The organism is Streptomyces sp. NPDC001231 (genome assembly GCF_042896885.1).
GTDB lineage: Bacteria > Actinomycetota > Actinomycetes > Streptomycetales > Streptomycetaceae > Streptomyces.
This window is the reverse complement of record NZ_JBIAXS010000027.1, coordinates 1-110,579: the sequence shown is the minus strand read 5'-3', so window position 1 is coordinate 110,579 and position 110,579 is coordinate 1. Positions and strand designations below refer to the sequence as shown.

The 110,579-nt window shown below is 71.4% G+C and carries 79 protein-coding genes, 1 tRNA gene and 4 pseudogenes; 51 read left to right on the top strand and 33 right to left on the bottom strand.

The window, feature by feature from the left end:
- From ACFY3J_RS28920 to ACFY3J_RS28910, 3 genes and pseudogenes are all read left to right on the top strand, one after another.
- Positions 1–802 (top strand): annotated as a pseudogene (locus tag ACFY3J_RS28920) (hypothetical protein); the annotation flags it as partial.
- A gap of 236 nt (positions 803–1,038) precedes the next feature.
- Positions 1,039–2,289, top strand: a complete 1,251-nt coding sequence (locus tag ACFY3J_RS28915; RefSeq protein ID WP_390842038.1) for an aminotransferase class I/II-fold pyridoxal phosphate-dependent enzyme — start codon at positions 1,039–1,041, stop codon at positions 2,287–2,289.
- Positions 2,286–3,356 carry an MBL fold metallo-hydrolase gene (locus ACFY3J_RS28910; protein ID WP_384185064.1) on the top strand — a complete coding sequence of 357 codons (1,071 nt, stop codon included), beginning with the start codon at positions 2,286–2,288 and terminating at the stop codon, positions 3,354–3,356. Before ACFY3J_RS28915 ends, ACFY3J_RS28910 begins: the two co-directional genes overlap by 4 nt.
- A 218-nt stretch (positions 3,357–3,574) precedes the next feature.
- On the opposite strand, the gene ACFY3J_RS28905 is transcribed toward ACFY3J_RS28910, so the two are convergent.
- Positions 3,575–4,216: a DedA family protein gene (locus tag ACFY3J_RS28905; protein ID WP_384185067.1), complete on the bottom strand. Its 642-nt coding sequence runs from the start codon at positions 4,214–4,216 to the stop codon at positions 3,575–3,577.
- Entirely contained in the window at positions 4,213–4,986 is a 774-nt protein-coding gene (locus tag ACFY3J_RS28900; RefSeq protein WP_384185069.1) for an MBL fold metallo-hydrolase, read from the bottom strand. Before ACFY3J_RS28900 ends, ACFY3J_RS28905 begins: the two co-directional genes overlap by 4 nt.
- Before the next feature lie 86 nt (positions 4,987–5,072).
- Between ACFY3J_RS28900 and ACFY3J_RS28895 the strand changes: the two genes are divergently transcribed.
- Positions 5,073–5,510, top strand: a complete 438-nt coding sequence (locus ACFY3J_RS28895) for a hypothetical protein (RefSeq protein ID WP_384185072.1) — start codon at positions 5,073–5,075, stop codon at positions 5,508–5,510.
- A 505-nt stretch (positions 5,511–6,015) separates the two neighbouring features.
- Complete coding sequence (locus tag ACFY3J_RS28890; protein ID WP_384185074.1) at positions 6,016–8,088, top strand: phage holin family protein; 2,073 nt, start codon at positions 6,016–6,018, stop codon at positions 8,086–8,088.
- A gap of 16 nt (positions 8,089–8,104) precedes the next feature.
- On the opposite strand, the gene ACFY3J_RS28885 is transcribed toward ACFY3J_RS28890, so the two are convergent.
- A complete protein-coding gene (locus ACFY3J_RS28885) occupies positions 8,105–10,870 on the bottom strand; it encodes a VWA domain-containing protein (protein ID WP_390842037.1) in 2,766 nt (921 codons plus the stop codon).
- Complete coding sequence (locus ACFY3J_RS28880) at positions 10,860–11,639, bottom strand: tetratricopeptide repeat protein (RefSeq protein ID WP_390842036.1); 780 nt, start codon at positions 11,637–11,639, stop codon at positions 10,860–10,862. Before ACFY3J_RS28880 ends, ACFY3J_RS28885 begins: the two co-directional genes overlap by 11 nt.
- A gap of 162 nt (positions 11,640–11,801) precedes the next feature.
- On the opposite strand from ACFY3J_RS28880, the gene ACFY3J_RS28875 reads away from it, so the two are divergent.
- Positions 11,802–12,227 carry an OsmC family protein gene (locus tag ACFY3J_RS28875; RefSeq protein WP_384185082.1) on the top strand — a complete coding sequence of 142 codons (426 nt, stop codon included), beginning with the start codon at positions 11,802–11,804 and terminating at the stop codon, positions 12,225–12,227.
- Positions 12,228–12,379: 152 nt separating this feature from the next.
- Positions 12,380–14,242: a molecular chaperone DnaK gene (gene dnaK / locus ACFY3J_RS28870; RefSeq protein ID WP_384185085.1), complete on the top strand. Its 1,863-nt coding sequence runs from the start codon at positions 12,380–12,382 to the stop codon at positions 14,240–14,242.
- 71 nt (positions 14,243–14,313) lie between these two features.
- On the opposite strand, the gene ACFY3J_RS28865 is transcribed toward dnaK, so the two are convergent.
- Both ACFY3J_RS28865 and ACFY3J_RS28860 read right to left on the bottom strand, forming a co-directional pair.
- Complete coding sequence (locus tag ACFY3J_RS28865) at positions 14,314–15,177, bottom strand: helix-turn-helix domain-containing protein (protein ID WP_384185088.1); 864 nt, start codon at positions 15,175–15,177, stop codon at positions 14,314–14,316.
- A complete protein-coding gene (locus ACFY3J_RS28860; RefSeq protein ID WP_390842035.1) occupies positions 15,170–16,030 on the bottom strand; it encodes a helix-turn-helix domain-containing protein in 861 nt (286 codons plus the stop codon). Before ACFY3J_RS28860 ends, ACFY3J_RS28865 begins: the two co-directional genes overlap by 8 nt.
- 29 nt (positions 16,031–16,059) lie before the next feature.
- On the opposite strand from ACFY3J_RS28860, the gene ACFY3J_RS28855 reads away from it, so the two are divergent.
- The 3 genes from ACFY3J_RS28855 (at position 16,060) to ACFY3J_RS28845 (ending at position 18,543) form a co-directional block, all read left to right on the top strand.
- Entirely contained in the window at positions 16,060–17,202 is a 1,143-nt protein-coding gene (locus ACFY3J_RS28855) for an ADP-ribosylglycohydrolase family protein (RefSeq protein WP_384185094.1), read from the top strand.
- A gap of 260 nt (positions 17,203–17,462) precedes the next feature.
- On the top strand, positions 17,463–17,768 hold the full coding sequence (locus ACFY3J_RS28850) for a 4a-hydroxytetrahydrobiopterin dehydratase (protein ID WP_384186057.1): 306 nt from the start codon (positions 17,463–17,465) through the stop codon (positions 17,766–17,768).
- 31 nt (positions 17,769–17,799) lie between these two features.
- Entirely contained in the window at positions 17,800–18,543 is a 744-nt protein-coding gene (locus ACFY3J_RS28845; protein ID WP_384186059.1) for a class I SAM-dependent methyltransferase, read from the top strand.
- Positions 18,544–18,657: 114 nt separating this feature from the next.
- On the opposite strand, the gene ACFY3J_RS28840 is transcribed toward ACFY3J_RS28845, so the two are convergent.
- Positions 18,658–21,354, bottom strand: a complete 2,697-nt coding sequence (locus ACFY3J_RS28840) for a cellulose binding domain-containing protein (RefSeq protein WP_384186062.1) — start codon at positions 21,352–21,354, stop codon at positions 18,658–18,660.
- Between the two features lie 163 nt (positions 21,355–21,517).
- A complete protein-coding gene (locus ACFY3J_RS28835) occupies positions 21,518–24,436 on the bottom strand; it encodes a glycoside hydrolase family 48 protein (RefSeq protein WP_384186064.1) in 2,919 nt (972 codons plus the stop codon).
- 296 nt (positions 24,437–24,732) lie between these two features.
- Here ACFY3J_RS28835 and ACFY3J_RS28830 point away from each other — a divergent pair, with 296 nt between their 5' ends.
- The 4 genes from ACFY3J_RS28830 (at position 24,733) to ACFY3J_RS28815 (ending at position 29,968) form a co-directional block, all read left to right on the top strand.
- Positions 24,733–26,208, top strand: coding sequence for a cellulose binding domain-containing protein (locus ACFY3J_RS28830; RefSeq protein WP_384186066.1), 1,476 nt, complete (start codon positions 24,733–24,735; stop codon positions 26,206–26,208).
- Positions 26,209–26,365: 157 nt separating this feature from the next.
- Positions 26,366–28,087: a glycoside hydrolase family 6 protein gene (locus tag ACFY3J_RS28825; protein ID WP_384186069.1), complete on the top strand. Its 1,722-nt coding sequence runs from the start codon at positions 26,366–26,368 to the stop codon at positions 28,085–28,087.
- Between the two features lie 177 nt (positions 28,088–28,264).
- Positions 28,265–29,185, top strand: coding sequence for a class I SAM-dependent methyltransferase (locus ACFY3J_RS28820; RefSeq protein ID WP_384186072.1), 921 nt, complete (start codon positions 28,265–28,267; stop codon positions 29,183–29,185).
- A gap of 81 nt (positions 29,186–29,266) precedes the next feature.
- Positions 29,267–29,968, top strand: coding sequence for an SDR family oxidoreductase (locus ACFY3J_RS28815; RefSeq protein ID WP_384186075.1), 702 nt, complete (start codon positions 29,267–29,269; stop codon positions 29,966–29,968).
- Between the two features lie 19 nt (positions 29,969–29,987).
- Here ACFY3J_RS28815 and ACFY3J_RS28810 read toward each other — a convergent pair whose 3' ends face one another.
- The 3 genes from ACFY3J_RS28810 to ACFY3J_RS28800 form a co-directional block, all read right to left on the bottom strand.
- Positions 29,988–30,683, bottom strand: a complete 696-nt coding sequence (locus ACFY3J_RS28810; RefSeq protein ID WP_384186078.1) for a glycoside hydrolase family 75 protein — start codon at positions 30,681–30,683, stop codon at positions 29,988–29,990.
- 119 nt (positions 30,684–30,802) lie between these two features.
- Positions 30,803–31,639 (bottom strand): aldo/keto reductase, encoded by an 837-nt coding sequence (locus tag ACFY3J_RS28805; protein ID WP_384186081.1) that lies wholly within the window; start codon positions 31,637–31,639, stop codon positions 30,803–30,805.
- Between the two features lie 126 nt (positions 31,640–31,765).
- Positions 31,766–33,592: an AMP-dependent synthetase/ligase gene (locus tag ACFY3J_RS28800; protein WP_384186083.1), complete on the bottom strand. Its 1,827-nt coding sequence runs from the start codon at positions 33,590–33,592 to the stop codon at positions 31,766–31,768.
- A 347-nt stretch (positions 33,593–33,939) separates the two neighbouring features.
- On the opposite strand from ACFY3J_RS28800, the gene ACFY3J_RS28795 reads away from it, so the two are divergent.
- Together ACFY3J_RS28795 and ACFY3J_RS28790 are read left to right on the top strand one after the other, a co-directional pair.
- Positions 33,940–34,356, top strand: coding sequence for a VOC family protein (locus ACFY3J_RS28795; RefSeq protein ID WP_384186086.1), 417 nt, complete (start codon positions 33,940–33,942; stop codon positions 34,354–34,356).
- 137 nt (positions 34,357–34,493) lie between these two features.
- On the top strand, positions 34,494–35,258 hold the full coding sequence (locus tag ACFY3J_RS28790; RefSeq protein ID WP_384186217.1) for a GNAT family N-acetyltransferase: 765 nt from the start codon (positions 34,494–34,496) through the stop codon (positions 35,256–35,258).
- A gap of 210 nt (positions 35,259–35,468) precedes the next feature.
- Here ACFY3J_RS28790 and ACFY3J_RS28785 read toward each other — a convergent pair whose 3' ends face one another.
- Positions 35,469–36,341: a LysR substrate-binding domain-containing protein gene (locus tag ACFY3J_RS28785; RefSeq protein ID WP_384186089.1), complete on the bottom strand. Its 873-nt coding sequence runs from the start codon at positions 36,339–36,341 to the stop codon at positions 35,469–35,471.
- A 212-nt stretch (positions 36,342–36,553) separates the two neighbouring features.
- Between ACFY3J_RS28785 and ACFY3J_RS28780 the strand changes: the two genes are divergently transcribed.
- The gene (locus ACFY3J_RS28780) at positions 36,554–37,573 is read left to right on the top strand and encodes a bile acid:sodium symporter family protein (protein ID WP_384186220.1); all 1,020 of its coding nucleotides are present in this window, start codon (positions 36,554–36,556) and stop codon (positions 37,571–37,573) included.
- 40 nt (positions 37,574–37,613) lie between these two features.
- Here the strand turns inward: ACFY3J_RS28780 and fdhD are convergent, their stop codons facing one another.
- Positions 37,614–38,462 carry a formate dehydrogenase accessory sulfurtransferase FdhD gene (fdhD, locus tag ACFY3J_RS28775; RefSeq protein WP_384186092.1) on the bottom strand — a complete coding sequence of 283 codons (849 nt, stop codon included), beginning with the start codon at positions 38,460–38,462 and terminating at the stop codon, positions 37,614–37,616.
- A 334-nt stretch (positions 38,463–38,796) separates the two neighbouring features.
- On the opposite strand from fdhD, the gene ACFY3J_RS28770 reads away from it, so the two are divergent.
- From ACFY3J_RS28770 to ACFY3J_RS28690, 17 genes are all read left to right on the top strand, one after another.
- Positions 38,797–39,744 carry a beta-ketoacyl-ACP synthase III gene (locus tag ACFY3J_RS28770; protein ID WP_384186095.1) on the top strand — a complete coding sequence of 316 codons (948 nt, stop codon included), beginning with the start codon at positions 38,797–38,799 and terminating at the stop codon, positions 39,742–39,744.
- A gap of 234 nt (positions 39,745–39,978) precedes the next feature.
- Positions 39,979–40,656, top strand: coding sequence for a GntR family transcriptional regulator (locus ACFY3J_RS28765; protein ID WP_384186098.1), 678 nt, complete (start codon positions 39,979–39,981; stop codon positions 40,654–40,656).
- A 256-nt stretch (positions 40,657–40,912) separates the two neighbouring features.
- Entirely contained in the window at positions 40,913–42,094 is a 1,182-nt protein-coding gene (locus ACFY3J_RS28760; protein ID WP_390842033.1) for an ROK family protein, read from the top strand.
- 340 nt (positions 42,095–42,434) lie between these two features.
- Positions 42,435–43,991, top strand: a complete 1,557-nt coding sequence (locus ACFY3J_RS28755) for a sugar ABC transporter ATP-binding protein (RefSeq protein WP_384186104.1) — start codon at positions 42,435–42,437, stop codon at positions 43,989–43,991.
- Complete coding sequence (locus ACFY3J_RS28750) at positions 43,988–45,034, top strand: ABC transporter permease (protein ID WP_384186107.1); 1,047 nt, start codon at positions 43,988–43,990, stop codon at positions 45,032–45,034. Before ACFY3J_RS28755 ends, ACFY3J_RS28750 begins: the two co-directional genes overlap by 4 nt.
- A gap of 55 nt (positions 45,035–45,089) precedes the next feature.
- The gene (locus ACFY3J_RS28745; RefSeq protein WP_384186110.1) at positions 45,090–46,130 is read left to right on the top strand and encodes a substrate-binding domain-containing protein; all 1,041 of its coding nucleotides are present in this window, start codon (positions 45,090–45,092) and stop codon (positions 46,128–46,130) included.
- Between the two features lie 79 nt (positions 46,131–46,209).
- Positions 46,210–47,430, top strand: coding sequence for a Gfo/Idh/MocA family protein (locus ACFY3J_RS28740; protein ID WP_384186112.1), 1,221 nt, complete (start codon positions 46,210–46,212; stop codon positions 47,428–47,430).
- Positions 47,431–47,442: 12 nt separating this feature from the next.
- On the top strand, positions 47,443–48,444 hold the full coding sequence (locus tag ACFY3J_RS28735; protein WP_390842032.1) for a sugar phosphate isomerase/epimerase family protein: 1,002 nt from the start codon (positions 47,443–47,445) through the stop codon (positions 48,442–48,444).
- 384 nt (positions 48,445–48,828) lie between these two features.
- Positions 48,829–51,984, top strand: a complete 3,156-nt coding sequence (locus ACFY3J_RS28730; RefSeq protein ID WP_384186116.1) for a ThuA domain-containing protein — start codon at positions 48,829–48,831, stop codon at positions 51,982–51,984.
- A gap of 970 nt (positions 51,985–52,954) precedes the next feature.
- Positions 52,955–54,079 (top strand): inositol-3-phosphate synthase, encoded by a 1,125-nt coding sequence (locus ACFY3J_RS28725; protein WP_384186119.1) that lies wholly within the window; start codon positions 52,955–52,957, stop codon positions 54,077–54,079.
- Between the two features lie 395 nt (positions 54,080–54,474).
- Complete coding sequence (locus tag ACFY3J_RS28720) at positions 54,475–55,371, top strand: SCO3242 family prenyltransferase (protein WP_384186222.1); 897 nt, start codon at positions 54,475–54,477, stop codon at positions 55,369–55,371.
- Positions 55,368–56,330, top strand: coding sequence for a sugar phosphate isomerase/epimerase family protein (locus ACFY3J_RS28715; RefSeq protein WP_384186121.1), 963 nt, complete (start codon positions 55,368–55,370; stop codon positions 56,328–56,330). The genes ACFY3J_RS28720 and ACFY3J_RS28715 overlap by 4 nt, the downstream gene beginning before the upstream one ends.
- On the top strand, positions 56,327–57,025 hold the full coding sequence (locus ACFY3J_RS28710) for an EboA domain-containing protein (RefSeq protein ID WP_384186124.1): 699 nt from the start codon (positions 56,327–56,329) through the stop codon (positions 57,023–57,025). Before ACFY3J_RS28715 ends, ACFY3J_RS28710 begins: the two co-directional genes overlap by 4 nt.
- Positions 57,025–57,873: a TatD family hydrolase gene (locus ACFY3J_RS28705; RefSeq protein WP_384186126.1), complete on the top strand. Its 849-nt coding sequence runs from the start codon at positions 57,025–57,027 to the stop codon at positions 57,871–57,873. Before ACFY3J_RS28710 ends, ACFY3J_RS28705 begins: the two co-directional genes overlap by 1 nt.
- 3 nt (positions 57,874–57,876) lie before the next feature.
- Entirely contained in the window at positions 57,877–59,046 is a 1,170-nt protein-coding gene (gene eboE, locus ACFY3J_RS28700) for a metabolite traffic protein EboE (RefSeq protein ID WP_384186129.1), read from the top strand.
- On the top strand, positions 59,043–60,464 hold the full coding sequence (locus ACFY3J_RS28695) for an alkaline phosphatase family protein (RefSeq protein WP_390842031.1): 1,422 nt from the start codon (positions 59,043–59,045) through the stop codon (positions 60,462–60,464). The genes eboE and ACFY3J_RS28695 overlap by 4 nt, the downstream gene beginning before the upstream one ends.
- Positions 60,461–61,618, top strand: a complete 1,158-nt coding sequence (locus ACFY3J_RS28690; protein WP_390842030.1) for a sugar phosphate isomerase/epimerase family protein — start codon at positions 60,461–60,463, stop codon at positions 61,616–61,618. The genes ACFY3J_RS28695 and ACFY3J_RS28690 overlap by 4 nt, the downstream gene beginning before the upstream one ends.
- Positions 61,619–61,682: 64 nt before the next feature.
- Here the strand turns inward: ACFY3J_RS28690 and ACFY3J_RS28685 are convergent, their stop codons facing one another.
- Positions 61,683–63,032, bottom strand: coding sequence for an OFA family MFS transporter (locus ACFY3J_RS28685; protein WP_390842029.1), 1,350 nt, complete (start codon positions 63,030–63,032; stop codon positions 61,683–61,685).
- Between the two features lie 383 nt (positions 63,033–63,415).
- Between ACFY3J_RS28685 and sucC the strand changes: the two genes are divergently transcribed.
- The gene (gene sucC, locus ACFY3J_RS28680) at positions 63,416–64,546 is read left to right on the top strand and encodes an ADP-forming succinate--CoA ligase subunit beta (protein ID WP_390842028.1); all 1,131 of its coding nucleotides are present in this window, start codon (positions 63,416–63,418) and stop codon (positions 64,544–64,546) included.
- A gap of 144 nt (positions 64,547–64,690) precedes the next feature.
- A tRNA-Leu gene (locus ACFY3J_RS28675) sits at positions 64,691–64,778 on the top strand.
- Between the two features lie 434 nt (positions 64,779–65,212).
- Here the strand turns inward: ACFY3J_RS28675 and ACFY3J_RS28670 are convergent.
- Positions 65,213–66,907 carry an AMP-binding protein gene (locus ACFY3J_RS28670; protein ID WP_390842027.1) on the bottom strand — a complete coding sequence of 565 codons (1,695 nt, stop codon included), beginning with the start codon at positions 66,905–66,907 and terminating at the stop codon, positions 65,213–65,215.
- 131 nt (positions 66,908–67,038) lie between these two features.
- On the opposite strand from ACFY3J_RS28670, the gene ACFY3J_RS28665 reads away from it, so the two are divergent.
- The 3 genes and pseudogenes from ACFY3J_RS28665 to ACFY3J_RS28655 all read left to right on the top strand — a co-directional run bounded on the left by ACFY3J_RS28665 (position 67,039) and on the right by ACFY3J_RS28655 (position 68,511).
- Positions 67,039–67,878: a LuxR C-terminal-related transcriptional regulator gene (locus tag ACFY3J_RS28665; protein WP_384186145.1), complete on the top strand. Its 840-nt coding sequence runs from the start codon at positions 67,039–67,041 to the stop codon at positions 67,876–67,878.
- A gap of 42 nt (positions 67,879–67,920) precedes the next feature.
- Positions 67,921–68,091: pseudogene (locus ACFY3J_RS28660) on the top strand (methylmalonyl-CoA mutase family protein); the annotation flags it as partial.
- Between the two features lie 45 nt (positions 68,092–68,136).
- Complete coding sequence (locus ACFY3J_RS28655) at positions 68,137–68,511, top strand: nucleoside monophosphate kinase (RefSeq protein ID WP_390842042.1); 375 nt, start codon at positions 68,137–68,139, stop codon at positions 68,509–68,511.
- Here the strand turns inward: ACFY3J_RS28655 and ACFY3J_RS28650 are convergent.
- A complete protein-coding gene (locus ACFY3J_RS28650; RefSeq protein WP_384186148.1) occupies positions 68,508–69,269 on the bottom strand; it encodes an SDR family NAD(P)-dependent oxidoreductase in 762 nt (253 codons plus the stop codon). The genes ACFY3J_RS28655 and ACFY3J_RS28650 overlap by 4 nt on opposite strands.
- Before the next feature lie 29 nt (positions 69,270–69,298).
- Positions 69,299–70,438: an acyl-CoA dehydrogenase family protein gene (locus tag ACFY3J_RS28645; RefSeq protein WP_390842026.1), complete on the bottom strand. Its 1,140-nt coding sequence runs from the start codon at positions 70,436–70,438 to the stop codon at positions 69,299–69,301.
- Between the two features lie 78 nt (positions 70,439–70,516).
- On the opposite strand from ACFY3J_RS28645, the gene ACFY3J_RS28640 reads away from it, so the two are divergent.
- Positions 70,517–71,131, top strand: coding sequence for a TetR/AcrR family transcriptional regulator (locus ACFY3J_RS28640; protein ID WP_384186153.1), 615 nt, complete (start codon positions 70,517–70,519; stop codon positions 71,129–71,131).
- An 88-nt stretch (positions 71,132–71,219) separates the two neighbouring features.
- On the opposite strand, the pseudogene ACFY3J_RS28635 reads toward ACFY3J_RS28640, so the two are convergent.
- The 3 genes and pseudogenes from ACFY3J_RS28635 to ACFY3J_RS28625 all read right to left on the bottom strand — a co-directional run.
- Positions 71,220–71,360: pseudogene (locus ACFY3J_RS28635) on the bottom strand (IS30 family transposase); the annotation flags it as partial.
- 55 nt (positions 71,361–71,415) lie between these two features.
- Positions 71,416–71,556, bottom strand: coding sequence for a hypothetical protein (locus tag ACFY3J_RS28630; protein WP_384186231.1), 141 nt, complete (start codon positions 71,554–71,556; stop codon positions 71,416–71,418).
- Between the two features lie 3 nt (positions 71,557–71,559).
- Positions 71,560–74,259 (bottom strand): SpoIIE family protein phosphatase, encoded by a 2,700-nt coding sequence (locus tag ACFY3J_RS28625; protein WP_390842025.1) that lies wholly within the window; start codon positions 74,257–74,259, stop codon positions 71,560–71,562.
- Positions 74,260–75,136: 877 nt separating this feature from the next.
- Between ACFY3J_RS28625 and ACFY3J_RS28620 the strand changes: the two are divergent.
- Positions 75,137–75,364: pseudogene (locus ACFY3J_RS28620) on the top strand (DUF6351 family protein); the annotation flags it as partial.
- 36 nt (positions 75,365–75,400) lie between these two features.
- On the opposite strand, the gene ACFY3J_RS28615 reads toward ACFY3J_RS28620, so the two are convergent.
- The 7 genes from ACFY3J_RS28615 to ACFY3J_RS28585 form a co-directional block, all read right to left on the bottom strand.
- Positions 75,401–75,646, bottom strand: a complete 246-nt coding sequence (locus tag ACFY3J_RS28615; protein WP_384186228.1) for a recombinase family protein — start codon at positions 75,644–75,646, stop codon at positions 75,401–75,403.
- A gap of 33 nt (positions 75,647–75,679) precedes the next feature.
- A complete protein-coding gene (locus ACFY3J_RS28610) occupies positions 75,680–76,906 on the bottom strand; it encodes an acyl-CoA dehydrogenase family protein (RefSeq protein WP_384186157.1) in 1,227 nt (408 codons plus the stop codon).
- Complete coding sequence (locus ACFY3J_RS28605) at positions 76,903–77,367, bottom strand: hypothetical protein (RefSeq protein WP_384186160.1); 465 nt, start codon at positions 77,365–77,367, stop codon at positions 76,903–76,905. The genes ACFY3J_RS28610 and ACFY3J_RS28605 overlap by 4 nt, the downstream gene beginning before the upstream one ends.
- Positions 77,364–78,962 (bottom strand): hypothetical protein, encoded by a 1,599-nt coding sequence (locus ACFY3J_RS28600; protein WP_390842024.1) that lies wholly within the window; start codon positions 78,960–78,962, stop codon positions 77,364–77,366. Before ACFY3J_RS28600 ends, ACFY3J_RS28605 begins: the two co-directional genes overlap by 4 nt.
- The gene (locus tag ACFY3J_RS28595; RefSeq protein ID WP_390842023.1) at positions 78,959–79,342 is read right to left on the bottom strand and encodes a hypothetical protein; all 384 of its coding nucleotides are present in this window, start codon (positions 79,340–79,342) and stop codon (positions 78,959–78,961) included. Before ACFY3J_RS28595 ends, ACFY3J_RS28600 begins: the two co-directional genes overlap by 4 nt.
- A gap of 8 nt (positions 79,343–79,350) precedes the next feature.
- Positions 79,351–80,820: a hypothetical protein gene (locus tag ACFY3J_RS28590; RefSeq protein WP_384186169.1), complete on the bottom strand. Its 1,470-nt coding sequence runs from the start codon at positions 80,818–80,820 to the stop codon at positions 79,351–79,353.
- 619 nt (positions 80,821–81,439) lie between these two features.
- On the bottom strand, positions 81,440–82,423 hold the full coding sequence (locus ACFY3J_RS28585) for a helix-turn-helix domain-containing protein (RefSeq protein ID WP_384186171.1): 984 nt from the start codon (positions 82,421–82,423) through the stop codon (positions 81,440–81,442).
- 145 nt (positions 82,424–82,568) lie between these two features.
- Here ACFY3J_RS28585 and ACFY3J_RS28580 point away from each other — a divergent pair, with 145 nt between their 5' ends.
- The 3 genes from ACFY3J_RS28580 (at position 82,569) to ACFY3J_RS28570 (ending at position 88,954) form a co-directional block, all read left to right on the top strand.
- A complete protein-coding gene (locus tag ACFY3J_RS28580) occupies positions 82,569–83,981 on the top strand; it encodes an aminopeptidase P family protein (RefSeq protein ID WP_390842022.1) in 1,413 nt (470 codons plus the stop codon).
- 269 nt (positions 83,982–84,250) lie between these two features.
- Entirely contained in the window at positions 84,251–85,279 is a 1,029-nt protein-coding gene (locus ACFY3J_RS28575) for a helix-turn-helix domain-containing protein (RefSeq protein WP_384186176.1), read from the top strand.
- Positions 85,280–85,564: 285 nt separating this feature from the next.
- Positions 85,565–88,954: a S8 family serine peptidase gene (locus ACFY3J_RS28570; RefSeq protein WP_384186179.1), complete on the top strand. Its 3,390-nt coding sequence runs from the start codon at positions 85,565–85,567 to the stop codon at positions 88,952–88,954.
- A gap of 180 nt (positions 88,955–89,134) precedes the next feature.
- Here the strand turns inward: ACFY3J_RS28570 and ACFY3J_RS28565 are convergent, their stop codons facing one another.
- Complete coding sequence (locus ACFY3J_RS28565; RefSeq protein ID WP_390842021.1) at positions 89,135–89,728, bottom strand: cupin domain-containing protein; 594 nt, start codon at positions 89,726–89,728, stop codon at positions 89,135–89,137.
- Positions 89,729–89,994: 266 nt separating this feature from the next.
- Here ACFY3J_RS28565 and ACFY3J_RS28560 point away from each other — a divergent pair, with 266 nt between their 5' ends.
- Positions 89,995–91,152, top strand: a complete 1,158-nt coding sequence (locus ACFY3J_RS28560; protein WP_384186184.1) for an alanine racemase — start codon at positions 89,995–89,997, stop codon at positions 91,150–91,152.
- 249 nt (positions 91,153–91,401) lie between these two features.
- On the opposite strand, the gene ACFY3J_RS28555 is transcribed toward ACFY3J_RS28560, so the two are convergent.
- A complete protein-coding gene (locus ACFY3J_RS28555; RefSeq protein WP_384186187.1) occupies positions 91,402–93,189 on the bottom strand; it encodes an ABC transporter substrate-binding protein in 1,788 nt (595 codons plus the stop codon).
- A 115-nt stretch (positions 93,190–93,304) separates the two neighbouring features.
- Here ACFY3J_RS28555 and ACFY3J_RS28550 point away from each other — a divergent pair, with 115 nt between their 5' ends.
- The 3 genes from ACFY3J_RS28550 to ACFY3J_RS28540 are packed head-to-tail and all read left to right on the top strand — an operon-like array spanning position 93,305 to position 96,810.
- On the top strand, positions 93,305–94,093 hold the full coding sequence (locus tag ACFY3J_RS28550) for a polysaccharide deacetylase (RefSeq protein ID WP_384186190.1): 789 nt from the start codon (positions 93,305–93,307) through the stop codon (positions 94,091–94,093).
- Positions 94,094–94,151: 58 nt separating this feature from the next.
- The gene (locus ACFY3J_RS28545) at positions 94,152–95,381 is read left to right on the top strand and encodes a C45 family autoproteolytic acyltransferase/hydolase (RefSeq protein ID WP_390842020.1); all 1,230 of its coding nucleotides are present in this window, start codon (positions 94,152–94,154) and stop codon (positions 95,379–95,381) included.
- A 55-nt stretch (positions 95,382–95,436) separates the two neighbouring features.
- Positions 95,437–96,810: an APC family permease gene (locus ACFY3J_RS28540; protein WP_384186196.1), complete on the top strand. Its 1,374-nt coding sequence runs from the start codon at positions 95,437–95,439 to the stop codon at positions 96,808–96,810.
- A gap of 273 nt (positions 96,811–97,083) precedes the next feature.
- Here the strand turns inward: ACFY3J_RS28540 and ACFY3J_RS28535 are convergent, their stop codons facing one another.
- Both ACFY3J_RS28535 and ACFY3J_RS28530 read right to left on the bottom strand, forming a co-directional pair.
- Complete coding sequence (locus tag ACFY3J_RS28535; protein ID WP_390842019.1) at positions 97,084–98,739, bottom strand: amidohydrolase; 1,656 nt, start codon at positions 98,737–98,739, stop codon at positions 97,084–97,086.
- Between the two features lie 43 nt (positions 98,740–98,782).
- Positions 98,783–100,117 carry an MFS transporter gene (locus ACFY3J_RS28530; protein ID WP_384186201.1) on the bottom strand — a complete coding sequence of 445 codons (1,335 nt, stop codon included), beginning with the start codon at positions 100,115–100,117 and terminating at the stop codon, positions 98,783–98,785.
- A gap of 139 nt (positions 100,118–100,256) precedes the next feature.
- Between ACFY3J_RS28530 and ACFY3J_RS28525 the strand changes: the two genes are divergently transcribed.
- Positions 100,257–101,150: a LysR substrate-binding domain-containing protein gene (locus tag ACFY3J_RS28525; RefSeq protein ID WP_384186204.1), complete on the top strand. Its 894-nt coding sequence runs from the start codon at positions 100,257–100,259 to the stop codon at positions 101,148–101,150.
- 14 nt (positions 101,151–101,164) lie between these two features.
- On the opposite strand, the gene ACFY3J_RS28520 is transcribed toward ACFY3J_RS28525, so the two are convergent.
- Both ACFY3J_RS28520 and ACFY3J_RS28515 read right to left on the bottom strand, forming a co-directional pair.
- Positions 101,165–103,000 carry an ABC transporter ATP-binding protein gene (locus tag ACFY3J_RS28520; protein WP_390842018.1) on the bottom strand — a complete coding sequence of 612 codons (1,836 nt, stop codon included), beginning with the start codon at positions 102,998–103,000 and terminating at the stop codon, positions 101,165–101,167.
- A complete protein-coding gene (locus tag ACFY3J_RS28515; RefSeq protein WP_390842017.1) occupies positions 102,981–104,729 on the bottom strand; it encodes an ABC transporter ATP-binding protein in 1,749 nt (582 codons plus the stop codon). Before ACFY3J_RS28515 ends, ACFY3J_RS28520 begins: the two co-directional genes overlap by 20 nt.
- Positions 104,730–105,015: 286 nt before the next feature.
- Here ACFY3J_RS28515 and ACFY3J_RS28510 point away from each other — a divergent pair, with 286 nt between their 5' ends.
- Together ACFY3J_RS28510 and ACFY3J_RS28505 are read left to right on the top strand one after the other, a co-directional pair.
- Positions 105,016–106,050, top strand: a complete 1,035-nt coding sequence (locus ACFY3J_RS28510; RefSeq protein ID WP_141356607.1) for a GDP-mannose 4,6-dehydratase — start codon at positions 105,016–105,018, stop codon at positions 106,048–106,050.
- 168 nt (positions 106,051–106,218) lie between these two features.
- Positions 106,219–110,579: beta-ketoacyl synthase N-terminal-like domain-containing protein (locus tag ACFY3J_RS28505; protein WP_390842016.1), on the top strand; the 4,361-nt coding region annotated here is incomplete at its 3' end.

The following is a 110,579-nucleotide window of genomic DNA, read 5'->3' as shown; positions in this document are numbered from 1 at the left end:
GGTCTCGGGTCGGTTCGGGGAGTCCGTGCCTGGTGGCTCGGTCTCGGGTCGGTTCGGGGAGTCCGTGCCTGGTGGCTCGGTCTCGGGTCGGTTCGGGGAGTCCGTGCCTGGTGGCTCGGTCTCGGGTCGGTTCGGGCAGTTCGCGCCCAGTGACCCGGCCTCGGGCCAGTCCGCGCAGACCCCGCCCCGCGACCCGGCTTCCGGCCAGGTCTCGCGCAGTCCGGAACGCGGGACTGTCCGCGACGTACCCACCTACGACCCTTCCCGCACCCAGGTCGCGCCGGACCTCAACGGTTCCTTCGACCCTTCCCGCCCGCAGGACTCGTTCGTCCTGCCGGGCCCCAACGCTTCCTACGGTCCTTCCCGGTCGCAGGACTCGTTCGGAGTTCAGGTCCTGCCGGGCCCCAACGCTTCCTCCGACCCTTCCCGGTCGCAGGACTCGTTCGGACTCCAGGTCCTGCCCGGCCCCAACGCTTCCTCCGATCCCTCCCGCCCGCAGGACTCCCGGGACCCCTCCCGGGACCCTTCCCACGCCCCGTCCCGAGGTCCGGACTCCAGCGGCCCGTCACGGGACGACGGCTCGTGGGACGCCGCCCGCGGTCAGTCCGGCACCGGCCCGGGTCGCGACCCGGCCGCGGGCCGCGACCCCTCCCGCGAGGCGGCGCAGCACGGTGTGCAGGCCGGTGCGGGCGGCTCGTTCACCGCCTCCCTGCCGGCCCTGATCGGCGGCGGCGCGCTGATCGCGGCGGCGCTCGGCGGGGCCATCCACCGGGTGTGGCGGCGCGGGCAGGCCGACGGCTGACCTGGCAGCCGGACGCCGTGCGGGGACGCGGGCCCGTGTGACCTGCCCGACCCGGCCGGGTGGCCTTGGGACGGCGCCGCCCTGGGTACACGGAGCCCCGAAGGCACGGGCGGCGCCGTGCGGACGGACCCGCCCCCGGACACCGGGCGGCGGGCCGGGCGCACGCGGCCGGGACGGACCGGCGGCGGCACGACTCGGCGGCGCCACACGGCATCAGGGACTTCGCGGAGGTACCCATGCGGCGGACGGACCCGGAAGGCCACGGCCCCGTCCGCTACGGTCCGTCGGCCCTCCCCGACGACGGACTCCCGGTGCTGCCGGAGGTGTCCGCCGCGCTCGCCGGAGCCGCGAACCGGACCCGGCGAGGACCGATCGGCGGCGGCACGGAACTGCTGGACGCCGCCTGCGGGTACTGGTTGCGACGCGGGCTGCCCACCCGGCCCGGCCGGGTGGCGGCCGCACCCGGCGCGCCCGCCCTGCTGCTCGCGCTGACCGCCACGCTCGGCGGCGACGTCCTGATGCCCCGGCCCGGCGCGGCCTGGTGGGCGCCGTACGCGCGCCTGCTGGGCACTCCCGCCTTCCCCGTGGCGACGCCGGCCGAGTGCGGCGGCGTCCCCGACCCGTACGCCCTGCTGGAGACCGTCCGCAGAGTCCGCGCCGAGGGCGGCGACCCCCGCCTGCTCGTGCTGTCCGTCGCCGACGACCCCACCGCCACCGTGGCACCGCCGGAGCTGCTGCACGAGACCGTCGAGGCCGCCACGGCCGAGGGACTGCACCTGGTCAGCGACGAGACCTGGCGCGACACCGTGCACGCGCCGCACGAGACGGTGCTGCTCAGCCCGGCCGAGATGCTGCCCGACCGGGTCACCGTCGTCACCGACCTCGCCGGCGCCTTCCTGCCCGCCGGCTGGCCCGCCGCGATCGCCCGCTTCCCCGCCGGCGCCACCGGCGAGGCCCTGCACGCGCGCGTGCTCGACGTCCTCACCGCGCTGGACGCCCGCGTCGCCGAACCGGTCGCCGCCGCGGCCGCCCACGTCCTCGACGAACCCGGGCCGGTCACCGCGCGCCTGGCGGCCTCGGTACGCCTGCACGCGCGCGTGGCGCGGGCCGTCCACGCGGCCGTGGTCGCCGCGGGCGCGCTCGTCCGGCCGCCGCAGGCCGGCCGCCACCTGTACGCCGACCTCGGCCCGCTGCGCTCCGCGCTGGACGCCCACGCGGTCGGCGACGCACAGGAGTTGGAGGACTTCCTCACCACCCGCCTGGAAATGCCCGTGCACGGCGGCCACCGCTTCGGCGACGACCTCGGCGCGCTGCGCGTGCGGCTGTCCACCGCGGAACTCCTCGGCCGCACCGACGAGGAACGCGCGGAATGCCTCCTGTCCCCCGAGCCGTTGGAACTGCCACACGTGCAACGCGCGTTGCTTTCCTTGAGGTCGGTACTCGACGATCTCCGCGACGACGCTCAGCGATGGGAGCCTCCTCGATGACGCAGCAGTCCGAGTCGACCACGTCCACGAGCACCACCACTCAGGAGACCGACGATCCCGCGGCCTCGTCCCTCCTGACCTCCCCGCCCGCCCCCTTCCCGCCGCTGGCCGAACCCCGGCGACTGGGGGAGCGGCGGGTGTGGCCGCGCACCTTCCACGACCGGCTCACCGCCCCGCTGCCCGGCCTGAAGGCCTTCGCCCGGTTCGCCCGCGAGGGCGCCCTGCGGCCGGACAAGGAGGCCCTCGCCGACATCCCGCTGCTGCCGTACCGGCCCGCCGAGCTGCCCCGCGTGGACACCCGTACCGTCGCCGTCACCTGGGCGGGGCACGCGAGCTGGGTGGTCCGGATCGGCGGGCTGACCGTACTGACCGACCCGGTGTGGTCCCGCCGCATCATCGGCACCCCGGCCCGGGTCACGCCCGTCGGCGTGGCCTGGGAGGCGCTGCCGCCCGTCGACGCGGTCGTCGTCAGCCACAACCACTACGACCACCTGGACGCGCCCACCCTGCGCCGACTCCCGCGCGACACCCCGGTGTTCGTGCCGGCCGGACTCGGCGGCTGGTTCCAGCGGCGCCGGTTCACCAGCGTCACCGAACTGGACTGGTGGGAGGCGGCCGAACTGTCCGGGGTCCGCCTCGACTTCGTCCCCGCCCACCACTGGTCCAAGCGCACCCTCACCGACACCTGCCGCAGCCTGTGGGGCGGCTGGGTGCTCACCGACCCCGACGGGCAGCGCGTGTACTTCGCGGGCGACACGGGATACGGCCACTGGTTCTCCCGCATCGGCCGCCGCTACCCCGGCATCGACCTGGCCCTGCTCCCCATCGGCGCCTACGACCCCCGCTGGTGGCTCAGCGACGTCCACTGCGACCCGGAGGAAGCCGTCCAGGCCGTCCAGGACCTCGGTGCCCGGCACATGGCGCCCATGCACTGGGGCACCTTCGTCCTCTCCGCCGAACCCCTCCTGGAACCCCTGACCCGGGTCCGCAGAGCCTGGCAGGAGGCCGGCCTTCCCCGGGAACGGCTGTGGGACCTGCCGGTGGGCGCTTCCCGGGTCCTGGAGTAGCGGCGGACCGGCGGGCGGGAGCCGTCCGGCGCGGTGCCGCGGCCCGCGCCCGTACCGGTCGGGCGGCAGCGGTCCGACCTCGGCGCTCCCGCCCACGGCGGCCGGTCGCCGTCTCGCGCCGCCTCTGTTCGCCAACTCTCCACATCCGACGCGCAGTTGACGGTCATTACCGGCTTGCGTCGCCTTCGCCGTCTCGCGCCTTCGCCGCCCCGCCGAGGTCAGTGCGAGCGGTGGACCGGGATCAGCCGGCGCAGGCGGCGCCACACGGAGGGGGCGGCGCCCAGCAGGACGGTCAGCGCGATCGCGGTGACCACGCCTTCCCAGGGCTCCGCGAACAGGGAGCCGCCGAGGATGCCGATCAGCTGGTACGTCACCGCCCAGGCCAGGCACGCGGGGAGGTTGCCGCGGGAGAAGCGGCGCAGCGGCCACTTCGCCAGCAGGCAGGCCAGCATCACCGGTATGCGGCCCGCCGGGACGAGGCGGGACAGGACCAGCACCGCGACCCCGTGCTCGGTCAGCTTCCGCTGCGCCTGCGCCAGCCGGTCCTCCGGGGCGCGCGTGCGGATCGCCTCCAGCCAGCGCGATCCGTTCCTCGAACCCAGCCCGCGCCGCCCCAGCCAGTACAGTGCCGCGTCCCCGAGGAACGCGGCCAGCGACGCCGTCAGGAACACCAGCGCCAGCGAGAACGGCGCCGTCTGGTGCAGGGCCACCACCGCCGCCGAACTGACCAGCGCGCCCGTCGGCACCACCGGCACCAGCGCCCCGATCAGCACCAGCAGGAACAGCGAGGGATACCCGAGCGCCTGCTGGGTGGACTCCGGCGGCACCACCGAGGTCACGGCGGCCGCGATCCGTATCACCGGGCGCCCTTCAGACGCACGCTCTCCCCGTGCCCGAGCCGGTGCACCGCGACACCCGGCGCACGCTCGGCGGCGAGGCGCGCGAACTCGTCACCCGGCGCATGGAACTCATGGGGGCGCACGGCGTCCATCCCGATCGGCCAGTACGTGCCGTAGTGCACCGGCACTGCGCTCCCCGGCGCCAGCAGGGCCAGCGCCTGCGCCGCCCGTCCCGCGTCCAGATGCCCCGCGCCGAGGTACGGTCCCCAGCCGCCCACCGGCAGCAGCGCCGCGTCGACCGGCCCGACCTCCTCGGCCATCGTCTCGAACAGGCCGGTGTCCCCGGCGAAGTACGTCCGCGCCTCACCCTCGACGACATAGCCGAGCGCCGGCGAGCGATGCCGCCCGACCGGCAGCCGCCGCCCGTCGTGCCGGGCCGGCACCGCCCGTACGACGACACCGCCGACCTCGACCCGGTCACCGGGCGTCACCTCGGTGATCCGGAGGTGGGCGAGCCGGCGCAGACCCGCGACCGCCCCGAGTGCGCCCCGGGGTACCAGCAGGCGCGTGCCCGGCTCCAACCGGGCCAGCGAGGGTACGTGCAGATGGTCGGCGTGCAGGTGGGAGACCAGGGCCACGTCCGCGTGCCAGGCGGTGGGCGGCGGTGGCGCGCCGCGGCGGCGGCGCAGGTGCGCGAGCCGGCGGGCGAACAGGGGATCGGTCAGCACGCGGACGTCCGAGTCCTCGACCGTGCAGGTGGCGTGACCCCACCAGGTGATCTCCACCGGCACTTCTTTGCCTCCTTCGTGCGACTCCCCCTGAGCCTACGGGCAGGAGTAGGGTCGGCGGCGGAAACCCGGAGGTGAGGGGGGACGCCATGGGAGAAGTGCGGGATGCCCCCGGCGGGGGCGCTCCGACGGTCGTCCGCGTCACGGCGATCGCGAGCCTGACGCCCCTGGAGGAGCTGAACGACGACCCCTTCCTGGTGGACTCGCGCAGCCAGCACGCGATGTGCGCCCGCTGGGCGGCGGAGCGCGGCTACGTGATCGCGCGGGAACTGCTCGTCCGGGGGCTGCGGGCCGACCACGGCGCCCTGTGGGAGGGAGTGCTCCCGGGCGTGGACCTGTTCGTCGCGCCCAGCCGGCGGGTGCTGGAGCGGGCGCTGTCCTCCGTGGAGGAGTTCACCGCGGAGTGCGCGCGACGCGGGGTCCGGGTGGAGACGGTGGGCCAGGCCGAACCCGCGTACGACGCCCAGATGAAGGCCCACGTACACCGCCGCCTCTCCATGCCGACCGCCGGCTACGACGGCCGCTGACCAAGCCCCCCGGCCCACACCGTCCACCGACGACGGCCCGGCCGCACGGGCCGATGGCCGCGCACCAGCCCGTCGGCTCCGTAGCGCGCCGGTCCTGCGAGCGGGGCGGTCCTGCGAGCGATGCGGTCGTGAGAGTGGTGCGGTCGTGCGGCGGCGGGGCAGGGCGGCGAAAGCAGGGCGAAGGGGGGAGTGGCCGGTTCCGGTGGGCCGGCGCCGGGCGATCGGACGCGCCGAAGGCCGGGACCGGAAGGCCGGGTATCCGCGTGTGAAGGCCCGGACCGCGCCCCGCACCGTCTCCGTACGCCCACCGCGTCACCGATGCGGTCGATGCGGTCGGTGCGGTCAGCGCGGCGGGGCTGAGGGCGGGTGCGTCGGCGAGCGCCGGCGGCGGGTCCGTACTGATGGGTGTTACCGCAGGTCACGGGGGTTTGTGGGGGTGTATGACAAGCTGGAGTCGGTCCGCGTGGAGGCGCGGGGCGGGGGCGGGAACGGAGGATGTGCCGGCATGGGTGGCGGGCGGTGGTGGCGGCGGGTCGCCAGTCAGGTCGGGCGCAGTGTCGCCGTTTGGGCCGTCTCCACGGTCACCCTGCTCGTGCTCGCCGGGATCCTGCCGGACTTCCAGTTGCAGTCGCCCGACGGCGACAGCGCCACCACCGTCGCCGTGACCGCCGCGCTCGGCGCGGGAGCCTTCGGTGTGCTGTCCGCCGTGGTGTGGCCGCTGCTCGTCCGGCTGCTGCTGCTCGTGCCCGCGCTGGTCCTCGGGCTGCTGGTGTTCTTCCTCAACGGCTCACTGCTCCTGCTGGCCCTGCGTGTCACCCCCTCCGGCCAGGCCGAGGCGGCCCCCGAGACCGCCGTCATCGTGGCCGCGGTGATGTCCGCGGTCGCCTCCGCCACCGGCGCCGCCCTCGCCGTGCGCGACGACGACGCCTACCGGCGCCGGCTCCACCGGCTCGCCGACCGCCGCCGCAGACGGCTGCCCCCCTGCTCGTCGACCCCCGGCACCGTCGTCGTCCAACTCGACGGCGTCGGTCACGACGTGCTGCGGGACGCGGTGGACGAGGGTCTGATGCCGACCGTCGCCCGATGGCTCGGCGCCGGCGAGGGGCAGGCCACCCACCGGCTCACCCCCTGGCGCACCGACTGGTCCAGCCAGACCGGCGCCAGCCAGCTCGGCATCCTGCACGGAACCAACCACGACGTCCCCGCCTTCCGCTGGTACGAGAAGGACACCGGCGAGGTGATGGTCTGCAACCGCCCGAGCAGCGCCGTCGAACTCCAGCGCCGCGCCGTACGGCGCACCGGTGACGGCGGGCTGCTCACCGCCGACGGGGCCAGCCGCGGCAACCTCTTCGGCGGCGGCGCCGGTGAACTCGCCCTCGTCCTGTCGGTCGCGGCCCGCCGCGACCGCGCCAGCCGCTCCCGCGCGGGCTACTTCGCCTACTTCTCCGACCCCGCCAACGCCGTCCGCACCTTCCTGTCCTTCGTCGCAGACGCCGGCCGCGAGATCGGCCAGTCCCTGCGCGCCCGGCTCCGCGAGGAGCGCCCGCGTGTCTCCCGCGGTGGCCTGTACCCGCTGATCCGCGCCTTCGCGACGGTCGTCGAACGGGACGTCGTCGTGGCCGCGGTGATGGGCGACCTGCTCGCCGGGCGCACCGCCGTCTACGCCGACCTGGTGGCGTACGACGAGGTGGCCCACCACTCCGGGCCGCACAGCCGTGACGCGGCGCAGGTGCTGCGGCGTCTGGACCGCTCGCTGGCGCTGATCGAGAAGGTCGCCGAGCACGCCCCGCGCCCGTACCGGTTCGTCCTCCTGTCCGACCACGGACAGAGCCCCGGCGAGACCTTCCGCTCCCGCTACGGTCTGACCCTGGGCGACCTGGTCCGGGCCGGCTGCGGCCTGCCCGTGCCGCGCCGGGCGGGAAGGACGCGCAGTGGCGCCGAGGCGCGGGCTGCCGTACGGGCCGCGCTCGGCCGCCCGGTCGAGGAGAGCGGTGAGGACCGGCGCCCCTCCCGCCGCTCGGAGCCCGTCGTGCTGGCCTCCGGCAACCTCGGCCTGGTCTCCTTCCCGGACGTGCCGCACCGCATGAGCCAGGAGGAGATCGACGCCCGCCACCCGGCGCTGCTGTCCACGCTCGCCGACCACCCGGGCGTCGGTTTCCTGCTCGTGCGCAGCGGGGAGCACGGCGGTGTCGTGCTCGGCGCGCGCGGCGTACGGATACCGCTGGCCGAACTCGACACCGACCCCGGCCCGCTGGCGGTCTTCGGTCCCGGCGCCGCCGACGCCGTACGCCGAACCCACTCCTTCCCGCACGCCGCCGACATCATGGTCAACTCCAGCCACGACCCGGCCGACGGAGAGGTCCTCGCCTTCGAGGAGCAGATCGGCTCCCACGGCGGCCTCGGCGGTGCGCAGGGCCGCCCGTTCCTGCTGTCGCCGCTCGACTGCTCCCCGCCGGTCCGGGAGGGCGAGGACCTCGTCGGCGCCGAGCACGTCCACCGCGTGCTGCGGCGCTGGCTGCACGAGGCCGCCGGGACCGGGCCGCCGCTCACCGCGGAACCGGAGGAACGGGCCGCCTGACCCCCGGTACCGGCGGTCAGTAGTGCGGCCAGAAGCCCGACCGGACCCGGCCGAAGTCGCTCATCATCATGACCGCGGGTGCCATGCCGCCCGGTCCGTGCGGCTGGTCGCTGAACGACACCACCGTGTCCAGCGAGCCGGTCAGCGTGATCAGCTTCTGCAGGGTGACCTGGTCGTCGCGGAACTCCCGCGCCGGCAGCCGGCTGTGCGCGGCCCGCAGCACCTGGATGTGCTGCTTCAGCCGCTTCGTCGCCGCGTCGCGGTCGCGGTCGTACAGGTCGTCCAGCGCGTGGAAGGTGACCTCGCTGGTCCACAGGCCCATCGCGTGCACGGCCACGGTCTCCTCGGTGAGGGTGAGGTCCGCGGCCAGCCCGAGTTCGTGCCGGTGCCCCTCGCGCGTGACGGTGTCGACGTACTGCACGGCCCCGGTGCCCAGGGGGTGCGGCTCGCGGCCCGGCGGCACGGTCAGTTCGAGGACGATCCAGTACGTCTCACCGAACGCGAGGTCGGGCGCGAAGATACGGATGCCGGTCTCCTCGGCGATGAGGTCCGGGAGGGCCTCGGCGCCGTAGTCCCGCCGTGCCCGCTCGGCCGCCTGGGCCGCCTCCCTCAGCACCGCCGCCCGGGCGCGCGGGTCGGTGACCAGGTCGTGACCGTACAGGTGGCGGATCTCCACGTCCGGGGCGATGTCGAGGCGGAGCTGGATGTCGATGGCGGCCAGATGGTCGCGCCGGTTCAGGTCGGCGAGCAGGTCCGTGCCCACCTGCTCGGGACGGGTGACGAACGTCGCGTGACCGCCGGCCAGCCCGGCCAGCGCCGCCAGTTCGGGCATCCGCGCGTCGGAGCCGAAGCCGAAGCACGACACGGTGAGGTCGCCGCGGAGCTTGGCCGCGATGTTCGTGCGGATCCTGACCCAGTCCCGTTCGCCGGAGGTCGGGCCGCCGTCGGAGAAGAGGTACAGGCAGTTGACCGTGCGCCCGCCGAGGGCGTTCCGGCCGATCTCGTCGATGCCGTACTGCACACCGAGGTTGATGTCCGTGCCGCCGCCGGCTCTCAGCCCGGCCACCACCTGGGCGAAGCGCTCGCGAGGCAGCTCCCGTTTGGCGGTGGCGGGCAGCACCGTGCGGACGTGGTGCTCGAAGGTGATGACGCCCAGGCAGTCCGTCGGCCGCAGCCGGTCGTAGAGGGTCTGCAGGGCCTCCTTGACGCAGTCGAGCTTCTCGCCGTGCATCGAGCCGCTGGTGTCCACGACGAAGACGAAGTTCACCGGAAGCGGCTCGGCGGGGGCGTCCTCGGGGGGTGCCTCGCCCGCCTTGAGGGTGATCTCCAGGAAGTGGGTCGTCGCCTCGTCGGCCCTGAACTCGCCCTGTGCGGCCGCCAGCCCGTGGCTGACGCCGACGGCCCGGCCGGGCGGGGGACCGGGCACCTGCTCGGTGCGGGCCGCCACGAAGTCGTCGAACCGGATCTGCTCCTGCCCGATGATCACGCCCTGCTCGATGAGATCCCGCACGCCGAGGGGGGAACGGGTGCCGAAGGCGCTGTTGCGGCGGATGAAGAGTCCGTCGTGGGGGAGGGGCCGGCCGGTGCGGCGGAACAGGGGCGGGCGACGGCCGGCCGGCTGGGCGTCATGGCTGATGGTGCGCCGTTGCGCGACGGTACCGAGGGGATCGGCCGCCGCGGATGAGGGGACCGCCTCGAGGGGGCCGGGATGGTGGACGAACTCGTGGTCCTCGTCGCCGGACGGCGGTGGCCCGGCGGGCCCGCGGGAGCCCGGCGGAGGTTGCGCGGAGCGCCACCTGGGTGCTCGGATCTCTCTGTCGAGGGAGGCGGGGAAGAGCCGGTCGTCCTCGTCCGCGTCCGGAGGCGGAGCGCTCAGACGGCCGAGGTAGGTGCTGCCGAGCTCCAGGTGGGACGCCGCCCCCGACTGCTGCACGGCGAACCGCCCGTCGAGCGGGGCGAACGCCGACCGGATCTCCCGACCCGCCCGCAGCCATCCCCACAGCAGGGCGTCCTGGCCGTCCGGGGCGGGCGGGGTGATCCCGGGGTGCACGACCGCCGTCAGCGTCCGATGCCAGCGCACGGCCCGTCGAAGCTCCACGGCCCAGTCCTCGGCGCTCTCCCCGAGCACCGGCCCGGCCGGCAGTCCGATGCGGGCCGCGAAGTCCCGGCACAGCGGCGCGCGCTCGGCGCGCACCGCCCGCCCGGCCGCGGTCGGAGCACCCTCCTGGGGCAGCTCCACCACCAGCAGCGCCAGCCGGTCCCCGTCGTCCGGGCCCATGGGCCCCGGCGCGGCCGAGCCGCCCGGAAGCGGGGCACCCGGCGGGAGCGACGACTCCTTTGAGGACGGCGTCCCCGCCGACGACGAGGCGCCCTCCACGCGAGAGGCCCCCTCCGGGCGCAACGAGCCTTGCGGTAGAGAGGCCTCCGCCACCGTGGCCGGTTCGCACAGCCGAAGTCCTGCTCCGCAGCGCAGGAGTTGCCACAGCGCGCCGCCCGGCCGGGGGCGCGCGTCGCGCGGGATCCGAGCGCCGGGGTGGATCAGGAGCACCGCGTCCGGGAGCCGGGCGAGGAGTGCGTCGGCCTCCTCCGCCGAGCGGGCCGGCGGAGAAACCGGGAGCAGGTCCGCCCCGGCCGCGGCGGTCAGCGCCTCCCTCAGCGCCTCATCCGGTTCGTGGTACGACCCGTACGATCCACCGCCGGCGCCCCCGCCCGCGACGGTGGCCGGCGGGAGGAAGAGGACCGCCTTCCGCTGCTCTTCGTTCCTGCTCCGCTCACTCCGCATGGGCATCCTCCGTGGTACGGGTGGGGAGCGGGCACCGCGCCTCGAGCTCCGTGCGGGTGCGCACCCCACCGTCGAACATTCCCTCGGCCCGCAACTGGCGCAGCCACGCGTCGAGTTCGCCGCTCAAGCCGGTGCTCTCCACCGACAGCCGCGCGGCCCGGTCACGCCGGTCGGGGTCGCCCGCCAGCAGGAGCAGCTCTATCTTCAGCGCGATGGAGTACGGGTCCCGGCCGTCCAGCTTCAGCGCCTCCTCGACATAGCCGTACGCCACGTCGAGGTTGGACCGGACCAGCGCGATCCTGGCCTTCCAGTACCAGAACACGGACGACTCGCGGTCCAGCCGGGACGCCTCCAGGGCGCGCTCCGCCTGGTCGGCCTCCCCGCTCTCGACGTGCCGGCGCACCGTGGTGAGCTTGCGCTCCGCACCGCTGCCGCCGCCGGCCTTCGCGCGGGCGGCCGGGCCGGTGACCACGCGCACGGCGAGGAACAGCACCGCCAGCAGGAACAGCAGCAGCATGCCCACGAGGACCAGGAACTGCCGGACACCCGTGCTTTCGGCGAGGGTGGCGAAGATCCCGAGGATCGCCACGGCGAAGGCCAGCACGACCACGGCCCCGAACAGGGCGGTCGCCTGCGCCGACGTGAGCGTCCGGAACATCCGCCTGCGGATGATGTCGCGCACGAGGTCCCGGTAGAGCAGGTACAGGACACCGAGAGCGACCCCACCAAATCCCGCGATTCCCCCAAGGACTTGGAAGAGTTCGACCATGAAACGGACTGTAGGGCCTCCCCCCTCCGTCCGGCAGGCGATTCACACACCTTCTCCGGCAGGTCGCGGCCCGCTCGGTGGTTGTGCACGGCGCGGATGTGATCGGATGGCGGTTACGGAACCCCGGCAACGGGAACCCTGGCGAAAGGTATGGAACCAACCGTGGCAACCACGCGCACCGCTCACACCGTCTGGGAAGGCAACCTGCTCGAGGGCAACGGCGTCGTCACCTTCGACTCCTCCGGCATCGGCCAGCAGCCGGTGTCCTGGCCGTCGCGCGCCGAGCAGGCGAACGGGAAGACCAGCCCCGAGGAGCTGATCGCAGCCGCCCACTCCAGCTGCTTCTCCATGGCGCTGTCGCACGGCCTCGCCGGCGCCGGCACCCCGCCCACCACCCTGCGGACGAAGGCGGACGTCACCTTCCAGCCGGGCGAGGGCATCACGGGCATTCACCTCAGCGTCGAGGGCACGGTCCCCGGCGTCGACAACGACGCGTTCGTCGCCGCGGCCGAGGAAGCCAAGAAGAACTGCCCGGTCAGCCAGGCCCTGGCCGGTACGACGATCACCCTGGACGCGAAGCTCGCCTGAGGCGAGGCCCACGTCCGACGGTGCCGCGCCCCTCGTCCCGGGCGCGGCATCGGTGTTCCCGGGTAGAGCGGCAGCCGGCGGGTACGCGGCATTGACAACGGCGCACTCAAGTTTTGTGCTGGAGAGCAGGAGGCGCCCGGAAGGGGACGAAGATGGCACGTGCGGTCGGGATCGATCTCGGGACGACGAACTCGGTGGTGGCCCTGCTGGAAGGCGGCGACCCCACCGTCGTCGCCAACGCCGAGGGCGCGCGCACCACGCCGTCGGTCGTGGCGTTCGCCAAGAACGGCGAGGTACTCGTCGGCGAGGTGGCCAAGCGGCAGGCGGTGACGAACGTGGAGCGCACCGCACGCTCGGTCAAGCGTCACATGGGGGACGCGAACTGGCGCTTCCCGGACAAGGGCTCCGTCGACGGCACCCGTTACCGGGCGCAGGAGCTGTCCGCGCGCGTCCTGCAGAAGCTGAAGCGGGACGCGGAGGCCTACCTCGGCGAGGACGTCACGGACGCGGTGATCACCGTGCCGGCGTACTTCGACGACGCCCAGCGGCAGGCGACCAAGGAGGCCGGGGAGATCGCAGGGCTGAAGGTCCTGAGGATCATCAACGAGCCGACGGCCGCCGCGCTCGCCTACGGCCTGGACCGGGGCGAGGAGCAGACCGTGCTCGTCTTCGACCTCGGCGGCGGCACCTTCGACGTCTCCCTGCTGGAGATCGGCGACGGCGTCATCGAGGTCAAGGCCACCAACGGCGACACCCACCTCGGCGGCGACGACTGGGACCAGCGGGTCGTCGAGCATCTGGTCAAGCGGTTCAAGGGCCAGTACGGCGTCGACCTCGGCAACGACAAGATGGCGGTGCAGCGGCTGCGGGAGGCCGCCGAGAAGGCCAAGATCGAGCTGTCGTCGTCCTCCGAGACGACGATCAACCTGCCCTACATCACGGCCTCCGCCGAGGGCCCGCTGCACCTGGACGAGAAGCTGACCCGGGCCCAGTTCCAGGAGCTCACCGCCGATCTGCTGGACCGCTGCCGCAAGCCCTTCCACCAGGCCGTCAAGGACGCGGGCGTCAAGCTCTCGGCCGTCGACCACGTGATCCTCGTCGGCGGCTCCACCCGGATGCCGGCCGTGACCGACCTGGTGCGGGAGCTGACCGGCAAGGATCCGCACAAGGGCGTCAACCCCGACGAGGTGGTGGCCGTGGGCGCCGCCCTCCAGGCGGGCGTGATCCGCGGCGACGTCAAGGACGTCCTCCTCCTCGACGTCACCCCGCTGTCCCTCGGCATCGAGACCAAGGGCGGCATCATGACCAAGCTCATCGAGCGCAACACCACGATCCCGACCCGGCGTTCGGAGATCTTCACCACCGCCACCGACAACCAGCCCTCGGTCGGCATCCAGGTCTACCAGGGCGAACGTGAGATCGCCGCGTACAACAAGAAGCTCGGCGTCTTCGACCTCACCGGCCTGCCGCCCGCCCCGCGCGGGGTGCCGCAGATCGAGGTCGCCTTCGACATCGACGCCAACGGGATCATGCACGTCTCGGCCAAGGACCTCGCCACCGGCCGCGAGCAGAAGATGACGGTGACCGGCGGCTCCGCGCTGCCCAAGGACGACATCGACCGCATGATGCGGGAGGCCGAGCAGTACGCCGAGGAGGACCGCAAGCGCCGGGAGGCCGCCGAGACCCGCAACCAGGCCGAGCAGCTCGTCTACCAGACGGAGAACTTCCTCCGCGACAACGGCGACCGCGTGCCCGCCGACACCAAGTCGGAGGTCGAGGCCGCCGCCGCGGAGGTGAAGGCGCTCCTGGAACAGCAGGCGGAGACCCCCGCGCTGCGCACGGCCATCGACAAACTGGCCTCCGTCAGCCAGCGGATGGGTCAGGCGATGTACGCCCAGGCCCAGCAGAGCGGCACGGAGAGCACCGGACAGCAGACGGCACCGCCCGACGAGGACACGGTGGTGGACGCGGAGATCGTCGACGACGAACGCGACACCAGGGGCGGGGCCGCCTAGACCCTGTCGTCGAATTCCCGCCTGCCGTGCGACGACAGGCAGGCCCTAGTACAGGCCGCCCGCGGCGCGGTTCACAGGTTCTCGCGGTACTTCCGCAGCAGCTCGCGGGTCTGCTCGGCGGTGGCGGCGGCGGCCGTCATGCGGTCCAGGACCTCCAGGTGCGCGGAGATCTCCGTGCGGGAGTCCAGGTACAGGGCGCCGGTCAGGTACTCGGTGTAGACCAGGTCGGGCAGCTCCGGCTCGGCGAAGCGGAACAGCGAGAACGGCGCGTACGTCCCCGCGTGCGGCCCCCGGGCGAACTCGGCGACCTGCACCGTCACCCGGTCCCGCTCGGTGTAGTGGAGCAGCTTGTCGAGCTGCTCGCGCATCACCTCGGGGCGGTCGCTCACCGGCCGCCGCAGCACCGTCTCGTCGATGATCACCCACAGGTGCGGCGGATCGGCCCGCTCCAGCAGCTGCTGCCGGGCCATGCGCAGCGACACGTGCCGCTCGACCGCGTCCGGCCTGCGCTGCCCGACCGTCCCCGCCTCCAGCACCGCCCGCGCATAGCCCTCCGTCTGGAGCAGCCCCGGCACGAAGTGCGGCTCGTAGGAGCGGATCAGCCGGGCGGCGCCCTCCAGGCTCACATACAGGCTGAACCACTCCGGCAGCACGTCGTGGAACCGCTGCCACCAACCCGGCGCGTTGGCCTCCTCGGCCAGCGCGACGAACGCGGCGGCCGCCTCGTCGCCCACCCCGTAGGCGCTCAGCAACATCTGCACGTACGGGATCTTCAGCGCGACCTCGGCCGTCTCCATCCGCCGTACCGTCGCGGGGGCCACCCGCAGGACGCGCGCGGCCGCCTCGCGTCCCAGCCCGGCCTTCTCCCGCAGTTCCTGAAGCCGTCTGCCGAGCACCACCTGGCCCACGGTGGGCGCGGCCCGCCGCTCACTCACGCCACGCCTCCCGGCTCTTTCCCGCCCACGACGAGTGAAGGTACTCGACGGTGGCCGGATCGGCGGGCAGGAACGTCTCGATCGCCAGTTCCGCCACCGTCACGTCCATGGGCGTGTTGAAGGTGGAGATGGAGGAGACGAACGACAGCACCCGACCGTCGTGCTCGATCCGCATCGGCAGCGCGAAGTACGGCGCCTGCCCGGACGGCTCCGCCGTCTCCGGAGCGCTCCGCGGCACCGGGTAGGCCGCCACCTCCTCGTACAGCTCGCGCAGCGCGGCCGAGCGGTGCAGCGCGACCTGCCGCTCCATCTGGGCGAGCAGATGCCCGCGCCACTCGCGCAGATTGCGGATGCGCGGCGCCAGACCGTCCGGGTGCAGGGTCAGCCGCATCGCGTTCAGCGGCGCGGCGAGCAGCCGCTCCGGGACGCCCTCCAGCAGCCTCGTGATGCCCCGGTTCGCGCTCACCACGTCGTACGTCGCGTCGACCACCAGCGCCGGATACGGCTCGTATCCCCGGATCAGCTGCTCCAGGCCCTCGCGCAGCGGGCCGAGCGCCGGGTCGTCCAGCGGGGTCTGCCGGTACCTCGGGGCGTAACCGGCGGCCAGCAGCAGGGCGTTGCGCTCCCGCACCGGCACTTCCAGGTGCTCCGCCAGCCGCAGCACCATCTCCTCGCTCGGCCGGGACCGTCCGGTCTCGACGAAGCTGATGTGCCGGGCCGAGGAGTCGGCGCGCAGCGCCAGTTCGAGCTGGCTGATCCGCCGCCGTTCCCGCCAGGACCGCAGCAGGGGGCCCACGTCCTGGGCCGCGGGGGCGGTGGGGGACGCGGTGGTGCCGGACGCGACAATGGCCATACGCATGACCGTAGTCGAGGAGGGGGCGTATGACCGAGCCGTGGAGGCCGTCCTGGGAGGCTACGGCGGTGTACCGCGCCAGAGTGCGCGGCTGCCTGCTGGGCGGCGCCGTCGGGGACGCCCTCGGCTATCCGGTGGAGTTCGACTCCCTGGACCGGATCCGCGCCGTGCACGGCCCGCGCGGCGTGACCGGCCTGGTGCCCGACGGGGACGGCGTGGTGGGTCGTATCACCGACGACACCCAGATGACCCTGTTCACGGTGGAGGGCCTGCGCCAGGCCCACGAGCGCGAGCGGCTGCGGGGCATCGGCGGCGGCTGGCCCCGCCTGGTGCGCTGGGCCTACGAGCGCTGGCTGGAGACCCAGCGCAGGCAGGGCCCCGAGGACAGTGAGATGGCCGGGCCCTCCGGGGGCTCCTACGAGGGTCCGCGCGGCGGACTGATCACCGAACGGTGGCTGTACGCCCGCCGCGCCCCCGGAAACGCCTGCCTGTCCGGGCTCGCCCAGGACTTCGTGCCCGATCCGGCGGCCGAACTCGGCCCGCCCGGCCCGGTCAACTCCGACTCCAAGGGCTGCGGCGCCGTGATGCGCTCGGCGCCCTTCGGGCTGACCCGCACCGACCCCGCCACCGCCTTCGGCATGGCCGCCCGCTGCGCCCAGACGACCCACGGCCACCCCACCGGTTACTACGCGGCCGGCGCGCTCGCCGCGATCGTCGCGTACCTCGTGTCCGGGGACTCCGTCGAGGGCGCGGTCCTGCGGGCGCTGCGGCTGCTCGCCCGCACCGAAGCTCACGGCTCCGCTCGAACAGGGGGGACCGCCAACCCCGGGCGCGAGGAGACCAGTGCCGCCCTGGAGCAGGCCCTCGACCTGGCCGCACAGGGCACTGGGACGCCCGAGAGACTTCAACGGCTCGGCGCCGGATGGGTCGCCGAGGAGGCCCTCGCCATCGGCGTCTACAGCGCCCTGGCCGCCCCGAGCGTCGAAGACGCCCTGCTGCTCGCCGTCAACCACTCGGGTGACAGCGACTCCACCGGCTCCATCTGCGGAAACATCCTCGGGGCCCGGCACGGCGACCACGGCCTGCCGCACACCTGGGTGGAACACGTCGAGGGCCGCGCCAGGATCGCCGCCCTGGCGGACGACCTCGCGGCCGAGTGCCTGGCCGGCTGAGCCGAGGGCCTCTCGTTTGGATCAGGCCGGGCTCGCGGGGTCTGGTGCCGTGCCTCGCCGCGTTGTCGTCGGTTGGCAGGGCTCCGCCCTGCCGCCCTCCTCCGCCTTGCGATGCACGGCACCAGACCCCGCTCCCTGATCCGGCCTGATCCAAACGAAAGACCCTAGGGCCCGTTCCGGCCCGGGACGCGGCGGCCCTCCTGTGGCAGTCTGAACGGGAACGCGAGGTCCAGGAGAGGTCCAGGAAGGGAGCCGGTCCCATGCCCGTCGCACCGCTGTCGCCCAAGGAGATCGAGGACCGGCTGGCCGAACTGCCCGGCTGGTCCGTCGACGGGGACCGCCTCACCCGCTCCTTCCGGCTCGGCTCGCACTTCGCGGCGACGGCGATGGTCGTGCACATTGCCCAGGTGCAGGAGGAGCTCAACCACCACTCCGACCTGAACCTGGGCTACAACACGGTCTCGCTCAGCGTGAACACCCACAGCGCGGGCGGCGCCGTCACCGAGAAGGACTTTGAACTCGCCCGCCGGGTGCAGGACCTCGCACCGGGACACGGGGCGAGCTGAGCCGCCGCCGGGACGGGGTGGGGGGAACCGCGTGCTGGACTACGACGAGGAAGCCGAGCGCTACGACGCCTCGCGCGGCGGCGAACCAAGAGCGGAGGCCGCGGCGGAGGCCGTCCTCGGCCTCGTGCCGCGGCAGACGCGCGAACTGCTCGACGCGGGCTGCGGCACCGGCATCGTGACCCGCCGCCTCGCCGCCGCCCGCGCCGGTCTGCGGGTGACCGGAGTCGACCGGGCGCCCGCGATGGCCCGGCACGCCGGGGCGCGCCTGCCCGGTGCCGTCGTGCTCGCCGACAGCCGCAGCCTGCCCTTCCCCGACGGTCGGTTCGACGCCGTCACCAGTGTGTGGCTGCTGCACCTGGCGCCCGGCCCCGAGGACGTGCGGGCGATCGTCGCCGAGTGCGCCCGGGTGCTCCGGCCCGGCGGGGTGTACGTCACCACGGTCGACAAGGCCGCCGCGCACAACGTCGGCAGCGACATCGACGCCGTACTCGCCTCCCGGCCCCGCCGCCCGGCCCGCGACGACGCCGGCCTCGTCACCGAGTACGCAGCCGCGTACGGCCTGGTCCCGGTCGGACAGACCCTCTTCCCGGGCCGCGACCAGGGCCGCAGCCCCCGCAGCACCATCGCCGACCTGCGCCGCGGCTGGTTCGTCACGCTGCCGCCGGGCGAACCCCTCGCCGACGCCTTCGCCGCGAGGCTGGCGGCCCTGCCCGACCAGGACCGCCGCCGCCCGGACCCGGTCTTCACCCTGCGGGCGTTCCGCAAGGAGGAGTGAAGGAGGAGCGAGGGGGCGTAAGGGGTAGTTTCCGCGAGGGGGAGCGAGGGGCATCGAGCCGGCGAGCCCGGACGAAGGGGCGCGTGCCGTGTCCGGCACGCGTCCCTCCCCCCGTCAGGAGACCGTGCAGGCCCGGCCGCCGACCGTGAAGGCGGCCGGTCTGCCATTGGTCCCCGACCAGCTCCCGGTGAAGCCGAAGCCCACCGAGGAACCGGCCGCCACGGTGCCGTTCCAGCTCACGTTCCGCGCCGTCACCGACGCGCCCGACTGGGAGTAGTCGGCGTTCCACAGCTGGGTCACCTTCTGCCCGTTCGGGAAGGACCAGGTGAGCGACCAGTCGTTCCAGGCCGTGGTGCCGGTGTTGGTCAGCTGGACGTCGGCCTGGAAGCCGTCGGTCCACTGGTTGGTGACCTTGTACGTCACCGCGCAGGGGCCGGCCGGCGGCGGTGTCGTGCCTCCGCCGGAGTCGCCACCGCCCGTGTCTCCTCCGCCCGTGTCCCCGCCGCCGGTGCCGGCGGTGTCGCCGTAGACCACGCCGCGGCCGTTGGTGGAGACGTACACGCGGCCGTAGACCCGGGGGTCGCCCGTGATCGCCGCGCCGGTCCAACCCCACTGGTGGGCGTCGTCGTTGATCCGGGTCCAGCTCGCGCCCTTGTCGGTGGAGCGGAAGATGCCCCGCACCCCGCCGATCTTCGCGCTCGTGTACAGCGTCTGGTACGAGGCGCCGCTCGCCGCCTTGCCGAAGCCGATGGTGTCGGCCTGCTCGACGCCCGCCAGCTTGGTGAAGGCCGCGCCGCCGTTGGTCGAGTGCCACAGCCCGTACGCGCCGTCGCTCGCGCCGCCCGCCAGCCAGATGTCGCCCTTCGTGCCCGGCAGCGCCTTGAAGCGCACGCTGTCACCGCTGGGCAGACCCGTGGCCGACGAGGCGGTGAAGGTCGCGCCGCCATCCGAACTCACGTAGAACTTGCCTGACTTGAAGCCATAGAAGGTTTTCGGATCCACCCGGTCCGACTCCACGACGGCGCCCGCCGGGATCCCGGCCGACGCCGACCACGAGGACCCGAAGCCCGTCGTGTACCGCACGCCCGTACCCGCCGGGCTCCACACGAACCGGCTGCCGTCCGCGGCGGCCGCGACCGTCCCGCCGCCGCTCACGCCCGACGGGTCGGTGCCGGCGAACCAGTTGGCGCCGTTGTCGGTCGAGAACCCGATGTGCGCGCCCGAGTCCGTGTCGCCCACCCGCACCACCGTGTTCGGGTTCGTCTCGGCGAGGTCCAGGCTGGTGCTCGTGGTGAAGGTGGGGGAGGTGAACATCATCGACGGGACCTTCGCCAGATCCGTGTGCCGGAAGCCGCCGATGTCGCCCAGCGCGCTGAGCAGCGGCGCTCCGGAGGGCGGCGACGCCAGGTCGTTCACCGCGGTCTCCTCCAGGCCCTGCACCATCGGGCGCACGGTGAACTGGCCGCCGCCGTCCCATCTGGTGAGGTTCTCGGTGCCGTAGATCGTCGCGCCCGTGCCGTACATCATCCGGTCGGAGTCGAACGGGTCGATCTCCAGCGCCTCCGTCATCCAGCCCAGTTTCGGGGTCTGTTCGGGCGGTGAGGGGTTGGCGCCGAAGGTCAGCCAGGGTGTGGACGACACGTCCATCGTGTAACGGTTCGAGCGGTTCGGGTACGACGTGTAGTCCCAGGCCTGCGTCCAGGTCGCGCCGCTGTTGGTGGAGCGGAAGATCTGCGTGTCCGGCCACCAGGAACTGTAGGCCGTCGCCATGACCGTGCCCGGGTGCTGCCGGTCGAGCGTCAGACCGCTGAAGCCGTAGTAGGTGTCGGCCACCGCGACCGGGCTGATGTTGGTCCAGGTGCCGGTCGCGGTCGCGTACCGCCACAACTGGCCCTTGCCGCCGTCGTACGGTCCGCCCGTGTCGCTGTAGGCGAGATACAGGTAGCCGTTCTTCGCGTCCAGCACGCCCTTGTGGGCCAGGTACCCGGTCGGCTGCCCCGGCAGCCGCTGCCAGGTCGCGCCCGCGTCCGTCGAGCGGTACACCGCGTTGTCCTTGTCGGCGACCCCGGCGTAGACGGTCTTCGTCGCGTTGCCCGAGGTGCCGGTGGACTCGTCGAAGGTGACCCAGACGACGCCCTGGTTGTCGCTGGCGTAGCCGGACGTGTCGCTCGGGTCCTGCGCGTAGTTGCCCGGGTTGGTGAAGCTCGTGACCCGCGACCAGGTCGCCCCCGAGTCCGTCGACCGCCACAGGCCCTTGCCGCTGGGCGCGCCCAGGTACAGCACGCTGTTCCTGTTCGGGTCGATCGCCAGTCGCTCGCCCATCCCGCGGCCCGGCATGTTGCCGCCGAGCTTGAACGGCAGGTCGGCCTTCTTCCAGCTCGCGCCCCGGTCGGTGGAGCGCAGCACGGCGCCGTTGCCCGGGTCCCAGCTGTTGGTGTACGTGCCGACGGCGGCGTACACCCGGTCGGGGGCGGCGGAGTCGGAGGCGAGGGAGACGACGCCGGTGTGGCCCCAGTCGTCCCAGCCGACCGAGTCCAGCAGCGGGGTCCAGGTCTTCGTCGACTGCTGCCAGCGGTAGGCGCCGCCGATGTCGGTGCGGGCGTAGACCAGGTTCTTCTCACTGCGGTTGAAGACGATGCCGGGGACGAAGCCGCCCCCGTCGATGCGGGCGTTCTTCCAGGTGTACGTGTCCGCCGCGACCGCGGCCGGTGCGGCGGGCCGGGCCGCCGCGGACGGGGCGCCGGCGAGCAGTCCGGCGGCGAGTGCGAACACGGCCGTCAGGACACGGGCGGTGCGGGGCGTTCTTCGCACGGTGGGGCTCCTCTCGACGGAGGGCAGGAGGAAGGGGGAGAAGGAGGCAGGAGGCAGGAGCGGGAAGGACGTGACGACCGGGCGGCTCCCCGTGAGGGAGCCGCCCGGTCGGGGTCCCGTCGGCGGATGACGGGCCCCGGTACACGGAGCGTTCAGCGGGGACTTATTCGAGGAGCTCCGCGTACGAACCCATGGCGAGGGCGATGTCCGCCTGCGCCCAGAACCGGTGGTAGGTGAAGACCGGGGCCGCGCCGCCCTTGAGGTAGGACTCGATCTTCGACCAGGCCGGGTCGTTCTTGTAGAAGGAACGGATCGAGGCGAACGTCGACGAGGAGTCGATCTTGTCGCCGTTCGGCATCGTGCCGGTCCAGCCGTTGGGCACGTACACCTTGTCGCCGAACCGGCTGTAGTCGGTGCGGGTCTCCGGGACGGCGATGCCCAGGCTGTCCTGGTTGTTGTTCCACATGCCGTCCAGCAGGGCCTTCGCCGTCGACTTGGCCTGCGCGTCCCCGGACCTGGCGGCGTAGTACGTCAGGGTCTTGGCGTACGCGGCGGCCACACCGACGTCGTTGGTGTAGTCGGCGACGGTGACGTGCAGCCCGCTGTTGGAGCCGGGGGAGGAGGCGTTCCAGGTGTCCGGCTGCCCCGACCACTGGAGCGTGGAGGGGATCTGGAAGGTGCCGTTGGGGTTGACCGTGGTCTTGGACAGCGCCCACTTGACCCACTTGTCGAGTACCGTCTTCGCGGCGGCGTCACCCGTCTGCTGGTAGTACTCGGCGACCCGCTCCATCGACCAGGCCTGGAAGCCGAACCACTGGTTGGACGGCGGGTCGTGGTAGACCGGCTGCCAGTCGTAGTACATGCCGTAGAAGGTCGACGTGCCGGCCGGCGGGGTGGCGTAACGGCCCTGCCAGCTGTTGGTCGCGCCGCCCGCGATGGCGCCCTCGGAGGACTGGAGCCACCGGTAGAACTCCAGTTGCCGCTGGAGCGACTTGCTCCAGTCCGCCACGCCCGTCGCCGACTTGGGCTTCAGGTTGGCGTTGCTGCTCAGCGCGTACGCGGCGAGCGGGTTCTGGTAGCCGCCGTGGACGTGGCTGGAACCGATGCGCCAGGCCCAGCCCGCCGAGGTGTCGGTCGCCCCGCCCCAGGCGTAGTACCAGGAGAGCAGGTAGTGCGAGGCGTCCTTGCCGGTGCCGGCGGGGCAGGAGGAGGGCCCGACACAGTTGCCGATCTTCTTGAAGTACTTGTCGTACATCGAGTACCGCAGGTAGTCGCCCATCTTCGCCGCCTTGGCGACGGTGGCCGACACATCGGCTCCCTTGCCCTGCGCCTTGGCCCACAGATCGGCCCAGTACGCGGCCTGGACGGCGCGCGCGTCGGCGTCGGGGGCGTTGGTGTACTTCCACTGCTTGGCGTAGGAGTCGTCACCGGTGAACAGGTCCAGATAGCCGTTCTTGCCGCCGTACTTGAAGGCGTCGCAGGTGGTCTGCGGCACCGTCTCCCAGACCGACTCCTCGGCGCCGCGCTGGAAGGTGTTGATGTACGACGGTCCCTTGGCCGTGGGGCCGGCCTCGCACTGACCGCCCGGCGTGTTGCCGTAGCCGTAGACGTTGTCGACGTCCTCGATCCAGTGCATGCCGTAGACGTCGTCCGTGCCGTAGGCGGACTTCAGCTCGGACGCGATCGGGTCAGGACCCACCGACACCCCGGAGTCGAGCTTCGCCGGGTACTGGTTGGGCGTGTCCAGCTCGGGCGCGTACGTCGCCGGCTTGGAGGCGGTGTAGAAGGAGTTGGTCGGTTGGTCGGCGTGGGTGGGGATCATGTACTTCTCCATGATCGACCAGGCGCCGTTGAACTTGGTCCAGTCGCCCGTCACCTTGCCGTACATGGCCTGGAGCCACAGGAGGTAGCTGTACGCCTCCGACGTGGTCTCGTGGCCGTGGTCGGGCGCCTCCACGATCAGCGTCTCCACCGAGTGGTAGGGGATGCCGTCGGGGGAGAAGTACCCGTTCGCCGGGTTGGTGATCTTCCCGTACAGGTCCAGGAAGCGGGCGTCGTACGTCTTCGAGGCGGCCAGCTCCGTCACGGTGACCGTGGCCTTGGTGTAGCCGGTCGCCGCGGCCGTGAAGACCGCCGAACCGGTGCCCGAGGAGTCCGCGGTGATGGTCACCTTCTGCGCGGTGTTCCAGTTGGCCGGAGTGAAGGTGAGCGAGGAACCGCCGGTCACCGACAGGCCCGTGTTGCCGGACGTACGGGTGACCCCGACCGTCACATTGGAACTGGGCTGGCTCGACAACTTGACGTCGAAGGTCCCCGACTTGCCCTGCTGGACACCCAGTTGGGTGGGCGAGGCGACCACCGCGGGACCCGAGGCGACCGTGATGCCGACCGGTGTGGACTCCGCGGACGCGCCGAGGCTGTCGTACGCCTTCGCCACCAGCGAATGACTGCCCACGGTCAAGTTGGAGACCGAGAGCGAGTACGGAGCGCTCGTGTCCGTGCCCAGCAGGGTCGTGTCGTCGTAGAACTCGATCTTGGTGATGCTCGCGTTGTCGGCCGCCGCCGCGGTCGCCGCGAGCGGTACGGCGGCGCCCTGGCTGTAGACCGCGCCCGCGGACGGGCTGGTCAGCACCGTCACCGGGGGCTGGTGCGCGCCGGCGCAGGTGGTGCCGTTGACCGCGAAGCTCGTCGGCGCGGTGTTGGTGCCGCTGTAGCTGAACTGGGCACCGGCGTTCACGGCGCTTCCGGCGGCGATCGTCCCGTTGTACGACTCGTTCTTCACGGTGATCGTCTGGCCGGACTGCGACCAGATGCCGTTCCAGCCGTTGCTGAGTTTCTGGTTGCCCGAGTAGCCGTAGGTCAGGGTCCAGCCGTTGATCACGTCCGTACCGCGGTTGGTGATGGTCAGGTCCGCGGTGAAGCCGGAGCCCCAGTCGTTGGTCTTGTAGTCCACGCTGCACTGCAGGGCCGCCGCGTGCGCGGTGGTCGACCCCGTCGACAGCATGGTGAGCGGAAGAGCGAGGGCCGCCACGGCGGCGGTCCACAGCCGCCGCACGCCGCGGCGTCTGCGTCGGGGATGCATGTGCTGGTTCCTCCTTGCGGCTCGGGGGAGGTGGGGGAGGAGCGTCAAGCCGTGAACCAGTGGGAGCGCTCCCATAGTGCGGACGGGTGTCCAGGGGGTCAAGGTCCTTGAAGAGTCGAAAAGATTCGACGCCGGTCAACCTCCTTTAAGAGCTGTTGAGTTGAGGAAGTTCGACAAAAGTTCGCACCCCCTCTGTCCTTCGTCGTCACTTGCCGCTACCTTCACTCGAACCAGTGGGAGCGATTCCATCAGTCGACGCGGCCGTCACGGCGCGCCAGAGCTGCAAGGAGTCGCTCATGCGACACCCCCCGCGTTCAGTCCTTTTAGCCATCGCCGGTGCGGTCGCGCTCGTCGGGAGCGTGGTCGTGCCTGCGGTCACGGCGCACGGAGCCGCACCCGCGTGCACGGTGGAGTACACCGTCACCAATCAGTGGGACGCCGGCTTCCAGGGCGACGTGAGGATAACCAACAACCAGGCTCCGATGAGCAGTTGGAGTCTGACCTTCGACTTCGCGGGCGGTCAGAAGGTCACCCAGGGCTGGAACGCGAAGTGGTCCCAGTCCGGTACGACGGTGACCGCCGCCAACGAGAGCTACAACGGTTCGCTCGGCACCGGCGCGAGTGTCAGCGCGGGTTTCCTCGGCTCCAGGTCGGGGAGCAATCCCGTGCCGACGGCGTTCAAGCTCAACGGCACCACCTGCAACGTCGACTCGGAGCCGTCCACACCTCCGACGGATCCGCCGCCGACCGGTAACGGCAAGGCGCCCGCCCTGCACGTCTCCGGCAGCAAGCTCGTCGACGCCGCCGGGAACAACCGCCGGCTGCTCGGGGTCAACCGCTCCGGCGGCGAGTTCATGTGCGTCCAGGGCTACGGCATCTGGGACGGTCCCGTGGACGACGCCGCGATCAAGGCGATCGCCGACTGGAAGGCGAACGCCGTCCGTATCCCCCTCAACGAGGAGTGCTGGCTGGGTCTTTCCAACATCAAACCGCAGTACGCGGGCGCGAACTACATCAGCGCGGTCAAGGAGCTGGTGGCCCGGGTCGAGGCGTACGGCATGACCCCGATCGTCGAACTGCACTGGACCTACGGCCAGTACACCGGCAACTCGGCGGGCTGCTCCGACGTCCACGCCACCTGCCAGAAGCCGATGCCCGACGCCCAGTACACCCCGTCGTTCTGGTCCTCGGTCGCCGGCACCTTCAAGGGTGACCAGGCCGTCGTCTTCGACCTGTTCAACGAGCCCTATCCGGACCGGGCGACCTCAAGTCTCACCGACGCGTGGAAGTGCTGGCGCGACGGCGGCACCTGTCCGGGAATCGGGTACCAGGTCGCCGGCATGCAGAGCCTCGTCGACGCGATCCGCGGTGCCGGGGCCAAGAACGTCATCCTCGCCGGTGGTCTCGCGTACTCCAACGACCTCGGTCAGTGGCTCACCTACCGGCCCAGCGACCCGACCGGCAATCTGGGCGCCTCCTACCACGTCTACAACTTCAACACCTGCTCCAGCGCGAGCTGCTGGAACTCCACCCTCGCCCCGGTCGCGGCCCAGGTGCCGCTGGTGGCCGGGGAGATCGGCGAGAACACCTGCTCGCACGGATTCATCGACCAGGTCATGAAGTGGTTCGACGACCGTGGCCTGTCCTACCTGGGCTGGACCTGGAACACCTGGGACTGCTCCTCCGGGCCGTCCCTGATCTCCGCCTACGACGGTACGCCCACGGCGTTCGGCGCCGGGCTGCGCGACCACCTGCGCGCCCTCAGCCCCTGAGTCCCTCCCCGCAGGTCCGAGTCCGCAACTCCAAATCCACACCCCCGAGTCCTTACGACCCTTTCCGGAAGGCCGAAAGGCCGAAAGGCCGGAAGGCCGAAATTCCGAAAGTCCCCTATCCGCAAGTCAAGTTCGAAAGAAGGAGCACTTCGCACTCATGAGCCGCACCAGAACATCGATACTCGCCGCCATGGCCCTGGTGGCCGGGGCCACGGGGGCGGCGCTGACCGCCGCACCCGCCAGCGCCGCCGTCCCCTGTACCGTCGACTACAAGGTCAACCAGTGGGACAGCGGCTTCACCGCCGATGTCACCGTCAAGAACAACGGCGCCGCCAAGTCGAGTTGGTCGCTGAAGTGGACCTACGCCGGCAACCAGAAGGTCACCAGCGGCTGGAACGCGAAGATCAGCCAGAGCGGTGCCAACGTCACCGCGGCCAACGAGAGCTACAACGGCAGCCTTCCCACGGGCGGTTCCGTCAACTTCGGCTTCCAGGGCACCTACAGCGGCACCAACGCGATCCCGGCCGCCTTCACCCTCGACGGTGTCACCTGCAACGTCGACAGCGGCGGTGGCGACCCCGGCGGCGGTGACCCGGGCGGCGGCAACCCCGGAGGCGGCAACGGAAGCCGGGTCGACAACCCGTACACCGGCGCCAAGGTGTACGTGAACCCGGAGTGGTCCGCGAAGGCCGCCGCGGAGCCGGGCGGCAGCCGCGTCTCCAAGCAGCCCACCGGCGTCTGGCTCGACCGCATCGCCGCGATCAACGGCGTGAACGGCGGCATGGGTCTGCGCGCCCACCTCGACGAGGCCCTGAAGCAGAAGGGCAGCGGCGAGGAGGTCATCCAGGTCGTCGTCTACGACCTGCCGGGACGCGACTGCGCGGCCCTCGCCTCCAACGGCGAGCTCGGCCCGACGGAGATCGACAAGTACAAGACCCAGTTCATCGACCCGATCGCGGCCATCCTCGGCGACGCCAAGTACTCCTCGCTGCGGATCGTCACCACCATCGAGATCGACTCGCTGCCGAACCTGGTCACCAACACCAGCGGCCGCGCCACCGCCACACCGCAGTGCGACACCATGAAGGCCAACGGCAACTACGTCAAGGGCGTCGGCTACGCACTGGCCAAGCTCGGCAAGATCCCGAACGTCTACAACTACATCGACGCCGGGCACCACGGCTGGATCGGCTGGGACGACAACTTCGGCCCGTCGGCCGACATCTTCAAGCAGGCGGCCACCAGCGAGGGCGCGTCCGTCAACGACGTGGCCGGCTTCATCACCAACACGGCCAACTACAGCGCCCTGAAGGAGAACAACTTCACGATCAACGACCAGGTGAACGGCGTCTCGGTGCGCCAGTCCAAGTGGGTGGACTGGAACCAGTACGTCGACGAGCTGTCGTTCGCGCAGGCCTTCCGCAACAAGCTCGTCTCGGTCGGCTTCAACTCCAACATCGGCATGCTGATCGACACCTCCAGGAACGGCTGGGGCGGATCGGCGCGTCCGGCCGGTCCGGGTGCCAAGACCAGCGTGGACACCTATGTCGACGGCGGGCGCTACGACCGTCGCATCAACACGGGCAACTGGTGCAACCAGGCGGGTGCCGGTCTCGGTGAGCGTCCGCAGGCGGCGCCGGCCGCCGGCATCGACGCCTACGTGTGGATGAAGCCCCCGGGGGAGTCCGACGGTTCCAGCTCGGCCATCCCGAACGACGAGGGCAAGGGCTTCGACCGCATGTGCGACCCGACCTACGGCGGCAACGCCCGCAACGGCAACAGCGCGTCGGGCGCGCTGGCGAACGCTCCGGTCTCCGGGCACTGGTTCTCCGCCCAGTTCCAGGAGCTGATGAAGAACGCGTACCCGCCTCTGCCGTGATCTGAGGCGATCCGCCGGGGCCGGCCCTGCCGGGCGGCCCCGGCGGGCGGCGAACGGCTCATCCCCGCGGCCGGGGGGCACATGCCCCCCGGCCGTTTTGCCGCCTCGGCAACAGGAGTGGCCCTCTCCCGGTGCGTCGGCGCAGGCTGGCAGCACCGGACAAGAGAGGCTGATCACATGGCGCACCTACCCCACGGACACCACGACCACCAGGGGGCTCACCCCGGTCGGCACGGCCACCAAGGCCACGGTCACACCGACCTCGACTGGGCCGTCATGGCTCCGCTCCTCGAAGCCCAGGCGGAGCTGTTCGCGCCCCTGTACGGGAAGGTCATGGCGTGGCTGGGGAAGCAGGCGCCCGAGCCCGGCCTGGTCGTCGACGCCGGCAGCGGGCCGGGTGTGATCTCCGGCCTCTTCGCCGAGGCGTTCCCGCGCGCGCGGGTCGTCGCGGTGGACGGCTCCGAGCCGCTGCTGGAGCGGGCCCGGGCCCGAGCCGCCCGCCTCGGCCTGGCTGATCGCCTCGACACCCTCACCGGTGAACTCCCCGAAGTGCTGGACCAGTTGGAGTACCCGGCGGATCTGTTGTGGGCCGGCAACAGCCTGCACCACCTGGGCGACCAGCGGGCCGCCCTCGCCGCGTTCGCCGAGCGGCTGGCGCCCGGTGGCACGCTCGCCCTGCTGGAGGGCGGCCTGCCCGCCCGGTTCCTGCCCCGCGACCTCGGCATCGGCCGGCCGGGCCTCCAGGCACGTCTCGACGTGGTGCAGGAGGACTGGTTCGCGCGCATGCGGGCGGAGCTGCCGGGCTCGGTCGCCGAGACCGAGGACTGGCCGGCGCTGCTGGCGTCCGCGGGGCTGAAGCCCAGCGGCACCCGCAGCTTCCTGCTCGACCTGCCCGCCCCGGTCTCCGCTCCGGCCCGCGCCTACGTCGCCGCGGATCTGAACCGGCTCCGCGAGTCCCTGGAGAGCGGCATCGACGACGAGGACCGTGCCACCCTCGACCGGCTCCTCGACCCCGAGGACGAGGCGAGCGTGCACCGCAGGGGCGACCTCTTCGTGCTCAAGGCGTACACGGTGTACACGGGGGTGCGGACCGGCTGAGCCGCAGGGGCACGGTGGTTGACTTCAAGAGCGCTCCAAGTGATGGACTGCCCCGCGTTCACCGACACGCAGGGGGCAACCATGACCGACTCTTCTGTCACGCTCATCACCGGCGGCGGCTCCGGCATCGGCGCCGCCGTCGCCCGGCAGTTGCTCGGCGCCGGGCACCGGGTGGCCGTCACCGGGCGCGGTGAGCGGCGGCTCCGTGAGTTCGCCGACGGACTGGGACGTCCCGAGGGACTGTTGACGATCGCGGGGGACACCGCCGAGTACGACCAGGTGCGGGCCGCCGTGGAGAGCACCGTGAGGGAGTTCGGCCGGCTCGACGCGGTCGTCGCCAACGCCGGGACCGCCACCCACGACACGGTCGCCGACGGCGACCCGGCCGGCTGGCGGGAGATGGTGCTGACCAATGTGCTCGGTCCCGCGCTGCTCGTCCGCGCAGCCATCGGCGCCCTGAAGGAGACCCGGGGGCGGATCGTGCTGGTCGGCAGCGTCGCCGGGTTCGTGCCCACGCCCGGCAACCTCTACGGGGCGACCAAGTCGGCGGTCACCGCGCTCGCCGAGAACACCCGCCGCCAGGTCACCGAGTGGGGCGTGGGGGTGACCCTGATCGCGCCCGGCCGGGTGGAGACCCCGTTCTGGGACGAGTACGGCGGCCTCCCGCCGGGACGTCTGCTGACCGCCGACCAGATCGCCGGCTCGGTGGTGTGGGCGCTCCGGCAGCCGGAGGGCGTCGACGTCAACACGGTCGTCGTACGACCGCTCGGCCAGCCCAACTGAGCCCGCCCGTCCTCCTGGCTCAGTTGGCGGCGATGAACTCCCTCGCCAGCCGCTCGCCGAGCGTGACCGCCGCGCTGTGGCTCTCGATCGGCGAGACCCGGGAGTTCTTGAACAGGATGTACGTCACGCCGGAGTCGACGCCGCCGGTGACCGGGTCCGGGTTGATGCCGAGGGCCTTGGCGGTGGCGTACGAGGCCTCACCGATGATCTTCGAGGGGCCGGTGTCGCCGACGACCGCGTACTCGACCCTGTCGGCGTGGATCACCGCCACCACGCTGCCGCCGCGGATGCCGGATCCGGCGTAGTTCCAGATGCTGCTCGCGCTCGGGACCACGACGTACGGCAGCGACTCGGACTTGAGCGGTCGGCCGTCGGACTGGTGGAAGGCCGTGTCGTTCTGGAACCAGGGGTCGATTCTCTCGTTGCAGTGGGTGGTGCGCTGGCCGTCGCAGTCGATGTCCATGTCGGCCTTCCAGAACACCGCCCCGTTCTTGCCGCACACCGGGACCGTGGCCGAAGCGCCCGCGTCCTTGCGGTACTTGCCGTTGGAGATCTGCCGGCAGGTCTTCACCTTGGCGAGCAGGTCGGCGGCGTCGACCGAGCCCTCCCGTATGGACCGGGGTCCGGTGGCGCCGGAGGCGTGCGCGGGGAGTATTCCGGTGGTGAGCAGGGCCGCGCTCAGGGCCGTGGCGAGGGGCGGTCTTCGTATGTGCACTGCGGGCTCCTTCTGTCAGGAAAGTTTCCTTACCGGGAGGTGCGTTGCAACAGCGACGAAGCGCGGCGCGCCCCGGAACCGCCGGGCAGAGGTCCGGGGCGCGCCCTGCGCCGTCCGAGTCAGACGATCTCGAACGTCGCCGGGTCCGGGCCCAGGCGCCGGTCCTCGTTCAGGGCGCTGATCGCCCCGAGGTCCTCGTCGTCCAGGCTGAAGTCGAAGACCTCGATGTTCTCCCGGATCCGGGAGGGCGTCACGGACTTCGGGATCACGACGTTGCCGAGCTGGAGGTGCCAGCGCAGCACGATCTGGGCGGGCGTGCGGTTGTGCTTCTGTGCGATCGCCACGATCGCCGGGACCTCCAGGAGGCCCTTGCCCTGGCCGAGCGGCGACCAGGCCTCGGTGGCGATGCCCTGCTCCGCGTGGTACTCGCGGGCGGCGTGCTGCTGGAGGTGCGGGTGCAGCTCGATCTGGTTGACCGCCGGGATCACCGAGGTCTCGGCGATCAGGCGCTCCAGGTGCTCGGTAAGGAAGTTGGAGGTGCCGATCGCCCGGATGCGCCCGTCCGCGTGCAGCTTCTCGAACGCCTTGTAGGAGTCGACGAACTTCCCCCGGGCCGGCGTCGGCCAGTGGATCAGGTAGAGGTCCACGTACTCCAGGCCGAGCTTGTCCAGCGACGCGTCGAAGGCGCGCAGCGTGGAGTCGTACCCCTGGTCGCTGTTCCAGAGCTTGGTGGTGACGAAGACCTCCTCGCGCGGGATGCCGGATGCGGCGATGGCCTTGCCGGTGCCCTCTTCGTTGCCGTAGATCGCCGCTGTGTCGACGCTGCGGTACCCGGCCTCCAGTGCGGTGGCGACGGCCAGCTCCGCCTCGTCGTCCGGCACCTGCCAGACGCCGAAGCCCAGCTGGGGCATCTCGACGCCGTTGTTGAGGATGATCGGGGGGACCTTGCTGCTCACTCGCTTCTCGATCCTTCGCTTGTCGTCGTGTGTCGGTCCCATCGTCAACGATCACGAGCCTGATCGCATTCCTGAGCGGCCGTTCCGGCCGGAACCGGCCGGGCGGCTGGGGCGGTGCGCCCCCGATCAGACCCGGTACAGCGCCTCCACCTCGTCGGCGTACGCGTTCTCGATGGCCTTGCGCTTGAGCTTCAGGGACGGGGTCAGCAGACCGTGCTCCTCGGTGAACGGCTGGGCGAGGATACGGAACGTGCGGATCGACTCGGCCTGCGAGACCAGTGTGTTGGCGGCGACCACCGCACGGCGGACCTCCGTCTCCAGGTCGGGGTCGTGCACCAGCCGGGCCGCCGGCATCCGCGGCTTGCCGCGCATCCGGAGCCAGTGCTCGACGGCCTCCGTGTCGAGGGTGACCAGCGCGGCGACGTAGGGGCGGTCGTTGCCGACGACGATGCACTGGGAGACCAGCGGGTGGTCGCGCACCCGTTCCTCCAGCACGCCCGGCGCCACGCTCTTGCCGCCGGAGGTCACCAGGATCTCCTTCTTGCGGCCGGTGATCGTCAGATAGCCGTCCTCGTCGAGGGAGCCGAGGTCGCCGGTGGCCAGCCAGCCGTCGTGCAGGGCCGCGTCGGTGGCCTTCTCGTTGTGGAGGTAGCCCTGGAAGACGTTGTCGCCGCGCAGCCAGATCTCGCCGTCGTCGGCGATGTGCACGGTGCTGCCCGGGATGGGCTGCCCGACCGTGCCGTAGCGGGTGCGCTCGGGCGGGTTGGCGGTGGCCGCCGCGGTGGACTCGGTCAGCCCGTAGCCCTCGTAGATCTGCACCCCGGCGCCCGCGAAGAACAGGCCGAGCCGGCGGTCCATCGCCGAGCCGCCGGACATCGCGTTGCGGATCCTGCCGCCCATCGCGGCGCGCACCTTGGAGTACACGAACTTGTCGAAGAACTGGTGCTGCATCCGCAGTCCGGCCGAGGGGCCGGCGCCGATGCCCCACGCCTTGGCCTCGACGGCGTCCGCGTACTTCACGGCGACCTCGACGGCCTTCTCGAACGGCCCATCCCTGCCCTCCTTCTCCGCCTTGCGGCGGGCGGCGCTGAACACCTTCTCGAAGATGTACGGCACCGCCAGGATGAACGTCGGCCGGAACGCCTGGAGGTCGGGCAGCAGCGCGGAGGCGCTCAGCTGCGGCTGATGGCCGAAACGGACCTTGCCGCGGATCGCGGCGACCTCCACCATCCGGCCGAAGACGTGGGCGAGCGGCAGGAACAGCAGCGTCGCCGCCTCGTCGCCCTTCCTGCTGTGGAACACCGGCTCCCAGCGCTCGATCACCGTGTCCGACTCGTACATGAAGTTGCCGTGCGACAGCACGCAGCCCTTGGGCCGGCCGGTGGTGCCGGAGGTGTAGATGACGGTCGCGACCGAGTCCGGGGTGACCGCCTCCCGGTGCCGGTGCACCACGTCGTCGTCGATGTGCCCGCCCGCGTCGTACAGCTGCTGCACGACGCCGGTGTCCAGCTGCCACAGCAGGCGCAGCCGCGGGAGCCGGTCGATGACGGTGGCGATCGTCATCGCGTGCTCCTCGTGCTCCACGACCGCCGCCGTGACCTCCGCGTCGTACAGCATCCAGAAGCACTGCTCGGCCGAGGAGGTGGGGTAGAGCGGCACCACCTGGGCGCCGATCGTCCACAGGGCGAAGTCGAACAGCGTCCACTCGTAGCGGGTACGGGACATGATCGCGACGCGGTCGCCGAACCGGATGCCCTGGGAGAGCATGCCCTTGGCGAGGGCCAGCACCTCGTCGCGGAACTCGGCGCAGGTCACATCCCGCCACCTGCCGAACTCGTCCTTGCGGCCGAGTGCGATGTGGAGCGGGTCGTCCAGCGCATGCTGGAAGACGACGTCGGCCAGTCCGCCCACCGGCGGTGGCAACGTCGACGGAGGGCTGGTGAACTCGCGCAAACCCCGCTCCCGTTCCTTGTGACGCTCCGCACAGCGCCGTGAAAGCTACCCCAGCGCGGCAGGGGGCGGGAGGGCCCGCGAAGGCGGGCAGTGCCCCGGTGGACGCCGGAAAATGCGCTCACAAGGGGAAGGGTCGGACAGGGTTTCCTACGGATCAGTAAGTTTCGGTGCCGTTATCTCCACCGAATCTGTACGGCCCGATTACGGCCCAATCGACCGGCCGGCCCGACGGCCGCGGCGACCGCCGTGAACAAGCCAGGCGCCGGTCGCGGCGATCGTCTGGAACTTGCCGGACGAGCGGCGCGGCGCCATAGGCTGGGCCCCCGTCCGTACTGTCTGGGGGAGTCATGACCAGTAGGTTCACCGAGTTGGTTGTCGACTGCCACGATCCGGAGAGGCTCGCGGCTTTCTGGTGCGAGGTCCTGGACTTCGAGGTGATCGACCGGAGCGAGGGCAAGGTCGAGATCGGTTCCTGGGTGCCGACCGTCGAGGAGGTCCGGGCCCGCCAGATGCCGCCGACCCTGATGTTCATCCGGGTGCCCGAGGGCAAGACCGTGAAGAACCGGCTCCACCTCGACGTCAGCCCGATCGACGGCAGTACCGACGACGAGGTGGCCAGACTGCTCGGCCTCGGCGCCGCCAAGGTGGACGCGGGCCAGGGACCCGGCCGGAGCTGGGTGGTCATGGCCGACCCCGAGGGCAACGAGTTCGATGTCCTGCGCACCCTGGCACCGTCCGACTACATGGTCGGTCCCAAGGGTTAGGGGCGTGTATCGAATGTGCTGCTCGCCGACGTGACACCGTCGGCGAGCGATCCAAAACCACGTGCGACCTGCGCCCAGTCCTGCTGGGATCATTCGTTATGAATGTCCTTCTCAATGACGCCGACCTGACGGACAGGATGGAGCAGAATCTGGCGGAACATGCCTGTCACCTGCATCGGAGCATGAGCGGTGCGACCGTTACAGAGACTGATGACCTCCTGGTCGCCGACAGCGGCCTGGACGACGACACCTTCAACATCGTTGCCGCGGCAGGCTTCACCGTCACCACCGCTGCGGCACGTATCACCGAGACCGCCCGGACACTGCCTCGCACCGGCCGCCGCTTCTCCTGGTGGGTGGGGCCCGCCTCGCGGCCACCGGACCTCACCGCCCGCCTGACGGCGGCTGGTCTGCCGGCATCCGAACGCGAGACGGCGATGTGGGCCGAGCTGGACGACACCCTGCCGCTGCCCGCCGCCCCAGGACTGGACATCCAGACGGTGGCCACGCCCGAACAGCTCGCCGACTACGCCGCGGTTCTCGCCGCGAACTGGACCCCGCCTGCTGACACCGTCCGCCGCTTCTTCGCCCAGGCCGCCCCGCAGGCCCTGGCCGCGCACTGTCCGGCCCGTTACCTGGTCGGCTACGTGGACGGCCGTCCGGTCTGCTCGGCCGAAGTGTTTCATCACGCGGGGGTCGCCGGGATCTACAACATCTCCACCCTGGCCGCCCACCGCCGACGCGGCTACGGCGGTGCCATCACACTCGCCGCACTCCACACGGCCCGCGACCGAAACCACCACATCGCGGTCCTGCAGGCGTCCACCGACGGCGAGCCCGTCTACCGCCGTCTGGGATTCCGCTCCTGCGGCCAGTTCACCGAACACACCATCAACCCCTGAACGCCCCGAACTCCACAAGCCACCTGCCCGCTTCGGGTGATTCGGCGGAGCAGCTCGACGGCCTTGCGCAGGCGCTTGTTGCAGCCGGGCTGCTGGGGCAGGTACGGGAACAAATGCCGTGCGGTGGCGAAGGAGTCCAGGTCCGGCGTCACAACCGCACTATGGGTTCCCTCGCCTCATGCGCGCAGCCGATCCCTTGGAATCGATCATCTAGCCCACTCCGCGCCGGTGGAGGCGGTCGCCGCTGGTCAGGATGGCCGTGGCCAGGGCGTCGGCCGCGTGGTGGGGCGTGTCGTGACGGCGGCCGTGCACGAGGACGAAGTCGACCCCGCCCAGTTCCGGCAGGCCCGCGCGGTCCGGGACGCGCGCCAGGCCCGGCGGGATCAGGCCACGGGAGTGGGCCATCACGCCGAGGCCCGCGCGGGCGGCGGCCACCAGTCCGTTGAGGCTGCCGCTGGTGCAGGCGACGCGCCACGGCCGGCCCTGGCGCTCCAGGGCCTCCAGGGCGAGGGCCCGGGAGATGCCCGGCGGCGGGTAGACGATGAGCGGCACCGGACGGTCGGGGTCCAGGCGCAGCCGCTCGGCGCCGATCCAGACCAGGCGGTCGCGCCAGACCGGCTCGCCGTGCGGGTCCTCGGGGCGCCGCTTGGCCAGCACCAGGTCGAGCTTTCCGGCGGCGAGCTGCTCGTGCAGGGTGCCCGACAGCTCCACGGTCAACTCCAGGTCGACCTCGGGATGCTCATAGCGGAAGCCCTCCAGGATCTCCGGCAGCCGGGTCAGCACGAAGTCCTCCGACGCGCCGAACCGCAGCCGGCCGCGCACCCGGGCGCCGGTGAAGAACGCCGTCGCCTGCTCGTGCACCTGGAGGATCCGGCGGGCGAAGCCCAGCATGGCCTCGCCGTCCTCGGTCAGCTCCACCGAGTGGGTGTCGCGGGAGAACAGCAGCCTGCCGGTCGCGTCCTCGAGACGACGCACGTGCTGGCTGACGGTCGACTGACGCAGCCCGAGCCGCCGGGCCGCCCCCGTGAAGCTGAGGGTCTGGGCCACGGTCAGGAAGGTGCGCAGCTGGGCGGGGTCGTACACGAGGCACAGGTTACCGCGGTTATCGCGTAACGCGATGACAGTCAGAGCGGTATGACGGATTCCCGATCGGCGTCGGGGGGAGCACGATGGAGAGGGGATCCGTCGGCCTGTGGAACGGGCCGCACGGGCCGCACGGGCGTGACGACGCCCGTACCGATCCGAACAGCACGAGCAAGTGGAGCACCGTGGAACGCCTGCGCAGGACGAACCGGCTGCCGATCGACCCGTACATCGTCCTGTTGCTGGGGACGGTGGGCATCGCGGCACTCCTCCCGGCCCGCGGCGCGGCCGCCCATATGGCCTCGGGCGCCTCGACCGCCGCGATCGCCCTGCTGTTCTTCCTCTACGGCGTCCGGCTGTCCACCCGTGAGGCACTGGACGGCCTGAAGCACTGGCGGCTGCATGTCACGGTCCTGGCCTGCACCTTCCTGATCTTCCCGCTGCTCGGCCTCGCCGCCGGCGGACTCGTCCCGGTGCTGCTGAACCAGCCGCTCTACCAGGGCCTGCTCTTCCTCACCCTGGTCCCGTCGACCATCCAGTCGTCGATCGCGTTCACCTCCATCGCCCGCGGCAACGTGCCCGCCGCGATCTGCGCCGGCTCCTTCTCCTCGCTGGTCGGCATCATCCTGACCCCGCTGCTCGCGGCGGCGCTGCTCGGCAACAGCGGCGGCGGCTTCTCCGGGCACTCGCTGGTCACGATCGTGGTGCAACTGCTCGTGCCGTTCGTCGCCGGGCAGGTCCTCAGGCCGTGGATCGGAGGCTTCGTCGCCCGGCACAAGAAGGTCCTCGGGCTGGTCGACCGCGGCTCGATCCTGCTCGTCGTCTACACCGCGTTCAGCGAGGGCATGGTGCGCGGCATCTGGCACCAGGTCAGTCCCGTACGGCTCGGCGGGCTGCTCGTCGTCGAGGCCCTGCTGCTCGCCGTGATGCTCGGCCTGACCTGGTACGGCACACGGGCGCTGGGCTTCTCCCGCGAGGACCGCATCGCGGTGCAGTTCGCGGGCTCGAAGAAGTCGCTGGCCTCCGGGCTGCCCATGGCGAGCGTCCTGTTCGGCGCCCATGCCTCGCTCGCCGTGCTGCCGCTGATGCTCTTCCACCAGATGCAGCTCATGGTGTGCGCGGTGATCGCCAAGCGCCGGGCGCGCGACCCCGAGGCACGGCAGGAGGGCGCCGAGCGGGCGCCGGCGGCGGTGTCACGCACCGCGGTCGGTACGGCAACCAGTCCTCGTTGACAGGTCCCCGTTGACAGGTCCCCGTTGACCGTGGGGCGGCTCAGCCGTGGGCGGCCGCCTCCCGCAGGGCGATCCGCTCCGCGCCCGCGTACACGTTCATGGAGCTTCCCCGCAGGAAGCCCACCAGCGTCAGTCCCGTCTCCGCGGCCAGGTCCACCGCCAGGGACGACGGCGCCGAGACGGCCGCCAGCACGGGGATGCCCGCCATGACGGCCTTCTGGGCCAGTTCGAAGGAGGCGCGGCCGGAGACCAGCAGGATCCTGCGGGACAGGGGCAGGTCGCCGTTCTGCAGGGCGCGGCCGATCAGCTTGTCGACCGCGTTGTGCCGGCCCACGTCCTCCCGTATGTCCAGCAGTTCGCCGCCCTCGGTGAACAGGGCCGCCGCGTGCAGTCCGCCGGTGCGGTCGAAGACGCGCTGGGCGGCCCGCAGCCGGTCGGGCAGGCTCGCCAGCAACTCGGGCCCGACCCGCAGCGGAGGCGTGTCGGAGATCGGCCAGCGGGCCGTCGTACGGACCGCGTCCAGGCTCGCCTTGCCGCACAGTCCGCACGACGAGGTCGTGTACACGTTGCGTTCGAGGGTGATGTCGGGCAGGACGACGTCCGGCGCGGTCTTCACGTCCACCACGTTGTACGTGTTCGAGCCGTCCGCCGTCGCGCCCGCGCAGTACACGATGTTCACCAGGTCGGACGTGGCGGCCAGCACGCCCTCGCTCACCAGGAAACCGGCCGCGAGCGCGAAGTCGTCACCCGGTGTGCGCATGGTGATCGCGAGCGGCTTGCCGTTCAGCCGGATCTCCAGCGGCTCCTCGGCGACCAGCGTGTCGGGACGGGACGAGACGGCTCCGTCCCGGATGCGGATCACCTTGCGTCGTTCCGTGACTCGTCCCATGTCCTGATCAGCCCCGGTTCTGTGCGCTCTCCGGCCGAAGCGGCCCCGACGATCTCATTGTCCTGCACGCGCGGCAGGGGAACGCGGCGGGAGAACCCCGCCCATGGCGGCCGTGACCTCTCCCGATGGCCGATCCACCTGAATACTGTCGACGATGTATTGTCTGCTGCTTGCCGCCACGGGGGCAAGGGTCCCCGGCCGAGAGGGCGGCGTCCCTCTGACAGAAGCCGACAAGCGGGGACCGCCAATCCTGTGACTTCACCTGCCGCGTTACCCGTGAGTCATTGATCAGACTGGTGAATCCCGCTACCCACGGCCACGAGGGGGATCACCCATGAACGGCTCGCGCATCACCGCCGTCGGTCATTACCAACCCGCCAAGGTGCTCACCAACGAGGACCTGGAGGGCATCGTGGCGACCAGCGACGAGTGGATCAGGAGCCGGGTGGGCATCCGTACCCGGCACATCGCCGCGCCCGACGAGCCGGTCGACGAGCTCGCCGCGCACGCCGCCGCCAAGGCGCTCGCGGCGGCCGGCCTCGCGCCCGCCGACATCGACCTGGTGCTGGTCGCCACCTCCACGGCCACGGACCGCTCCCCGAACACCGCCGCCCGCGTCGCCGCCCGGCTCGGCGTGCCGCGGCCGGCCGCGATGGACCTCAACGTCGTGTGCGCGGGCTTCACCCACGCCCTGGCCACCGCCGACCACACCGTGCGCGCCGGTGCCGCGACCCGCGCCCTGGTCATCGGCGCCGACAAGATGACCGACGTGACCGACTGGACCGACCGCACGACCTGCGTGCTCGTCGGCGACGGGGCCGGGGCCGTCGTGGTCGAGGCCTGCCGGCCGGGCGAGGAGTCCGGGATCGGGCCGGTGCTGTGGGGCTCGGTGCCCGAGATGGGGCACGCGGTGCGGATCGAGGGCACGCCCCCGCGGTTCGCGCAGGAGGGTCAGAGCGTCTACCGGTGGGCCACCACGCAGCTGCCGCCGCTGGCCCGGCAGGCCTGCGAGCGGGCCGGATTCGCGCCCGAGGAACTCGCCGCGGTCGTCCTGCACCAGGCCAACCTGCGCATCATCGAGCCGCTCGCCGCGAAGCTGGGAGCCGTCAACGCCGTGGTCGCCCGCGACGTCAGCGAGTCCGGCAACACCTCGGCCGCGAGCATCCCGCTGGCCCTGTCCAAGCTCGTCGAACGGGGCGAGGTGACCACCGGCGACCCGGTGCTGCTGTTCGGCTTCGGCGGCAATCTGTCCTACGCCGGGCAGGTCGTGCGCTGCCCGTGAACGGCGGCCCCGTCGTCGCCCGGTGGGTGGGAGGGGTTCACGCGGGCGGGCTTCACGCGCGCGTGTGCGTCGCGCGCGGACGTGCGTCGCGCGCGGGTGTGACGCACGCGACATCCACCGATCGTGGCGACTGTGCATCGTAGACTGTAGACGAACGGCGATCGACGCTCCGCCCGAGTGTCAAGGACCCGGGTGTCCGCCTGCCGCGCGCGCCCGGCCGAGGAGGGGACCGCGATGTTGTCGACAGGACTGCCGCAGGGGGCGGTGCCCAGGCTCGAGCGCCCCGGCCCGCTGCGCGAGCGCGTCTACGAAGCCCTGCTGGAGCTCATCACCACCCGTGCCCTCCAGCCGGGCCAGCACCTCGTCGAGAGCGAACTCGCCGGGCACCTCGGTGTCTCCCGGCAGCCGGTGCGCGAGGCGCTCCAGCGGCTGAACACCGAGGGGTGGGTCGATCTGCGGCCCGCCCAGGGCGCCTTCGTGCACGAGCCGACGGAGGAGGAGGCCGACCAACTCCTCAGCGTGCGCATGCTCCTGGAGGCCGAGGCGGCCCGCCTCGCCGCCGCGAACGCGGACCGCGACGGCGTCACCGCCCTGGAGGAGCTGGTGGCGCAGGGGTTCGAGGCCGTCGCAGCCGACGACGTGGACACGGCCGTCGCCCTGAACGCCCGCTTCCACGCCAAGGTCGTGGAGCTGGCCGGCAACGCGGTGCTCGCCGAGCTCGCCGCCCAGGTCGACCGCCGGGTGCGCTGGTACTACACGCCGGTGGCCCGGCAGCGCGGGCGTCAGTCCTGGATCGAGCACCGCGCGCTCATCGAGGCGATCGCCGACCGCGACGAGCCGCGCGCGACCCGTCTGATGCGCGAGCACACGGAGCACACCCGCAGGTCGTACCACGGCCAGGCCAAGCCCTGACCCCACCCGTCGAGCCCTGATCCCACGGGCCGTGCCCTGACCCGACGGGCCCGGTCGCGGCCTCATGGAGACCGGCCCGGGGGCCCTCGGCGCCGCCAACTTTGTCCTGTCGGTGGAGAAAGTTGGCGGCAATCCATGCGCAACTTCTTCCCAGTTCCGGCAGTCGCTGCTACGTTCCTCTCTCAAGCAAGCGGCCAAGTGGCCGGAATCCCTTGCGCACAGGCCGAATTGAGGCGGGGAGGGGCACGTGAGACGTATGACGGCACGACCCGCCAACACACACCAGGCCCGGCTGCTGAAGCTGCTGCGCGACGGGGGACCCAGCTCCCGGGCACAGCTCGGCGACCGCGTCGAGCTGTCCCGGTCGAAGCTGGCCGTGGAAGTGGACCGGCTCCTGGAGACGGGACTGGTCGTCGCCGACGGCCTCGCCGCCTCGCGCGGCGGCCGACGCTCCCACAACGTCCGGCTCGCCCCCGAACTGCGGTTCCTGGGCGTCGACATCGGCGCGACCTCGGTCGACGTCGCGGTCACCAACGCCGAACTGGAAGTGCTCGGACACCTCAACCAGCCGCTGGACGTACGCGAGGGGCCCGTCGCGGTCTTCGAGCAAGTCCTCGCCATGGCCGCGAAGTTGCGGATGTCGGGGCTCGCGGAGGGCTACGACGGCGCCGGCATCGGCGTCCCCGGTCCCGTCCGCTTCCCCCAGGGCGTCCCCGTGGCACCCCCGATCATGCCGGGCTGGGACGGCTTCCCCGTACGGGAGGCGCTCAGCCAGGAACTCGGCTGCCCGGTCATGGTCGACAACGATGTGAACCTCATGGCGATGGGGGAGCAGCACGCGGGCGTCGCCCGCTCCGTGGGCGACTTCCTCTGCGTCAAGATCGGCACCGGCATCGGCTGCGGCATCGTCGTCGGCGGCGAGGTCCACCGCGGAACGACCGGCAGCGCGGGCGACATCGGGCACATCCAGGCCGTGCCCGACGGACGCCCCTGCGTCTGCGGCAACCGGGGCTGCCTGGAGGCCCACTTCAGCGGGGCGGCCCTGGCCCGTGACGCGCTGGAGGCGGCCCAGCAGGGCCTGTCGGGCGAGCTGGCGGCCCGGCTGGAGACGAACGGCACCCTCAGCGCCGCCGACGTGGCCGCCGCGGCCGCCGCGGGCGACGCCACCTCGCTCGGCCTGATCCGGGAGGGCGGCACCCGCACCGGCCAGGTCATCGCCGGACTGGTCTCCTTCTTCAACCCCGGCCTGGTGGTGATCGGCGGTGGGGTCACCGGCCTCGGCCACACCCTGCTCGCCGCGATCCGCACCCAGGTCTACCGCCAGTCGCTGCCCCTGGCGACCGGCAACCTGCCCATCGTCCTGGGCGAGTTGGGGCCCGTCGCCGGAGTCATCGGCGCGGCCCGGCTCATCAGCGACCACCTGTTCTCGCCGGCCTGACCGGCGCGCACCACCCCGCACCACCGGCACGTCCCGCACCACCAGCACGCAGTACGGCACCACCGGCACGTCCCGCACCACCAGCACGCAGTACGGCACCACCGGCACGTCCCGCGCACCACCAGCACGTTCCGAGCACCGGCACGCATCACGTCGACCGGCGCGCCCGCACCCCGCGTACCCCAGCCCCGCACACCCCGAGTACCTGCACCCCCGAGTACCCGCACACCCCCGTACCCCGACACCCCATCACACGCCGCGTACCGCGCACCGGCACCGGTACGCCCCGCGTACGTCAGCCCTGCCCTGAGACCGGCCGTATCCGCCGAGGGGAACCACCATGGCTCCAGAACCACCCCTGCTCAGCATGTCCGGCATCACCAAGTCGTTCCCCGGAGTCCGTGCCCTGGACGGAGTCGACCTGGAGGTCCTGGCCGGAGAGGTCCACTGCCTGCTCGGCCAGAACGGCGCCGGGAAGTCCACCCTCATCAAGGTCCTCGCCGGGGCCCACCAGCCCGACGACGGGAAGATCACCTGGCGGGGCGAGCCCATCACCCTGAAGTCCCCGATCGCCGCCATGAGCCTGGGCATCGCCACCATCTACCAGGAACTCGACCTGGTGGGCGACCTGTCCGTGGCCGAGAACGTCTTCCTCGGCCACGAACCCACCACCGCCGGCTTCGTCGTCCGCGGCCACGAGGCCCGTTCCGCCGCCGCCGGCCTCCTCAAGCGGCTCGGCCACCCCGAGATCGACCCGGCCCGGCTCGTCGGCGACCTCTCCGCGGCCCAGCAGCAGGTCGTCTCCATGGCCCGGGCCCTCTCCCACGACGTCCGGCTCATCGTGATGGACGAACCGTCCGCCGCCCTCGACCCGGACGAGGTCGACAACCTCTTCCGGATCGTCGGCGACCTCACCGCCGACGGCGTCGCCGTCGTCTACATCTCCCACCGCCTGGAGGAGATCCGCCGCATCGGCGACCGGGTCACCGTCCTCAAGGACGGCCGCGCCGTCGCCGGCGGCCTGCCCGCCGAATCCACCCCGACCCGCGAGATCGTCTCCCTGATGACGGGCCGCAACGTCGAGTACGTCTTCCCGCCGCGCCCGCCGGCCGACACCGTGCACCCCGCGCCCGTCCTCACCGTCGAAGGACTCGCCCGCGACGGCGAGTTCGCCCCCCTCGACCTCGAACTCCGGCCCGGCGAGATCGTCGGCCTCGCCGGACTCGTCGGCTCCGGCCGCTCCGAGATCCTGGAGACCATCTACGGCGCCCGCAAGCCCAGCGCGGGCCGCGTCCTCGTCGACGGCACACCCCTGCGCCCCGGCAGCGTGCGCTCCGCCGTCCGCGCCGGACTCGGGCTCGCCCCCGAGGAACGCAAGGCCCAGGCCCTGCTGATGCTGGAGTCCGTCACCCGCAACGTCAGCGTCTCCACGCTGTCGCGCTTCGCCCGCGGCGGCTGGCTCGACCGGCGCGCCGAACGGAACGCCGCCCGGCAGGCCACCCGCGAACTCTCCCTGCGCCCCGACAACCCCGACGCCCCGGTACGCACCCTCTCCGGCGGCAACCAGCAGAAGGCGGTCCTCGCCCGCTGGCTGCTGCGCGGCTGCCGCGTCCTGCTCCTCGACGAACCCACCCGCGGCGTCGACGTCGGCGCCCGCGCCGAGCTGTACGCGGTGGTGCGCCGCCTCGCCGACGAGGGCCTGGCCGTCCTCCTGGTCTCCAGCGAGGTGCCCGAGGTGCTCGGCCTCGCCGACCGCGTCCTGGTGCTCCGCGAAGGGCTCGTCGTCCACACGGCACCCGCCCGGGAGCTGGACGAACACCGCGTACTCGACCTGGTCATGGAAGGAAGCCCCGTGTCCACGCAGTCCGTAACCGAGGAAGGGAGCGCGACGTCATGACGCAGCCCGCCACCCCGGCCCAGCAGGGCGGACCCGACGCCGGGCCGCCCCCCACCGCCCGCGCGGACGCCCCGGCCGGCGGCGCCGGCCCGCTGCGCGTCCTGTGGGCGCGCGCCGACGTGCGCACCCTGTCGCTGCTCGGCGTGCTCGCCGTCCTCGTCCTCATCGGCGGCATCACCAAACCCGACGCGTTCCTGGACACCCGCAACCTGCAACTGGTGCTGACCCAGTCGTCCATCATCGGCGTCGTCACCGTCGGGATGACCTTCGTCATCATGAGCGGCGGCATCGACCTGTCCGTCGGCGCGATCGTCGGCCTCGCCTCCGTGTGGGCCACGACCGTCGCCACCCAGGAGTACGGCTTCGCGGGCGTGCTGTTCACCGCGGTGCTCGTCGGAGTCGGGTGCGGACTCGTCAACGGCGTCCTCATCGCGTACGGCGGCATGGTCCCGTTCATCGCGACCCTCGCCATGCTCGCCTCCGCACGCGGTCTCGCCCTGCTGATCACCGACGGCAAGACCCAGATCGTCACCATCGACGGCATCCTGAGCCTCGGTGAACGCGACTCCTACATCCTCGGCGTGCCGCCGCTGGTCCTGATCTTCGCCGCCGTCACCGTCATCGGCTGGCTCTTGCTGAACCGCACCACATTCGGGCGGCGCACCGTCGCCGTCGGCGGCAACGCCGAGGCGGCCCGCCTCGCGGGCATCGACGTCCGCCGCCAGCGCCTCTACCTCTACCTGCTGTCCGGACTGTGCTGCGGCATCGCGGCCTTCCTGCTGATCGTCCTGGCCGGCTCCGGCCAGAACACCAACGGCAACCTGTACGAACTCGACGCCATCGCCGCCGCGATCATCGGCGGGACCCTGCTGAGCGGCGGCCGGGGCACCATCGTCGGCTCCGTCCTCGGCGTCCTCATCTTCATCACGATCAGCAACATCTTCGCCCTGAACAACCTCCAGAGCGACGTCCAGCAGATCGCCAAGGGCGCCATCATCGTCGCCGCCGTCCTCGTCCAGCGGCGCACCGTCTCCACCACGTAGCCCAGCCCAGCCGAGCCGCCCGCTCCGTACGGCCCTCAACGGAAAGGCCATCGCCATGCCTCAGATACCGAGCCGCAGAGGTCTGCTCTTCGGTGGCGCCGCCGTCGGCGCCACCGCCTTCCTCGCCGCCTGCACCAGCAACGAGCCCAAGAACGACAAGCCCGCGGCGAACGACAAGCCCGCCGCCGACAACACGCCCGGCAAGGCCGTCACCATCGGCTTCGCCGGCCCCCAGGCCGACCACGGCTGGCTCAACGCGATCAACGAGAACGCCAAGAGCCGCGCCCAGACGTACTCCGACGTCACCCTGGAGATCACCGAGGGATCCAACGACACCGCCGCGCAGATCGGGCAGATCGAGACCCTCATCAACAAGAAGGTCGACGTCCTGGTGATCCTGCCCGCCGACGGCAAGGCGCTCACCCAGGTCGGCCTGAAGGCGATGCGCGCGGGCATCCCCGTCGTCAACCTCGACCGGGTCTTCAACTCCCCGCAGGCGTACCGCTGCTGGATCGGCGGCGACAACTACGGGATGGGCTTCAACGCCGGGCAGTACATCGGCGAGAAGCTCAAGGGCAAGCCGAACGCGAAGGTCGTCGAACTCGCCGGCCTGGACAACCTGGAGCTGACCAAGCAGCGTACCCAGGGCTTCGACGACGCGCTGAAGAACTACTCCAACATCACCAAGGTGGCCCGCCAGGCCGCCGAGTTCACCGTCGAGTCCGGTCAGTCGAAGATGGCCCAGCTCCTCCAGGCGCAGAAGCAGATCGACGCGCTGTGGAACCACGACGACGACCAGGGCGTCGGCGCGCTGCGCGCCATCGAGCAGGCCGGGCGCGACGAGTTCCTCATGGTCGGCGGCGCCGGCGCGCTCTCCGCGTTCGAACAGATCAAGCAGGACAAGGGTGTTCTGAAGGCCACCGTGCTGTACCCGCCCACGATGGCCGCGTCCGCGATCGACCTGGCCCGAGCGCTGGGCCAGGGCAAGGGCGTGTCCGGCATGGCGGAGTTCGAGATCCCGGCGTCCATCACGTTGTACTCCGCCGTGGTCGACAAGACCAACGTCGACCAGTACATGCCCACCGGCTTCAAGTGATGGGCGCTGCCAACCCCCCACATCGCAATCACGGCGTCGGGAACGCCGCTGCGAACGTTTACGAGAAGGAGTTATCGGTATGGGCCTGAAGGGACAGTCGGAGCAGGCCGAGAGCGAGCCCGCGGCCGGGAAGCCTCCGCTGCGTGTCGGCATGGTCGGCTACGCCTTCATGGGCGCCGCCCACTCCCAGGGGTGGCGCACCGTGGGCCGCGTCTTCGACCTGCCGCACCGGCCCGTACTGGCCGTCGTCGCCGGACGTGACGGGGCGGCCGTGCGGGGCGCGGCCGCCCGGCTCGGCTGGGCCGACGCCGAGACCGACTGGCGCGCTCTGATCGCCCGCGACGACGTCGACATCGTCGACATCTGCACCCCGGGCGACAGCCACGCGGAGATCGCCGTGGCCGCCCTGGAGGCGGGCAAGCACGTGCTCTGCGAGAAGCCCCTCGCCAACTCGGTCGAGGAGGCACGGGAGATGACCGAGGCGGCCGAGCGGGCGCGGGCCCGCGGCCAGGTCGCCATGGTCGGCTTCAACTACCGGCGGCTGCCCGCGACCGCCCTGGCCCGCCGCATGGTCGCCGAGGGCCGCCTCGGCACCCTGCGGCACGTACGGGTCAGTTACCTCCAGGACTGGCTCGTCGACCCGGAGTTCCCGCTGACCTGGCGACTGCGCAAGGACTCGGCGGGCTCCGGGGCCCTCGGCGACCTGGGCGCCCACATCGTCGACCTCGCCCAGTACCTCGCGGGCGAGCCGATCACCGGGGTGTCCGCGGTCACCGAGACCTTCGTCCGGGAGCGTCCGCTGCCGGCCGGGGCGGCGGCCGGGCTCAGCGGCATCGGCGGCAGCGGCCGGGGGGAGGTCACCGTCGACGACGCGGCCCTGTTCACCGCCCGGTTCGGCTCGGGCGCGCTCGCCTCCTTCGAGGCGACCCGGTTCGCCTCCGGGCGCAAGAACGCGCTGCGCATCGAGCTCAACGGGGCCCTCGGCTCACTCGCGTTCGACCTGGAACGGCTCAACGAGCTCTCGTACCACGACCACACCGAACCCGGGGTCAGCGCCGGCTTCCGGCGGATCCTCGTCACCGAACCCGACCACCCCTACCTCGAGGCCTGGTGGCCGCCGGGCCACGGACTCGGCTACGAGCACAGCTTCGTCCACCAGGCTCGCGACCTGGTGCTCGCGATCGCCGCGGGCACCGCGCCCGAACCGTCCTTCGCCGACGGGCTCCAGGTCCAGCGCGTCCTGGCCGCCGTCGAGGAGAGCGCGGCGAAGAATTCCCTCTACACGCCCGTCCCGGTCTAGGGAGGCCCGGTCATGTCACGCTCGTTCACCCTGTTCACCGGCCAATGGGCCGACCTCCCGCTGGAGGAGGTCTGCCGGCTGGCCCGCGACTTCGGCTACGACGGACTCGAACTGGCCTGCTGGGGAGACCACTTCGAAGTCGACAAGGCACTGGCCGACCCGGCCTACCTCGACGGGCGGCGCGCGCTGCTCGACAAGTACGGCCTCAAGTGCTGGGCCATCTCCAACCACTTGGTCGGCCAGGGGGTCTGCGACCACCCGATCGACGAGCGCCACCGGGGCATCCTGCCGGCCCGGATCTGGGGCGACGGGGAGCCCGAGGGCGTACGGCAGCGGGCCGCCGCCGAGCTCAAGGACACGGCGCGGGCGGCGGCCGCCTTCGGCGTCGACACCGTCATCGGCTTCACCGGCTCCTCGATCTGGCACCTGGTCGCCATGTTCCCGCCGGTGCCGCCGGGCATGATCGAACGCGGCTACCAGGACTTCGCCGACCGGTGGAACCCGATCCTCGACGTGTTCGACGCCGAGGGCGTCCGCTTCGCGCACGAGGTGCACCCCGGCGAGATCGCGTACGACTACTGGACCACCCGGCAGGCCCTGGAGGCGGTGGACAACCGGCCCGCGTTCGGGCTGAACTTCGACCCGAGCCACTTCGTGTGGCAGGACCTCGACCCGGTCGGCTTCCTGTGGGACTTCCGGGACCGGATCTACCACGTGGACTGCAAGGAGGCCCGCAAACGCCTCGACGGGCGCAACGGCCGCCTCGGCTCGCACCTGCCGTGGGGCGATCCCCGGCGCGGCTGGGACTTCGTCTCCGCCGGGCACGGTGACGTCCCGTGGGAGGACGTCTTCCGCATGCTCCGGTCCATCGACTACACCGGCCCCGTCTCGGTGGAGTGGGAGGACGCCGGCATGGACCGGCTCCAGGGCGCACCCGAGGCGCTGCGGAGGCTCAGGGAGTTCGACTTCGACCCGCCGAGCGCGTCGTTCGACGCGGCCTTCGGCAGCGAGTAGCTCCGCCGGTTGGCGGGGGCGGAGCGTCGTTTCGGGCGTTGTCCGTCGGCGGCCGCGGGTCCCTTGTGGTCGGTCGCTCCGCCAAGCTCTCAAATCCGTTCGCGAGGGGGAGGTACTCCCCCTCGCGGCGGAGCAGCATGTCGACACAGCCCCGCGCCCCTTCGGGGTGGCGCGGGGCGCCACCCGTCGGTTCGGCATGCCCGGAAACCGCTTTGTCCTGATGCTGGAAAAAGTTCAACTTCTCACTTGTGTAAGGGCTATCCGACTCCGACAAAGCCAGCTACGGTCCCGGAGTTGTACAGGTCACGCACATCTCCGGGGTCACGGCGCACCCCGGCACATCGCAATCGCCCCGTAGACCCCCACCCTCCCGGAGGGATCTTCGTGCACAGGAAACGTCCCAGATTCCACAAGGCACTCGCACTTCTTACCGGTTCACTCCTCGCGGGTAGCTCGCTCGCGCTCGCCGCGCCGCCGGCGAGCGCCGTCGACCCCGGCGCCGCCAAGCCGGCCGCCGCGGCCGCCGAGGACTTCCAGCAGATCACCCTGGCCAAGGGCGCCCCCGAGGTCGGCGAACCGATGTCGCTGGCCGTCCTCCCGGACCGCAGCGTCCTGCACACGTCCCGTGACGGCACCCTGCGTCTGACCGACGCGGAGGGCAACACGTCCATCGCGGGCAAGCTGGCCGTCTACAGCCACGACGAGGAGGGGCTCCAGGGGATCGGCGTCGACCCCGACTTCGCCAAGAACCGCTTCGTCTACCTCTACTACGCTCCGCCACTGAATACCCCGCCCGGCGACGCTCCCGAGAACGGCACGGCCGCCGACTTCGCGCCCTTCGACGGCGTCAACCGGCTCTCCCGCTTCGTCCTGAAGCAGGACGGCACCCTCGACCTGGCCAGCGAGAAGAACGTCCTCGAGGTCGCCGCGTCCCGCGGCATCTGCTGCCATGTCGGCGGTGACATCGACTTCGACAAGGACGGCAACCTCTACCTGTCGACCGGCGACGACTCCAACCCCTTCGCCTCCGACGGCTACACCCCCATTGACGAGCGGTCGAACCGCAACCCGGCGTTCGACGCCCAGCGCACCTCGGGCAACACCAACGACCTGCGGGGCAAGATCCTGCGGATCAAGGTCAAGCCGGACGGCTCCTACGACATCCCCGAGGGCAACCTCTTCGCCCCGGGCACTGCGAAGACCCGTCCCGAGATCTACGCGATGGGCTTCCGCAACCCGTTCCGGTTCAGCATCGACAAGCCCACCGGCAACATATACATCGGCGAGTACGGCCCGGACGCCGGCGCCGCCAACGCAAGCCGCGGCCCCTCCGGCATGGTCGAGTTCAACCGCGTGACGAAGCCCGGCAACTACGGCTGGCCCTACTGCGTCGGCAAGAACAAGGCGTACATCAAGTACGACTTCGCCACCAAGCAGTCCGGTGCGGCCTTCGACTGTTCGGCGCCGAAGAACACCTCGCCGAACAACACCGGCCTGGTCGACCTCCCGCCGGCCGAGCCGGCCTGGATCGACTACGACGGCGGCTCCGTCCCCGAGTTCGGCACCGGCTCCGAGTCCCCGATGGGCGGCCCGGTCTACCGCTACGACCCCGACCTGAAGTCCGCCGCCAAGTTCCCCGAGGCCTATGACGGGGACTTCTTCGCCGGTGAGTTCGGCCGCCGCTGGATCAAGCGGATCGAGCACGACGGCGACGGCACCGTCAAGTCCATCAACCCCTTCCCCTGGTCCGGGACCCAGGTGATGGACATGGCCTTCGGCCCGGACGGCGCCCTCTACGTCCTGGACTACGGCCTGGCCTGGTTCGGCGGTGACGAGAACTCCGCGCTCTACCGCATCGAGAACGTCACCAACGGCCACGCGCCGACCGTGACCGCCAGCGCGGACAAGACCTCCGGCAAGGCGCCCCTGAAGACGTCCTTCTCCGCGACCGGCAAGGACGCCGACGGCGACGCGCTCACCTACAGCTGGGACTTCGGTGACGGCACCACCGGCACCGGCGAGTCGCCCCAGCACACCTACCGCACCAACGGCACATACACGGCCGCCGTCACGGTGACGGACCCGACGGGCTACACCGCCACCGCCAACGTCCACGTGGTCGTCGGCAACACCGCGCCCACCGTCACCTTCGTGACCCCGGCGGACGGCGCCCTGTTCAACTTCGGCGACACCATCCCGTTCAAGGTGAAGGTCACCGACCCCGAGGACAAGAAGATCGACTGCTCGAAGGTCACCGTCCGCTACATCCTCGGCCATGACAACCACGGGCACCCGGTCACCTCGGCCAACGGCTGCGAGGGCAGCATCACCGTGCCGGCCGACGGTGAGCACGACCCCAACGCCAACATCTTCGGGGTCCTCGACGCCGAGTACACCGACAACGGCGGCGGAGGTCAGGCCGCGCTGACCACCCACGCGCAGAACGTCCTCCAGCCCCGCCACCGGCAGGCCGAGCACTTCAGCGCCCAGAGCGGCATCCGCACCTACGACAAGACCCAGGCGCACGGCGGCAAGACCGTCGGCGACATCGACAACGGTGACTGGATCTCGTTCAAGCCGTACAACCTCAACGGCGCCCAGACGCTCACCGCCCGGGTCTCGTCCGGCGGCGCCGGCGGGTACCTGGAGGTCCGCACCGGAGGGCCGAACGGCACCCTGCACGGCTCCGGGGTCGTCCCGGTGACCGGCGGCTGGGAGACCTTCCAGAACATCGACATCCCGCTCAGCAAGCTGCCGAAGAAGACCACCGAGCTGTACCTGGTCTTCAAGGGCGGTGACGGAGCGCTCTTCGACGTCGACGACTTCATGATCTCGGACAAGAAGCCGGCGAAGAACGCCAAGCGTGTCCTCGTCTTCTCCAAGACGGCCGGCTTCCGCCACGACTCCATCGGGACCGGAGTCCAGGCCCTGAAGGACCTCGGCGGCCCGAGCGGCATCACCGTCGACTCCACCGAGGAGGCCAAGCAGTTCACCACCGCCAACCTCGCCCGCTACGACGCCGTCGTCTTCCTCTCCACCACCGGTAACGTCCTCAACACCGAACAGAAGCAGGCGTTCGAGAAGTACGTCGCCGGCGGCGGCGGCTACATGGGTATCCACGCGGCCGCCGACACCGAGTACGACTGGCCGTTCTACGGCGGCCTGGTCGGCGCCTACTTCGACTCGCACCCGCAGATCCAGAAGGCCACCGTCCTGGTCCCCGAGCACGACCACCCGGCCACCAAGGGCCTCGACGACACGTGGGAGCGCACCGACGAGTGGTACAACTACCGCTCCAACCCGCGTGACAGCGTCCGCGTCCTGGCCGCCCTGGACGAGACCTCCTACCAGGGCGGCAACATGAAGGGCGACCACCCGATCGCCTGGTGCCAGGCCTACCAGGGCGGACGCGCCTTCTACACCGGCCTCGGCCACACCAAGGAGTCCTACGCCGAGGACGGCTTCCGCAGTCACCTGCTCGGTGGGATGAAGTACGCCACCGGCCAGGAGAAGGCCGACTGCAAGCCGCGCACCGCCTGAACCGAGGAAAAGCCGCCCGCTGAGGGCGCCTGAAACGGCGGCGGGCGGGAGACGCCGGACTCCCGCCCGCCGTCCCCGACCCAACCGGGCCGGCCCGCGCCCCCGACCGGGGGCGCAACGCCCCCGGCCCACCCTCGCCGGCACCCCGCCCCCGGCCCAGGCCGAAACCCGACCTGGGGTGGGCAGGCGGAGCCGGCTCCGAACCCCTGTACCAACTCCGGTCCCGGATCCCGGTCTCGGATCCCGGTTCCGGCCCTGAGTCCGGTCCGGGCTCCGGGTCCGATCCTGGATCCGGTCCCGGTTCCGGTCCAGGGTCCCGGTCCTGGATCCGGTCCCGGGCTTGGTCTTGGTTCTGGCCGGGGCCTTGTTCGGCCGGGATCCCGGTGCTGGTTCTGGATCTCGGTCCGGGCTTCGGTCCGGGTCCCGGTTCCGGTCCAGGGTCCCGGTCCTGGATCCGGTCCCGGGCATGGTCTTGGTTCTGGCCGGGGCCTTGTCCGGCCGGGATCCCGGTGCTGGTTCTGGATCTCGGTCCGGGCTTCGGTCCGGGTCCCGGTTCCGGTCCGGGGCCCGGTCTTGGATCGGGTTCCAGGCCCGGTTTCGGCCCAGGCCGGGGCCTTGCCCGGCCGGAAACCCGGTGCAGGAACCTGTTATTGATCCCGGCCTCGGCTCCGGTCCCGGGCCAGGTCCCGGCTCAGGCCGAGGCCCAGCCCGGCCGGGAATCCGGCTCCGGTCCGGGCCTCGGCTCCGGCGCCGGTGCAGGTCCCGGATCTGGTCCCGGCTCCGGATCTGGTCCCGGCTTCGGTTCCGGATCTGGAACCGGTCCCGGTCCCGGATCTGGACCGGCGCCAGTTCCGGTTCCGCTTCTGGCTCCGGTTTCAGACCGGTGCCAGGTGCCGGCGGTATCCCGGAGGCCGCCCGGCGCCCGTCCACCCGCCCGGCTTCCGGTTCGCGTACGACAAGGAGGCTGCCCATGTCCGCCGAACCTTCCGCTTCCCCCTCCCGCACCGGTGTCTGGCTGATCGGCGCGAGAGGCTCCGTCGCCACCACCGCCGTCACCGGATGCGCCGCCGTCGCCGCCGGACTGCATCCCGCCGCCGGCCTCGTCACCGAGACAGAGCCCTTCGCCGCGAGCGGCCTGCCCGCCCTGTCCTCCCTCGTCTTCGGCGGGCACGACACCGTGGACTGCCCGCTGCCCAAACGCGCCGAGAGCCTCGCCGCCGGCGGTGTCCTGCCGCACGGCCTGCCGTCCGCCGTCCGCAGTGAACTGACCGCCGCCGACGGGGAGATCAGGCCCGGCGGCCCGCTGCCCGGAGACACCCGGAGCGAGGACGCCCTCATCGACGCCCTCGCCGGCGACATCCGCGACTTCACCCGCAGCCACAACCTCGCCCGGACCGTCGTCGTCAACGTCGCCTCCACCGAACCGGTCCCCGAGGGCGCCGCCCTGCCCGCCAGCTCGCTCTACGCGGCAGCGGCCCTGCGCGCGGGCTGCCCGTACGTCAACTTCACCCCGTCCACCGGGCTGCACCACCCCGCGCTCGCCGCCGAGGCCGAGGCAGCCGCCCTGCCGTACGCGGGCCGCGACGGCAAGACCGGGCAGACCCTGCTGCGGTCCGTGCTCGGCCCGATGTTCGCGCAGCGGGCGCTGCGGGTGCTGGCCTGGTCCGGAACGAACCTCCTCGGCGGCGGTGACGGCGCCGCCCTCGCCGACCCCGCCGCCGCCGCGGCGAAGAACTCCGGCAAGGAACGGGTCCTCGCCGACACCCTGGGCACGGTCCCCCAGGGAGAGGTGCACATCGACGACGTGCCCGCGCTCGGCGACTGGAAGACCGCCTGGGACCACATCGCCTTCGACGGCTTCCTCGGCTCCCGGATGACCCTGCAGACCACCTGGCAGGGCTGCGACTCGGCGCTCGCCGCGCCCCTGGTCCTCGACCTGGCCCGGCTGCTGGCCCGCGCCCACGAGCGCGGACTGACCGGGCCGCGCCCCGAACTCGGCTTCTACTTCAAGGATCCCGACCCGGGCGCCCCCGCCGCGCTGGGGGAGCAGTACGCGGCGCTCCTGGACTTCGGCCGACGGCTGGGGGACCAGTGATGACCCGCCACGGTCTGGTGGCCATCGCCCTGGCGGTGACCGTCGCCGCCGTCGCCGGAGCGCGCGGATCCGCGTCCCGCGGCCGCCCGCGCCAGGAGGAGGACCACGCGTCACCACCGCCGCAGACGGACCAGGGGACGCGGCCGGACGCAAGACCCGCCGGATCCGCGGATCCGACCGACCCGGCGGGGGAGAGCCCCACGGCAACCCCCGCCGGGCCCGGGACTTTCGCCGGACAGCCCCCGGGGGCCGGCCCGTCGGAGGCGGGTCCCCGGCCAGGGCAGGCGGATGGCGATCACGTCGCCTCCACCGCCACGAGCCCGGCCCCCGCGCCCACCTCCACCCCGCTCCCACCCCGCCGCCCCGCCCTCGGCACCCCCGCCGACTGGGTCGAACTGCTGCGGCTGCCCGCCCTGTTCACCGTCCCCGGCGACGCCCTCGCCGGGGCCGCGGTGGCCGGGCGGGCCCCCGGGACCCGTACCCTCCTCGCCATCGGCTCGTCCCTGTGCCTCTACCAGGCGGGCATGGCGCTCAACGACTGGGCGGACCGCGCCGAGGACGCCGTGGAGCGCCCGCACCGGCCGCTCCCGTCCGGGCGGATCGCTCCCGGCGCCGCGCTCGCCGCGGCCGGCGCGCTCACCGCACTGGGCCTCGCGCTCGCCGCCCGCGCCGGCCGGCCCGCGCTCACCGTCGCCGTACCGCTCGCCGCCACGGTCTGGGCGTACGACCTCGGCCTGAAGCGGAACTGGGCGGGGCCGCCGGTGATGGCGGCGGCCCGGAGCCTCGACCTCGTGCTCGGCGCCGCCGCGAGCGGCGGCCGGGTTCGCGACGCCGTACCGTCCGCCGCCGCCCTCGGCGCCCACACCCTGGCCGTCACCGCCGTCTCCCGTCGCGAGACCCAGGGCGGCTCCACCGCCGTCCCGCTCGCGGCCCTCGCGGTCACCTCCGGCGTCGCGTACGCACTGACCCCGCCCGCCGTGGCCCTCAGACTCCCGGCGGACCGAGGCGGAGCAGCCCCCCTCGGTCCGTCGGGCCTCACCCCCGCACCGGCCGGTGCGCTCCGTGCGGCCCTCGCGCTCGGCTACGCCGCCACCGTCGCCCGCCCCCTCGCCCACGCCGTCCTCAACTCCTCGCCCCCGCTCACCCAGAGGGCCGTCGGCGGCGGCATCCGCGCCATGATCCCGCTCCAGGCCGCGCTGTCCGCCCGCGCGGGCGCACCGCTCACCGCCCTGTGCACGGCCGCCCTGGCCCCCCTGGCCCGAAGGTTCGCGAGGAAGGTGAGCGTGACATGAGCCCCGACCCCGCCGTGGCCCCGCGCTTCGGCTACGGCACCAACGGCCTCGCGGACCTGCGCCTCGACGACGCCCTCGGCCTGCTCGCCGACCTCGGCTACGACGGCGTGGGACTGACCCTTGACCACATGCACCTCGACCCGCTCGCCCCCGACCTGGCCGCCCGCACCCGCCGGGTCGCGCACCGGCTGGACGCGCTGGGTCTGGGGGTGACGGTGGAGACCGGCGCCCGCTATGTGCTCGACCCGCGACGCAAGCACGGCCCCTCCCTCCTGGACGCGGACCCGGCGGACCGCGCCCGCCGCGCCGACCTGCTGCTGCGGGCCGTACGGGTGGCCGCCGACCTCGGGGCCCACGCCGTGCACTGCTTCAGCGGCATCACCCCGCCCGGCACCGACCGGGACACGGCGTGGAAGCGGCTCGCCGAGTCCCTGGGCCCCGTCCTGGAGGCCGCCACCGCCGCCGGCGTCCCCCTCGCCGTGGAGCCCGAACCCGGTCACCTCCTCGCCACCCTGGCCGACTTCCACCACCTGCGCCGCACCCTCGGCGACCCGGAGAACCTGGGCCTCACCCTCGACATCGGCCACTGCCAGTGCCTCGAACCCCTCCCTCCGGCCGAGTGCGTCCGCGCCGCCGCGCCCTGGCTGCGGCACGTCCAGATCGAGGACATGCGCCGCGGCGTGCACGAACACCTCCCGTTCGGGGACGGCGAGATCGACTTCCCGCCCGTCCTCGCGGCCCTGGCCGCCACCGGCTACGAGGGCCTGACCGTCGTGGAACTGCCCCGGCACTCCCACGCCGGCCCGCACTACGCCGAGCTCTCCCTGCCCTTCCTCCGCCGAGCGGCCACCGCCGCCGCGTCCACGGGCGAGTCCCCGGCCCCCGCGGCCCCCGAGCTTCCCGCCCCCGCGCGTCCAGCCCATGAGCATCCGGTCACCCCAGAAGGGAGCACCCGATGACCCACCCGCACGGCACCGCGGGCACCCCCGCGGCCGGCAACGCCCCCGCACCGACCTCGACGGACGAGCTGCGCGCCCGTACGGACACCGGCCTCACACCGGCCGCACGGGCCTGGCTCGACCAGGCGCTCGACGAGGCCGCCGCCCACCCCGGCACCCACGGGCCGATCTCCGTGTGGGAGCTGCGCCTGGCCGAGGCGGGCCGCCGCTGCGGCCCCGCCCACGCCGACGCCGCCCGCGTCCTCATCCTGCACGCGGCCCGCGCCGACCTCGACGCCCTCACCCGGGTCTACCGCCAGGGCACCGCCGACGAACGCCGCGCCGTCCTGCACGCCCTGCCCCACCTCGTGCCCGGCCCCGACGCCCTGCCGCTCGTCGAGGACGCGCTGCGCACCAACGACACCCGGCTGATCGCCGCCGCAGTGGGCCCGTACGCCGCCGGGCACCTGGCTGCTCACGCATGGCGGCACGCCGTACTGAAGTGCCTGTTCACGGGCGTGCCCGTGGACAGCGTCGCGGACCTGGGCCACCGGGCCCGCGGTGACGCCGAACTCGCCCGCATGCTCGGCGACTACGCCGCCGAACGCACCGCCGCGGGCCGCCAGGTCCCCGAGGACCTGCACCGCGTCCTGGCCCTGACCGAGCCCCACACCGCGCCGCACGGCCCGGTCGACCCCCACGGCAAGGAGTCCTGATGCGCATCTTCGATCCCCACATCCACATGACGTCCAGGACCACCGACGACTACGAGGCCATGTACGCCGCCGGCGTCCGCGCCGTCGTGGAGCCGGCCTTCTGGCTCGGCCAGCCCCGCACCTCGGCCGCCTCCTTCCTCGACTACTTCGACTCCCTGATCGGCTGGGAACCCTTCCGCGCCGCCCAGTACGGCATCGCCCACCACTGCACCATCGCCCTGAACCCCAAGGAGGCCAACGACCCGCGCTGCCTGCCCGTCCTCGACGAACTGCCCCGCTACCTCGTCAAGGACCAGGTCGTCGCCGTGGGCGAGATCGGCTACGACTCGATGACCCCCGAAGAGGACACGGCCCTCTCCACCCAGTTGCAGCTCGCCGCCGACCACGGGCTGCCCGCCCTCGTCCACACCCCGCACCGCGACAAGCTCGTCGGGCTGCGCCGCACCCTCGACGTCGTACGGGAGTCGGCGCTGGGCATGGACCGCGTCCTGGTCGACCACCTCAACGAGACCACCGTCAAGGAGGCCAAGGACAGCGGCTGCTGGCTCGGCTTCTCCGTCTACCCCGACACCAAGATGGACGAGGAGCGGATGGTCGCGATCCTGCGCGCCCACGGCCCCGAACGGGTCCTGGTCAACTCCGCCGCCGACTGGGGCAGAAGCGACCCCCTCAAGACCCGCAAGGTGGGCGACCTCATGCTCGCCGAGGGCTTCACCGAGGACGAGGTGGATCGCGTGCTGTGGCGCAACCCCGTCGAGTTCTACGGTCTCAGCGGCCGGCTGAGCCTCGACGTCGCCGCGACCGGCGCCACCCACGAGGGCAACAGCATCCTGCGCGGCGGGGAGTGATCGATGCGCTTCCGGCACCCCGACGGCTCCACCGTCCACCTCGCCTACTGCACCAACGTCCACCCCGCCGAGACCCTCGACGGCGTCGTGGCCCAACTGCGCGACCACTGCGAGCCCGTCCGCCGCCGACTGGGCCGCGACCGCCTCGGCATCGGCCTGTGGCTCGCCCGGGACGCCGCCCGCACCCTCGACACCGACCCGGCCGCGCTGCGCGCCCTGCGCGCCGAACTCGACCGGCACGGCCTCGAGGTGGTCACCCTCAACGGCTTCCCCTACCAGGGCTTCGGCGCCGAGGAGGTCAAGTACCGCGTCTACAAGCCGGACTGGGCCGACCCCGAACGCCTCGACCACACCACCGCGCTCGCCCGCATCCTCGCCGGCCTCCTCCCCGACGACGTCGGCGAGGGCAGCGTCTCCACCCTGCCCCTGGCCTGGCGCACCGCGTACGACGACTCGCGCGCCGAGCGGTCCCGTACCGCCCTGCGCATCCTCGCCGAACGCCTCGACGCCCTCCAGGAGTTGACGGGCCGCTCCATCCGGGTGGGCCTGGAACCCGAACCCGGCTGCGTCGTCGAGACCACGCACGACGCCATCGCCCCGCTGACCGCGATCGCCCACGACCGCATCGGCATCTGCGTGGACACGTGCCACCTCGCCACCTCCTTCGAGGACCCGCACACCGCCCTGGACGCCCTCACCGAGGCCGGCGTCCCCATCGTCAAGTCCCAGCTGTCGGCAGCCCTGCACGCCGAGCAACCCCACCTGCCCGACGTCCGCGAGGCCCTCGCCGCCTTCGACGAACCCCGCTTCCTGCACCAGACCCGTACCGTCACCGCCGCCGGCCTGCGCGGCACCGACGACCTCGGGGAAGCACTGGGCGGAGACGTCCTGCCCGACGCCGCGCCCTGGCGGGCCCACTTCCACGTCCCCTTGCACGCGGCCCCCGCCGAGCCCCTCACCTCCACCCTTCCGGTCCTCAAGACCGCGCTGACCCGGCTCGTCGGCGGCCCGCGGCCGCTCACCCGCCACCTGGAGGTGGAGACCTACACCTGGCAGGCGCTCCCGTCCGAGCTGCGCCCCCGCGACCGCGGCCGGCTCGCCGACGGCATCGCCGCCGAACTCGCCCTCACCCGCGACCTGCTGACCGACCTCGGCCTGAAGGAACTGCCATGACCCGGCCCCAGGGACCGACACCCCTGCTCGTCCTGGACGTCGTCGGTCTCACCCCGCGCATCCTCGACCACATGCCCCACCTCAAGGCCCTCGGCCAGTCGGGCTCCCGCGCCGCGCTCGGCACCGTCCTGCCCGCCGTCACCTGCGCCGCCCAGTCCACCTTCCTCACCGGCACCATGCCCTCCGAGCACGGAATCGTCGGCAACGGCTGGTACTTCCGCGAACTCGGCGACGTCCTGCTGTGGCGGCAGCACAACGGCCTCGTCGCCGGCGACAAGCTGTGGGACGCCGCCCGCCGCGCCCACCCCGGCTACACGGTCGCCAACATCTGCTGGTGGTACGCCATGGGCGCCGACACCGACATCACCGTCACCCCACGGCCCGTCTACTACGCCGACGGCCGCAAGGAACCCGACTGCTACACCCGCCCCCCGGCGCTGCACGACGAACTGACGGAAAAACTCGGCACGTTCCCCCTGTTCCACTTCTGGGGCCCCGGCGCCGACCTCGTCTCCAGCCAGTGGATCATCGACGCCACCCGCCACATCCTGCGCACCCGCCGACCCGACCTGACGCTCTGCTACCTGCCCCACCTCGACTACGACCTGCAGCGCTACGGCCCTGACGACCCGCGCTCCCTGCAAGCGGCGGCCGACCTCGACGCCGCCATGGCCCCGCTCCTGGACGACGCCCGCGCCGAGGGCCGTACCGTCGTCGTGCTGTCCGAGTACGGCATCACCCGCGCCGACCGGCCCGTCGACATCAACCGCGCCCTGCGCCGGGCCGGCCTGCTCGAAGTGCACACCCAGGACGGCATGGAGTACCTCGACCCGATGGCCTCGCGCGCCTTCGCCGTCGCCGACCACCAGATCGCCCACGTCTACGTGCGCCGCCCCGAGGACATGGACGCGACCAGGGCCGCCCTCGAGGGACTGCCCGGCATCGAGAGACTCCTCGACGACGAGGGCAAGAAGGTCCACCACCTCGACCACCCGCGCTCCGGGGAACTCGTCGCCGTCGCCGAACCGGACGCCTGGTTCACGTACTACTACTGGCTCGACGACGAGCGCGCGCCCGACTTCGCGCAGCTGGTCGAGATCCACCGCAAACCCGGTTACGACCCGGTCGAGCTCTTCATGGACCCGCACGACCCCTATGTGAAGGTCAAGGCGGCGACCGCGGTGGCCCGCAAGAAACTCGGCCTGCGCTACCGCATGGCGGTCGTACCCCTCGACGCCTCACCCATCCGCGGCAGCCACGGCCGCCTGCCCGCGAGCGACGACGACGGTCCGCTCCTCCTGTGCTCCACCCCCCGCGCCGTCGGCGACCGCATCGCGGCCACCGACGTGAAGTCCCTCCTGCTCCACCTCGCCGGTCTCGGCCAAGCAGACCACAAGTCCGAAGAGAGGCACCCGTGAACGACATCCAAGCAACCGACCAGGGCACCGACGAACTGCTGCGCCGCAGCCTGGGCATCGGCCGCCGCAGCTTCCTCAGCACCTGCACCGCCGTCGCGGCCGGGGCGATCGCCGCTCCGGTCTTCGGCGCGGCCCCCGTGCAGGCGGCCCCCGGCGAGTCGAACGGCAAGGCCAAGGGCCACCTGCTCGTCCCCGAGGACAAGCGCGGCATCATCCTCTACACGGTGCGCGACGCCACCGGCCGCGACCCGTTCTCCACCAGCCTGCCGTCCGGCTTCCGCGCCGTGTTCGAGCAACTGGCCCGCTACGGCTACCGGCAGGTCGAGTTCGCGGGCTACGGCCAGCACCGCAACGCCCCCGGCGGCGCCAACCTGGAGAGCGTGGAGGGCGCCCGGCTGCTGCGCGGCTGGCTGGACGAGTTCGGGCTGCGGGCGCAGGGCAACCACGGCTTCATCCCGGGCTCCTGGCCGCTGACCACCGGGGACCTGGACACCTTCAAGAAGCACCTGGAGATCGCCAACATCCTCGGCATGCAGCACATGGGGACCGGCGGTGACCCCACCGGCAGCTCCTACAAGGCCGACTGGGACGTCGCCGCCGAGAAGTGGCACGTCCTCGGCGAGATCGCCCGCAGCGCCGGGATCAAGCTCTACACCCACAACCACGACACGGCCTACGGCTTCCTGCTCGACGGCGGCCCGCTCGACGCCCAGGGCCGGCCGACCCGCAGCTCCGGCATCCGCAAGCTGGAGTACTTCCTGTCCATCACCGACCCCAAGCTGATCTGGCTGGAGATGGACATCTACTGGGCGCACGTGGCCCAGTACAAGTTCCGCACCTACACCGACCACGACGGTGCCGTCCGGCAGAACATCTTCGACCCGGCGGCCCTGGTCGCCGCCCACAACAAGCGCTACCCGTTGTTCCACGCCAAGGACGGCGTCATCAACACGACCAACGGACAGGGCTACGACATGGTCCCGTTCGGCACCGGCGTCATCGACTACACCTCCTTCTTCTCCCGGGTCGGCCACCCGAACTACCACAACCCGATGGTCGAGCAGGACAACGCCCCGAGCTCCTCCAACCCGGCCCAGTCGATGGAACACGCGCGGATCGGCTACGAGAACATGGCCGCGCTGCGCCGCAAGTAACGCACACCCGCGGAGGGCCTCCCCGGAAATCCCCGGAGAGGCCCTCCGCGCGCGGTTCACGCGGTCACGCCATGTCCTCGCCCAGGGGCCGGGGGTTGGCGGCGATGCCGCGCCGGGGCTGCGGCCTGCCCGGAGCCTTCAGGAACAGCGCCAGCACCGCGGAGGCCAGCCCGATCGAACCCGCCAGGACGAACGCGCCCTTGTAGTCCCAGGCCGCGACGACGACCGCGCCGAGACCCGAACCGACGAGCCCGGAGATCAGCTTCGAGCTGTAGACGATGCCGTAGTTGGCGGCGTTGTGGTTCTCCCCGAAGTAGTCGGCCGTCATGGCCGCGAACAGCGGGAAGATCGCTCCGCCGCCGAACCCGGACACCATGGAGCAGAACAGGAAGAACGGCATGCTGCCCATCTGGCCGGACACCAGCACACCGAACTGCGCCGTGCCGAGCACCAGACACACGATGATCAGGGTGTTGCGCCGCCCGAACTGGTCGGAGATCCAGCCGATGACACCGCGCCCGGTGCCGTTGACGATCGCCTTCAGGGACATCGCGGTCGCCACGATCCCGCCCGCGAACCCCATGTCCTTGCCGAACGGCACCTGGAAGGCGATGCCGAAGATGTTGATGCCGGCCGTGCACAGCAGACAGAACCACATCATCCACATGACGGGCGTACGGGCGGCCTCGCCAGGGGTGTACTGCTTGACCGCCGGCGGGTTCTTCGCCAGCGCCCGGCGGATCTTCGGGTCTTCGGTCTGCTTCAGCGGGTCGACGTGAGCGGGCCACCAGTTCTTCGGGGGGTCCCGGAAGAACCAGCCGGCCGTCGCCACCATGACGCACAGTCCGGCACCGACGCAGGCGAGCACCGTCCGGTAGTTGCTCAGGTCCATGAACGAGGTGAACAGGAACACGAACGGCACGGAGCCGTAGGCGAAACCGCCGTTGACGAAGCCCGTCTTGCCGCCCTTGCGCTCCGGATACCACTTGCCGACCATGTTCACGCAGGTCGCGTACACCAGACCGGCGCCGATGCCGCTGCACATGCCGAAGCCGAAGTACGCCACGATCACGTGCGGCGCGTACGCCAGCGACAGATAGCCCAGCAGTGTGCCGACCGCGCCGAGCAGCATGGCCGAACGGGCGGGCAGCCTGCCGCTCTCCCGCAGTTGTCCGGCCGGGAAGGCCACGGCCGCCTGGAAGAACACCCAGACGCCCATCAGCCAGAAGATGTGCCCACTGCTCCACAGGTGGGCCTTGTGGAGCGTCTCCTCCGCCGAGGTGAACGCGTATTCGGCGGAGCTGATGCCCATCATGCCCACCCAGGGGAGGATGACCATCCACCTGCGGCGACGCCCCATGATGTCGATGTCGGTCTCACCGATGCGGTAGACCCGCCCCCGGGAGTCGGTCACTTCGCGATACGAGCCGTGCGCTGTGCGGGCGTCGCCCGGCGTACTTCTGGTCGATAGGGGATCCGCGGTCATGTCTGGCCATCTCCTCGCCGTGTCGGTGGGGATCGGGGACGATGCGCCGGGCGTTCGATCGGCCCGGAGTGTTGCGGAACAGCGCCGGTACGGCGCGGGGCGGGTCCGGTGCAGCCTGTGCGTTCGCGCGTACGGTCCAGGGACGGCCCGCGCCCACCACCGGCCGCTCCCGGACTCGGTCTGCTCGCCGACCGGCTGATTGCATACAGTCGACGAATACTGTATGAAGTTTGTTATCCCGCATCCCGTCAAAGGTGTCCAGGGGTTGCGCAGCACTTTTCAGCCAGGAGCCGTCCCGCCCGGGAGCCGGAATGGACCTCTATGAACACCAGGCAAGGCAACTCTTCGAGGAGTACGGCATCTTGGTGCCACGGGCCGAGGTCACCGACTCCTCCAAGAAGGCCCGTGAGATCGCCCGCAGGATCGGCGGCCGGGTCTTCGTCAAGGCCCAGGTGAAGACGGGCGGGCGGGGCGGGGCGGGCGGAGTGAAACTCGCCGCCGACCCCGCGGCCACCGAACTGACGGCCCGCCAGATCCTCGGCATGGACATCAAGGGCCACCGGGTCCGCAAGGTGATGGTGGCCGAACCGGTCGACACCGCCGAGGAGTTCTACGTCTCCTACGCCCTGGACCGTTCGACGGGCGGCTTCCTCGCCATCGCCTCGGCTCGGGGCGGCACGGAGTCCGAGGGGCCGGCCGCGAGCCGTCCCGGGGCGGTGGCGCGCGTCCCCGTCGACCCGGCCGAGGGCGTCACCTCGTCGAAGGCGGCCGGGATCGCCGCGGCGGCGGGCCTGCCTCCGCGGGCCGTGGACACCCTGGTCCGGCTCTGGCAGGTCCTGGTCCGCGAGGACGCCCTGCTGGTGGAGGTCGACCCGCTGGTACGCACGAGGCAGGGCCGGATCGTCGCACTCGACGGCAGGATCACCCTCGACGGCAACGCCCGGTTCCGCCAGGCCCGCTGGGGGGTGGAGCACACCGGGCACGACGACCCGCTGGAGGCGGCGGCCGCGGCCCGCGGCCTCACCTACGTCAAGCTGGACGGCGAGGTCGGCGTCATCGGCAACGGCGCCAGCCTGGTCATGTCCACACTGGACATGGTCGCCGGCCGCGGCGCCCGCCCCGCCAACTTCCTGGACATCGGCGGCGGAGCCTGCGCGCGGCTCATGGCCGACGGGCTGTCCGTCGTCCTCTCCGACCCGTCCGTGCGGTCGGTCCTCGTCAACGTCTTCGGCGGGATCACCACGTGCGACACCGTCGCCGAGGGCATCGTCCAGGCCCTGGACACCGTCCGGCTCACCCGGCCGTTGGTCGTACGCCTCGACGGCAACAACGCGGCCCGCGGCCGCGCGATCCTCGACGAGCGCGCCCACCCCCTGCTCGAACAGGCCGCCACCATGGACACCGCCGTGAGCCGCGCCGCGGAACTGGCCCGTCAGCGATGATCCCGTCGCACCCCGATCACGATCCGTGTCCACCGCCCTGGAGGTCCTCCCAGGGCGGATACGCAGGTGAAACGCACCCCGAAACCTTGGTATTGTTGTCCATGTCGCCGCGGGGAACACCCCCGGTCAGGCGGCAGACACCTGGTCCGGGTGGCGGAATGGCAGACGCGCTAGCTTGAGGTGCTAGTGCCCTTTATCGGGCGTGGGGGTTCAAGTCCCCCCTCGGACACCAGCATTGGCGATGTACAGATGAGGGCCTCGACCTTGCGGTCGCGGTCCTCTCAGCGTGTTCGTAACTGATGGTGATGCCCAGGGCTTCGTAGAGCGGGCCCTTCTTGTCCGGGGTGGCGGCCTGGATGCGCTGTGCGATATCCCCAAGACTCTCAGTAGTCCGCTGGATCTGTTGCGCGTCGAGGCGTAGGGGCGCCCGCCCCGCTTTTCGGCTCTTTCCGACGCAGGAGTGCGAAGGTGTTGATGGCCGCGGGATAGGCCAGGCGTAGCAGCACGACAGATCATGATACCGTCGATGCCCGCACCCGCAGTGCCGGGCGACAGGCGCAGCTGCCGCACGGCCGGGCGGGTAGGTGGGGAGGTGTGCGGTAGTGCGGACCTTCCTTCCAGGAGTGTGGTGGTTCCGCGGACTTACCCGAGCCGGCCGTATCGGGGTCAGCGGTCGAGGAGTTCCCGGCGCCGCCGCGCGCGCAGGACGAAGTGCTGGGTCTTCCCGCTGGGGGTCTTGGGCAGCTCGTCGGTGAAGTGGATCAGGCGCGGGTAGGCGTGTGCGGCGTACCTGCGCTTGACGAGTTGCTGCAACTCCGTGACGAGCGCGTCGTCTCCGACCGTGCCGGGGCGCAGCACGACGAAGGCCTCGACCACCTCACCGCGCAGCGCGTCGGGCACCCCCACGACCGCGGCTTCGGCCACCTGGGCATGCTGCAGCAGGACGCTTTCGACGTCGAAGGGGCCGATGCGGTAACCGGCCATGATGATGACGTCGTCGTCGCGGGCGGAGAAGAAGAAGTGGCCGTCCTCGTCCCTGACCCCGGCGTCGCCGGTGAGGTACCACCGGCCGTCGTCCGAGAAGCGTTCGGCGGTCTTCTCGGGTGCGCCGGCGTATCCCGAGAACCACATGAGGGGGCTGTCCGTCACCTTGACCGCGACACGGCCGACGGTGCCCGCCGGGGCCGGCTCGTCCCGGTCCTCGAACAGGACCTCGGCCGACCAACCGGGCAGCGGTCTGCCCATCGAGCCCGGCCGGAGCGGAGACCGTATCGTATCGGCCCATCCGTTGACGATGACCATCCCGTGCTCGGTCTGCCCGTAGTGGTCCCTGACGGGGACACCGAGCGTCTGCTCGGCCCACGAGATCACCTCGGGGGTGAGAGGCTCGCCCGCGGACGAGGCCGTGCGCAGCCGCAGACCATCGGGTGCGGGTTCGGGCGCACTGCGCAGGCTGCGATAGACGGTGGGTGCGGCGGTGAGGTTCGTCACCCCGAACTCGCGTATGACCTGCCAGGTCAGGGGTGCGGAGAAGCCGGAGTGCAGCAGGAGGCTGCGGGTGCCGGCGGCCAGCGGGCCGAGGACGGCGTAGTACAGCCCATAGGCCCAGCCGGGGTCGGCGGCGTTCCAGAACACGTCGTCGGGGCGAACGTCCAGGCCGTACTCCAGGTAGGCCTGGAACGATGCCAGCGCCCTGAGCGGGACGGGGACACCCTTGGGGGCGCCCGTGGTGCCGGAGGTGAAGAGCTGGACCAGGGTCCCGTGCCCGCCACGGGCCACCGGCCTGCCCTCCGGCTCGTCACCGCGGTACGAGGCGAGCAGCCGGTCGAAGGACAGCTGACCCTCTCCCGGCTCGCCACCCGCGACCACGACCTGCCACGGGGCGTCGCCCGGGATGTCCTCGCCGGGGGCGAGCTTGGCTCGCTGGGCTGCGTCGACCACGACGGCCTTCGCCGCACTGGCCTCCAGCCGCATCGCGATGGCCGGAGGGCCGAACGCTGTGAACAACGGCACATGGACCGCTCCGCGCCGCCAGATACCCAGCAGCGCCACGACCAGGTCGACGGACTTGCCCATCAGCACGGCGACGGCGTCACCGGGCGCGACGCCGATACCCGCGAGGGCGGCGGCGAACCGGGCCGAGTCGCGGCGGAGGCGGCCGTAGGTGAGGTCCTGGCTGGTCAGGTCCGCCTCAATGACGGTGAAAGCCACGTCGTCCGCGGGGTGTCGGTCGCAGAGCAGTTCCGCCGCGCAGGCCTCGGGGGAACCGAACAGAGACAGCAGTTCCGCGACCCGGTCCGGCTGGGCGGGCGAAACAGCGGATTGTCCCTTTTCCGAGGGCGATTGGGTTATACCGACCACGACCATCTCCTTCCTGGCCCCGCCGCTCATGCTTTGCGGTGGCGTTACGGCGCCTTATGCTCCGTGTCACGCGGTTGGCTGAATACCCCCGGAAAGGGGTAGGGGCAATGCACTCTTTTTCGGGCGCATCGATGCGCCCCGACGATGGGGATGCCTTCCGGCAGGCCCTTCGGCTCGCCCAGGGGCACACGGATCTTCCTGTCGTCTTCGGAGGCCCGGTGCGGGGCGACGTCCTGAACCTGACCCAGCTGATCGGGGTCCGGACCGCCGGGCTCCGGGGACTGATTGTGAACCCCGCCGCCGGGCTGGGCGGACAGGTGATGGTACGGCGCCGGCCCGCGGCCGTGACCGACTACAAGTCAGCCGACTCGATCACGCACGACTACGACGGGCCCGTACTCGCGGAGGGCATCCGCTCGATCGTCGCCGTGCCGGTCGTGGTCTCCGGCGCGGTGCGTGGAGTCCTCTACGGAGCCTCACGTGACTCGCTCCCGCTGGGGGAGCGTGCCACGGACGCGGTGGTGGGCGCCTCGCGAAGGCTGGCGCACGAGCTTGCCACACGGGACGAGGTCGACCGACGGCTGAAGCTCCAGCAGGCCGCGGAGACCAACCCCTTCTGCCCCAAGGCCCGGATCGGGATGGAAGAGGTCCGCGAACTGCACGCGGAGTTGCGCGTCATCGCCCAGGCCGTACAGCAGGACGCGCTGCGCGACCGCCTTCTCGACGCCTCCCGACGCCTGGCCGCCCTCAGCGTGGCGCCCGAGCCGGAGCAGAGCTCGCCGCTGGCACCGCGGGAGATCGACGTCCTGGCGCAAGTGGCTCTCGGATGCAGCAACGCGGAAGCCGGCGCACGCCTGTCCCTGCGCCCCGAGACGGTCAAGGCCTACCTGCGCAGCGCCATGCGCAAGCTCGACGTCCACACACGTTTCGAGGCCGTGGTCGCCGCGCGCCGCCACGGCCTTCTGCCCTAGAACACACGGCCCGACCCACCGGTTTCGGCATCGTGCCTCGACGTTTACGAGAAGATGACCGACGACTTCGAGGCCGCCGCGCTGGAGCTGATGCGGAAGGCCGGGGACTTCGGCGGCGCGGTCTCCGCCGTCGAGCACGGCTTCCGGAAGCAGGAGACCGAGCGCAGCGCCTACCGCATCGCCCGGGAGACCGACGCCGGCGAGCGCGTGGTCGCCTGTCCGTTCCGGCGATCGCCACCGGAGACCTGTTCCGCGCCCATGTCGACGCCGACACCACTCTGGGCCGCCAGGCCGAGCCGTACATGGACTCGGCGCCCTGGTGCCCGACCACGTCACGGCAGCCATGACGGCCGATGCCTCGCCGAGGAGGATGCGGCAACGGGCTTTCTACCAGACGGTTTTCCCTGCACGCTGCCGCAGGCTGAGCTCCTGCACCAGACCCTCACCGAGCAGGGCACAGGCCCCGATCGGGCCCTCGCCTTCGACGCGGCCGACGAGGACGTCGTGCGAAGACTGTCCGGACGCCGGGTCCGGTCGGTGAGCGTCCGCAGCACGCCGTGCGTGTCGAATGGCTGTCCGGAGCGCGCTGCCCCGGTGATGCCGAGCCGCGTAGCCCCGGCGCCTCAGCGCTAACGCGCGCTCATCCGCAGGGCGCCGTCCATCCGGACGGTCTCACCGTTGAGGTAGTCGTGCTCGGTGACCATGGTGACCAGGCGGGCGAACTCGGCCGGCTGGGCGAGGCGCGCGGGGAACGGCACGCTCGCGCCGAGGCCGGCGCGGACCTCGTCGCTGAAGCCCGCCATCATCGGGGTGTCCACGATGCCCGGAGCGATGGTGACCACGCGTATGCCGTGTTGGGCGAGATCGCGGGCCGCGGTGACGGTCATCCCGGCCACCCCGGCCTTGGACGCGGCGTAGGCGATCTGGCCGATCTGGCCCTCGAAGGCGGCGATGGACGCGGTGTTGACGATGACTCCACGCTGTCCGTAGGCGTCGGGTTCGTGCCGGGCGATGGCCTCGGCGGCCAGCCGCAGCACGTTGAAGGTGCCGAGCAGGTTGACGTGGAGCACTGTGCGGAACAGGTCGAGGTCGTGCGGGCCCTTGCGGCCCAGGACGCGGGCCGACGGGGCGATTCCCGCGCAGTTGACCGCGACGCGCAGCACGGCGCCGTCGGCGTCGATACGGGCCAGCGCCGCACGCACCGGGGCCTCCTCGGTGACGTCGGCGGCGAGCAGGGTGACGCCGTCCGGCTGGGGGCCCGCCGCGGCGACGGCCTGCTCCAGGTCGAGGCCGTAGACCGTCGCACCGCGCGCGGCGAGTTCCGCCGCCGTGGCGGCGCCCAGACCGGAGGCGGCGCCGGTGACGAGTGCTGCTGATCCCGTGATGTTCATGGACTGGCTCCTTGGGCGTGAAAGGGGCGTCAGCGGGCGAGCCCGCGGCTGATGACAAGGCGCTGGATCTGGTTGGTGCCCTCGAAGATCTGCATGATCTTCGCCTCGCGCATATAGCGCTCGACCGGAAAATCGCGCGTGTAGCCGTACCCGCCGAGCACCTGGACGGCGTCGGTGGTGACCTTCATGGCGGCGTCGGTTGCGATGAGCTTGGCGACGCTGGCCTGGCGGCCGAAGGGCCGGCCCAGATCGCGGCGGCGGGCCGCGTCGAGGTACGTCGCGCGGGCGGAGTCGACGGCCGCGGCCATGTCCGCGAGCAGGAATCCCAGGCCCTGGTGGTCGACGATGCGCCGGCCGAAGGTGGTGCGCTCGTTGGCATACTCGACGGCGGTGGCGAGCGCGGCCTGGGCGAGGCCGGTCGCGCAGGCGGCGATGCCGAGCCGGCCGCAGTCCAGCGCGCTGAAGGCGATCTGGAGGCCCTGACCCTCGTCCCCGATGAGCCGGTCGGTGTCCAGGAGCGCACCGTCCCAGTGCGCCGAGGTGGTGGGGACGCCGTGCAGGCCCATCTTCCGTTCCGGCCTGCCGAAGCTCAGGCCCTCGGTCGTGCCGGGGGCGAGGAAGCAGGAGATGCCGTGGCCGCCGGGCGCCGTACGGGCGAAAAGGGCATAGAAGCCGGCCTTGCCGCCGTGGGTGATCCACGCCTTGGAGCCGCTGATCCGGTAGCCGTTGTCCGTTCGCTCGGCCCTGCAGGAAAGGGCCGCTGCGTCGGAGCCGGCCTGCGGCTCGGACAGGCTGTAGCCGCCGACCAGGCTGCCCGTCAGCATGTCCGGCAGCCAGCGCTCCTTCTGGGCCTCGGTGCCGAAGGCGACCAGCGGGTGGCAGGCCAGGGTGTGGACGCTGGTGGCGACAGCCACGGCCGCCCACCGTGCGGCGAGCTCCTCCAGTACCTGCAGGTAGACCTCGTAAGGCTGGCCTCCGCCGCCGTACTCCTCCGGGTACGGCAGGCCGAGCAGTCCGGCCCGGCCGAGGGTGGCGAACAGGCCCTCCGGATACGTCTCGGTGCTCTCGTGCTCCTCGACCCGAGGGGCGAGTTCCTTGTCGGCGATCTCTCGGGTGAGGGCGATGAGGTCCGCCGCCTCGGGGGTGGGCAGCAGGCGGTCGACGTCCATGACGGCTCCAACGGTACTCAGTGCGGTACGCCAGTACCGCTTACGGTAGCGCAAGCGAGGACCTGAAATACTGTCCGAGTGATCGAGACCTCAGCTGCCGACGTCCCGAAGGCAACCGGGCGAGGTGCCGCCCGCCGGTCCGAGCTGTTCGAGGAGCTGACAGGCCTCCTGATCCGCGACGGGTTCGCCCAGCTGACCCTGGACGATCTCGCCGCGCGGCTGCGCTGCTCCAAGCGCACGCTCTACGGCCTCGCGAACAGCAAGGAACAGCTCGTTCGAGCCGCAGTGGTGCATTTCTTCCGCTGCGCGACCACCCGGGTCGAGGCCGCCGTGGTCGCCGAGACCGATCCCGCCCGGCGGCTGACCGCCTACCTTCGCGCCGTATCGGCGGAACTCGCACCGGTGTCGAGGCAGTTCTTCGACGATGTGGCGGCCTTCCAGCCGGCGGCCGAGGTCTACGAGCGCAACACCCGTGTGGCGGCCGGACGGGTGCAGCAGTTGATCGCGGAGGGCGTGGCGGCGGGAGCCTTCCGCGAGGTGCACGTCGCCTTCGCCGCCGAGGTCATCACCTCGGTGATGGTGCGCATCCAGCGCCGCGAGGTGGCGGCATCCACCGGCCTGGCCGACGCCGAGGCATACGAGCAGCTCGCTGAGCTCCTCCTGCACGGTCTGAACCGCCAGGCCGGGGCCTGATCGGGGACAGGCACGAAGGACAATGCGGCAGCGGTGAGGGGGCAGGGGCATCGGCTGGACCCGTGGCGCGGAGGGACTCCCATGGTGACCGTGTGGTGCGTTCCACGAGGTGGCCGATCGCGGACCGGCCGGTGCCGATGATGAGGTCGCCCTCCCAGCGACCCGGAACCGCGCAGTCCTCGGCTTCGGCCGGCCGCTCGCTGATCATCACGTCGGGTGTGACGTGGCCGCCGGCGCGTGTCCCTGCGGGTGGTCATCAACTCGGTGATCTTCCGCTCCTCCGATCAGAACCTGACCACCGTCGGCACGTGCACCGAGATGGCGTCTCGCCCGACCGAGCCGGGGTTGCGTCCTGGGAAGTTGGTGATCGCGCGGGCGTGGAAGATCCGCACCTGCTCCGGCCGGTGTGACGCGGCGGCCGACACCGGTCAAATGATCGAGTCCCTATCGAACCCGGGGCGGTTCACTGTGTCAGTCCATGGATCCGACAGGTTGTCGCCGAGGCCTGCACCGGGTTCGGCTGCGGTGTCGTGGAGGGATTGTTCGGTCCAGATGACCTTGCCGCGGGCGCCGTACCGGGTGCCCCAGCGCTGGGCGAACTGAGCGACGAGGAACAGCCCGCGGCCGCCCTCGTCCGTGGTGGCCGCCCGCCGCAGGTGGGGGGAGGTGCTGGAGCCGTCGGCGACCTCGCAGATCAGGTGGTTGCGGTCGTGCAGCAGGCGCAGCCGGATGGGCTGGGTGCCGTGTCGGATGGCGTTGGTGACCAGTTCGCTGACGATCAGCTCGGTGGTGAAGGCGACCTGGTCCAGGGCCCAGGTCTCCAGCTGGCGGGTGACGTCGGTACGGACGCGGGAGACGGCCGCCGGGTCGGAGGGCACCTCCCAGTCCGCGACCCGGGCCGGGTCCAGCAGGTGGGTCCGGGCCACCAGCAAGGCGATGTCGTCGCGAGGGCGCTCGGGGAGCATGGCGGCGAAGACGGTCTGGCAGGTGGCCTCCGGGGTGCGGTCCACGGCATCGGCCAGGGCCGTGCGCAGCTGCTCAATTCCGGTGTCGAGGTCGCGGTCCCGGTCCTCGATCAGCCCGTCGGTGTAGAGGACCAGCTGACTGCCCTCGGGCACAGTGAGTTCGGCGGTCTCGAAGGGCAGGCTGCCGCCCAGGCCCAGCGGGGGACTGACGGGTACGTCCGGGAAGGTGACGGTGCCGTCGGGGTGGACCAGGGCGGGGCCGGGATGGCCAGACCGGGCCACAGCGCAGCGGCCGGAGACGGGATCGTAGATGGCGTACAGGCAGGTGGCCCCCGTGACCCCCTGGCCGTGGGCCTCGTCCGCCTCGTCGTGGTCGATGTGGGCGACCAGCTCGTCCAGGTGGCTCAGGAGTTCGTCCGGGGCCAGGTCCAGGGCGGAGAAGTTGTGCACGGCGGTGCGCAGCCGACCCATGGTGGCGGCGGCGTGCAGGCCGTGGCCGACGACGTCGCCAACCACCAGGGCCACCCGGGTGCCGGGCAGGGGGATGACGTCGAACCAATCGCCGCCCGCCCCGGCCTGGGCGGGCAGGTAGCGGTGGGCGGCCTCGACGGCGGTCTGCTCGGGCAGGGTGCGGGGCAGCAGGCTGCGCTGCAAAGTGGCCGCAAGGGTGTGCTCGCAGGTGTAGCGGCGGGCGTTGTCGATGCACAACGCAGCACGTCTGGCCAGCTCCTCGGAGAGGGAAAGGTCCTCCTGCCCGAAGGGCGGGGAGGCGTCCGCCCGCCAGAAGTTGGCCATCCCTAGCACCACCCCGCGGGCCTGCAGCGGCACCGAGATCAGGGAATGGATTCCGTACTCCAGCACCCGCCGCGCCCGCTCCGGGTCCTGGGCCCGCCAGCCGTCGGAGCCAGCGAGGTCCGACTCCAGCACAGCGTGGCCGCCGGCCACCCCGGCGGCGATGGGGTTGGTGGTGGCGAAGCGGATCAGCTCCCCCACGGGGTAGAGAGGCGGGTCGCCCCGGACGCCGCTGACGGCGGTGCGGCGCATTTCGGTGCTTGCCCCGGCCGGCTCCTCGCCACGCAGCACCGGATCCAGCAGCTCCACGGTGACGAAATCGGTGAACCGCGGGACGACCATCTCCGCCAGCTCCTCGGCGGTGCGCACCACATCCAGCGTGGTGCCGATCCGCACGCCGGCGTCGTAGAGCAGCTGCAGGCGCTCGCGTGCCACCGTGGCCCGACCGGCGAGGGTGCGCAGTTCGGTGGTGTCGCGCAGGGTGGCCACGCTGCCCGCCGGGTCGCCGTAGCGCTCGACGCGCCGGACGTTGACCGCCAGCAGCCGGTCGCCGGCCAGATGGACCTCGTCGGTGGCCGTCCGCCCCGAGGAAAGCAGCTCGGCGGTGCCCGGGGTCAGGCCGAGGTCGGTGATCTGGTGCTGCTCCGCGTCCTCCGGCAGATTCAGCAGCCGGCGTGCCTCGTCGTTGGCCAGCAGCAGCCGCCCGTCGCCGCCGACGACGAGCACGCCTTCGCGCACCGTGTGCAGGACCGCGTCATGATGCTCGTACATGCGAGTCATCTCGGCGGGGCCCAGTCCGTGGGTCTGGCGCAGCAGCCGCCGGCCAATCAGCGCCGACCCGCCCGCGACCAGGGCGAGCGCGCCGCCTGCGGCGCCGAAGAGCACCGGAAGCTGCCCGGCCACCGCTTCGTTCACCTTCTTGACCTTGATCTCGGGGGACACGATGCCGGCGACCGAGCCGTCAGGCCGGAAGACGGGGACCTCCGCGAAGACCGAAACGCCCAGCGGAGTCACCTCGGCGTCCGTGAGCGCCGTGCCCCTCACCGCCTTCCGGTAGGGGTCGCCCTTGACTACGTGTTTCCCGATTCGATGCGGGTCGGGGTGGGTGTATCGGATCCCGTCCGTGCTGATGATCACGATGCCGTCGACGCCGGACCGCTTCCGGGCCCTCTCGGTGAGCGGTTGCAGCACCGCGGTCGGATCGCGGCTGTCCAGCGCCTGCACGATTCCCGGGGAGTTCGCGAACGCCTCGGCGACGGCAAGCACCTCTTCGCGGGCTTTCTCCGTGCCTTGGTGCCGGGCCTGGACCACCAGCGTCACCACCGTCGCGGCGACGAGCAGCACCACGACCGCCAGCTGCAGGAGGAACACTTGGCCGGCGACGCTCCGCGCGCTCAGCAGGGAGCGCAGGCGCCGCCCTGGCGACCGGTGCGGGATCTCCCGTTCGTCCTCGGGACGAGTCGGCTGCTCCGTTCCCGGACACGGAACCTCACGCCGCCTCCGCGCACGCCAACCAGCGAACCGGCGGGAAGACGCTGTCGAGGATCGGCGGAAACCTCTGAGCGCATCCATAGGTCCAGTGTTGTCGATTCGGCCGCTGCGAGCCCACCACTGGAACCGTGCCGTTCATGAACCTGGTCGAGCAGGTCATGATGCAAGAGCCTACGCCAGCGCCGAACGCTGCCTCTGGATCGCCGACAACGGCTCCTCTCACCGGGGAAGGACAGCCATCGACCGTCTGACCAGCAGATATCCGAATGCAGTCATGGTCCACACCTCCTGCACGCCTCATGGGCCAACCAGATCGAGATCTTCTCCTCGATCGTCCAGCGCAAGGTCGTCTCGCCCAACGACTTCACCGACCTCAGCGAGGTCCGGGACCGGCTGCGAGCATGCGAAGACCGCTACAACGCCATGCGACCTGGACGATCTGCCGGCCGGGCTCGACCCGCACACCGCCGATCCCCAGGAAGAATCCTCCGTCGCCCTGAAAGCGTGATCCAAGGAAAGCCACTTGATTGCATCGAACTCGGCTCCATCGAAGGAAGTGACCTGCCCTGTCTCTGCCCGCAGGACGTACCACAAGGACACGTCAGGTGGTTCGCCCGTCAGCGACCATGTGGTCCTCAGCAACCTCGTGGGCCGGCCCCGCCGCCTCTACAGCCATTCGAATTCCCGGTCGAGCCGACTGCCATTGCACCGGTAGGCATCGGCCAGTCGCTGCCAGGCCGGGGCGTTGAACACGACGATGCGCGCAGTCGGCACCGCGGTAACGCTCCTCGCAATGACACTCGCCACCGGGGCCGCTCCCCCGGCCGGCAGCGGCCAGGACGGCCTCGCCGTCACCTCTGTCTCCACCCGCCCCGGATTCGTCACCGGCAGGGACGTTCTGGTCCACGTGCGTGTGCCCGGCGGCACCCGGCCAGGCGAGGTACGCGTCACCCGCAACGGCACCGATGTCACTAGGCAGTTCAGCCCGGGCGCCGGGGCGGCCACGGCCTCACCGGCCTGGTCACCAGGCTCGCGGACGGCCGCAACCGCATCGCCGCCACGACCGGCGGCGCGCCCGGCGCGCGGCTGCGCGCGAAGTCCCCGAGGTGCGCAACCGGCCGGTGTAGTGGGGGGTGGCGAGGATGGACCGCACCGTGTTCAGTACCCAGCGCCGACCGTTTTTGCCGCGATCAGTGGCGCGAGTCCACTCAACGTGTCGAAGGCCAACCTCTGTCGCCGGCCGCTCGACTACCCCGGAGTCGCGCAGCGCAGCAGGTCACGGGGGCTCGCTGGTCTCTTCTCAGAGTCTGTGGAAAGACAGGTCATACTGCTCGCCGAGCACGGCCCGGCCTATGGTGGCCAGAACGTGATCGCCGTTGTCATGGAGCTCGTACAGCGTCAGGTCGCGCAGGATCCGCTCCACAGGGCTCGGGCGGATCAGGCTGCGGGCGCCGCACGCGTGGATGACGTGATGCACCGTTTCTTGTGCCAGACGCGCGATGGTGTGCCAGGCTCTGGCGCCGGCGATTCGGGCCTCGTCGAGCCTGCCCTCGTCCCACAGACCGGCGACGTGGCGCAGCCAAAGGCGCCCGGTTTCGACATTGACCGCCATGCTGCCCACCCGCTGCTGCACATAGGGGTCACCGCCCTTGCCTTGCCGCTTCAGATACTCGAGCGCGTACTCATATGCGGCGAGGGCGCCGCCGAGGAAGCTGGCCGCGTAATGGGGAACGAATGCGGTCTGCCATTGCCCGTCGAAGTAGCTGCCGGGACCGCCGATGAGATGTTCGCGCGGTAGGAAGGTGTCGTGGAAGCGCACCACGTGGCTGGCCGTCGCGCGCATGCCGCCAGGGTCCCACCAGGAAGCCTCCACGGTCACGGTCGGATCGGACAGGTCGCAGGCGAGCAGCAGGAGTCTCCCATGGGCCGCTCGGGTTTGGCGGGCTCCGCCGGGGCCGTCCGGATCGACGAGCAGGATCGCCCACTGTGCTCCGGTGGCGCTGGTGGCGAACGCCTTGCTGCCGTGGAGGATCCAGCCGTTGTGGACTGGGGTCAGCGTCGTGCCGAAGCGAACGCTCTCGCCCGGCTTCGGCGCTTGGGGTTCGCCGCTCCAGGCGGCCCATTTCTCCCCGTGTTCCACCACGCCGGCGAACCAGCGTCGCTTCTGCTCCGGGGTGGCCAGGGCGTCGATGAGGACGAGAGAGTTGGTGTGCCCTTCCCAGCAGCGGGCCAGCGACAGATCGGCCTTGGCCAGTGTGGTGGTCATCTCCCACAGGGGCAGGGTCTTGCCCTGCTGAGGGCCGTAGCCCAGGCCCCCGTACTCCCTGGGCACGGTGGCGCCCAGAAGGCCGCCGGAGAACAGATCGTCGAAGTCCTCGGTGGGGAAGACGGCTTTGCGGTCGTACTCCGCGGCGCGGGGGGCGAATCGGTCCGCGGCGAGCTTCGCCACGGTGGCGAGAACGGCCTGGTCGCATCCGGTCGCCGGATTGCGGGCCAAACCTGGGGCGCTGGGCAGGCCCTCGGTCATGTGGGGGTGGCCCCTTCCAAGAGGTGGAAGTGGGCGGGGTACATCATGGTCGGTTTACGCGCATCGGCAGGGTGAACGGTGTGGACATCGATGGTCGGCAGGCCGCGGTTGGGGTAGCCGGCGAGGATGACCTGCCGAGAGCCGAGCGGCCGTTCGGCGAGGAAGGCGACGGCCTCGGCGGCGTCGATGTCATCGGCCGACGGGGTCGCGGGCAGGGTGGAGCCGCCTGGTGCGGTGTTCAGGACCGCCGGCGCCTTACCCCAGTCGCGCGGCTGCGGGCCGCAGGCGCCGAAAGCCAGCACGAACATGCCTTCCCCGCGCGACGTCACGCTCAGCCGGCGGGCGCCGTTCGAAGCGTGTTGGTCGGTGCTGACCCACTCGCCCAGCAGCGCCGAGACATCTGGCGTGCCGGGCGGGCGGGGTGTGGGCGGTCCGGGCGGGAACGCAGAACGGGTCGTCATGGTGCCTCCCGCCTGACGGGGTGCGTCGGAGCCGGCTCCCCCGATGCGGTGTGGCCGTGGGTATCGGCCTGCTCGGCCGGGTCGAAGCAGATGGAGCGCGGGAGCAGCGTCCCGGGCATCGGATGACCTGTCATCAGCCTGAACTGCTCTCGTACTTCAACGAACAGGACCTCCCAGCCGTCGATGCCGACCAGTCCGCGAGCATGGGTGGCGCGCGTGAGCGCTGTCGGCGGATCGCGGTAGGCCATCTCCAACACCACCGCGTCCCAGTCGGCGGCGGCAACCGGGAACGGCTCCCGCTCCACCAGGGGCGTGGCGTGTGTGAGCAGGGCGTACCCCGCCGGCGAGAACCGGGACAGGGGTACGTAGGGGAGCCCAAGCTGGGAGGAGGCTTCCAGTCCGTGTGCGATGCCTCGGTTGACCAGCGTCACCCTGGCTCCGACCTCGTGCAGGGCCCACGCAACGGCCCGTCCGGCACCGCCGCAACCGATGACGGCGGCTCTGCGGCCGCTCGGGTCGACTCCGACCAGGGCAAGGGCGCGCAGGGCAGCGACAGCGTCGGTGGTGGCCGCCCGCCAGCACCCGGCGTCGAGCCACAGCAGGTTGGCCGCGCCGCACCCCAACGCGTCCGGGCCGGCGACGTCGGCCACTTGGAGCGCGCTCTCCTTGTGGGGGGCGGTCACGGTCAGCCCGCGCAAGGGCAGCCCGCCCAGCGAACCGAAGTCGAAGCTCCAGCGCCAGAAGCGGGAAAACCGATCCACCTTAAAAGGCAGGTAGAGAGCGGGCAGTCGCAGTTCCCGCAACGCCGCGTTGTGCAGCCGGGGCGACAGCGACCCTCCCGGGGCACGCCCGGCGATGCCGAACAGGCCACTGAGCGGGGGCAGCGCGGGCAAGCCGTAGTCGCTCATGAGCCGGCTCACGCTCGGCATTCCGTCTGCCTCCGGCGCGCCGGCCCGGCCGAAGACGACGGGTGCGCCCAGCCACGGCGCCAGCACCCGGGTCCACGTGCCGACCGGACCGGACGCAAACGCCGTCACGTCGGTACGTCCGAGCCCGGTGAGCAGCAGCGGCGCGGTCGATCCGTAGTGTGTGCCCGACCGCGGCACGAGGAGGTACAGCGCCGCCGGCACGGCGGACATCGCCGCGAACCGCTTCCGGAGTCTTCCTGATGCCTCCAGCAGCCCGGCCCGGCAGCCGCCCCCGGACCTCTCCGCGTGTTCGGACGCGTGCCAGGAGACCCGCCGCTGCCGGGCGGGGATGGCCGCCAGCAGCTCCGGCTGCACGTCGTCCATCGCCTCGAGATCGACCAGTTCATAGTGGTCCGCCGCGCGCAGGAGCCGAGTGCGCCGTTCCACCGGGCCGACAGTCGAGCGGCCGCCATGTCGCGCGGAGCGCAGGCTGTAGGTCAGCGGCCCTCTGAAGTGCCGACGCAGCCGGGACGGATCGGGATCGCCGACCAGGTCGGCACGTACCTCCAGCTCGTCCGCGACCTCCGCGAGGCGGCGCAGACAACGAGGGGTGAGGTCCTCCGGTTCGGCGGCGACAGCCACCAGCCGGGCCCGGCGCCCGACGGCGGCACCGTATCCGCTCGTCATTCGCGCCACTGGACGTACTCCTCCAGACCGGCCCGCTGCGGGACGAACCGATTGACCGGGGCTGTCTCGTCCGCGTGGCCGACAGCCATGGTGCACACGACGAGCCGGTCGGGGTCGATTCCAAGCTTCGCGCGCAGCACGTCCCCATAACCGGCAACACTGAACCGCGGACAACTGCTGAGACCCTTGGCCACCGGTCCGAGCATGACGTTCTGCGGGAAGAGGCCCATCTCCATCTGGGTGTTGCGGCTCGACGGTGCGTGGCCGGCGGCGAAGGGCATCTCCGCCAGGACACCCCTCGGTACCTCCCGGTCCGGAAAGGCCCTCTCGCAGGGGCGGGAGGTGATCAGGGACAGCCCGTCGCGAAGCCCGCGTGTCATCCCGTACCTCACCCCCGTCCAGGTGCGTAGGACTCGGCGAGCTCGCACAGGCGGACGCGGACGGACTGCTGGATGTGCTGGGCGCACCTGCGGTACGACTCCGGAGACTGCCCCTCCGGATCGGGGATGTCGCCTTGCGGGTCCAGAGGGAGGGTGCGGGCCTCGGCTTCGGGCGCCACAGCGATCACCCTGTCGCGATGGGCTCGGGTCATGCAGTAGATGACGGAGCTGACCCGGCACAGTTCCAAGGTGACCGGGCGAGCGCGGTGACGGCGGGGATTTCCCCGGCCCGGCACCCGCTGCAGTCCGAGTTCAGCAAGCGCGGACCGGGCACCAGGAGCCATCGGACGCGCAGCCGGCGACGTCGTGACACCCGCGCTGGAGAACCGGAAGACGTGCACGACGCCCGCCTCCGCGGCTTGGGCCCACGCGATGACCTCCGCCATGGGCGAGCGGGTGGTGTTCCCACCGCAGACGAACAGCACCCGGCACGCCGCGCCGGTGCCGCGGGTTCGCCACCAGAGGACGGCCGACGGGTAGGACAGGGCCGCGGCCGCCCCGACGCCGAACACGAGCGCTGTCAGCTGGCTGCTCCCCGGAGCCCGGAGACCGGCCAGCCATGCGAGCGCATAGGAGGCGACCAGGCCGGACATCAGGCTGGCGAACGCCCAGGCCGACACACCCCAGGTGTACTCGTGCCGGTCAAGGTAGATCAGTGAAGCGAAGATGAACAGCACCTCGTATGCCACTCCTATCCCCGCTGCCCCCAGCGCGGGAGGTGTACCGAGGAAAGTGGTGAAGCCCGCGCCCAACTGTGGTTGCCCGGCCAGCGCCCCCGCACCCAGCAGCACAGCCAGCCAGACCGGTGCCGCGGCATGCTCCTCGGCGAAGAATCGGCGGTCCGTTGCGACAACCCCGTTCTTGGCAACGCGGCTCATGATCTCGAACCGGCCCAGGTAGCCGACGAGATAAATGAGGACGCTCAGGACGGCGGTCAGTGTGAGGTGGTAGCTGTTCACATCACCGAGAGCCATCGAAACCGCTATCAGACTGAGGCACAGGGCCACCCAGGAATGTTTCATAACCGACCGCTTGCCGGCCACGTCGATCAATGGGGAGAGAATCAGGACCCCACCCCTCATCAACAACAGCATGAAGAGGATCGAGGCACCGGAAAAGGTGTAGTTCATCGTGGTGGCACCAATGATGAGCGAAGTGAAGAAGCCGGCCGCCAGTGTCTCCCGCCCCGGCACCGGAATCCGGCGCCCGCCGACCTCACTCCGCCGCATGTGCCGCCACCTACCCGTCACGCCCAGGAAAAGTACCATGGCGACGATCTGCCCGAGGACGGCTGCGGGCAGCAGCTCATAGCTGCTGACCTGCTGAGATGATAGCGGAGTCACGCCGCTGGCCAGTGCCTTCACCAGCATGGCGTAGGGAATATACGATACGAAGTAACCGAAGGTGAGCCAGCCCATGTAAGTCCCATTGTTGGTCGGACGTCAGGCTTCTGACGCCGCAAGTCCGGGATCGGCACGCCTGGTGGAAATCGGATCCGACGAAAATGCATGCTGTTCAGGATTCATGAGCGCAGCGGACAGTGAAATCACGCAGGTTGCCCCACCGTGTCGAAGGTTCGTTTGTGGGCTGCACGGTGAACATTTGGAATCGCTTCGCCTTGCAAGCCGCGTCATCGAGGGGCGGTGTGCACATCCAGCGGCCCACAAAAGTGCGGAGCCTCTACTGTCCAGTCATATACGCTTTCCAAAAAGCCTACCGTCCACAGGTACACGCTGCCAGCGCAGGAGCAGCCGCAGCGGTTGAGCGGGAGGTGCGGCTGCCGAAAATTTCATCCGACCAGGTCGGGCGGCGTGCCGGTACTCGTGGATCACTTCGGCGAGTCGGTCTCGGCGGCGTATGTCCGGACGGGAGATATGCCCGGGATCGGTGATCGGTGATCGGTGATCGGTGATCGGTGATCGGTTCGGGGACCGCGCGCAGTGATGCTGCCTGGTTCATCGCTTGATGTGGCCGGTGGGCGTTGTGGTGCAGTTCGAACTGGCGGGGGAGGTGGCTCAGGTGTTCGGGGGCCGGCTGTCACAACCATCCGTTGCGTTGGGCCTGCAGGGCCAGCTGGAAGCGGTTCGTGGCGCCCAGCCGGGCCATCAGGACCTGCAGGCGGCGGAACAGCGTGCGGCGGCTGATTCCCAGCTCGCGGGCGATGACGTCGTCGCTCGTGCCGCCGGCCAGGAGCCACAGCAGACGGCGGTCGGCGGGGAGCAGACCGCCTGGGCGGGTCGTGTCCCCGTGGAAGGGCAGAGCGTGCTGCCACGACTGTTCGAACAGCGCGATGAGGGCGGAGAGCAGACCGCACGGCTGGACGACCAGCATGGTGTTGTGCACGTCGACCTCTTTGCTCGACAGTGACACCAGAGCGTATGCCTCGTCGATGATCAGGAGTTTGACTGGGACGGACGGCAGCACTCTGGCCTGCTCTCCGGCGTTGATGCACGGTTCGATGACTTGTTTGAGGTGGTCCGGGCGTTCCAGCGACTCGCGGGAGTACACGACGCGTTGTGTGATCCCGCGGGCCAGCGTGGCCAGTGCGTCGTCGGTGGCACTGGTCACGGGGAAGTAGGGGGGCGACTCGAACTGCCGGATCTGGTGGCGGGCGCTGGCCCAGGCCTGGCGCATCCTGGGGCCGATGGCGTCGCCGGTGACGATCTCGACGAGGTGGTCGTCGTGGGCCGCGAGCCGCTGGCGCCGGAACGAATCGAAGGCGCCCGCGACCACGATGCGGGATTTCTCGACCTCGGCCGAACGACGCCGGGCGAGGACCTCGAGGCCGGCCGCCGGAGCCACCGGCGCCACCACGTCCTCGTCCCTCTCGGCGGCACCGGTCAGGCCGGCGTCGACGAGCTCGCCGTATGCCGTGGCCAGGCCCGGGCGGTCCAGACCGGTCGCGGCGGCGATCTCGCTCAGTGGCGCAGGGCCCAGCTCCAGCAGGGTGAGATAGACCCGGGCCGCCGCCTGGCCGATGCCCAGGAGCCGCAGCGCATCGCCGAGATTCGCGTTCGTCATGAGCCGCATTATCGACGGTCGTGGTCGGCCAGACGTGGCCGATCTGTGTCAATGGCACCACTGGGCACCATACGGGCACGTCGCGGGATAACGTCGCCGAGCCGTCGGCACGTGACGGCGCTCGACTCCCAGGAAGGCGGACACAGTGGCGAAAGGCCGCAAGAACGGTTTGTACTCAGGGATCTCCGAGGAACTGTCCGCGTTGATGCGGACGGGGTGGGCGGACACCGAGAAGCGCGAGCTGACGCTCGCGGAGCAGGCCCCGTACGCGGCCGCGCGCCGGGCCGCGCTCTCCGCGCGCTTCCCGGGTGAACGGCTCGTGGTCCCTTCGGGGAACCTCAAAGTCCGTTCGAACGACGACACCTACCCGTTCCGGCCGTACTCGGGCTATGTGCACATGACCGGCGACCAGGCCCGGGACGGTGCCCTTGTCCTCGAACCCCGTGCGGACGGCGGCCACGACGCCTACTGCTACCAACTCCCGCGGGACAGCAGGGACAACAACGAGTTCTGGACCGGTGCCACAGCAGAGCTGTGGATGGGCCGGCGCCGCTCCCTCGCCGAGGCGGAGCGCGTGCTCGGCCTGCCGTGCCGGGACGTCCGCACGGCGGCCGGCGAGCTGGCAGCCGCATCCGGCACACCGACCCGCATCGTCCGCGGTATCGACCCGTCCCTGGAGGCCGTCGTCGCCACCGAGGCGGAGCGCGACGCGGAGCTGGAAGAGGCCCTCAGCGATCTGCGCGTCGTGAAGGACGAATGGGAGATCAAGGAGATCCGCTCGGCCGTGGACTCCACGGTGCGTGGATTCACGGACGTCGTCGGTGAGCTGTCGCGGGCGATCGCCTCGTCCGAGCGGTGGATCGAGGGCACCTTCTTCCGCCGCGCCCGCCTCGAGGGCAACGCCGTCGGCTACGGCACGATCTGCGCTGCGGGCGAGCACGCCACGATCATGCACTGGACCGACAACGACGGACCGGTGCGACCCGGGGAGCTGCTCCTGCTCGACGCGGGCGTGGAGTCGCGCACCCTGTACACCGCCGACGTCACGCGCACCCTGCCGATCGGCGGCACCTTCACCTCCGTCCAGCGCAGGGTCTACGACGCGGTGTACGAGGCCCAGGAGGCGGGCATGGCGGCCGTCAAGCCGGGCGCCGCGTATCGGGACTTTCATGAGGCGGCCCAGCGTTCCCTGGCGGCGCGGCTGGTCGAGTGGGGTTTCATCGAAGGGCCTGCCGACCGCGCATACGAGCTGGGCCTCCAGCGCCGTTTCACGATGGCCGGTACCGGTCACATGCTCGGCCTGGACGTCCACGACTGCGCGCAGGCCCGGACCGAGGAGTACGTCGACGGCGTACTGGAGCCGGGCATGGTGCTCACCGTCGAGCCCGGCCTGTATTTCCAGCCGGACGATCTGACCGTGCCTCAGGAGTGGCGCGGCATCGGCGTACGCATCGAGGACGACTTGCTCGTCACCGCCGATGGTCACGAGAATCTGTCGGCGGGCCTGCCGCGGTCCGCGGATGAGGTCGAGGCGTGGATGGCGCGGTTCGCGGGCTGAGCACATCGAGAACTGGGCCGAAGGCAGGGCCGCCCTCCGGCGAGCCCGGTGAGGGCGACCACCACCGGGACGCCGGTGTCCAGCTCCTGGCTGAGGAAGTAGAGGTTGCGGGCGAGGTTCGCGGCGTCGGTTGTCACCGCGGGGTGAAGGCCCGGCGAACAGCCGATGGCGACATCCTGACAGCGGGATAGGGTTCGGCCGACAAGGATCCGCTCGGTCAGCGCGAGCTGAGCCAGGGCCTGGCACCTGGCTGCCCGCGGAGGAGTTGCATGCTGCAGGCGTTGGGACTGGGCCCGGCTGAAGAGGCCATCTACACGGCACTGCTGGCCCGCCCGACAGCCTCCGCGCAGGAACTCGCCGGACAGACCGGAATCGAGGAGGGCGAGACCGCCCGCATCCTGCTAGACCTGGTGACACGTGGCCTGGTGGCGGTCGCCACCGAGGCCGGGAGCGGGACGCCTGACTCGGCCGACTGCGAGGCCGGCCTCCAGCTCGCCCGCTATCGGCTCACACCACCCTCGGTGGCCCTGGCCCCGTTCCTCGTCGAGCAGCGCAACGCGCTGCACCGGGCCGAGACCGCGTTCTCGATGCTGACCGAGCAGTACCGCAGTACCGCCGCACACCCTGCGGGCAGCGTCGTGGAGGTGGTCGTCGGCGTGGAGCAGGTCGCACACCGGTTCCACCAACTGCAGCGCGGCGCCCAGCGGGAGTTGCTTGTCTTCCTCGTCGGCGTACCCATCGCGGTGCCGCGCGAGGATGCCGACATGTCGGAGAACTCCGCACTGGACCGCGGAGTCGACTTCCGGGTCGTAGCTGCCAGGAACTATCTCGACGGTCACGACGTGGCGCGGGACATGCGGGCGGCCATCCTGGCGGGCCTGGAGCTTCGCCTGGCCGACTCGCTGCCGCTGAAGATGGTCGTCTCGGACCGAGAGCGTGCCATGGTGCCACTGGACATGGCGGACTCCGGCGACGAGCCGAGCGCGATCGTGGTGCACCGCAGCGGCTTGCTGACGGCCCTGGTCCATCTCTTCGAGAGGGAATGGGCCCAGGCCCGGCCGCTGTACACCACCACCACGGGTGTGCGCGCGGAGTCGGCAGCCGATCAGCAGCCGACCGAGGGGGAACTGGAAGTCCTCGCTCTGCTGCTGGCAGGGTTCTCCGACCGGCGGGCGGCCACCCAACTCGGTGTCTCCATACGCACCGTGGAGCGGCGGACACGCCGTCTGATGGACCTTGCCGGAGCGGAATCGCGCCTGCAACTCGGGTGGCACGCCGCACGTGCGGGCTGGCTTTGACCTGCTCCTCGGCCTGAGGGCCGGGGAGTTGCCGTCTCTTGGTGGTCCGCCCGCGCCCGCGCGTCGCCCTTCGGCGAGATCATCTCGGTGAGCGTCAGCACGCAGGGGCATACCCCCACCTGCCGGACCCGAAGCCCCACCGAGCCGACGAACCAGTCGACGTGACCGCATGACGGAAAACCGACATGCGGGAAACCCGTCACGCGCGGCATGCCTACGCGATCCGTATGTCTGCCAGGCTGCACCCGCAGCATGGCATGTTCACGGCGTCAAGTAGGGAGACTCATGCCCCCCAAAACGCGAATAGCCTTGGGCGCGGCAATCGCCGCCGTCCTGGCCGTCACCGCGGCAGCGCCTTCCGGGGCGGCGGATGCGCCGCCTGACGGTGCCTCGGGGAAGAGGCCCGTCATCGGCAGCGGGACCGCGGCAACGGGCGGCAAGCAGGTGCCGGTCACACTCATCACCGGCGACAAGGTACTGGTGACCACGGACACGTCGGGCCGCAGTTCGGCGGCCGTGCTGCCGCGCGCCGACGGTACGCAGCCGATCGTCCAGACCTACCAGATGGGCAAGGACCTCTACGTCTACCCGGAGGAGGCCTCCCAGGCGATCGCCGAGGGCAAGGTCGACGAGCAGCTGTTCAACGTCACTGGACTCATCCGCCAGGGATACGACGACACACACACCGACACGCTGCCGCTCATCGCCACCTACCAGAACGGCGTGAACGTTGCCGACAGCGCGCCGGCGGCTCCTCGTGGGGCCGAGCGGGGCCTGAGCCTTCCGGCCGTGGACGGCGTCGCGCTCAGGGCGGGCAAGGACACTGCCGCCACCTTCTGGCAGGACGTCACCAACACCCGCTCACGTTCTGCCTCCACGCTGAAGAAGCTGTGGCTGGACGGCAAGGTCGAGACCACGCTGGACCGGTCCACCACGCAGGTGCACGCGCCGGAGGCCTGGGCTGCCGGCTACGACGGCAAGGGCACCAAGGTCGCCGTGCTGGACACGGGCGTGGACGCCGAGCACCCGGACCTGGTGAACCAGGTCGCCGCGGCCAAGAACTTCACGGATTCCAAGACCACCGACGACCGGCAGGGTCACGGCACCCACACCGCCTCCACGGTCGGTGGGTCCGGAGCGGCCAGTGACGGCCGCAAGAAGGGTGTCGCCCCCGGTACCTCCCTGCTCGTCGGCAAGGTCCTCAACGACGCAGGCTACGGCCAGGACTCCTGGATCATCGCGGGTATGCAGTGGGCCGTCGACCAGCAGGCCGACGTCGTCTCCATGAGCCTGGGCAACCCCACGATCGGCGACTGCACCGACCCGATGGCCCAGGCCACGCAGGAGCTGTCGAAGAACAAGCACACCCTGTTCGTCGTCGCCGCCGGCAACGCCGGTCCGGGCACCGAGACCGTCTCCTCGCCCGGCTGCGTGCCCGGCGTGCTGACCGTCGGTGCCGTCGACCGCGACGACACCACCGCGCAGTTCTCCAGCCGCGGCCCCGTGGCCGTCACCCACACCCTCAAGCCTGAGATCGCCGCCCCCGGCGTCGACATCTCGGCAGCCAGCGCGGGCGGCCGCGGCGTCTACGCCTACCGGACGATGTCCGGCACCTCCATGGCCACCCCGCATGTCGCGGGCGCCGCGGCCGTCGTCCGTCAGGCCCACCCGGACTGGACCGCACAGCAGATCAAGGCCGCCCTGGTCTCCTCCGCCCGCACCGGCGGCAAGGTCGCAGGCGCCGACCAGACCGGCGGCGGGGTCCTCGACGTGTTCGGCGCGGTGAACCAGAAGGTGCTCTCCGCGCCCGCCGTCCAGGCCGGCAGCTACAACTGGCCGCAGGACGCCTCGGACCGCACCACCGTGCAGGTGCCCTTCACCAACACCAGCGGCAGCGACCTCACCCTGAGCCTGAAGGCCGGCGGTGTGCACGGCAACGACGGCAGCGACGTCAACTCCGACATCATCAAGCTGGAGCAGAACAAGGTGAGGGTCCCCGCGGGGGCCACCGCTCAGGTGCCGGTGCGGATCGACCCCACCGCCCACCTCAAGGACGCCCAGTACGGCGCTGTCACCGGCCGGATCCTGGCCACCAGCGGCGATGTGCACGTCTCCGTGCCCGTCACGCTCTACGTCCAGCCGGAGACGGTCACCCTCCGGGTCAAGGCCATCGACCGCAACGGCAAGCCCGCGACAGGCACCTCCTCCCTGGACCTCGTCAGCCTCGACATCGACAAGGGCGAGCGCCGCAAGAACCAGGGTGCGACCGAGCAGACATACCGGGTGCGCCCGGGCGACTACGCCCTCAGCAGCTTCGTGGCGAGCTACGACGCGAACAACGCCGTCGAATCGGTCAGCTACCTCGCACACCCGCAGCTTCGGATCACCCATGACGCCACCGTCGTCCTCGACGCCCGCAAGGCTCACCAGCTGAGCCTGCACACCGACCGGCCCTCGACGGTGAACAACACCACGTTCAGCTACGCCCGCACGTGGGACGACACCTGGCAGATATCTGGAACGCTCACGGCAGACGGTACCGTCCAGAAGTTCTACGCGGACGTCGACGGACGCGCCAAGAACGGCACCTTCGAGTTCCGGCCCACCTGGCGCGCGAGCGGCTCCGAGGACGGCTCGCCCTACGTCTACAACCTGTCGTTCCCGACCCCGGGTCCGCTGCAGTCCGACCAGGTCTACAAGCCCAAGGACTCCAAGCTGGCCCAGGTCACCGAGACGTGGAACGCCATGGGCAAGGAGGCCGACTACATCGACGCGCTGTTCATCCGCCCCTCCGGCAGCAGCGGCGCGTACATCCCGGTGAGCGCGTACGGCAACGTCCACGTGCCCGCCACCCGCACCGCCTACTACACGACCGGCGACGACGCCTGGTACCACGGCGCGATGACCAGCTTCCCGTTCGCCGCGTTCATGGGTGACCAGGAGCGCACCTACAAGGCCGGACAGCGGAGCACCGAGGAGTGGTACGGCGGTCCCCTGCGGCCGGGCGCGGCGCGCGACGCCGACGGCAACCTGATGCTGGCCGCCGAGCGGCAGGGCAACCTGATCGGCATCCAGAACGCGCTCTGGGTCGACGGCTCCGGCGACCACTGGTCCTACGGCGGGTCGTTCGGCGACATCGGCAACCTGAAGCTGAAGCGCAACGGCGAAGAGATCGGCCGGAGGATCGACCCCTACGGCGTGTTCGAGGTGCCGGACGAGGACTCCGCGTACGAACTCACCCAGCACCTGGAGAAGATCTACTCCGGAGACCGCAACTGGCTGCGCTCCACGGTTGCGGACACCACCTGGAGCTTCCGCTCGCACCGGGAGCCGGACGTCTACTCGCGCGGCCTGCCGCTCCTCCACCCGGTGTACGACGTACCGGTGGACGGCCTGAACACCCTGCCCGCGCAGAGCGGCATCAAGGTCGGCCTGTCGGCCGAGGGCCACGCCGGGTACACCCCGGGCGCTATCAAGGCGGCCTCGCTGTCGTACTCCTACGACGGCGGCACCACCTGGACCCAGGCGCCGACCGAGCAGCGGGACGGCAAGTGGACGGCCGTCCTCGACAACACCGGCGCCGCCGGCAAGCAGGTCACACTGAAGGTCACCCTCACCGACGCCAACGGCAACGCGGTCACCCAGACCATCACCCGCGCCTACGACGTGCGGTAACCACACAGTCCGGCCGGGCGGTCCCCCCGCAACGGGCGGCCCGCCCGGCCGGCCACCTGCTGCCCCCACCCGTGATCACCGGGGCGCAGTCCAGGTACAGATCGCTGGAGGTCCGGCAAGCCGACAACCTGCCGGGCGCCTACGCGTGAGGCCCGGACGGGGATCCGGCTTGACGGCCCATCAAAAGCCGCGGGGCGTCTCCGTCCAGACACAGACTGCCGGTACATCGCCAGGGTTGCTGTAGCGGTGCGAGACGGAGGAGTCGAAACCGACGCAGTCGCCGGGCTGCAGACGGTAGTGCACGCCATCGACCCAGTAATCCAGCTCCCCGCTCAGCAGGAGGCCGACCTCCTCTCCGCCATGGGTGTGCGGATTGCCCCCCGAGGACGCACCGGGGGCGACCTCGAGCATCATCATCTCGATCCTGCCTCCATGCTTCGGGTTGAGGAGCGTGTAGGTCACCCCCTCCACACCTGACCGGGTGAGCTCAACGCGCTGATCGGGGCGCGTGAGTACACGGTGCTCGCGGTCCACCGCGTGGAACAACTGGCTGAGTGTGGTTCCGAGGGCGTCGACGATCGTGCGTAGCGTGTTGATCGTCGGACTGTTCACATCCCGCTCGACGTTGCTGAGATAGCTGCGTGACAGTCCCGTCTTCTCGGCCAGCTTCTCCAGCGTGAGGCCCTGGTCCAGTCGCTCGCGACGGAGGTACTGGCCGATCCCGTCACCGCCGGGGGGCTCGGGGGAGGTATGCGCGTGCTCCACGGTCGACACGGACTGCTCCTCTAGTAAATGCGATGCGGCGTCCAGCATAGTGTTTGCGGTGAGCGTCTTAAATAATCTACGCTCCGTCCTGTATGTGTGACGCATCTGGGTGTCAGCCATCACGTGTATCGATGCCGCCCGGCTCGACATGGCGGGGCCGCAGCCATAGCAGGTGCCAGAACGGAGGGGCCCCGCGCCGCGTCGCCGATCGCTCCGCCGCCCTGGATCCGCAACACCCGGCTCCACCGGGTCGCTCAAGCATGCACGGAGGACCAATGGCTCACGACACGCCATCTGGAGGATGCCGAACACGGCAACTGCCGCAGCTGCGTCTCGATCTCTCCGCGTTGGAGCACAACGTTCAGCTCATGGCCGCATGGTGCGGTGACAGGAGGGTCGAACTGGCTCCACACATCAAGACCACCATGACGCGGCCGATCGTCGAGCGGCAGATGACCGAAGGGGCGTGGGGCGTCACCGTCGCCACCGTGACGCAGGCGAGCACAGCTCTGGACTGGGCAGCACGGCGTTTGATCATCGCGAACCAGGTGGTCCACCGAGCCGACCTCGCCCTCATCCGACGGTGGCTGAACGAGATGCCGGAGCTGGAGATCTACTGCTTCGCCGACTCCCTGACCGGAGTGGACCTCGCCCGGGCAGCCATGGAAGGCGCCCCCAATCCCTTGCGAGTTCTTATTGACATCGGAACGGACGGAGGCCGCACGGGCGTGCGGGAGCCGGCCCAAGCCGTTGAACTTGCCGCAGCGGTCAAGGCGGCCCCCGGACTCCGCCTTGCCGGCGTCGCAGGCTATGAAGGAGTCAGGCCCAATCGCCGCGACGCTGAGACGCTGACGCAGGTCGACGAGCACTGCCGACAGGCGATCGCCGTGTACCGCCGTCTCCTCCCGCTGTATGAGATCACACAGCCCGTCTTCACCATGGGCGGCTCCGCTTTCCCCGACCGCGTCATCCATGCCCTTGCGGAACTCGCGCAGAACCCGAGTGGCCTGCCCATGGTGCCCGTTCTGCGATCCGGTTGTTACGTCACTCACGACCACGGCACATACGAGCACGTGTCACCCCTGCCGGGGTTGCGCGCAGCGCTGACGGTCCGCGCGGTCGTGCTGTCCACGCCAGAACCAGGGCGTGCCGTCGTCGGCGCCGGGAAACGCGAGCTGCCCCATGACGCCGGCCTGCCCGTGTTCCTGAGCGCACGGGACGCGGAAGGGGCGCGGCGAACGGCTGTCACGGCGACCGCCGCCCAGATGTACGACCACCACCTGATCTTGACCGAGGCACATGGGCTGAGCGTTGGCGACGAAGTCGACCTCGGCATTTCCCACCCGTGCTCCGCCTTCGACCGCTGGCCCGACATTGCTGTGGTCGACGAGCAGGGCCACACGCGTGAGGTGTGGCACCCGCAGTTCCACTGACCGGACGAACGGGCCTTGCTCCAAGGCCGGGTAGTCATCGTATTCGCGTTGGCGCAATCGACGAGCACGTCTGGCTTGTCCAGCAGCGATGCCTCTCCGAGCGGAGCCCGGCGTGATACAGGGTCCGGAGCATCGCATGATCCCTCGCGGCGGGCCCCTGCTTCCGGGCGGACCAGCCCGACGCCGAACGCGGCCTCGATCCCGCCGCGTCCGACCGCCTTGCGTCAAACAGAGCGTGCCGTGGTCGGCTCAGCCGGGCGGCAGGTGCAGCCGGCTCATCGAGCCGAAGTCCGGCGGGCTCAGCACCACCGAGCGCCCGTTCTGGATCTGCGACGTGATCAGGGGCTGCCCCAGCGTCGGATCCGAGGTGCCGTCCGGGAAGCTCAGCGGGGACTGTCCGCCGTCGGCGAAGCTGTAGATGCCGTTGAGCCCGCGGTGGACGTCCTCGCGCAGCGCCCGGCACGTCCCCGCGGGCACCGTCCCGCCGTTGCGGGCCCAGGCCCAGGCGAGCAACTGCACCTGGTCGAAGGCCGCGCTCGCCTGTGTGGGCCCCGGCTCGACGCCGTACCGCAGCAGGTAGTTGCGCTGGAACCGCGTCGCCGTCACCGAGTCCGTCCGCGACGTCGTCGAACTCCACACCGCGCCGTCGGCCAGCGGCCCCAGCAGGTTCCTGAAGCGGGGAAGCGACGCGGCGTAGACGTAGTGCACAAGGCCCGGGAAACCGGACTCGTGCAGCAGCCGGTGCAGCACCGCGATCTCGTCCGGAACGAAGTGCGCCACCAGTACCAGATCAGGAGACGCGCCCGTGATCCGCTCGACCACCCGCCCCCAGTCGACCCGGCGGACCGGGACCGTCGACCGCAGCGCCACCGACCAGCCGACCGACGCCAGTGACTCACCCAGGCCGCTGTCCGCGATGCGCGCGCTCGGGCTGTCCATCTCGACCACGGCGACCGTCCGGCTGCGCGGGGAGTACGGGCGGTGGTTCTCCAGCCCGCGGACGAACCGCACGAACGCCGACGCGTAGTACTTCTCCGACGGGCACGTCTGGAACACCATCCAGTAGCGCAGCGGATCCGACCGCACCAGCTCCGCGTGCCGCTCGAAGGTGTCGAGGTGCAGGAACGGCCTGCCGTAGTCGGCGGCCATCTCCAGCAGGAACGGGTTCTCCGCGCTCAAGTAGTTGCTGGTGACCGCGTCCACCTCGGCCGTGACCAGCCGGTTCATCGCCGTCCGCACGGCGTCGGGATCGTCGATGTCGCAGTCCTCCACGACATGCTCGACCCTGCGCCCGCCGATCCCGCCGGCCGCGTTGATCTCCTCCACCGCCAGCGCCGTCCCGCGCAGGTGCTCCCCACCGTCCTCGGCGGCGCTGCCGGAGAGCGACACCAGGCTCCCCAGCAGAATCGGCTTCCGGGCGGACGCCGGCGCCGGGGCCCACATGCGTTCGGGGTCCGTGCGGAACATCGTGGCGAACCTCTCGACCCCGACCACGGCCACCTGCGCCACGTCCTCGACCCCGCCCGGCATCGGCAGCGCCAGCAGATTGCTGTCCACCGCCAGTGCCGCCAGGCCCGCGCGGCTGCGCTGACCCAGCTTCTGCAGCAGTCGCTCCACCTGGGTCGAGACAGTGCGGGGCCGGGTGCCGAGCCGCTCCGCGGCCTCGGTGTTGGTCAGCCCGACCGCGACGAGCGTGAGCACGTCGATCTCGCGCCGGGTCAGGCCCCGTGCCGAGCGCACCTCACCCGTGCTCACCAGGGCGTGGTCCTGCTGGTCCCCCCGTGCCCGGTGCCGTTCCATCCGGACATCCAGCCAGAGCCCGTCGGCCCGGTAGACGAACTGCACCTCGGGCCGGTTGAGCAGCAGGAACCCCCTCGCGTACAGCACCAGCCGCTCGGGCGGCACCGCGCCGCGCAGGACCACGGTCCGGCCGAGGTGGTCGGCGGTGAACTCGCCGGGACCGGACGGGGCGGCACCCGACGGATCGTGCCCCCGCAGACCTTGGCCCGGCCTGCCGGGCACGGGGCTCGCAGTCATCGCCGGAGCATACGTCAAATGACGCATGTCGTTCCCGGCAGGTGGCGTGAAACTGCCGTCTCGGCGTCAGCAGCGTCGTCAGTCGCATCGAGCAGTCGCATCGAGGAGAGCGCCTATGTTCACCTGGCCCGAGGGGCACCGGTTCGGAGCCACGATCAGCTTCGACTTCGACGCCGAGGAGGTGTGGATCGGCGAGAACCCCCGGAACGCCGACCGCCCCGGAGTGCTGTCCCAGGGCGCGTACGGCCCCAGGGTGGCCGTGCCGCTCCTCCTGGAACTGCTCGACCGGCACTCGATCACCGCGACGTTCTTCTGCTGCGGCCGGGACGCCGAACGCCACCCCGAGTCGATCCGGGCGATCCTGGCCGCCGGGCACGAGATCGCACACCACGGACTCACCCACACCTCGCCGACGGAGCTGTCCGCCGCCGAGGAGCGCCGGGAGCTGCGCGAGGGGCTGGCGATCCTGCGCTCCACGGGCGCGACGGTGACGGGCTACCGCTCCCCGTCCTGGGACTTCAGCGCCAACACCCTGGACCTCCTGGTGGAGCACGGTTTCGAGTACAGCTCGAACCTGCTCGACCACATCGTTCCCTACCGGCACGCAGCCCACGACCTCGTCGAGGTGCCCGTCTCCTGGATCCTCGACGACGCCCCGCACTTCTGGTTCGCCAACGACACCTGGAACAAGACCATCCGCTCCCCGCGCGAGGTCCTCGACGTATGGCGTCCGGAGATCTCCGGTATCGCGGCACTGGGCGGCCACGTCATGCTCACGATGCACCCGATGATCATCGGACGCCCCTCGCGGCTGGCCATGCTCGACACGGTCCTGACCCAACTCGCCGAGGAAGGCGCCTGGTTCGGCACCGCCCATGAGACCGCCCGCCTCGCCCGCGCCTGACCATCCGCCGGCCGGCCCGAGCGACCACGCCGGCGAACCCGCGACCGAAGGAATCCCCATGCACGACACCCTCGCACCTGCCTTTCCGCGGATCCGTGTCCGCGGCACCGCGCGGGAGCGCGGCGTGCAGTACGGGGAACGGGCCCGGCCGCAGGTCCACTCCGCCCGGGACGGGTACGAGCGCTCCTTCGCCGAGCAGGGCCTGTCCTGGCCCGAGGCCGTCGCCTTCGCGCGGCGCCACCTTCCGGCGGTCACGACGGCGTACCCCGAGCTGGTCGAGGAGATGGCGGGCATCGCCGAGGGCGCCGGTCTGCCCTTCGAGGACATCTTCACGATCAACTGCCGTACGGAGATCCTTTGGTGGGCGCAGACGGACGGGCCCGCCCCGGCCGACGCGGCCCACGGGCCGGCCGAGGCCCCGGCCGGCCGGGGTCCCGGGGAGTGCACCTCCTTCGCGCTGGCTCCGCACCGCACCGCGGACGGCGTCACCCTGGTCGCGCAGAACTGGGACTGGCTGGTGCACGGCGTCGACTCCGTGGTGGTGCTGGAGGTGGAGCGCGAGGACGGTCCGAACTTCGTCACCCTCGTCGAGGCCGGACTCCTGGCGAAGACCACCCTCAACGCCCACGGGGTCGGCATCGCGCTCAACACCCTGATCAGCTCCCGTGACGACGGCTCGCCCGGCATCCCCTTCCATGTGCTGATCCGCGCGCTCGCCGACTGCCGGAACGTCCACGACGCGGTCGGGATCCTCGCGGAGCACCGACGGGCCTCCTCCGGCAACTACCTGGTCGGCGCGGCGGGCGGGGCCATTCTCGACATCGAGTGCCTGCCCGGCGGCCCCGAGGGGGTACTGCCGGTCGTGGCCGAGAACGGCGTGCTCACCCACACCAACCACTTCCTGTCCGCCCTCCCCGCGGGCCGCGGTCACGACCTGGCCGTGCGGGCGATGCCCGACAGCTATGTGCGGCTCGGCCGGATCCGCGACCTGGTCTCCGGCCCCGGCCCGGAGCCGGTGACGCTCGACGCCCTGGACGCGGCGCTGCGCGACCACACCGACGCACCGAGTTCCATCTGCTGCCACCCCGACGAACGCTCCGCCCCGGCGTCGCGGTGGACCACCGTCATGTCGGTGGTCATGGACCTCGAACAGCGTGCGCTCCACCTGAGCGAGGGCAACCCCTGCGCGACTCCCCGCCTGCGCGTCGACTACGCCGACCTCCTGCGCGACCCCACCGACCCCACGGTCCCGGTCCGGACCCGGCCCCAGTACGTGGCCCAGGCCTGACCCACACCGGTCCACCCGACCTCCGCACCGCTTTCCAGACCAGGAACCCATGACCATGACCTCACCGACCACCCCCGCCCCCACCTCCCACCAGGCCCAGGCCCCGGCCGCCGAGGGTCTGCGCAAGGTCCTCGGCCTACCCGCCGCCGTCATGTTCGGCCTGGCCTACATGATGCCGCTCGCGTCGTTCACCACCTACGGCGTCGTGAACACCATGACCGAGGGCCACGTCGTCACGTCGTACTGGATCACGCTCGTCGCGATGCTCTTCACGGCGGCCAGCTACGCGGCCATGGCCGGTGCGTACTCGGCCACCGGCGGCGCGTACACCTACACACGCCGGACCCTCGGCGGTCACGTCGGCTTCCTCGGCGGCTGGACCATCCTGCTCGACTACGTGCTGCTGCCGATGATGGCCTACCTGGTCATCGGCGTATATCTGCACCAGTCCTTCCCCGCCGTCCCGCAGGGCGTCTGGATCGCCGGGTCCATCGCGCTGGTGACCGTCCTGAACATGGTCGGGATCACCATGCTGTCCAAGGTCAGCTCGGCGATCGTGCTCGCCCAGACCGTCTTCCTGGTGCTGTTCGCGCTGCTCGCCGTGAGGACCGCCCGAGGCCAGGAGATCCCCTCCCTGTGGGACGCGCTGGCCGGCCGGGGCCCGGGCACCGCAACCGCCCTCGCCGGTGCCGCGATCCTCTGCTACTCCTTCCTCGGCTTCGACTCGGTGGCGTCCCTGGCCGAGGAGACCCGGAACGCGCGGCGCACCATCCCGCGCGCCATCCTGCTGGTGACACTCCTCGGCGGGCTGCTGTTCATCGCGGTCTCCCTGGTGTCCAGCCTGGCCGTCCCGCACTGGCAGAACTACACGAGCGTCGACGCCGCCTCCCTCGACGTCGTCCGCGCGGTCGGCGGCAAGCTCTTCGAGTCGTTCTTCACCGCGGCGTTCGTCGCGGGCTGCTTCGGCGCCGTGCTGGCCCAGCAGGCCACGGTGTCCCGCGTGCTGTTCTCGATGGGCCGCGACGGCGTGCTGCCGCGCAGGGTCTTCGGCCATCTGCACCCGGTGTGGCGCACCCCGGTGTGCGCCACCCTCGTGGTGAGCGCCATCGGCCTGGTGTCGCTCTTCGTGGACCTCACCCTCGCCTCCTCACTGATCAACTTCGGCGCGCTGACGGCCTTCTCCCTCGTCAACATCGCCACCGTCAAGCACTACGTCATCGACGGGAAGCGGCGCGGCGCCGGACCGATCCTCCGCTACCTGGTGGCTCCGGTGATCGGACTCGCCCTGAGCGTGTGGCTCTGGACGAGCCTCTCCGAACAGGCCTTTGTGATCGGCCTCTGCTGGCTGGGTGTCGGCCTCGTCCACCTGGTGGCGATGACGCGCGGATTCCGTGTCGCGCCCCCGGACCTCGACATGGCCGAGGCCTGACGAGGCCGAGCCGTGAGCAGCAGGCGGATGCCCCAACCGGCCGACTGACACTCGCAGTTGCGGCCGAAGGAGTGCCTGCCGCCGATCAGCCCCTGTCCGGGCCGGTCGGGTGACCAGGGCGGACTCGACGTCGAAGGACCCCGGCCTCACGGTCGGGGTCCTTGTTGCGTGTTCGTAGGTGATGGCGATGCCCAGGGCTTCGTGGAGTGGCCCGTTCCCGTCAACGTTGGCCGTGGTCCCCGATGGTGGCGTGCGCCCGCTCGGCGGAAGCGCTCAGGCCACCATCTTCAGTGCCCCCGCGTCGTACGCCACCCGTCCGCCGACGACCGTGGCCCCGACCGTCAGGCCGGCGATGCGGTCGGGGGTCACGCCGAGGAGGTCGTCGCTGAGGACCGCGAAGTCGGCGAGCATGCCACGGGCCAGGGTGCCCTTGATGTGCTCCTCGTGGACGGCGTGGGCCGAGCCGACCGTGTACGCGTGCAGCGCCTGACGTGCCGTGACCGCCTCGTGCGGGGCGATCGGAGCGCCCGACGCGGTGCGGCGGTTGACCATGTCGGCAATGCTGAGGAGCGGGTCGGAGGCGACCACGGGGGCGTCCGACGAGCCGGGCAGCACCACGCCCGCCTCCAGGAACGACCGCATGCGGTAGACGAGTTGACTGCGGACCGGACCGAGCGCCGTGAGGAGCCCGTCGCCGGTCTCGGACAGGAACCGGCCCTGCGGCACCGGGATCAGGCCCTGCTCGGCGAAGCGGGCGACCTGTGCGTCGCTGGTCACGGCAGCGTGCTCGACGCGGTGGCGGACATCGGCGCGCGGGTGCAGCCGCTGGGCCTCCTCGTACGCGTTGAGTACGACGTCGAGGGCGGCGTCCCCGATGGCGTGCGTGGCGATCTGCCAGCCGCAGCGGTGCGCCTCGACGATGTACCGGCGGATCTGCTCGGGCTCGTGCTGGAGCAGCCCGCTGTTGCCGGGCGCGTCGTGGTAGTCGCAGCACATCGCCGCCGACCGGCCGATGAGCGAGCCGTCCGACATCATCTTGGTCGGCCCGATCCGGAGCCACTCGTCGCCGAGCCCGGTGCGCAGGCCGAGGTCGAGGCCGTACCAGGTGGCGCCCGGCTCGAAGGCGCCGCAGTCGTGCAGCGCGGTGATGTACGGCATGACCGTCATCCGCACGCCGAGCAGGCCTCGTTCGCGTGCGCGGAGGTAGGCGTCCAGGTCGGCGGGCCCGTTGCCGATGCCGTCGATGGCACCGATGCCCGGCTCCGTCACGCTGGTCAGACCCACCTCGAGGGCGGCTCGCGCGCCGGTGGCGATGTGGGCGATCCACTCCTCGGCCGGCTCCGGGCGCAGTACCCGCTCGACCAGGCGCATCGCGGTCTCCTGGAGCAGTCCTTCGGCCCGTCCCTCCGCGTCGCGTACGACATGACCACCGGGCACGTCGGGCACGGCGGACAGGTCGGAGTGCCCGGCCCGCGCGAAGGCCGCCGTGTTGGCGACGGCCATGTGGTGGGAGGTGTGCACCAGCCAGACCGGACGGCCTCCGGCCGCCCTGTCGAGGGCCTCGGCGGTCGGGTGGGCACCGATCTTGTTCTGGTCGTAGCCCGCGCCGAGCACCCAGGCGCCTTCGGGCAGGTCCGCGGCCCGCTCGGCGACCGCGGCGTACAGCGCCTCCAGGCTGGGCACGGCCGCATACGAGAGGTCCAGCTCGCGCAGCCCCTTGCCGACGTAACTGAGGTGGTGGTGCGCGTCGTTGAAGCCGGGAACCGCGTGTGCGCCGCCGAGGTCGACGACCGTGTCGGCGGTGCAGCCCGCCAACTCCTCGTCGAGGGCCACGATCCGGCCGCCGAAGACGCCGAGCGAGGTGGCGGTGGGGCGGTCCGGGTCGAGGGTGGTGAAGCGTCCGTTGCGGAACACGGCGTCGAGGCGCACGGGGATCAACTCCTTGGGAGGGGGCAGGAGGTACGTCGGTGGGTCAGGCGGCCGTCGCCGCAGCGGCCTGCGGCCGCGGAGCCCGCCGGTCGGTGACCCGGGCGAGCACGGCGACGCAGACCGTGGTGAGCAGCAGCAGGACGGCGTAGAACGCGACCACGGGCCAGACGGAGCCGCCGCCCGACGTCAGCAGGGCCTGCGCCACCAGCGGGGTCGTGCCACCGATGAGCGTCGAACACAGCTGGTACGAGAGGGAGATGCCGGTGTAGCGGACACGGGACGGGAAGGCACGGGCGAGGAATCCGGCCAGGACGGCGTAGTACCCGGAGCCGCTGATCATGGCGAGCGCGATGCCGAGGAACACCAGGAGCGGCCGTGCCGTCTCGATCATGAGGAACATCGGGGCGGCGACGACGACATTGGCGAGCAGTGAGCACACCATGAACCGGGCCTCGCCGACCCGTTCGGAGATCAGCGCGGCGATCGGCTGCCACACGAACTGCACCACGGAGAGCCCGAGCAGGATGTAGAGCATCGTCTGCCGGTTCATGTGCAGTTCGTTGGTGGTCCAGGAGAGCACGAACGTGTTGGTGAAGTACGCGGCGGAGATGCCCATGATCGAGGCGCCGATGCCGAGCAGCACCACGCGCCAGCCGGTGCGCAGCACCTCGGCGACCGGGAGTTTCACCACGTCGCCGCGCTCCTTGACCCGTGCGAAGTCGTCCGACTCCTCGACCTTCAGCCGGATCAGGAGGCCCACGACGACGAGCAGCCCCGAGAGCAGGAACGGCACACGCCAGCCCCAGGACAGGAAGGCCGCGTCGTCCAGGGTGCCCGCGGCGAGGAAGACGAGGGTGGCCAGGATCGCGCCGGCCGGTGAGCCCTGCTGCACCATCATCGCGAAGAAGGAGGCCCGCCCCTTGGGCGCGCTCTCGGACGCCATGAGGACCGCGCCGCCCCATTCACCGCCCACCGCGATGCCCTGCACCGCGCGCAGGAGAGCGAGCAGGATGGGTGCCGCGACCCCTATCCGCGCGTGCGTGGGCAGCACGCCGACCAGGAAGGTGGCGACTCCCATCAGGAGGAGCGTGGTGACGAGGGTGCCCTTGCGGCCCATGCGGTCGCCGAAGTGGCCGAAAATGATCCCGCCGAGCGGCCGGGCGAGGAAGCCGACCCAGAAGGTGGCGAACGAGGCGAGCACACCCGCGGCGGGCGACACGTCGGGGAAGAACAGCTTGCCGAAGACCAGCGCGGAGGCCGTTCCATAGATGTAGAAGTCGTACCACTCGATGGTGGTGCCGACGAACGAGGCGAGACCCGCACGGCGGGCCTGGCTCGAAGTACGGGATCTCCCGACGGCGGGGGACGGGACGTTCATGGGGCCTCCGGCGGACGGGCCAGGCGGTGAACAGGACGTGCCTTCAGTTTGAATTCGGCCACTCATGCCGTCTAATACTTGATGGGTAAGATCCCCATGCCTCTGAGGCATGGGTGCCGCGAAGGCCCGGAGGTCATTCATGGAGCTGCGCGTGCTGCGCTACTTCCTCGCCGTCGCCGACTCCGACTCGGTCACCGCCGCGGCGCGCAAGGTGCATGTCGCCCAGCCGTCACTGTCGCGTCAACTGAGCGCACTGGAGAAGGACTTGGGCGTCTCGCTGTTCACGCGCCGCCCCGGTTCCCTGACGTTGAACGCCGCGGGCCGCCGCTTTCGGCCCATCGCCCAGGACCTGGTACGCCGTGCCGAGCAGGCCGCCGAGACGATGGCGGCCGCCGGGCAGGGCGAGGGCGCTGCCCTCACCGTGGTCGCCTCCCCCTCCACGGTGGCTTACATGCTGGCCCCGTTCATGGCCGGTGGTGCCACCGCGGGACCCACGCTGCGGGACGCCCTGCAGGAGGAACCCAGCAAGGTCTTCGACACGCTGATGCGCAGCGACGCCGACCTCGGCATCTCCACGACTCCGGCGCCGGCGCCACTGGAGTCGGCGTTCCTCGGCCGAACGCCGGTCGTCGCGCAGGTGCCCGCCGGTCACCCCTGGAGCGAGCGCACCACGATCACTCTCGCCGAGCTGGTCACCGAACCGCTCATTCTGATGACTCGCTCCAATGTGGCCCGCCTCGTCGTGGACGAGGCCATCAGCCGTGCGGGCCTCACGCCCGCCGGGGTGTCGGAGACCGGCTCCTCGGCCTTCGCGCAGGCGCTGGCCGCGGCGGGCCGAGGAGCGTGCCTGGTCACGGACGACGCCCGCTTCGGCCTCACGGAACTGGTCGTGCGGACCGCCGACGGGCCACTGACGGTCCCGCTGTATGCCGGGTGGGACGCCTCGCACTATGCCCGTACCGCGATTCACGCCCTGGTGGACGGCCTGCGCGACTACTGCGACGAACGCAGGCGGCGGTTCCCGGGGCTGTGAACGCGGTCAGCCGGTCAGCCGGTCGTCGCCTCGGCCGTCGGTGCGTCGGCTCGGGACGCGTGCAAGTGGGCGTACGCCCCCTGGGCCGCGAGGAGTTGGTCGTGGGTGCCCTGTTCCACTATGCGGCCGGAGTCCATGACGACGATGACGTCGGCGTCCCGGATGGTGGACAGGCGGTGCGCGATCACGAAGCTCGTCCGGCCCGCCCGCAGGGTGTTCATGGCCCGCTGGATCAGCAGCTCGGTGCGGGTGTCCACGGAGCTGGTCGCCTCGTCCAGGATGAGCACGGCGGGCCGGGCGAGGTACGCCCTCGCGACCGTGATCAGCTGCTTCTCCCCGGCGCTGACACCGCCGGACTCGTCGTCCAGGACCGTGTCGTACCCCTGCGACAGGGTGCGGATGAAGCGGTCGGCGCAGGTCGCGCGGGCTGCCTCGACGACGTCCGCGCGGGTCGCGCCCGGGGTCCCGTAGGCGATGTTCTCGGCGATGGTTCCCTTGAACAGCCAGGTGTCCTGGAGGACGAGGCCGAAGCGGGAGCGCAGGTCGTCCCGGTTCATCGCGGCGATGTCGGTGCCGTCCAGGAGGATGCGGCCCGAGTCGATCTCGTAGAAGCGCATCAGCAGGTTGGCGACCGTGGTCTTGCCGGCGCCGCTCCGGCCGACGATCGCCACCGTGCTGCCGGGTTCCACGGACAGCGACAGCCCCTCGATGAGCGGCACGTCGGGGGAGTAGCGGAACGACACGTCCTGGAACTCCACCCGGCCCTCGGTGCGTTCCAGAGCGAGCGGGCGGCGCGGTTCGGGATCCTGCTCCGGCGCGTCGAGCAGCGTGAACACCCGCTGCGCGGAGGCAACCCCGGACTGCAGGCGGCCCGCGACCGAGGCGATCTCCACGATCGGCTGGCTGAACTGCCGTGCGTACAGAATGAACGCCTGGACGTCGCCCAGCGTCAGCGAGCCGTCCACGACCTTCCAGGCACCGACGACGGCGACCGCGACATAGCCGAGGTTGGCGACGAACATCATCACGGGCTCGATCGCGCCGGACGCGAACTGGGCTCCGGCACCGGCCCGGTACACCGCCTCGTTGCGCTCGTCGAAGCGCCGCTCGGCCTCCGCCTGCCGGTCGAAGGCCTTCACCAGCGCGTGCCCGGCGCACATCTCCTCGACGTGCGCGGTCAGCTTGCCGCTCGCGGCCCACTGGGCGGCGTACCGCGGCTGGGCCCGCTTGGCGATCCAGGCGGCGAGCAGCCCCGACACCGGGACGCTCAGCAGCATCACCCCGGCCAGCGACGGCGAGATGATCAGCATCAGGGACAGCATGATGACCAGCGAGAACACGGAGCTGATCAGATCGGTCAGGGTCTGCTGGAGGGTCTGCTGGAGGTTGTCGACGTCGTCCGTGCTGCGGCTGAGCGTCTCGCCCGCCGGCTGCCGGTCGAAGTGGCGCAGCGGCAGCCGCGCCAGTTTCTCCTGCGCCCGGTGCCGCAGGTCGTGGATGAGCAGGCGGACCACCGATGCCACCAGCCAGTTCTGGACCAGCATGAACACCGACGCCGTCACGTACAGAACCAGCAGGATCAGCAGCAGCCTGCCGAGCGCCCCGAAGTCGACGCCCGGGGCCGGTCCGCCGTGCCCGAGCACGCCGTCGGCGATCAGGTCGGTGACGCGGCCCAGCAGCAGCGGGCCGAAGGCGTTGAGGAGGATGCCGACGACACCCGCCGCCAGGGCGAGGCCCACGGACCGGCGGTGCGGGCGCAGCAGACCGGCGAGCCGGCGGACCGGCCGGTCCGATTCGTGCGCCTCTTCTTCTGGCGCCTCTTCGCGCTCCTCAGGGACGTCCGGCGCCATGAGCGGTTTCCTCTCGGGTGCGCTGCGAGAGCGCGATCTCGCGGTAGGTGGGACTGTCGCGCAGCAGCGCGTCATGGGTGCCGGTGGCGGCGACGCCGCCCTGGTCCAGGACGACGATCCGGTCGGCGTCGCGTACGGAGGCCACGCGCTGCGCCACGGTGATCACGGTGGCGCCCGCCGTGTGGGGGACCAGGGCCTCCCGCAGCGCCGCCTCCGTGCTCTGGTCGAGCGCGGAGAAGGCGTCGTCGAAGAGATAGACGGCGGGGCGGCGCAGCAGCGCCCGTGCGATCGCCAGCCGCTGGCGCTGGCCGCCGGAGACGGTGGTGCCGCCCTGGGCGATCTCCGCGTCGAGGCCGCCGAGCCGGGCCACGAAGTCGTCCGCCTGGGCGACCCGCAGCACCTCCCACAGCTCCTCGTCGGTGGCGTCCGGCCGGCCGAAGCGCAGATTGGTCGCGACGGTCCCGGCGAACAGGTACGGCCGCTGCGGCACGTAGCCCACGGCGCCGGCCAGCACCGACGGGTCCAGTTCGCGTACATCCGTGCCGCCGATCCGCACCTCGCCCGCGGTCGCGTCGACCAGCCGCAGGATCAGGTGCAGCAGCGTGGTCTTGCCGGAGCCGGTGCTGCCGAGGACCGCGACCCGCTCACCGGGCTTCAGCGTCAGCGACAGGTCCCGCAGCACGGCGTTCTCGGCGCCCGGGTAGCGGAACTCGGCGTCCAGCAGCTCGACCTGCCCGGCGGGACCCGTCATGGGCCGCGGCGCGGTGGGCGGGACGACGTCGGTCTCCGCGTCCAGGACCTCCGTGATCCGCTCCGCGCACACCCGGGCCCGCGGCACGTTCAGGAACACGAAGGCGAGCATCACCACGGACATCAGGATGAGCGACAGATAGCTGAGGAAGGCGCTGAGCGAGCCGATCTGCATGCTGCCCGCGTCGATCCGCCGGGCCCCCACCCACAGCAGCGCCAGGGTGAAGAGGTTCATCAGCAGCAGAACCGACGGCAGCATCACCGCGATGAGCCGGCCCACCCCCAGGGACAGGCCGAAGAGCTTCTCGTTGGTGCGGGTGAAACGCTCGCTCTCGTAGGAGTCGCGGGCGAAGGAGCGCATCACGCGCACCCCGGTGATCCGCTCCCGCAGCAGCCGCCCCAGACGGTCCAGCGTCCGCTGAAGCCGGGCGTACAGCGCGGCCATACGGGCCAGCAGGAATCCGAAGCAGACGCCCACCACCAGCACCATCGGGACGAGGATCAGGGCCAGCGGCACGTCCTGGCGCAGCGCGAGGACCACACTGCCCAGGCACATCAGCGGGGCCGCGACGAAGATGCCGAGCCCGGACTGGGCGAGGTTCTGCACCTGCTGCACATCGTTCACCGAACGGGTCAGCAGGGACGGGGTGCCGAAGCGGCCGATCTCGCGGGCGGAGAAGTCCAGCACGCGGCGGAAGACCGCGGAGCGCAGGTCCCGCCCCAGGGCGGTGGAGGTGCGCGCGCCCAGGGCCGAGGCACCCAGCGCCGCGGCGATCTGCACCAGCGCCACCACCGCCATCGTCGCGCCGATGGCGCCGATGCGATCGCTGTCCTCGCGGACGACTCCCTCATCGATGAGCGCGGCGCCCAGCGTCGGCAGCAGCAGCGTGCCGAGGATCTGCACCAGATGCAGGGCGACCAGAGCGACGACGGAACCCGAGTAGGGGCGCAGTCGTGTGCGCATGAGTCTCAACAGCACGGAATGACACCCCGGTTGACGGCGGCCAGGAGCCGCCCGTTGGAACGGAGTCGGCCGGCACGCCGACCCGGTCATTGGATCCCGCAACGCACCCGGATTTCCCTAGTGTTCGCCCCGGCCGCATCGGCCCACCCGGGAATTCCCTAGTAAGTTCGAGAAGCGTTGACATTGACTTCCGCCGCTTGGGAACGTGCCGGTGTCTATCGTCCGGACAGCTTTCTCGAGGCCAGGTCGTCGACCGAGCGCAGCGTTTGGACGGTCTCTTTGCGGTTGAGATGGGAATGAAATGCCCAAGCGCGCACTGATCACCGGAATTACCGGCCAGGACGGGTCCTATCTGGCGGAGCACCTGCTGTCGCAGGGGTACCAGGTGTGGGGTCTCATCCGTGGCCAGGCCAACCCCCGCAAGTCCCGGGTGAGCCGGCTCGTTTCCGAACTGTCCTTCGTGGACGGCGACCTCATGGACCAGGCCAGCCTGGTCTCGGCGGTCGACAGAGTACAGCCGGACGAGGTGTACAACCTCGGCGCGATCTCGTTCGTGCCGATGTCCTGGCAGCAGGCCGAGCTGGTCACCGAGGTGAACGGCATGGGCGTGCTGCGCGTCCTCGAGGCCATCCGCATGGTGAGCGGACTGAGCATGTCCCGCACCGCGGGTCCCGAGGGCCAGATCCGCTTCTACCAGGCGTCCTCCTCGGAGATGTTCGGCAAGGTCGCCGAGACGCCGCAGCGGGAGACCACGCTCTTCCACCCGCGCAGCCCCTACGGCGCGGCCAAGGCGTACGGTCACTTCATCACCCGCAACTACCGCGAGTCGTTCGGTATGTACGCGGTCTCCGGCATGCTGTTCAACCACGAATCGCCCCGTCGTGGCCAGGAGTTCGTGACCCGCAAGATCTCTCTCGCGGTCGCCCGCATCAAGCTGGGGCTCCAGGACAAACTGGCCCTCGGCAACATGGACGCGGTCCGTGACTGGGGCTACGCGGGCGACTACGTCCGCGCCATGCACCTGATGCTCCAGCAGGACGCCGGCGACGACTACGTGATCGGCACCGGAGAGATGCACACCGTGCGCGACGCGGTCCGCTACGCCTTCGAGCACGTGGGCCTCGACTGGGAGGACCACGTCGTCATCGACCCCGACCTCGTGCGGCCCGCCGAGGTCGAGGTGCTGTGCGCCGACAGCTCCAAGGCGCAGGCCCAGCTGGGCTGGAAGCCGAGTGTCGATTTCCCGGAACTCATGCGAATGATGGTCGACGCCGACCTCGCGCTCGTTTCCCGGCAGAACGAACTCGACGACCTTCTGCTGGCGCACAGCTGGTAACGGGCGAAAGCCCCTCCAAGTTCTAGGGATTTCCTGCCGGGCCTCCCTCCAGACTCGCCTCATGGCTTCTCCTGCCGGGGAGAGCCATGTGGCGAGTCGGTGTTCTGCAGCACGGCGCAGAGATTTCGGCGATGCGTGTACGGCCGTCGGCCGTCGGGATGGGTTGAGATGGACAACGAACAGAAGCTCCGGGATTACCTCAAGCTGGCGACCGCCGATCTGCGACGCGCGCGGCGGCGTGTGAGCGAGCTGGAGTCGTCGGCCCAGGAACCGATCGCCATCGTCGGCATGACCTGTCGCTACCCCGGTGGCGTCAGCAGTCCCGAGGACCTGTGGCGGATGGTGGAGGCCGGCGAGAACGGCGTCACCCCGTTCCCCACCGACCGCGGCTGGGACATGGAGGCGCTCGCCTCCTCGCCGACCTCCCGCGGTGGATTCCTCCACGACGCGCCGGACTTCGACGCGGACTTCTTCGGCATCTCACCGCGCGAGGCGGTCGCCATGGACCCGCAGCAGCGGGTCGTCCTGGAGTCCGCCTGGGAGGCGTTCGAGCGCGCCGGCATCGACCCCACCTCCGTCAAGGGCAGCCGCACCGGCGTCTTCATCGGCGCCATGGCCCAGGACTACCGGGTCGGCCCCGCCGACGGCGCCGAGGGCTTCCAGCTCACCGGCAACACCGGCAGCGTGCTGTCCGGCCGCATCTCGTACACCTTCGGCACGGTCGGTCCCGCCGTCACCGTCGACACCGCCTGCTCCTCCTCCCTGGTCGCCCTCCACCTCGCCACCCAGGCGCTGCGCGCGGGCGAGTGCACCCTCGCCCTCGCGGGCGGCGTCACCGTCATGTCCGGCCCCGGCACCTTCATCGAGATGGGCCGCCAGGGCGGACTGTCCGCCGACGGCCGCTGCCGCTCCTTCGGCGACACCGCCGACGGCACCGGCTGGGCCGAGGGCGTCGGCATCCTCGTCCTGGAGCGCCTCTCCGACGCGATCCGTAACGGCCGCGAGATCCTCGCCGTCGTCCGCGGCACCGCCGTCAACCAGGACGGCGCCTCCAACGGTCTCACCGCCCCCAACGGCCCCTCGCAGCAGGCGGTCATCGAGCAGGCCCTCGTCAACGCCCGGCTCTCCGCGGGCGACATCGACGTCGTCGAGGCGCACGGCACCGGCACCACCCTCGGCGACCCGGTCGAGGCGCAGGCGCTGCTCGCCACCTACGGCCAGAACCGTGACGAGGACAAGCCGCTGCTGCTCGGCTCGGTGAAGTCCAACATCAGCCACACCCAGGCCGCCGCCGGTGTCGCCGGTGTCATCAAGATGGTCATGGCGATGCGGCACGGCGTGCTGCCCCGCACCCTCCTCGCCGACGAGCCCACCCGCCACGTCGACTGGTCCCAGGGCGCCGTCCGCGTCCTCACCGAGAACACCGAATGGCCCGCCACCGGCGCCCCCCGCCGCGCGGCCGTCTCCTCCTTCGGCATCAGCGGCACCAACGCCCACACCATCGTCGAGCAGGCCCCCGAGCCGGAGCCCGCCGACACCGAGGACGACACCCCGAGCACCCCGGCCGCCGTCACCGGCGTGGTGCCGGTACTGCTCTCCGGCCGAGGCCCCGAGGTGCTGCGCGCCCAGGCCGCCGCCCTGCTCACCACCCTCGGCACCGGCACCCCGCCCGCGCTGACGGACACCGCCTACTCGCTCGCCACCACCCGCACCGCCTTCGAGCACCGGGCCGTCCTGCTCGCCGCGAGCCTGCCCGGCCTCACCGAGCGGCTGACCGCGATCGCCGACGGCACCGACCCGGCGGCCCTGGCCGACACCGTCACCGGCACCGCCAGGACCGAGACCCGCCTCGCCGTCCTGTTCACCGGGCAGGGCGCCCAGCGCCTCGGCGCCGGCCGCGAACTCGCCGCCCGCTTCCCGGTGTTCGCCGCCGCCCTGGACGCCGCCCTCGACGCCTTCACCCCCCATCTGGAGGTGCCGCTGCGCGAGGTGCTGTGGGGCGAGGACGCCGCCCGCCTGGACCGCACCGAGTACGCGCAGCCCGCGCTGTTCGCCGTCGAGGTCGCGCTCTACCGGCTGCTGGAGTCCTTCGAGGTCAAGCCGGACCACCTGGCCGGCCACTCGGTGGGCGAGATCGCCGCCGCGCACGTCGCCGGAGTGCTCTCCCTCGACGACGCGGCCACCCTGGTCGCCGCCCGAGGCCGTCTCATGCAGGCGCTGCCCGAGGGCGGCGCGATGGTCGCCGTGCAGGCGAGCGAGGAGGAGGTCGCCCCGCTGCTCGCCGGCCACGAGGACCTGGTGTCCCTCGCCGCCGTCAACGGCCCCTCCGCCGTGGTCCTCTCCGGCGACGAGACCACCGTCACCGAGCTGGCGGCGCGCCTGGCCGCCGACGGACGCAGGACGAGCCGGCTGCGTGTCTCGCACGCCTTCCACTCGCCGCTCATGGCACCGATGCTCGACGAGTTCCGCGGCGTCGTCGAAGGCCTCACGCTGCACAGCCCGCTGCTGCCCGTCGTCTCCAACGTCACCGGTGAGCCGGCCACCGTCGCCCAGCTCACCTCACCCGACTACTGGGTCGACCACGTCCGCCACGCCGTCCGCTTCGCCGACGGCATCGACTGGCTCGCCCGGCACGACGTCACCGCCTTCCTCGAACTCGGCCCCGACAGCGTCCTGTCCGCCATGGCACAGAACTGCCTGGACGCCGCCGGCTCCGACGCCCTCACCGTGCCCGCGCTGCGCGAGGGCCGCCCCGAGGACCACACCTTCACCGCCGCGCTCGCCGCGCTGCACACCCACGGCACCACGCTGCGCTGGGACGCCTGCTTCACCGGCACCGGAGTCCGCCGCACCGACCTGCCGACGTACACCTTCCAGCGCCGCCGCTACTGGCCGCGCGCCGTCCAGGGCGGCGCCGCCGACCTGCGCTCCGTCGGACTCGGCGCCGCCCACCACCCGCTGCTGTCCGCCGCGGTCTCCCTCGCCGACTCCGAGGGCGCCCTGCTGACCGGCCGGATCTCCCTGCTCAGCCACCCGTGGCTCGCCGACCACACCGTCCGCGGCACCACCCTGCTGCCCGGCACCGCCTTCCTGGAACTGGCCGTCCGCGCCGGCGACGAGGTCGGCTGCGACCGCGTCGACGAACTGACCCTGGCGGCGCCCCTCGTCCTGCCCGAGCAGGGCGGCGTCCAGGTGCAGCTGTGGATCGGCAACCCGGACGAGTCCGGCCGCCGCAGCCTCACCGTCTACGGCCGCCCCGACGCCGACGAGGACGCCCCCTGGACGTCCCACGCCACCGGTGTGCTCTCCCCCTCCCGCGCCGCCACCGACTTCGACGCCACCGTCTGGCCCCCGGCGGACGCCGAGGCCCTCCCCGTGGACGGCCTCTACGAGCGGCTCGCCGACGGCGGCTTCGGCTACGGCCCGCTCTTCCAGGGCCTGCGGGCCGCCTGGCGCCGCGGCGACGAGGTGTTCGCCGAGGTCGTCCTGCCCGAGTCCGGCCACACCGACGCCCAGTCCTTCGGCCTGCACCCCGCACTCCTCGACTCCGCCCTGCACGCGGCGTCGTTCGTCGACCTCGACGAGCGCGCCGCCGGCGGACTGCCCTTCTCCTGGGAGGGCGTGAGCCTGCACGCGAGCGGCGCCACCACCCTGCGGGTGCGGCTCGCCCCGGCGGCCGGTGACGCCGTCACGATCGCCGTCGCCGACGACGCCGGACAGCTCGTCCTGTCCGCCGACTCGCTGATCCTGCGCGCGGTCGCGGCCCGTGAGATCGACGCCGCCGCCGCGCTGGTCCGCGACGCCCTGTTCCGCCTCGACTGGGTGACCGTGACGGCGGCCGCCGCCTCCGGCACCGCGGTACTGGTCGGTGAGGACCCCTTCGGCCTGCGCGCCCTGCCCCAGTTCGGCGACCTCGCCGTCCACCCGGATCTCGCGGCCCTCGCCGCCGCCGACGGCGCCGTCCCGGACACCGTTCTGCTGCCGCTCACCGGCACCGGCCCGGACGCCGACCCGGTCACCGCCGCACACCGCGCCGCAGCCGACGCCCTCGCCGCCGTACAGACCTGGCTCGAGCAGGACGAGCGGTTCGCCGCCTCCCGGCTCGCCCTGGTCACCCGGGGCGCGACCACCGGCCACGACCCGGCCGCCGCCGCGGTCTGGGGCCTGGTGCGCTCCGCGCAGTCCGAGAACCCCGGCCGGTTCCTCCTCGTCGACCTCGACGCCGAGCAGGACACCCCCGCCCTCCCGGCCGCCGCGCTCACCTCCGAGGAGCCGCAGCTCGCCGTGCGCGGCGACGAACTCCGTGCCGCCCGTCTGGTCCGTCGTCCCGCTCCCACCGCCGAGGCCGTTCCGGCGTTCGGTGGGGAGGGTGTGGTGCTGGTGACGGGTGGTACCGGTGGTCTGGGTGCGGTGCTGGCGCGTCATCTGGTGGCTGGGTACGGGGTGCGTGAGCTGGTTCTGGTCAGTCGTCGTGGTGGTGAGGCCGCGGGTGCGGCCGAGCTGGTGGCGGAGTTGGCGGAGTCGGGTGC

What these genes read in the sequence shown, in the direction of transcription:
- dnaK (WP_384185085.1), top strand. Translation starts at nt 12,380, where the DNA reads ATGGCACGTGCGGTCGGGATCGATCTCGGGACGACGAACTCGGTGGTG.
- ACFY3J_RS28740 (WP_384186112.1), top strand. Translation starts at nt 46,210, where the DNA reads ATGGGCCTGAAGGGACAGTCGGAGCAGGCCGAGAGCGAGCCCGCGGCC.
- ACFY3J_RS28735 (WP_390842032.1), top strand. Translation starts at nt 47,443, where the DNA reads ATGTCACGCTCGTTCACCCTGTTCACCGGCCAATGGGCCGACCTCCCG.
- ACFY3J_RS28545 (WP_390842020.1), top strand. Translation starts at nt 94,152, where the DNA reads ATGCACGACACCCTCGCACCTGCCTTTCCGCGGATCCGTGTCCGCGGC.
- ACFY3J_RS28850 (WP_384186057.1), top strand. Translation starts at nt 17,463, where the DNA reads ATGCCCGTCGCACCGCTGTCGCCCAAGGAGATCGAGGACCGGCTGGCC.
- ACFY3J_RS28595 (WP_390842023.1), bottom strand. Translation starts at nt 79,342, where the DNA reads ATGACACGCGGGCTTCGCGACGGGCTGTCCCTGATCACCTCCCGCCCC.
- ACFY3J_RS28880 (WP_390842036.1), bottom strand. Translation starts at nt 11,639, where the DNA reads ATGGTCGAACTCTTCCAAGTCCTTGGGGGAATCGCGGGATTTGGTGGG.
- eboE (WP_384186129.1), top strand. Translation starts at nt 57,877, where the DNA reads ATGCGCTTCCGGCACCCCGACGGCTCCACCGTCCACCTCGCCTACTGC.
- ACFY3J_RS28815 (WP_384186075.1), top strand. Translation starts at nt 29,267, where the DNA reads ATGACCGACTCTTCTGTCACGCTCATCACCGGCGGCGGCTCCGGCATC.
- ACFY3J_RS28825 (WP_384186069.1), top strand. Translation starts at nt 26,366, where the DNA reads ATGAGCCGCACCAGAACATCGATACTCGCCGCCATGGCCCTGGTGGCC.
- ACFY3J_RS28550 (WP_384186190.1), top strand. Translation starts at nt 93,305, where the DNA reads ATGTTCACCTGGCCCGAGGGGCACCGGTTCGGAGCCACGATCAGCTTC.
- ACFY3J_RS28750 (WP_384186107.1), top strand. Translation starts at nt 43,988, where the DNA reads ATGACGCAGCCCGCCACCCCGGCCCAGCAGGGCGGACCCGACGCCGGG.
- ACFY3J_RS28520 (WP_390842018.1), bottom strand. Translation starts at nt 103,000, where the DNA reads ATGGCGCCGGACGTCCCTGAGGAGCGCGAAGAGGCGCCAGAAGAAGAG.
- ACFY3J_RS28530 (WP_384186201.1), bottom strand. Translation starts at nt 100,117, where the DNA reads ATGAACGTCCCGTCCCCCGCCGTCGGGAGATCCCGTACTTCGAGCCAG.
- ACFY3J_RS28715 (WP_384186121.1), top strand. Translation starts at nt 55,368, where the DNA reads ATGAGCCCCGACCCCGCCGTGGCCCCGCGCTTCGGCTACGGCACCAAC.
- ACFY3J_RS28895 (WP_384185072.1), top strand. Translation starts at nt 5,073, where the DNA reads ATGGGAGAAGTGCGGGATGCCCCCGGCGGGGGCGCTCCGACGGTCGTC.
- ACFY3J_RS28585 (WP_384186171.1), bottom strand. Translation starts at nt 82,423, where the DNA reads ATGACGAACGCGAATCTCGGCGATGCGCTGCGGCTCCTGGGCATCGGC.
- ACFY3J_RS28835 (WP_384186064.1), bottom strand. Translation starts at nt 24,436, where the DNA reads ATGCATCCCCGACGCAGACGCCGCGGCGTGCGGCGGCTGTGGACCGCC.
- ACFY3J_RS28570 (WP_384186179.1), top strand. Translation starts at nt 85,565, where the DNA reads ATGCCCCCCAAAACGCGAATAGCCTTGGGCGCGGCAATCGCCGCCGTC.
- ACFY3J_RS28705 (WP_384186126.1), top strand. Translation starts at nt 57,025, where the DNA reads ATGCGCATCTTCGATCCCCACATCCACATGACGTCCAGGACCACCGAC.
- ACFY3J_RS28820 (WP_384186072.1), top strand. Translation starts at nt 28,265, where the DNA reads ATGGCGCACCTACCCCACGGACACCACGACCACCAGGGGGCTCACCCC.
- ACFY3J_RS28650 (WP_384186148.1), bottom strand. Translation starts at nt 69,269, where the DNA reads ATGAACATCACGGGATCAGCAGCACTCGTCACCGGCGCCGCCTCCGGT.
- ACFY3J_RS28760 (WP_390842033.1), top strand. Translation starts at nt 40,913, where the DNA reads ATGACGGCACGACCCGCCAACACACACCAGGCCCGGCTGCTGAAGCTG.
- ACFY3J_RS28915 (WP_390842038.1), top strand. Translation starts at nt 1,039, where the DNA reads ATGCGGCGGACGGACCCGGAAGGCCACGGCCCCGTCCGCTACGGTCCG.
- ACFY3J_RS28765 (WP_384186098.1), top strand. Translation starts at nt 39,979, where the DNA reads ATGTTGTCGACAGGACTGCCGCAGGGGGCGGTGCCCAGGCTCGAGCGC.
- ACFY3J_RS28655 (WP_390842042.1), top strand. Translation starts at nt 68,137, where the DNA reads ATGTCGACGCCGACACCACTCTGGGCCGCCAGGCCGAGCCGTACATGG.
- ACFY3J_RS28885 (WP_390842037.1), bottom strand. Translation starts at nt 10,870, where the DNA reads ATGCGGAGTGAGCGGAGCAGGAACGAAGAGCAGCGGAAGGCGGTCCTC.
- ACFY3J_RS28725 (WP_384186119.1), top strand. Translation starts at nt 52,955, where the DNA reads ATGTCCGCCGAACCTTCCGCTTCCCCCTCCCGCACCGGTGTCTGGCTG.
- ACFY3J_RS28600 (WP_390842024.1), bottom strand. Translation starts at nt 78,962, where the DNA reads ATGACGAGCGGATACGGTGCCGCCGTCGGGCGCCGGGCCCGGCTGGTG.
- ACFY3J_RS28790 (WP_384186217.1), top strand. Translation starts at nt 34,494, where the DNA reads ATGGAGCAGAATCTGGCGGAACATGCCTGTCACCTGCATCGGAGCATG.
- ACFY3J_RS28540 (WP_384186196.1), top strand. Translation starts at nt 95,437, where the DNA reads ATGACCTCACCGACCACCCCCGCCCCCACCTCCCACCAGGCCCAGGCC.
- ACFY3J_RS28555 (WP_384186187.1), bottom strand. Translation starts at nt 93,189, where the DNA reads ATGACTGCGAGCCCCGTGCCCGGCAGGCCGGGCCAAGGTCTGCGGGGG.
- ACFY3J_RS28890 (WP_384185074.1), top strand. Translation starts at nt 6,016, where the DNA reads ATGGGTGGCGGGCGGTGGTGGCGGCGGGTCGCCAGTCAGGTCGGGCGC.
- ACFY3J_RS28575 (WP_384186176.1), top strand. Translation starts at nt 84,251, where the DNA reads ATGCTGCAGGCGTTGGGACTGGGCCCGGCTGAAGAGGCCATCTACACG.
- ACFY3J_RS28795 (WP_384186086.1), top strand. Translation starts at nt 33,940, where the DNA reads ATGACCAGTAGGTTCACCGAGTTGGTTGTCGACTGCCACGATCCGGAG.
- ACFY3J_RS28860 (WP_390842035.1), bottom strand. Translation starts at nt 16,030, where the DNA reads ATGGCCATTGTCGCGTCCGGCACCACCGCGTCCCCCACCGCCCCCGCG.
- ACFY3J_RS28710 (WP_384186124.1), top strand. Translation starts at nt 56,327, where the DNA reads ATGACCCACCCGCACGGCACCGCGGGCACCCCCGCGGCCGGCAACGCC.
- fdhD (WP_384186092.1), bottom strand. Translation starts at nt 38,462, where the DNA reads ATGGGACGAGTCACGGAACGACGCAAGGTGATCCGCATCCGGGACGGA.
- ACFY3J_RS28830 (WP_384186066.1), top strand. Translation starts at nt 24,733, where the DNA reads ATGCGACACCCCCCGCGTTCAGTCCTTTTAGCCATCGCCGGTGCGGTC.
- ACFY3J_RS28610 (WP_384186157.1), bottom strand. Translation starts at nt 76,906, where the DNA reads ATGACCGAGGGCCTGCCCAGCGCCCCAGGTTTGGCCCGCAATCCGGCG.
- ACFY3J_RS28745 (WP_384186110.1), top strand. Translation starts at nt 45,090, where the DNA reads ATGCCTCAGATACCGAGCCGCAGAGGTCTGCTCTTCGGTGGCGCCGCC.
- ACFY3J_RS28755 (WP_384186104.1), top strand. Translation starts at nt 42,435, where the DNA reads ATGGCTCCAGAACCACCCCTGCTCAGCATGTCCGGCATCACCAAGTCG.
- ACFY3J_RS28695 (WP_390842031.1), top strand. Translation starts at nt 59,043, where the DNA reads ATGACCCGGCCCCAGGGACCGACACCCCTGCTCGTCCTGGACGTCGTC.
- ACFY3J_RS28855 (WP_384185094.1), top strand. Translation starts at nt 16,060, where the DNA reads ATGACCGAGCCGTGGAGGCCGTCCTGGGAGGCTACGGCGGTGTACCGC.
- ACFY3J_RS28510 (WP_141356607.1), top strand. Translation starts at nt 105,016, where the DNA reads ATGCCCAAGCGCGCACTGATCACCGGAATTACCGGCCAGGACGGGTCC.
- ACFY3J_RS28605 (WP_384186160.1), bottom strand. Translation starts at nt 77,367, where the DNA reads ATGACGACCCGTTCTGCGTTCCCGCCCGGACCGCCCACACCCCGCCCG.
- ACFY3J_RS28910 (WP_384185064.1), top strand. Translation starts at nt 2,286, where the DNA reads ATGACGCAGCAGTCCGAGTCGACCACGTCCACGAGCACCACCACTCAG.
- ACFY3J_RS28560 (WP_384186184.1), top strand. Translation starts at nt 89,995, where the DNA reads ATGGCTCACGACACGCCATCTGGAGGATGCCGAACACGGCAACTGCCG.
- sucC (WP_390842028.1), top strand. Translation starts at nt 63,416, where the DNA reads ATGGACCTCTATGAACACCAGGCAAGGCAACTCTTCGAGGAGTACGGC.
- ACFY3J_RS28770 (WP_384186095.1), top strand. Translation starts at nt 38,797, where the DNA reads ATGAACGGCTCGCGCATCACCGCCGTCGGTCATTACCAACCCGCCAAG.
- ACFY3J_RS28590 (WP_384186169.1), bottom strand. Translation starts at nt 80,820, where the DNA reads ATGGGCTGGCTCACCTTCGGTTACTTCGTATCGTATATTCCCTACGCC.
- ACFY3J_RS28525 (WP_384186204.1), top strand. Translation starts at nt 100,257, where the DNA reads ATGGAGCTGCGCGTGCTGCGCTACTTCCTCGCCGTCGCCGACTCCGAC.
- ACFY3J_RS28645 (WP_390842026.1), bottom strand. Translation starts at nt 70,438, where the DNA reads ATGGACGTCGACCGCCTGCTGCCCACCCCCGAGGCGGCGGACCTCATC.
- ACFY3J_RS28665 (WP_384186145.1), top strand. Translation starts at nt 67,039, where the DNA reads ATGCGCCCCGACGATGGGGATGCCTTCCGGCAGGCCCTTCGGCTCGCC.